Source organism: Polaribacter sp. Hel1_33_78, from assembly GCF_900106075.1.
Classification (GTDB): domain Bacteria; phylum Bacteroidota; class Bacteroidia; order Flavobacteriales; family Flavobacteriaceae; genus Polaribacter.
On record NZ_LT629794.1, the window covers coordinates 749,730 to 865,072 of the forward strand.

Genomic DNA, 115,343 nt, shown 5'->3' on the forward strand with positions numbered 1-115,343 from the left:
GCCAAAATTTTTTAAAACCTTGCCAAGAAAACCTTACGGGGTTGCACCTGTGCCAGATGCAATTGCACCAAAATATACAGGAGGACGTTATGTAGGTACTTCGAAAAATAGTACAGAGCCCGGTTATTATTGGGTAAATACGTATGATTTACCAAGCAGAACTTTGTATACTTTGCCTTCTTTAACCGTGCATGAAGCGGTTCCTGGTCATCATTTACAAGGAAGTTTAAATAACGAATTAGGAGATTCAATTCCCCAGTTTCGTAGAAATTTATATTTATCTGCTTATGGTGAAGGTTGGGGTTTATATTCTGAGTTTTTAGCAGATCAAATGGGAATGTACACCACACCTTACGAACAATTTGGAAAGTATACGTATGAAATGTGGCGCGCTTGCAGATTAGTGGTAGATACAGGAATTCATGCAAAAGGGTGGACTAGAGAACAAGTTGTAACGTATATGTCAGAAAACACAGCGCTTTCTTTACATGAAATTAATACAGAAACAGACAGATACATTTCTTGGCCCGGACAAGCATTATCTTATAAAATTGGCGAATTAAAAATTAGAGAATTGCGTACAAAAGCCGAAAAAGAATTAGGAGATAAATTTGATATTAGAGATTTTCACGAAGTAGTTTTAGAACAAGGCACAGTTACGTTAGCAATTTTAGAAGGTAGAATCAATAATCATATTAACAAAAGAAAAAATGAGTAAGCATACTTTTGTTTGTATAGACGCGCATACTTGTGGAAATCCTGTAAGAGTAATTAAAAGCGGAGGACCAAAACTAATTGGGGAAACAATGAACGAAAAACGTTTGCATTTTTTGAAAGAATATGATTGGATTCGTAAAGGTTTGATGTTTGAACCAAGAGGTCATGATATGATGAGTGGATCAATTTTGTATCCACCTCACAATCCAGAAAATGATTTTGCTATTTTATTTATAGAAACTTCCGGCTGTTTACCTATGTGTGGTCATGGAACCATCGGTACCATTACTATCGCCATTGAAGAGGGGTTGTTTATTCCAAAAACACCGGGTAAAATAAAAATGGAAGCACCTGCAGGGTTGGTAGAAATTGAATATCAGCGAACAAATGATAAAGTAGATTGGGTAAAATTAACGAATGTAAAAAGTTATTTAGCAGCAGAAAATTTAAGCGTAGAATGCCCTGAATTGGGAGAAATTACTTTTGATGTCTCTTATGGTGGAAATTATTATGCCATTGTAGATCCACAGAAAAATTTTAGTGGTATTCAAGATTTTACAGCCGCAAAAATTATTCAATATTCACAAGTTGTTAGAGATCGGATTAACGAAAAATATCCAGATAAATTTATACATCCAGATCATGGAAGCATCAAAAATGTAACACATTTATTATGGACAGGAACACCAATTGATGCAACTTCTCATGGAAGAAATGCTGTTTTTTATGGTGATAAAGCTATTGATAGAAGTCCTTGTGGAACAGGAACATCTGCAAGATTAGCACAATTGTATGCTAAAGGAAAACTAAAAATTGGTCAAGAATTTATTCATGAAAGCTTTATTGGTAGCACTTTTACAGGCGTAGTAGAAGAAGAAACACTATTAGCTGGAAAATCAGCAATTATACCCAGTATAAAAGGTTGGGCAAAAATCTACGGAAAAAATATAATTACAATTGATACCCAAGATGATCCTTACGCTTTGGGTTTTCAGGTGATTTGATTGGTGAAATCAAATCATTATAAAGATATTTTAGAATCTATTGAGCATCTTAATTTAAAAATAAAATGGCAAAAAGTGTAATCATTATAGGTGGTGGTATTATAGGTTTATGTTCAGCCTATTATCTTCAAAGAGAAGGGCATAAAGTAACTGTAGTTGATAAATCAGATTTTACATCAGGTGCATCTTATGTAAATGCAGGTTATATTACACCAAGTCATATTATTTCTTTAGCTGCACCAGGAATGATTAATAAAGGTATCAAGTGGATGTTTAATTCAGAAAGTCCGTTTTATGTAAAACCAAGATTGAATTATGATTTTCTAAAGTGGAGTTGGGCTTTTAAAAAATCGGCAACAGCCCAAAAAGTAGAGAAAGCAATTCCTGTGATAAAAGATATTAATTTATTAAGCAGAGAATTATATGAAGATTTAAAATCTTCTGGTGATTTTGATTTTTTTTATCAGCACAAAGGTTTGTTGATGTATTATCAAACAGAAAAAGCAGGCGAAGAAGAATGGAAAGTGGGCCAGAGAGCAATTCAAGAGGGTTTAAAAGTAGAAAACCTATCAAAAGAACAAGTTCAAAAAATTGAAAAAAATGTAGACTTAAATATCAAAGGTGCTGTCTATTATCATTCGGATGCGCATATGACGCCCAATGAGTTTATGTCGCAATTAAAAACCTATTTAAAAAAGAACGGAGTAAGTATATTAGGCAATGAAGAGGTGTTAGATATTATGGTTGCTAATCAGGAAATAACAGGAATTAAAACAACCAATCTTCATATAAAATCAGATGAATTTGTAATTGCTACAGGTTCTTGGTCGCAAAATTTAGCAAAGAAATTAGGCGTTGATATTCCTATTCAGGCAGGAAAAGGATACCGATTGAACACAAAAAGTGAGACAAATATTACCATTCCAGCTATTTTAATGGAAGCAAAAGTAGCTGTAACGCCTATGAACGGATTTACACGTTTTGCAGGAACTATGGAAATTGGCGGAATAAATGATATTATAAATCCTGTTCGTGTCAATGCAATTGCCAAAGCAGCTGAATCTTATTATCCTAATTTAAGGGTTAATGAGCAAGAAAAAGAAGCGGCAAAATGTGGTTTAAGACCTTGTTCTCCTGATGGATTGCCATACATAGGCAAATCATCTAAATGTAAAAATGTAACTTTTGCAACGGGCCACGCCATGATGGGTTGGAGCTTAGGTCCAGCTACGGGTAAATTGGTTTCAGAAATTATTTCAGATAAAAAAAGATCTTTAGACTTAAGCCCTTTTCATATAGATAGAAAGTTTTGAGTTTAAAAATTGATATTAAATTTTCAATGTATTAATGACAACACATACACACGCACACCGTCATTACCTAGAAAGCATGACCGAGGTAATCCCAAGATTAAGACTACAAATAAAAATATTGCCACGTCGTATCTCCGTGTAATAACAAATTAATGACAACTACAAGTAGGCGTTGTAAAACTATTGGTTTTCATATTTACAGGCACTCCTTGATTATAACCATCCATTTCAAAATAAAATTTGCTTCTTTTTGTCTTGTAATTTCCAATTTCATTCATGGTATTTACATCGTACAAACGTCCATTCACCATTGTGTATATTACAGAATTTGAGTTTTTAATATTCTCTAAAGGATTTTTATCCATGATAATCAAATCTGCTAATTTCCCCTTTTCTAATGAACCCAACTCATCAGCAACACCAATATAGCCAGCACCATTTATAGTAGCTGCTTTTAGGGCTTCATGATTACTCAATCCTCCTTGTTGTAACATCCATAATTCCCAATGCGCACCTAAGCCTTGCAATTGGCCATGTGCACCTAAATTTACTTTTACACCTTCATCTGCCAAAGCAGTAACCGTTTCCGAAGTTAAAATATGTCCGTTTTGATATTCCTCTTCAGGAATCATAATTCTATGTCTAGATCTGGCATCAACCACATATCTTGGTGTATATTTTAAAAGTGTTTTGTTTTCCCATACATTACTTTTTTGATACCATTCCATCTCTCCATTCATTCCTCCATAATTTACGATTAGAGTAGGAGTATAACCAGTTTTACTGTTTTTCCAAAGTGATAAGACATCTTTATACACTGGATTTACAGGAATATTATGCTCAATTCCGGTATGTCCATCAAAAATCATACTCATGTTTGAGTAGAAATTAGAGCCACCTTCAGGAACTACATTTACGCTTAGCTCTTTAGCAGCTTGCATAATTTGCTGACGTTGTTCTCTTCTGGGTTGATTATAACTTTTAATAGATTTCGCGCCAAAAGCTTTGGTTCTTGCAATTGCAAAACGCGCATCCTCTAAACTATTTACAACAGCTTTAAAATCGCCTTCTGCACCATATAAAATAAATCCTGTAGAAAATAGTCGCGGTCCCACTAGTTGACCGCTTCTTTGCAATTCTTCTAAGGTAAAAGCAGCTGCTGTATGAACAGAAGGATCATGAGAAGTAGTAACGCCAAAAGCTAAATTTGCATAAAACTGCCAATGTTTTTGAGTGCTTAATCCGTTTCTAAAAGCACCAACATGAGCATGTACATCTACCATTCCTGGCATAATGGTTTTTCCATTCATATCAAATACTTTTGCATCTGAAGGAATAGTAATAATACTTGTTTTACCAACTTTTTCTATTTTGTTTTTGTTGATGATAATCGTTCCATCCTCAATCACTTCATTCCCATCCATCGTAATAATTCGTGCATTCTTAAAAGCAATTCTTCCCTCAGGAATGTCAGATTTCTCTTTTAAGTTAATTTTAATGCCAGTGGCTTTATCCGTTGTTAAGTTTGTTTTTGCAAAAGGATTAGTAGTATTATTTACAATAGATTTTGAGAAATATTCATCACCCAAAGTCCAGTGTATTTTTTTGTTATTTGCGGACCAATGCAAATTGATTCCTGCATTTTTAGACAAACTTTCTACTTTGAAAGATTTTGTATTTTGATCTACGTTAATTTCACTTCCATTCATCACAAAAGGAGCAACGAATAATTTATGTAAATGAATAAAAGCAACGAATTTGTTGTCTTTGCTGGGTACTAATCTATTGGCTAATTTGGATGAAAAATGACTTCTTTCTTCCTTACCATTCAAATCAATACTTTTTAATTTTTTTGTCAATCCTCCAAAAAACGAACCTCCTGTTTGAAAGAATATTCTTTTATCATCTGAAGAAAAAGCTGGAAATTCACCATTTTTTGATACTCTTTTTGGTGACGTTCCATCTGCGTTTGCAATGTAAATTCCTGTTTTTTTAGTGTAATCAAAACCTTGGTCTCCATTCCCAGATTCTTTTCTGTACACAATTTTAGAACCATCACTATTAGAAGCAGGAGTTCTATAGATCCCTTTTTCTTTTGTAATTTTTTCTAGACCCGAACCATCTAAATTTACTTTGTATATCGCTCCTAATTTTTCGTCATTCCAAGTTACAAACAGCACTGATTTTCCATCTGAAGAAAAACTAGGTTCAGCTTCAAAATCAGATAAAGTTGTAATTCTTGCAGGTGTTCCCTCTGGCAGTTCTTTTTTATAAATATGCCCTAAAGAAGTAAAAATAAGTGTTTTTCCATCAGGTGAAGTTTGCGCATTTTTAATCATTTTTGAAGTGAAATTTTCTTCAAAAACTTTTCTTTTAACACGATGTGTTTTAGCTAATTTTATTTCTTGATTTACTTGAAAAGGAATATTTGAAATTTGTTTTGTTTCAATATTAATTTTATTAATTTTTCCTTGTGCCCAAACAATCAAATCTTTATTGTCTGGCATCCAAGCAAAATGAGGATATACCCCAAAAACAGCCCAAGCTTCACTTTGATCTTTACTTAAATGCTCATAAATAGGCCATTCTTTGCCAGTTTCTAATTCATGAATATACAAAACCGACTTTGTTCTCACTCGTTTTACAAAGGCCAATAATTTACCATCTCTTGAAACTACTGGTCTTGCAGCTCCTCCTGGGCCGCCCGTAATTCTTTCTGTTTTTCCTGTTTGAAAGTTATATTGATTAATGACGTAAATCTGTTTGTTTGGATCTTTGTTGTATTGGAAAAATCCTCCGGGATACATGTCTTCAGCATAATATAAAAATTTACCATCTGGAGATACAGAGGGATCATTTACATCTTGTTGGTCATTTTTTCTTTTTGTGATTTGCAACCCTGCTGATCCAGAAAGTGGATATTGCCACATCTCCCCAGCACCCACAGAGCGTGATGAGGTAAAGTGTTTTCTTGCAACCAGAGATTTTCCATCTGGTGTCCAAACAGCATTGTTTAATAATCTGAATTTTTCTTTTGTGATAGCTTTTGCGTTTTTACCATCTGCAGTCATTACCCAAATATTATTACCACCTTCAGCATCACTTGTAAAAGAAATATATTTTCCATTAGGGCTAAATCTGGGCTGAACTTCATAAGCTAAACCTGAACGTAAAATGGTGCTTGTTCCGCCAGAAATAGGCATTGTATAGATATCACCTAGCAAATCAAAAACAATGGTTTTTCCATCTGGAGAAACATCTAAATTCATCCAGGTTCCTTCAGTTGTTTTTAAATTAAAAGTATTGTACTTCCAATCCTTATGAGGATTGTTTACATCCCATTTTTTGGAATCTTTAGTTTCTTTTTTTTGTGATAAAACACTCAGTGAAAATAAACATAGAACAAGTATTAAGTGAATTTTACGCATATTTATGGGTTTTGTTATTTATTTTTAAAGGTATGATTTATATTTTAATGTTTATTTTTTATGAAGTCTTCATTAAAAACTTTTTTTATGTAAAAAAGTATCTCTTTGGCATTTTCTTTTGTAAATGTAAGTGGAGGTTTTATTTTGATGACGTTATGATCTGGACCATCAGAACTCATTAAAATTCCATGTTTTTTCATTCTATTGATAATGTAATCTGTTTGTTCTGCAAGCGGATTTAAATCTATATCTACCAATTCAATTCCTAAAAACAAACCTTGGCCTCTAACATTTCCAATAATTGGAAATTTGTGAGATAATTTTATGAATTCAGATTTTAAAAACGCACCAACATTCAATGCATTTTCTTGTAGATTTTCTCTTTTTACTTCGCGTAAAACTTCGGTGCCAATGGCACAAGAAACAGGGTTGCCGCCAAAGGTATTAAAGAATTCCATGCCGTTTGCAAATTTTTCTGCGACTTCTTTTGTACAAGCAACAGCTGCAATTGGATGCCCATTTCCTAATGGTTTTCCAATAGTTACAATATCAGGCACGACATCGTGTAACTGAAATCCCCAAAAAGTTTTTCCCATTCTTCCAATGCCAGTTTGTACTTCATCAGAAATACACAAACCACCCGCCTTTTTTACTTTCTTGTACGCTTGCTGCAAAAACTCTTTTGGTAATTCAATTTGTCCGCCACAAGAAATAATAGGTTCTATTATAAAACCACCAACTTTTTTGTTTTGTTGATGAATTTCATCAATTAAAAATTGCACTTCTCGTGCGTATTTATCTGCAGTATGTTCTCCTCGATATTTCCCTCTAAAAGCATCAGGAATTGGAAAAATATGCGTGTTTTTAGGTTTTCCTTTTCCGCCTTTTCCATCAAATTTATAGGAAGAAATACCTATCGTACCATTTGTGTTTCCATGATACCCATGTTCACTAGCCATAATTTCATCACAATTTGTACACGTTTTAACCATTCTAATAGCGAGCTCATTTGCTTCACTTCCTGAATTTACAAAATGTAAAAATGACAATTCTTTGGGGAGAGTTTCGAGAATTTCTTTCGCTAGTGTATTGATGTTTTCATGCAAATAACGGGTGTTTGTATTTAATAAGGCCATTTGATTCTGACCTGCTTTTACAACTTTAAAATTTTCATGACCAACATGTGCTACATTGTTTACGGTGTCTAGATATTTGCGTCCAACAGCATCAATTAAATATTGATTAGTACCTTTTACAATGTGTAATGGCGTTTTGTATTGTAAACTCATGCCTTTGCCTAAATGCTGTTTTCTAAAAGCTAAAATTTCATTAGAAACAGGAATTAAATTTTCTTTAAAACCATCAATTTTAAATAACAAATTCGGATTAGGACATAGACTTTTCCAAACGTCAGTTTCGTTAAAATACCCAACTCCAGGAAAGTCTGTTTTGTAATCTAATAAAGATAGCATTACTTGAAAATGTAAATGAGGTGCCCAATTTCCGTTTTCAGGATAATTGGCTAAAATTGATATTTGCTCTCCTTTTTTAATGGTATCGCCAATTTGGTGTTTTAGAACACTTTTAACAGTATTATGTCCATATAAGGTGTAAAAACTAAAATTTTGTTGACGATGTTTTAAAATTACTAAACCTCCATATTCTTTATTGCCAGCATCATCAACAGCAACAACAACTTCACCATCAAAAAGCGCATGAACTGGCGTGTTCTCTGGTAGCCAAAAATCAATTCCTAAATGAATTGTTCTGCTTTGTTTACCGTAATTACCAACCGTGTCATATTCTGCAGAAGTATATAAATTTCTTGGTTCTAAATAACCACCCGCTAAAATTTTATTTGGAACTTCTTTCTGTAATTGGTCAATTTTAAATTGAAATAGATCTAAATTATTAAACTCTTGTTGATGACCGGGAAAAGTACTAGAAACACTTAAGTCTAAATGATGGATTTCATTTCTATTTATTGAAGGAAAAAGTTCTGATAATTTAAACGTATTGTTTTGTGACCATTTTTCAAATTCAGTTTCATTCGGGTGTGCAGAAAAACCACATGCATTTCTAAAACTAAAATGGGCAAAATCGTCAGAAATTTCGTGCCATTTATATAGTACTTCCCAAGCTGGTTTTTCGCTAATCCATAGATATTCATTGTCTGGTTCCTCAATTTTACTCATGGCAGCTCTGGTAACAATAATTACAAGCCGCATAGCAACGGCATTGTATAAATGAGCTAATTCTTTTTCTAACAAAGGAAAAGAGCAATGATAGCCTTTTATAAATGCAAGAGCCGCCTCTAAAGGATCATGATGACCCATTGTACCATAGGCACAGAGTATTGCTAGATCATTGATGGTTTGTGTATGCATGGCATCTCCATAGTCTATTGCTGCCTTTGCTTTTGGTTGCAATAGGTTATTGGTAACAATAATATTATTGTCATTTGGATCATTGTGTATAATGCTTTTTCTTAAACTGGTATAGGAGGGTTGATAGGCTTCAAACTTATGTTGAAACAGCATTAATATTTCTTTTTCAGGAGCTTCAAATAAATGTAGGTGCTTTTTTGTCCAAAGAGATTGGGCAATATCCCATTCAAAATTATAATGCGCTTCCGGATGCGTAAAACCTTGCAATGCTTTTGTTAAAATACCACATTGCGTTCCAATACTACAACGTAAATCTGCGGATTGCGGATTTACAGCACTCCAAACTTTTCCAGAAACCCAGGTGAGTAAACGTGCACAACGCGTTTTGCCGAAACGATCTTTAATTTCAGAAATTAAATTGTTATTTTTATCTGTAACCGCTTTTGGAGCAATTAATTTTTCACCACTATGCTCAATAAATTGCAATAAGTGCTGCTGGTATTCTAGGTACTTTTTGTTTTCTTCAACTCTAGAAATTTTTAGAATATAGCTTTCTTCATTCTCTATTTTAATTCTAAAATTAAAATCAACATAACCGGGTAAAGAAGATGCAGTTCCTTTGATATTAAACAAGTCAAAAAGAATTTTTTCTGCTTCTGCTATGGTTATTTTCTGTTGAGCGTAATTCATAATTTAAAAATAGGATAAAGTTGAATAAAAACCCTTTTTATTCTTTGTAAATTTGTTCTAAATATAGCAAGATTATGAATGTAAAAGGGAACATTGTAGATATTCTTAATAAAAGAATTTTTAAAGGTGAAGTGATTATAGAAAATGGAAATATTTCGGCTATCCGAGAAGTAAATCACGCAGTAGAAAATTATATTTTACCGGGTTTTGTAGATGCTCATATTCATATTGAAAGTTCCATGTTAGTGCCCTCTGAATTTGCAAAAATTGCTATTGTACACGGAACGGTAGCTACGGTTTCTGATCCGCATGAAATTGCCAATGTTTTGGGCGTAAAAGGAGTTGATTTTATGATTGAAAACGGAAATAAAGTTCCGTTAAAATTCAATTTTGGAGCGCCAAGTTGTGTGCCTGCCACTTCTTTTGAAAGTGCCGGTGCTGTAATTAATGCTGATGATATTAAATTGATGATGGAAAACCCAAATATCAAATATTTGGCAGAAATGATGAATTACCCGGGTATTTTGTTTGATGATACGGAAGTATTAAAAAAAATTCAACATGCAAAAAACAATAATAAACCCATTGATGGTCATGCTCCAGGCTTAAGAGGAGATGATGTTAGCAAATATATTGCTGCAGGAATTTCTACCGATCATGAGTGTTTTACCTATGAAGAAGCTTTAGAAAAATTGCAAAAAGGAATGAAGGTACTAATTCGTGAAGGGAGTGCCGCAAAAAACTTCGAAGCTTTAATTGATTTGTTGCCAGTACATTTTGAAAATATGATGTTTTGTTCAGATGATAAACATCCTGACGATTTGTTGTTAGGGCACATTAATCAATTATGTGAACGCGCAGTTGCCAAAGGAATTGATGTTTTTAAAGTGTTACAGGCGGCTTGTGTAAATCCTGTAAAACATTATAATTTAGAGGTTGGTTTGTTGCAAAAAGGAGATGCTGCCGATTTTATTTTAGTTGATAATTTAAAAGAATTCAATGTTTTAGAAACCTACATTAACGGAGAATTAGTTGCTAAAAACGGAGAAAGTTTTGTGCAGTCTGTTCCTTTTGATGTTTTGAATAATTTTGATACTGATACAAAGAAAGTAGAAGATTTTAGATTTGCATCGTCATCCGAAAAAATTAGAGTCATTGAGGCTTTAGACGGAGAATTGGTGACGAATGAGATAGCAGCAGATTCTTTAATTATAGATGGAAATTTAGTTTCAAATACGGCCACAGACATCTTAAAAATGACGGTTGTAAATCGATATGAAAATGATGCACCAGCAATTGCTTTCATTAAAAACTTCGGAATTAAAGAAGGTGCCATTGCAAGTTCTGTAGGGCATGATTCTCATAATATTATTGCCATTGGAGTTTCTGACGAAGCGATTTGCAAAGCTGTAAATTTAATTATTGAAAATAGGGGAGGCGTTTGCGCCGTAAATGCATCTGAAGAAAAAATTGTTTCCTTACCAGTAGCCGGAATCATGTCAGATAAATCTGCTGAAGAGATTGGAAAAGCTTATGCAGCATTAGATACAATGGCAAAACAAATGGGAAGCACATTGCGCGCGCCTTATATGAGTTTGTCTTTTATGGCACTTTTGGTAATACCGTCTTTAAAGTTAAGTGATAAAGGATTGTTTGATGGCACCAAATTTAAATTTACTTCTTTGGAAATAGAATAACTATTTTGACATTCCCGATATTTTACTATGTTTAGTACAAGCTTCTTGGGAACGACAAAACTAATTTAAAACACTACTTTTGCCAACATCAACATAAAAAAATATAATGAGTTTACAACAAGATTTACAAACTAGAAGTGGAAACCAGTGCGAATTGTGCGCGTCAACAAATAATTTATCAATTTACGACGTAAAACCATCAATTACGGGTGGAGGTGGAGTTGATGGAAGTTTGTTAGCGTGTGAAACTTGTAGTATCCAAATTGATAATGTTGATGATACAGATGCAAATCATTGGCGCTGTTTAAACGATTCTATGTGGAGTGAGTGCAGAGCTGTAAAAGTAGTTGCTTGGAGAATGTTGTCTCGTTTAAGAAATGAAGGTTGGCCAAAAGATTTGTTGGAGATGATGTATATGGAAGACGATGATTTACGTTTTGCAAAAGAATCTGGAGATCATTTAGATGATAGTGAAAAAATCATTCACAGAGATGCTAATGGCTCTATTTTACAAGCTGGAGATTCTGTGGTTTTGATTAAAGACTTAAAAGTAAAAGGTTCTAGTTTAGTCGCAAAACAAGGAACTGCGGTAAGAAGAATTTCCTTAGATCATGAAAATGCTAAATATATAGAAGGTAAAGTTGGTCCCACGCAGATTGTAATCATCACTGATTATGTAAAGAAAATGGCTGAAAAAGAGTAAGCGGTTTAAAAGAATTCACTTTTATATTCCCAAACCTTTCCTAAGAATAAAACTAGATACACTGCGGCTATTGAAAATTTAATAGTAGCAGAAGCTAAAAAACCTACAAAGGCACCAAATGAAGCTTTTAAAGCTCTATCGGTGTCTTTACTGTCGTGTATTAATTCTCCGAAAAAAGCACCAAAGAAAGCACCCAATAACATTCCAAAAGGAATCGGTGATAGCAATCCTATAATTAAACCAATTGTGGTGCCATATACCCCATATTTTGTGCCTCCAAAATGTTTTGTTCCGATGGCAGGAATAAAATAATCAAAGCCCCATATGAATGCAGCAATGGCTAAAGTGATTCCTAGAAATGTCCAATCTAAAGGAATAATTTTTGTCATGTATAATAGCAATAGGCCTATCCAACTTGTTAAAGGTCCGGGTAAAACGGGCAAGAATGAACCAATAATCCCTAGTATTAGAAATACAAGTCCTATTAGTATTAAGAAAATATCCATTGTTTATTTTGTTGTTTTGAATGCTGGATTTTTGTGGAGCACGACGTAATCTGTTTTTAATACTTATTTTTAATCAGATTATTCTAATTATTTTTCTTTAGGAACAACGATTTCTATTCATATAACTCTTTTATGAGGTTTTTGTTACATCTTCTAAACTAAAAAATTAGTTTAGATTTCCTTTTTAGTGCTATTTGTTAAGTTAACTATTTAGGTGAAGGTCAATAGGAAATGATGTCTATAAAATATTTACACCTGGTTTTAAAACATCAATGGGTGAGCTTGTATTTAGACTATAGACAAGAGCATAATTTGCTGAAAAATTTGGAAAAGTAGAAGAATAACTAGCAACAACGGATCATTCTAGAAAGAAGAAGGTTGGTGAAAATAAAGGGTCAAAATTACCTCGACTGCGGTCTATAGAATGTTTATTTAGAACGAACAAAAACTTGGAGAAAAGTAAGAAGGAAAAAAGAAGAAAGAAAAAATAAAAATTGATTTGGTATTTTTTAATTCACTATTTTCACATAATAATTTAAAATGATGTTGTTGCGTTTTTTTTCTTTTTTATTAATAGTTGTTTATTGTACTTCCTGCGATAAGTTACCTTTTTCAAAAAAGGATAAAAAGCAAGTATTAGATACCATTGTTGACTTTACCTCAGTTGATTTTTCTCCGTCTTTTAAAGTATGTGATTCTCTTATTGATAAAGCTAAAAAATCCAATTGCTTTAGAAATACCATTCACAAAAAAATAGGAGAGGAGCTGCAGAAATTTCCCTTCACAGTAAAAGATTCTATCGATGAAGTTGTTTTTATGGACGTTGTAATTAATTCAAAAGGAGAAATTATTCTTCAAGAAATTTCCTCCACAGAGAACTTAAAACAGCAATTGCCTCAATTAGATAGTATACTTAAACAAAGTGTTCAGAAATTATCTGCTATTTATCCAGCTATTAAAAGAGGAATTCCAGTAACTACAAAGTATAAATTACCTATTAGGATTTTGTTAAAAGACTAATTGCTCTTTTACAAGAAAGGGATGAGTTTCTAATTGTAGAATTATCCTGATAAAAATACAACTGTGTTGCTTAGTTCAACATATCCCAAAGTTTATCTTTCAATTCTTGTAGGCCAATTTCAGCTACCGATGATATAAATATGGTATTCACACCTTTTGGCAACTCCGCTCTAATTTCTGCTTTTAATTCATCATCTAACATATCTGTTTTAGAAATGGCTAACAATCTATCTTTATCTAATAACTCAGGATTGTGTTTTTTTAGTTCATTCAACAAAATCTCATATTCTTTGTTGATATCATCACTATCCGCAGGAATTAAAAATAACAAGGCAGAGTTACGTTCTATATGTCTTAAAAAACGATGACCTAATCCTTTTCCTTCTGCAGCACCTTCAATAATTCCAGGAATATCTGCTATTACAAATGTTTGATGATTTCTGTGTTCTACAATTCCTAAGTTTGGTTTTAGGGTTGTAAAAGCATAGTCTGCAATTTTAGGTTTTGCAGCTGTTAAAACGGATAATAAAGTTGATTTTCCGGCATTTGGGAAACCAACTAAGCCAACATCAGCCAATAACTTTAATTCCATTCGAAACCAACCATCTAATCCATCAATACCAGGTTGTGCATATCTAGGTGTTTGATTTGTAGATGATTTAAAATTCCAGTTTCCAAGACCACCTTTTCCTCCTTTTAATAAAATTACTTCTTTTTGATCTTCCGTAATTTCTAAAATAATTTCGTCAGTATCAGCATCTCTAATTACTGTGCCTAAAGGAACATCAATATAAATATCTTCTGCATCATGACCTGTACTTCTACTTGCACTTCCTGCCCCTCCACCTTCTGCTCTAAAATGGCGTTTAAACTTTAGATGAAATAACGTCCACATATTTTTATCTCCACGCAAAATAATGTGTCCTCCACGACCACCGTCTCCACCATCAGGTCCACCTTTGGTAATAAACTTTTCTCTGTGAAGATGCACAGAACCTTGTCCGCCTTTTCCCGAGGAAGCGTATATTTTTATGTAATCGACAAAATTTCCTTCAGTCATTTTTTCTGTGTATGCGTTTGTTTGTTAAACTGTCTAAGAATAAAAGTTTAGTTATAAAACGATTTATAAAGTATTAAATACTTTTGAAATTCGTTGTGTAATTTCTTCAATAGAACCCACACCATTAATTCCATAGTATTTATTTTGAGCATCAAAATAATCTTTTAAAATAGCTGTTTTGGTATTGTATTCGTTAAAACGATTTCTGATTTTTACTTCATCAGTATCATCTATTCTACCGCTAGTTTTTCCTCTTTCTAATAAACGAGATACTAAGGTATCTTCCGGCACTTCTAAAGCCACCATTCCGTTTATTTGTTCACCTTTTTGAGCTAAAAAAACATCTAGAGCTTCTGCCTGAGATTCTGTTCTTGGAAAACCATCAAAAATGAAACCTTTCGCATCTGCATTTTTTTCAACTTCAGCCTTTAGCATATTAATGGTAACTTCATCAGGTACTAAATCTCCTTCATCCATATATTTTTTGGCTAACAAACCTAATTCAGTTTTGTTTTTAATGTTGAAACGGAAGACATCACCAGTAGAGATATGTACTAAATTGTAAATATCTTTTAAAAATTCTGCTTGTGTTCCTTTTCCTGCTCCTGGAGGACCAAATAATACAATATTTTTCATTTTTGGTTGTGTTGATAATTGATATATTGCTGGGTAATTTCTACCTAAATTATTGTAATCTAAACCGTAACCAACAATAAATTTATCTTCAATACTTTTTCCGATATAATCTATTGGTAATTCTTTTCTAAATACATCTGGCTTAAAAAATAGCGTTGCAATTTTTAGTTGTTTTAAGTTCTTGTCTCTAAATATATTATAAATTTCTTGAAGCGTATTACCAGTGTCGATAATATCTTCTAATATAATTACAGTTCTTCCTGTTAAATCTTCATTAATACCAACTAGCTGTTTTACGTCTTCTGTAGAAGAAGTGCCTTCATAGGAGGCTAGTTTTACGAATGAAACTTCACAGTTTCCATTAAATTCTCTTATGAAATCTGCAGCAAAAAGAAAACATCCATTTAAAATTCCAATAAATAGAGGAACTTCATCTTTTGGTAAATCTGATTTTACTTGTTGGGCTAGAAATTTTACAATTGCAGAAATTTCACCTTTATGGATGTAAGGTTTAAAGTATAAGTCGTGAAGTTTAATAATTTTCATGAGAATACAAATATAGGCGCTATATCTTGAATGAAAAAACCGTTTTTAATCTGACATTCAGGAATTAAAAACGGTTTTAATTTGTTTAAGATATAATTATTTTTTTTCTTCTTTTTTAGAAGTGTCATACATAATTGGTGTTGCAACAAATAATGATGAATAGGTACCTACAGCTACACCAATAATTAAAGCAAACATAAAACCTTTAATAGAATCTCCACCAAATGTGAAGATTGCTAACATTACTAATAATGTTGTTAAAGAAGTGTTTATAGTTCTTCCTAGGGTAGAACTTAATGCCTTGTTTACTACGTCACTGTATTTCCAATTTGGGTGCAAGCCTGCAAACTCTCTAATTCTATCAAAAATTACCACGGTATCATTTAGAGAGTAACCAACCACTGTCAGTATCGCAGCAATAAATGATTGCCCAATTTCCATGTCGAAAGGCATAATGTTGTAAGTAATAGAGAATACCCCTAGCACAATTAAAACATCATGGAAAACTGCAATTACTGCTCCAATTGAGAAAGATACTTTTCTAAATCTTAATAAGATGTACAAGAACACTACTAGTAGTGAGCCAAATACTGCATATAAAGCTGATGTTTTAATATCATCTGCAATCGTTGGTTCTACTTTCATATAACTCATAACTCCAGCTCCTTCTTTTTCAAATCCAGGTTTAAAGTCGTTGTATGAAGTAGTTCCTAAATACTCTTTTAATCCTGTAAATAAAGCACTTTGAACTTGATCATCTACTTCTTGACCTTCTTCATCAATTTTATATACTGTTGTTATTTTTAATTGATTATCTGAACCATACGTTTTTACTTCTGGAGCCGTGCCGAAAGCGTCTTTTAAATCTGAAGCAACTTTTGTCGCATTCATATCTTGATCAAAACGAACGACATAAGAACGTCCTCCTTTAAAATCTACTCCTTGCTTTAATCCGATAGAAAATATAGAAACAATTCCTGAAATAATAATTGCACCAGAAATGATGTAAGCAATTTTACGTTTCTTCAGGAACTCCACATTTATATTTTGGAACCAACCTTTAGAAATTGAAGTATTAAAAGTTAAATTAGTTCCTTTATTTACAGATCTGTCAATTAAAATACGGGTAATAAATACAGCGGTAAATAAAGAAGTAGCGATACCAATCATTAAGGTTAAAGCAAAACCTTTAATTGGTCCTGTACCAAAAATGTATAGAATAATACCTGTTAATAAAGTAGTAATATTTGCATCAATAATTGCAGATAAAGCTCCTTTTACAGAGAAACCTTCTTCTACAGATTGTTTTAATCCTTTTTGTTTGAATAACCCTTCTTTAATTCTTTCAAAGATAATTACGTTAGCATCTACAGACATACCAATTGTTAAAATGATACCTGCAATTCCAGGTAACGTTAACACAGCATTAAAGGATGATAAAATTCCGAATATAAATAAGATGTTTACTGCTAAAGCAATATCAGCATATAAACCAGCTTTACCATAGTATAAAAGCATCCATAGTAAAACTAAAATAATTGCTAAACCAAATGAATTTATTGAAGCATCAATGGATTCCTGTCCTAAAGAAGGTCCAACAACTTCTGCTTGAATTATTCTTGCTGCCGCTGGTAATTTACCTGCTTTTAAAACTGTTGAAATATCTTCTGCTTCTGCAACGGTCATGGTGCCTCCAGAGATAGAAGTTCTTCCACCTGTAATGGCTTGGTTTACAGAAGGAGCAGTATAAACATAATCATCTAAAACAACGGCAACAAAATTACCAACATTATCAGCGGTCATTTTAGCCCATTGTTTTGTTCCAGAACTATTCATTGTCATGCTTACTTCTGGTTTGTTTAATTGATCAAATACTTGACCTGCATCTAAAATAACATCCCCTTCAATAGTCGGTTTGTCATTTCTATTCCCTTTAATTGCATATAAACCAATTAATTCTGAACCATCATTTCCATCTGTAGATTTGTAATCCCATAAAAATTTAGCATACTTTAATTCAGTTGGCAATAAAGATCTTACTTCTTTTTTGGCAAGTAAATTGTTTACGGTTGCTGTATCTAAAACTCTAGCTCGTGCAACTAAAGAACTCGGCTGTTGTTGAGACTGTGCAACATTTGGGAATAAGTACGTAAATAAATTCTTTTGAACTTTCGTAGAATCTGCAGTTTCACCTAACAAATCGTCAATATCATCTTTTTTAACAGAATCTTTTTCTTTCTCTAATGCAGAATCGTCTTTTAATAATTCAGCAACTTTAGCATTTGCTGCAAAGAAGAAATTTTGAACTTCTGCGTTTGTGTGCACCTCCCAAAACTGTAATTCAGCTTTACTTGTAATTAACTTTGTAACACGCTCAATATCTTTAGCTCCTGGCAATTCAATTTGTATTCTACCAGAATTTCCAATTCGTTGAATATTAGGTTGTGTAACTCCAAACTTATCAATTCTACTTCTTAATACTTCAAAAGCAGTACCAATCGAACTATTGATTTCTTCTTGTAAAGTTTCTTTAACTGTGGCATTCACTTCATCAAAAGAAATTTTTTCGCTTAAAGCTTTTGTTCCAAAAATAGATGGATCACTCAACTTTGTAGTTCCTGCAATTTTTTCAAATTCCTCAAAAAATAAGTCTAAGTAATTTGCATTACTATTCTTCTGTCTTTCATCAGCTGCGCTTAATGCATTATTGAAAGGTTCATTTTTAGAGTCATTAGCTAAACTTTTTAAAACTTCTTTTACAGAAACTTGTAAAATTGCATTGATACCTCCTTTTAAATCAAGACCAAGATTCATTTCTTTGTCTTTTACATCATTGTAGCTATACGCTGCAACACCAATATCTATGATGTTTTTATTGGCAACACTGTCTAAATACTTTCTTTCAAAAGTAGCTTTTTGTCTTGCGTCATTTTCTGTTACTTTACTTTTAGCGTAAGTAGTTGCATCATCTTCTACTTTATTGGCTAAAAAAGTAAATGATAATTGATATAAACTTACCAATCCAAAAAGGATTGCAAATAATTTTATAAGTCCTTTGTTTTGCATTTTGTATTTATTTTAAAGTCAAAGTTTTTTTAAAAACGAGCAAATATATAGCTTCTCGTAGAACCTGACAATTATTTTTTTTGATTGTTTTTGTTAATATGAGTGGGATACTCATTAATTTCAGGGGGCATGAAAAAATATAAACGATTACATTTTTTAGCTATTGTAGTTTTTTGGTCCAGCTCTGACTTCTGGCTCCTCGTGTGAAGTTTTATCTTTAGTAAAAGGATTATTTTTATATATTTTATATGTAATCTTAAAAAGTTGATCTCTTTTACATAGTGTTCTTTTTTTTATTAAAGCAAAATAATTATCAGTTGTAAATCTATCAGAATGCTGTTTGATTTCAAAAACAAACTTGAAATCTAAATTAGAGATGTCAGAGCTCTTTGTTAACTCATAAATATCAATGCTGTAATCAGAAGTGGTATTGTTTTTATTTTTGTTTTCAGTGTTTTTATCTAAAACAAATTTATTACCTTTTATTATAGCTTCTTTAATATTCTCAACGTCAACAATGCTAAAGTAAGAAATTTTTAAAGTGCCATTTTTAGTTTCTCTTAAGGAGATATTAGAAGCACCAATATTTCGTAATTTTTTTCTTACGTTAGCAATTGTATTTTCAATATTTTGCCTATTGATTTTAGTATCAACAAATTCTAGCACAATCTCTTGATTAGGTATTGACACCTGCTCTTGAAGTGCTCCGAAAAGAGAAAATATTAAAAATAAAGTACTAATGTACCATTTCGCGTTCATCTGCCAAATATATAAAAATATTGCTTTCAAATTCTGAAATGTACAATCTTATTTAGTGGTGTGAATTAATAGTTTTGTTGTGTAATTCGTAATTTTATAGTGGCATAATATTAATATATTATGAACTCCAAAAATTGACTATATTTATTTGCTGAAATTGATAATATAACGATACTTAAATTATAAATATGACACATTTATCTGACATTAAAATTGCGCAAGCAAAAAAGCTGCAGCATATAAAAAATATTGCGAAAAAATTAAAGGTTGATGAAGATGATTTAGAGATGTATGGAAAGTTTAAAGCGAAGCTCCCCCTTTCTTTAATTAACGACGCCAAGGTTGCTGAAAATAATTTAGTGTTAGTAACTGCATTAACGCCAACTCCCGCAGGTGAGGGTAAAACAACTGTTTCTATTGGTTTAACCGAAGGTTTAAATAAAATAGGAAAAAAAGCTACAGTCGTTTTAAGAGAACCATCTTTAGGTCCTGTTTTTGGAATAAAAGGCGGTGCCGCTGGTGGGGGATATTCGCAAGTAGTGCCAATGGAAGATATTAATTTACATTTTACTGGCGATTTTAATGCTATTGAAAAAGCTAATAATTTATTGTCTGCTTTAATTGATAATAACATACAAAGTAAAACCAATAATCTAAACATCGATCCTAGAACAATTCTTTGGAAACGGGTTATAGATATGAATGATCGTTCCTTAAGGGATATAACCATTGGTCTAGGTGGCACCACAAATGGAGTTCCAAGACAAGATGGTTTTAATATTACACCAGCTTCAGAAGTGATGGCTATTTTATGTATGGCTTCAGATTTAAGTAATTTGAAGAAAAGGTTAGGTGATATTTTTATAGGTTTTAGATATGATAATACACCAGTTTTTGCGCGTGATTTAAAAGCTGAAAATGCCATGGCAATCTTATTAAAGGATGCTATAAAACCTAATTTAGTACAAACGCTAGAAGAGAACCCTGCAATAATTCACGGAGGGCCATTTGCAAATATAGCCCAAGGGACGAATACAATTATTGCTACTAAAATGGGATTGTCTTTGTCTAATTATGTGGTTACAGAAGCAGGTTTTGGGGCGGATTTAGGTGCAGAGAAGTTTTTGAATATAAAGTCTCAATTTGCCAATTTGAACCCTAAATGCGTTGTTTTGGTGGCTACAATTAGGGCGTTACGTCATCATGGAGGTGCAAAACCTGAGGCATATAATACGCCAAATTTAGCTAAGGTTATTGAAGGTTTTAGAAATCTTGAAAAGCATATAGAGAATATTAGAAAATATAATATTGAACCCGTGGTAGCCATTAATTCTTTTATTTCTGATTCTGATCAAGAGGTCAGTTTTGTTATTGAAAAATGTAACAGTTTGGGTGTAGAGGCAGTTTTATCTGAAGGTTGGGCGAAAGGAGGAGAAGGAACTAAAGAATTAGCAAAGGCGGTTGTACGTGTAGTAGAAAATAAAGCTACTAAATACAAACCTTTATACGATTGGAAATCTCCAGTTACTGAAAAAATAGAAACGATTGCTAAGGAAATTTACGGAGCAAAAAATGTGGAGTATAGTAAGAAAGCACAATTAAATTTAAGAAGAATAGATAGATTAGGATTTAATGATTTTGCTATTTGTATGGCTAAAACACAAAAATCTTTTTCAGATAATGAGAATTTAATTGGAAGACCTGAAGGGTTTACTGTAACGGTGAGAGAAATTGAAATTGCAGCGGGCGCACAATTTATTATACCTATATTAGGAAAAATGATGCGAATGCCTGGTTTGCCTTCTATTCCAGCTTCAGAAAATATGACGATTGATAATAATGGTGTTATTTCGGGTCTTTCTTAATTACGGGATTAAAAGCGAAATATAAAATTATTGATTATAATAAAAAACCAGCTTTTTAGCTGGTTTTTTACTGTCCGTTTATTGAAATAAAATTAACGGTATTTTATAATTCTAATAAGTCGTTTGTTTTAGAAACTCCAGCTGCTGATTCTTGCATGTGAGCTTTTTCATCATCACTCAGATTAATTTCAACAATGCTTTCAATTCCGTTTTTACCTAAAACAACAGGTACTCCAATGCATAAATCATTTAAACCATATTCACCTTCCAACAAAACTGAACATGGAAATATTTTCTTCTGGTCACAGGCTATGGCTTGCACTAATCCGCTAACTGCAGCTCCGGGAGCATACCAAGCAGAAGTACCTAATAAACCAGTTAAAGTTGCGCCACCAACTTTGGTGTCTTGTAAAACTTGCGCTAGTCTTTCTTCAGAAATAAATTCAGAAACAGGTACAGAGTTACGAGTAGCTAATCTAGTTAAAGGTACCATTCCTTTATCAGAATGACCTCCAATAACCATTCCGTCAACATCAGAGATAGGAGCTCCTAAAGCTTCTGCCAATCTGTATTTAAAACGAGCAGAATCTAAAGCACCACCCATTCCAATAATTCTGTTTTTTGGTAAGCCAGTAGTTTTATGAACTAAATAAGTCATTGTGTCCATAGGGTTAGAAACAACAATGATAATTGTGCTTGGAGAATGTTCAATTAAGCTTGAAGAAACTGTTTTTACAATTCCTGCATTGATACCAATTAATTGCTCACGAGTCATTCCAGGTTTTCTAGGAATTCCAGAAGTAATTACACAAATGTCAGAATTTGCGGTTTTTGAATAATCATTTGTACTTCCAGTAATCTTTGTGTCAAAACCATTTAAAGAAGCTGTTTGCATTAAGTCCATTGCTTTTCCTTCTGCGTACCCTTCTTTAATGTCTAATAAAACAACTTCAGAAGCAAAATCTTTAATTGCTATGTATTCTGCACAACTTGCACCCACTGCGCCTGCTCCAACTACGGTAACTTTCATAATTTTTTTGTTTTTTATTTTTATGATATTTTAGTGGTGTAAAAATACAATTTTAAAAATATTTTAATGTGATATATCATAAAAAAAGACATCAAAAATTGATGTCTTTTTAAAATAAGGGTTATAATTTATTTATCTAATACTAATTGCAATACCAGCATTTAAAGTATTATATTCTTGTAAAGTGTAGCTTCCAAATATTTTAAAGAATCCTAAACTTAATCTAGCTCCTACAGTAGTAGACAATCCACTTGCATTAAAGCTTAAGTCTGGAGTAGATAAAGCAATTGTTTCTGTATATTGTTGACCATTAATTGAATAGTTATAATTACCTTGATAAGTTCCTTTCATAGATAAAGAAGAGCTTCCACTATTATATCCAAAACCACCATATAAATTTATTATTGGAAAGTTTAAAGATGCTATAGCTTGAACAGTAAATGCTTTTAAGTCAAATTCTGCACCACCATTATTAATAGTTAAATCGCCAGAATTTACATCTTCAATTCCATAAGTAACATTCATTTTAGTGTAAGCAGCTAACAAAGAAACATGTAAAGGTGTTTTTTCCATTGGCCCAAACCAGCTTGTAATTTCTTTTTTAAGACCTAATCCTAACATATTTATTTGACCACCATCATCACCAACGTCAGTTTTAGGTAATAATCTTAACATACCTTCCATTTCCCAAGGTAAACCAACATTTACCTGAACAATAGGAGCTGGTATAGAATTCAATATTAAATCATCTTTAATACCTCCTGGCATTGTTAAATCTGCAGTTACAGTCTGTGTTTGTCCAAATGCTGGAGAACTGGCGTCCTGAATTGTTAGTGTTCTTGTTACTGTCAATGCAGTTTGAGTATCTTCGCCAGCAAAAGTGGGTGCAGAATTAGCTCCGGAGATCGAAGAAAGACCAGCTAAACTAAAAATTTCTCTTTCAGAGGGAACCGCAGAAGCACTTAGCCCTATAGTTAAATCAAAACCAAGTACTTTATGAACTTTTGCTGTGTGAGCCCATCCATTATTCATGCCATAGATAAATCCTTCCATGGCTGGAGCAAAATATCCTTCCATTAATTTGTTTACATCACTTCCTTCAGCAAGAAGAATTCCTTCAAAACCATCTTGGGCTTTTGTGGCGAATGACAGGGTAAATACGACCATAAAAATTAAATTACACTTTTTCATTATTGTAGTTTTTTGATTAGTAATTATTAAAATTTGATTAAATCTTGTGCTAATATAAAGAAAAAAACACACTTCATGGATAGAAGTGTGCTCAAGCTGTATGGGTTTTAGTGTATTAAACGTCTATATTTGCATACTTGGCATTTCTTTCAATAAAGTCTCTTCTCGGTGGAACTTCATCTCCCATTAACATTGAGAAAACTCTATCTGCTTCAGTTGCGTTATCAATGACAACTTTCCTTAAGGTTCTAAATTCAGGATTCATGGTTGTGTCCCAAAGTTGTTCTGCGTTCATCTCTCCAAGACCTTTATATCTTTGAATGTTAACACTACCTCCTAATTTTTGAGCAATTAAGTCGCGTTGGTTATCATCCCAAGCATATTCTCTTTTTTGTCCTTTTTTCACTAAATATAGAGGGGGTGTAGCAATGTAGATATATCCTTGCTCTACCATTTCTCTCATATATCTAAAGAAAAATGTTAAAATAAGTGTTGCAATGTGAGAACCATCTACATCGGCATCACACATAATAACCACTTTATGGTAACGAACTTTAGATAAGTTTAAAGCCCTTGGGTCTTCTTCTGTTCCGATAGAAACACCTAAAGCCGTAAACATATTTTTGATCTCTTCATTTTCAAAAACCTTATGTTGCATTGCTTTTTCAACATTCAAGATTTTTCCACGAAGTGGAAGAATGGCTTGAAAATTTCTATCACGTCCTTGTTTTGCTGTTCCACCTGCAGAATCTCCCTCAACTAAGAAAATTTCACATTGTGCTGGATCTGTTTCTGAACAATCAGATAATTTACCAGGCAAACCACCAATACTCATGACTGTTTTACGCTGCACCATTTCACGAGCTTTACGCGCTGCGTGCCTTGCTGTAGCTGCTAAAATTACTTTTTGAACTATTATTTTAGCATCATTAGGATTTTCTTCTAAATAATCAGTTAACATCTCTGAAACTGCTTGCGAAACCGCAGAAGTTACTTCTCTATTTCCTAATTTAGTTTTAGTTTGTCCCTCAAATTGTGGTTCTGCAACTTTTACAGATATAATTGCAGTTAAACCTTCTCTAAAGTCGTCACCAGCAATTTCAAATTTTACATTTTTAAGTAATCCAGAGTTGTCAGCATATTTTTTTAATGTTCCAGTTAAACCACGTCTAAAACCAGATAAATGCGTTCCACCTTCATGGGTATTAATGTTATTTACATAAGAATGTAGGTTTTCTGCATAAGACGTATTGTATACCATCGCAACTTCAACCGGTATTCCATTTTTTTCACCTTCCATAGAAATCACATTCGCCGTTAATTGCTCACGTGTTGAATCTAGGTATCTAATAAATTCAGGTAAACCTTCATCACTATGAAAAGTTTCTGTTGTAAAATTTCCTTCATCATCAGTGCTTCGTCTATCCGTTAAAGTAATTGTAATTCCTTTATTTAGATAAGACAATTCGCGCATACGCGTTGCCAGCGTATCGTAGTTGTAGTCAGTGGTTTGTGTAAAGATTGTTTTATCTGGTGAAAAAGTAACAATAGTTCCCGTAAAATCCGTTTCTCCAATTGTTTTCACTGGGTACAACGCTTTTCCTTGAGAATATTCTTGTTGCCATACTTTCCCTTCTTTATGAACGGTTGCTGTTAAATGTTGTGATAATGCATTTACACAAGAAACACCAACACCATGCAATCCTCCAGAAACTTTATAGGAATCTTTATCAAATTTACCACCAGCACCAATTTTTGTCATCACAACTTGTAATGCAGAAACGCCTTCTTTTTTGTGAATACCTACAGGAATTCCACGTCCATTATCTTTAGTGGTAATAGAATTATCTTCGTTAATAGTAACATTAATCGTATCACAATAACCACCCATTGCTTCATCAATAGAATTATCTACAACTTCATATACTAAATGATGTAAACCTCTGGTACCAACATCGCCAATATACATAGATGGACGCATTCTTACATGCTCCATTCCTTCTAATGCCTGAATACTGGAAGCATCATAATTATTTTTTTTGTCTTCGCTCATTATAAAAGTGAATTATTAATTTTTTAGGTTGATGAAATCCGTCTTACAGAACGAACTTATTGAACTCAAATTTACGGTTTTATCAATTGATTTAAAGTCTTTTTAGCGATTTTGTTTTAAAATTATCAACATTTGTTAAAAACAAAAAAAGCTCTTAAAAGGCTTAAAAATGAGTTTAATTTTAATTCCTTAAATTTTGATTAAGAATGTAATTTCATAAATTAAAAAAATCTCGCATTTGCGAGATTTTTAAAGATGTTATTTTTTAAAATCAAAGAAATGATCTCTAATTTCTTATAATTTTCACATTCATTTCTTCTACTTTTTTATCCGATAAAATAGAAGGAGCATTGAAAAGTAAATCTTCAGAAGTTCCTGTTTTAGGAAAGGCCATTACCTCTCTTATAGAGGCTTTCTTTTCTAAGATCATCATTAAACGATCTACACCCCAAGCAATTCCACCATGAGGAGGTGCTCCATATTGAAATGCTTTATACATGGTTCCAACACTTTTCATCATTTCTTCTTTGTTGTACCCCATATTTTTATAGGTTGCTTCTAAAATTTCTGCTTTGTGCGCGCGAACTGAACCTCCGCCAATTTCATAACCATTCAATATTAAATCATATTGTTGAGCAATGATGGTTCCAATTTCTTCTCTATCTCCATTCAGGTGCTTTTCTAAATCATAGATTGCAGGCATGGAAAATGGATTGTGTGTAAATGTCCATCTTCCCTCATCTGTTTTTTCAAACATTGGAAAATCTACGACCCAAGCTGGGCGTAATTCTTTAGGATTGATTAGTTTTAAAATGCGGCCCATTTCTTGGCGAACAGCATCTAAAGCCTTGTTTGCTGTTGCATAATCTGCTGCTGAGAAAAAGACAATATCACCAATTTGAGCATCAGTTGCTATTATAATGTTGGCGGCAATTTCTTCCCCTAAAAACTTAATAATTGGCGATTGTAAATCATTTTCATTTACAATTATATATGCCAAACCACCTAAGCCATTTTGTTGTGCAATGGCAGTTAAGTTTTCAATTTGACCTTTAGACATGCGTTTGTTTCCTTGTTCTTTTGCAGAAACTTTGATGCATTTTACAATTCCTCCATCATCAATAGGTTTGCTGAAAACTTGAAATGTTGTGTCTTTTACAATATCTGTAATATCTTGCATTTGCAATCCATAACGTAAATCTGGTCTATCACAACCATATTTATCCATCGCATTTTTGTAAGTGATCACTTCAAAAGGTTGTAGAATCCATTTTTTACCATAGATTTTTTTTACAACTTCATTAAACATTTTCGTGTTTAAATCTATGATTTGCTGCATACTTGCGTAAGCCATTTCAATGTCTAATTGCGTAAATTCTGGTTGACGATCTCCACGCGAATCTTCATCTCTAAAACAACGTGCAATTTGAAAATATTTTTCAAATCCACCAACCATTAGCATTTGCTTAAACTGCTGCGGAGCTTGCGGCAAAGTATAAAAAGAACCCGCTTGTTTTCTTGTAGGAACAATAAATTCTCTTGCTCCTTCATCTGTACCTGCGGTTAAAATTGGTGTTTCAATCTCTAAGAATTCTTCTTCGTCCAAGATATCTCGTAAAAGTTTAATTACTTTATGACGATTTACAATTGCTTTTCGAACATCATCATTTCTATGATCTAAAAATTTGTATTGAAAACGAACATTTTCATTTGTTTTAGTCGCTCTTTTTATTTCAAAAGGAAGCGTTTTAGATAAGTTTAATATTTCTAAAGCAGCTGTCTCTAATTCAATTTTACCAGTTCTTAAACCTGCGTTATAATCATCTTCATTTCTTTGAACTACAATTCCCGCAACCATTATTACAGTTTCCGGTTTTAGTTTTACAAGTTCATCCAAGTTAGGAAACGTTTCCCTACTTAAGCGTACTTGAAAAATTTGGTTACTTGAATCGCGTAAATCAATAAAAATTAATTCTCCATGATCACGAACACTTGCCACCCAACCTGACAAAGTTATTTCTTCGTTAATTGAATTTTCTGATAACTGAGAAATTTTATGTGTTCTGTATTCTTCTTTTATGATAATTGGAATTTCAGGGAGTGTTTCTTCTTCTATTTTTGTTTTTTGCTTTGCACCATTCCTTGTAGTTTGTTCTTTCTTAGGATATGCTTTTTCATTTGCAGCTTCATCAGAAAGAGAATTTAAAATTTCTTGTCTAATAACTTTACCTGAAGCTCCTTTTCCAATAATAGCAATTACTTTACCTACAAGAATTCCTGCTTTACCAAGGTTGCCAGCTTTAATATCGTTGGCAATTATCTCATTTTTTGCAATTACTTTTTGAACAGCGTCTTTGATTTTATCCTCAGAAATTGTGTTGTCTTCAAAGTACTTTTTGTAATCAAAAGTTCTGTCTTTTAAGTAACTTATAATTCCGTTTTGGATTAAAACTGCTGTAATTTTTTCTTCCTTAAATAACTGAAAAATTTCAGTTAAGTGGGCTACGCTATGAATGTTTGCATATTCCTCTGCCCCAATATTATTGACTAATGTTTTTGCAACAAAAGAAGGGTCTTTGATTACATTATTAATAGCAACAAAAGTTTTTGAACGCAAAGAATCTGCGGTAAAAAATTTTGCATCTTGTGGTAAAACGCCACCTTTTATCAAAATAGATTCAACGGCAAAAGGTAACGCGCTTAAATCAACTTCGATATTTTCTACAACTTGTTTAATGTTTACAAGAGGTAAGTCTGGTTCAGAAATAAATCTATAATCAGCTTCAAACTCTTTTGTACGCATCGTTTTGGTTTGCTTTAAGTCAGCATCCCATAAAACCGTAGTCTGTTCGGGTCTAAATTCTCTATTCTCTATATAATAATTTAGTTGCTTTTCAATTTCTTCCTTTAAAGCTTCCACCATAAACTTAAACGAATTCAAGTTTTTAATTTCTGTACGAGGATTTAAATTATAGCTATGTTTTTTACGAAGTGATACAGAAACATCAGACTTAAATTCTCCCTTTTCAAGGTTTGCTTCAGATATTTTTAAATTCTGAACAATTCGCTGAATGTATTGTGCATATGTTGAAGCGTCTTCAATATTACGAATACACGGTTCTGTTACAATCTCGATTAACGGAACTCCAGCTTTGTTGAAATCAACTAAAGAAACTTTCTTTTCGTGTATTAATTTAGCCGCATCTTCTTCAATGTGAACTTGCGTTAAATTTACGGTAAATTGAGAACCATCATTTCTAAAACAAGAAACTTCACCATCTGGAATTATGGGGTTGTGAAACTGCGTAATTTGAATGTTCTTTGGATTGTCTGGATATTCGTAATGTTTTCTATCCCAAGAAATCACTTCATTATTAAAAGTAGATTTCACTGCTTTTCCAAAATAAATAGCCTTCTTAATAGCTTCTTTATTAAGGGAAGGTAAAACTCCCATTTGGCCAGTACAAACAGAACATATGTTCTGATTAGGTTTTTCTATTTCTTGATTTGCACAAGAACAAAATAACTTAGAGTTTGTATTTAATCGAACATGGGTTTCTAGTCCAATTACTAGCTCTAGATCGTGGGCTTGTAGTAATTTATTTAATTGCTCTAGTTCCATTATATCGTATCTTTTAAGAAGTTAGCAAACTTCAAAACGAGTTTATCCTTATTTTTTGCAGCTGTAATTTGTAAACCTGTTGCTGTTCCTTGAGGTACAGTTATGGTTGGCAGTTGTCCTAAACTAAAACCAACTGTAAACGCATCTGACAAATACATGGACAAAGGATCTTTTAAACTTTCTCCGATTTTTGGGGGTTTGTTTGGAGTGACTGGTGATAAAATAACATCCACTTCTTTGAAATCTTTTTCAAAATTTTCAGCAATTTGATCTCTCAAGTTTAATCCTTTTAAATAAATTTCATCAGAAAAACCTTGAGATAGCACCTGATTTCCACCAACAATTCTACGTTTTGTTTCTTCTGAAAAATTTTCTGAACGCGTTATTGAATACGATTCTTTTAAATTAGCACCTTCAATTCTATGACCATAATTTGTGCCATCTAGTCTTGATAAATTAGACGCAGTTTCCGCCATTGCTAATGTGTAATAAGCAGAAACTAGGGTCTCTGATTCAAAGAAATCTAATTCTTTTACTTGAATTCCTTGCGCTTTTATCTTCGCTATGGAGGTTAAAAAAGCTGTTTTTATTTCTGAATCAATGGCATCATTTTCTATAAAGTTCTTAAAATACCCAACTGTTTTTATATCATCAGCATTCACAATCGATTCTTGTGAGATGCTTTTAGATTGATTTGTAGTTTGATCTTTGGAGTCTTTTCCGCTCATTACATTCAATACAATTCTAATATCTTCTATAGATTTTGCTATCGGTCCCACACAATCTGTTGAGGATGCGTAGGCCATCAATCCAAAACGTGAAATTCTACCATACGTTGGCTTAAAACCGAAAACATTATTATAACCTGCAGGTTGGCGAATAGAACCTCCTGTGTCTCCGCCGATAGAAAAAACAGTGAAGTCTTTTGCAACATTTACTGCAGAGCCTCCACTTGAGCCTCCTGCAACTAAAGTAGGGTCTATGGCATTTTTCACAGCTCCAAAAATGGTGTTTTCAGATGATGAACCATGCCCAAAGCTATCGCAATTTTCTTTTACTAATGGAATTGCGCCAGCATCTAGCAATTTTTGAATGGCCGTTGCCGTATATGGAGATTTGTAATTTTTTAATAAATCAGAACTTGCGGTTGCGCAAGTACCTTGCAGCATGAATACGTCTTTAATTCCGAACGGGATTCCTTCTAACAAACCAATTTCTTCTCCGTTTTTAATTTTAGCATCCACTTTTGTTGCTAATTTTAAAGCGATTTCATCTAAAATTGAATTCACGGTATTATGAGTATTCAATTTTAATAAATCTAATCTTTCTTGCACTAATGCTGTACAAGTAATTTTTTTATTCACCAATTGCTGATGAATTTTATGTATTTGAGATTCCATAACTATTCTTCTATTACTTTAGAAACTACTAAATAGCCATTCTTTTCTTTTGGAAAGTTTTCTATTATAATTTCTTTTTCGATTTGAGAACTTTCGATTATACAATCTTCTCTTAAATCATTTAAAGAAACTGCATTATTATGATTGTTATTAAAGTAATTATTATTTATTGAATTGGCGTTTTTAATGGCTTCAAATAATTTATTTACAGACTCAGATGGCTGCGCTCCTTTAATACTAGACAATACGTCTACTGTCATAATTTTACTCATCTTTCTTTTTATTTTAGTTTTATATTAAAACTTTAAGGCGGCAAAACTACAAAAGTTTTGTTTCTGATTAAAGTATAAAATAAAGAAAACACACCAACAATTTATGGTGTAAATCATTGGTGCGTTCATTAATTCAGTAAATTCAATTCAAACAAATTGTTTTCGAGGGCAAATTACCGTTTTTTTATTGTTATTTTACATCATATTTTTTAAATTAGTTATAATTTCAAACTAATATTGACAATATGATTTTTAAGTGTAGTTTAAAATCTAATTTATGACTCGTTTTTTATTTACCGATGAAATTAAAGAAAAAAACTTGCATAAAATTTGTTCAAATAAAATTTGGTGGCTACATTTGTACTTCAATGAAAAAACAACATAACATTTGGTGGTGGAGCTCTCTTAGAAAATAAGTGAGAACAATCCTATATGTATACAACATAACAAAAAAGGCTTATCTCATGATAAGCCTTTTTTTATGATAAATTTTTATCATTCAAATAAAAATACTGAATTCAATTCAGCATCAAAATGAAAAAAATACAATTTAAGACAATTTTTAAAACCAAGATAGCCGATACAATTACGCCAGTAGGCTTGTACTTGCGTTTCAGAGACAAATATGCAAATACTTTGCTTTTGGAAAGTTCAGATTATCATAGTAAAGAAGAAAGTTTTTCTTTTATAGCTATTGAACCAATTATTTCAATGAAAGTAGATAATTATCAGTTTTCGGTTTCTCATAAAGGAACACAAATTGATGAACAACCTATCAATAAAAATTTTTACGAGTTATTTGATAAATTCACAGATTCAATAGCATTAGATTGTCCTGCCGAATTAAAATCATTTAATGGTTTATACGGCTACACAACGTTCGATTCTGTTCAATATTTCGAAAATATTCAATTTAAAAACAAGAAAGCACCTTCTGCAATTCCAGAAATGCAATACAGTTTTTATCGTTTTATTATCGCTATCAATCATTTTAATGATGAAATGACCTTAATAGAAAATATTGAAGAAGGAACGGAATCTCGTATTACAGAAATTCAAACTATTATAGATGCTCAAGCATTTAATACACAGAGATTTGAAATTGTAGGAGAAGAAACTTCAAATACAACTGGAGAAGAATTTATAGATTACGTTAGAAAAGCAAAGTCGCATTGTAAAAGAGGAGATGTCTTTCAATTGGTTTTATCCCGTCAATTTCAACAAAAATTTAAAGGAGATGAATTTAATGTCTATAGAGCATTGCGTTCTATAAATCCATCACCATATTTGTTTTATTTCGATTACGGTTCATTCAAGTTGATGGGGTCTTCACCAGAAGCACAGATTAAAATTTCTGAAGGAAAAGCGATCATCAATCCAATAGCTGGTACTTTCAGAAGAACCGGTGATATGGCAGAGGATATTAAATTGGGGAAAAAATTAGCTGCAGATAAAAAGGAAACTGCAGAACACGTAATGTTGGTAGACTTAGCTCGAAATGATTTAAGTAAACATGCCGATAATGTTACTGTTGATGTATTTAAAGAAGTACAATATTTCAGTCACGTAATTCATTTGGTTTCTACAGTTTCTGGGAAGTTAAAAGGAAATCCGATTGAAATAGTTGGAGACACTTTTCCTGCAGGGACTTTAAGTGGAGCACCAAAGTACAAAGCAATGAAGTTGATTGACAAATATGAAAATCAAACTCGTGGTTTTTATGGCGGAGCAGTCGGGATTATCGGGTTAGATGGTTCTGTGAATTTGGCAATTGCAATTCGTTCTTTTGTGAGTAAAAATAATGTATTGTATTATCAGGCGGGAGCGGGAATTGTGATCCATTCCGATGAAGAAAAGGAATTACAGGAAGTAAATAATAAATTAGCAGCGTTAAAGAAAGCGCTGATTTTAGCAGAGAATATTTAGGGCGTTTTAACAGGCTTTCCACTATATCTTTTTTCCAAAAAAGAAAAAAAGGATGCCGTTTCAATCCTTAACGCAAGCTGAGAAATTTAAAAGAGATTTGATTACAATGAAACAAATCCACAATTAAACGATTACACAACATAAGAATATGAAAATATTAATCTTAGATAATTACGACTCTTTCACCTATAACTTAGTTCATATGGTGGAAAAAATCACAGGAAATTTTCCAGCAGTTTTTAGAAATGACGAAATCAGTATTGCAGATGTAGGAAACTATGATATGATTATGTTGTCTCCTGGACCTGGAATTCCAGAGGAAGCAGGAATCTTAAAAGATGTAATTAAAACGTACGCAGGAATAAAACCAATATTCGGAGTTTGTTTAGGTTTACAGGCAATTACAGAAGTTTTCGGAGGAAATATTATTAATTTAGAAGATGTTTTTCATGGAGTTGCCACAGAAATGAGGATCGCAGACCCTTCAGCCATTATTTTTAAAGATGTTCCAGAAACGTTTATGGCGGCACGTTATCATTCTTGGGCAGCAACAGATGAAGGTTTTCCAGAAGAAATACAAGTAACAGCGAGAGATGAAGATGGGTTAATTCAAGCCATTGAGCATAAAATATTTCCAATTTCAGCAGTTCAATTTCACCCAGAATCTATTTTAACAGATGTTGGTGAGCAATTGGTTACTAATTTTATCAATGCGAATTCATAATGAAAGCAATTTTAAATAAATTATATAATCACGAGAGATTGTCGAAATCTGAAGCAAAACAAATATTAATAGATATTGCTGCAGAGAAATACAATGACGCACATTTAGCATCATTTATGACTGTTTTTATGATGCGTCCAATTACGGTTCAGGAACTGTCGGGTTTTAGAGAGGCTTTAAAAGAACTTTCTATAAAAGTAGATTTATCAGATTATAGTACTATTGATATCGTTGGAACCGGAGGAGATGGAAAAGATACTTTCAATATTTCAACATTAACTTCCTTTATCGTGGCAGGAACGGGTCAGAAAGTAGCAAAACACGGTAATTACTCAGTGTCTTCTCAATCTGGTTCTTCAGATATGTTAGCTAGTTTTGGGTATCAATTTACGAACGATGAAAGTGTTTTGAAGGCACATTTAGAGAAAGCAAATATTTGTTTTTTACACGCACCAAAATTTCATCCAGCGATGAAAGCTGTCGGACCAACTAGAAAAGCATTGGCTTTAAAAACGTTTTTTAATATGTTAGGACCTTTAGTAAACCCAAGTTCACCAAAAAATCAACTACTAGGAACTTTTAACATGGAAATTGCGCGTTTGTATAATTATATTTTACAGGAAGAAAATATCAATTATGGTATTGTTCATGCGTTAGATGGTTATGATGAAATATCATTAACAGGCGGATTTAAATTGTTTACTAAAAATGGAGAACAAATTATAAACCCAGAAGATTTAGGACAGAAAAGAATACAACAATCAGAAATTTTTGGAGGGAATTCAGTTTCCGATGCTGCTAAAATCTTTAAAACTATTTTAGAAGGGAACGGAACAGAAGCTCAGAATAATGTGGTGTTAACAAATGCTGCGTTTGCTTTAAAAATAGTGGATGAAACCAAGAGTTTTGAAACTGCTTTTTCAGAAGCAAAAGATTCGCTTTTCGGTTTAAAAGCAAAACAAATTTTAGAAAAATTAGTACGTCTTTAGAATGAAAAAAAAGAAGAACTTAATTTCAATTATTCCCGCATTTTTATTAATGGGGGCAGCAGTTGGTATTCAGACAAAAAACTTAACGAAACATGCTGTTATTGGTTTAATTGTCGGAATTATAGTTTATTTTTTTTTAAAATTTAGAAATAAAAATAGTAGTAAAACAAAGTCTTAGTATGACAATTTTAGATAAAATAATAGCATTTAAAAAGAAGGAAATTGCGAAGATAAAAGCAGATGTTCCGGTAAAAAAATTAGTTGAAAGTCCTCTTTTTAAGAGAGAAGTTATTTCTTTGAAAAAATCTTTATTAGAAGTTGGTTCGACAGGGATTATAGCGGAATTTAAACGACAGTCACCATCCAAAGGTATTATAAACGATACAGCTACCATCGCAGAAGTTACCAATGGATATTTAGATGCAAATATTGCAGCACAATCTATTTTAACAGATACTTCGTTTTTTGGGGGAACCATGGCAGATTTGATGGAAGCAAGAATTATCAACCAACAAAAGCCAATTTTAAGAAAAGATTTTATTGTTGATGGATTTCAAATTGTAGAGGCAAAAGCGATTGGTGCTGATGTTATTTTACTAATTGCATCTTGTTTAACTTCCGAAGAATTAAAAAACTATGGAAACCTTGCCACAGATTTCGGAATGGAAGTTCTATATGAAGTGCACTCGCAGCAGGATTTAGACAAGATTAATGATTTGGATAATAAAATTATAGGTATTAATAATAGAAATTTAAAGACTTTTAAAGTGGATTTAGATAATTCTATAAAATTAGCGGATCAAATTCCGGATACTTCTGTAAAAATTTCTGAAAGCGGTATCTCTGACCCAAGAATTATTATGGGTTTAAAAGAATATGGTTTTCAAGGTTTTTTAATTGGTGAAAATTTTATGAAGGAAGAAAATCCAGGGGAAGCTTGTCAAAATTTTATAAATCATATTAGATAGGTATGAAACTGAAAGTTTGCGGAATGAAATTTGTAGAAAATATAGAGCAAGTTGCAGCATTGCAGCCTGACTACTTGGGTTTTATTTTTTATGAAAAATCAAAGAGAAATTTTGAAGGTATTATTCCAGAACTTCCAAAATCTATTCAAAAAACAGGTGTTTTTGTAAATGAATATTCAGAGATTGTAATTTCTTTGGTAGAGGAATATCAGTTAGATGCGATTCAATTGCATGGCGATGAATCTTCGGAATATGTTAAAGAATTACAAAACCAATTAGCGGAAAGAAGAGCCTTATTTATTGAAGAAAATAAACATCAGAAGAAGAAAAAAAATAAACACTTTATTTCGAATGAAGGAGTTAAAATTATTAAAGTTTTTGGGATTAAAGACGAGTTTAATTTCGATGCTTTAAAATCATACCTAGAGTTTGTAGATTTCTTTCTGTTTGATACCAAAGGAAAAGAAAGGGGAGGAAATGGAATTCAATTTGACTGGGCTGTTTTAGAAAAATATCCTTTTGAAAAACCATTTTTTTTAAGCGGAGGTATCGGATTAAAAGACATTCCAGAAGTTCAAAAAATGATTAATTCAGATTTGCCAATTTATGCATTAGACGTGAACAGTAAATTTGAGATTGAACCAGGAGTAAAGAAAATAGAAGAATTAAAAGAATTTAAAAATAACTTCATCACGAGCAAGCTGAAGTAATCTGTTTTTAATAATAGAGATTGGTTCGTTCATAGCGATGACAGAATAATAGAAACAATGAAAAGTAAATTTCACCCAGACAAAAACGGATATTTTGGACAATTTGGAGGTGCATTTATTCCAGAATTATTGCATCCTAACGTACAAGAATTAGCGGATAATTATATTCAAATTATTGAGTCGGAAGAGTTTCAAAAAGAATATAAATCTTTATTGAAAGATTATGTGGGTAGACCAACACCTTTGTATTTAGCTAAACGTTTATCAGAAAAATACGGAGCTACTATTTATTTGAAAAGAGAAGATTTAAATCATACTGGAGCTCATAAAGTAAACAATACGGTTGGTCAAATTTTAATTGCCAAGAAATTAGGAAAGACTAAAATTATTGCAGAAACTGGAGCAGGACAACATGGAGTGGCGACAGCCACAGTTTGTGCATTAATGGGATTAGAGTGTATTGTTTTTATGGGTGAAAAAGACATTGTGCGGCAAGCACCAAATGTTGCCAGAATGAAAATGTTGGGTGCAAAAGTGGTGCCTGCAACGAGTGGGTCTAAAACGTTAAAAGATGCTACAAATGAAGCGATAAGATATTGGATTCAGCATCCAGAAACGTTTTATTTAATTGGTTCTGTTGTTGGTCCTGCGCCACATCCAGATATGGTTGCCCGTTTGCAAGCAATTATTTCGGAAGAAATGAAATGGCAATTAAAAGAGAAAACAGGAAAAGAAAATCCTGATACAATTATTGCTTGTGTTGGCGGAGGTAGCAATGCGGCTGGTGCTTTTTATCATTATTTAGATGACGAAGATGTAGAATTAATAGCTGTTGAAGCTGCGGGTTTAGGAGTGAATTCAGGAGAAAGTGCTGCCACATCTCAATTAGGTGAAGTTGGTATTATTCATGGAAGTAAAACTATTTTAATGCAAGACAAATATGGGCAAATTAAGGAGCCATATTCTATTTCTGCAGGTTTAGATTATCCAGGAGTTGGACCTTTGCATGCTTTTTTATACGAAAGTAAAAGGGCAACGTTTATGAATGCAACAGACAAAGAGGCGTTAGATGCTGCCTTTGAATTAACAAAGATAGAAGGAATTATTCCTGCTTTAGAAACCGCGCATGCTTTGGCAGTTTTATCAAAAATTAAGTTCAAAAAAGATCAGGTTGTAGTGGTAAATTTATCTGGAAGAGGAGATAAAGATTTGGAGATTTATATCAAACATTTAGAAGAGTAGGCTATGAATTCGATGCAAGAATTATTTCAGAAAAAAGACAAAAACTTATTATCTATTTATTTTACTTGTGGATACCCAAAATTGGAGGATACAACGAAAGTAATTTCAGCTTTAGAAAAGAGTGGAGTAGACTTTATTGAAGTTGGTTTACCGTATTCAGATCCTTTAGCAGATGGACCAACAATACAAGATAGTAGCCAGAGAGCATTAGAAAACGGAATTAATTTAGATATTGTTTTTGATCAGTTAATGTCAATTAAAAAAACCAATAATACACCTTTAGTTTTAATGGGGTATTTAAACCAAATTTTAAAATACGGTGAAGATAAATTTTGTCAAAAAGCCGTAGATTGTGGAATAAATACCTTAATAATTCCTGATTTACCAATGGTAGAATTTGAAAATCACTATCAAGAATTATTTGATAAATACGGACTTACAAACGTATTTTTAATTACACCTCATACATCAGAAGATAGAATTAAAAAGATAGATTCTTTTACCAAAGCATTTATCTATGTAGTCGCTTCAGCTTCAATAACTGGAGCAAAAGGTGCTATCTCTAAAAATCAAATTTCCTATTTTGAAAGAATAAAAGAAATGAATTTAAAAAGTAAATTGATTGTTGGTTTTGGTATTTCTGATAAATCTACTTTTAATATTGCTTGTAATTATGCGAGTGGGGCCATTATTGGTTCTGCTTTTATAAAGAATTTAGGTGAAAATGGTATTGATAAAATTGATGATTTTATACAACCAATTATTTCATAAATGCAAAAGGCGCAACTTAATATGTTTCGCCTTTTTGATTAGTTTTAAACCTATTCTTCTAGTTTACCTTAATTAGTTTTACGTCGAACACTAGCACTGCGCCTCCAGGAATAGAACGACTGCCATTTGGTCCATACCCTAAATTAGAAGGGACTAATAAAACACCATTTCCACCTTCCTTAAAGTAAGTTATTCCTTCTGTCCAGCCTGTAATTACCCGATTTAATCCAAAAGAGATGCCGCTGGAATTACTTTGATCAAACACCTTGCCGTTTAGGAAATATCCTTTGTAAGCCACAGTAACATTTGAACTGCTTGTTGGTCTTGCACCATTGCCTTCATTATCGATTACATAATATAAACCAGAACTACTTTTTGTCGCATCTAGGTTATTATCTTTAATATATTTTAAAATATCTGTTTCATTTTGAGGCTCAAAATTAGAGTCATTATCAGAACAAGAAAGAAACGCAAATATTGACAATAATAGATATAGGGATGATTTCATTTTGTAGTTTTTAAATTTAAGCGAATATACTTTGATTATTTTAATAAACCTTTTCTCCATTTACATAAGTTGACACTACTTTTGTTTTTGGAATTTCGTTTCCGTTAACTTGCATTATATCTTGATTCAAGATTACAAAATCAGCAAACTTACCAACTTCTATTGAACCTTTCTCTTTCTCTTCAAAATTGGAATATGCCGCCCAAATAGTCATCCCTTTTAAGGTTTCTTCTCTACTTAGAGCATTTTCCATTTGAAAACCACTTTCTGGATAGTTGTTAATGTCTTTTCTCGTGGTCGCCGCATAAAATGTTAAAAATGGATTGACTTGTTCTACAGGAAAATCGGTTCCTAAAGCAATTTTACCATATCTATTTAATAATTTTTTAAAAGCATAAGCTCCCTTCATCCGCTCTTTTCCAATTCTATCTTCTGCCCAGTACATATCTGAAGTTGCATGAGTTGGTTGCACAGAGGGAATAATATTATCAAATTTATCAAAATCTCCATCAGAAATAATTTGAGCATGTTCAATACGCCAACGTCTATTTTTAACATCTTTTAAAACATCTTTATAGGTTTTTAACAACCAAGTATTTGCAGAATCTCCAATAGCATGTGTGTTCATTTGAAATTCTGATGCAGCAATTTGTCTTGCAATTTCTTGATATCTTTCAGGGGAATAAATTAAGGCTCCAAAATGATTCTCTCTATCTGAATATGGTTTACGCATTGCAGCTCCTCTTGAGCCTAAAGCTCCGTCACCATAAACTTTAAAAGAACTTACATGTAAGCGATTAGTTTTTGTAATTCCTTTTTTTATGTAGTAATCAATTTGTGCTTGATTATCCGCAGAAACCATTGCATAAACACGTATTTTTAATTCGTTTGATTCTTGTAAATCATCAATTAATTCTATCGTGTTTCTATCTAAACCGGCATCATCAACTGTTGTTAAGCCATAAGAGAAAGAAATTTTTTGTGCCGCCAATAAACCTTTTTTTGCTGCTTGATTTGAAGTTTCAGGAAACTTAATAAAATCCATTGCTGAATCAATTAAAATACCTGTCATTTTTCCATTCTTCAGTATGATTTCTCCGCCTGAAATTTTCGTGTCTTTTGTAATGCCTGATAAATCAATAGCCGCTTGATTTACTAATAGGGCATGACCATCAACTCTGCCAACTGCGACAGGAATTGTAGGAAATAACTTGTCTAATTTCTCTTTTGTTGGAAATTCTTTTATTTCCCAATCATTTTGATCCCAACCACGCCCTGAAATAAAAGTAAGATTTTTCTCTTTTTGAAAAGCGACAATTTTCTCTAGTACCTCCTCATAACTTTTTGTTCCTTCTAAAGATACTTTTTGCTGTTGTAAACCCATTCTGTAAAAATGGCAATGTGCATCAATTAAACCAGGAATAATGGTCTGCTCCTTTGCGTCAATTAGATTTTCTGATGTATATTGAGCATGTATCTCTTCAGCACTTCCAACTGCAACAAATTTCCCGTCTTTGATGGCAAATGATTCTGCATTATCAAATTTTTCGTTAACAGTATAGGTGTTTGAATTGAGAACAATGAGGTCTACTTTTTCTTTTTCACAAGAGAAAAATGAAGTTAAAAATAGTACAAGTAATACTAGGTTTTTCATGTGTGTATGTATATTAAATATGATAAATACATTAATAAAAATTGAATTGGAATTCTAATAAAAGCTAGTTTTTTAGAACCAATTACGGGTTGTTTTTTTGTGAAATCCCAAATATGAATTGGTAAAAACAGCATCATTAAAATAAAAATTCCTAATGCTGAGTTTTTTACTGTTTGATTAAAAAATAAGCCAATTCCTAATATGAACTCTATAAAGCCAAATACATAGTTTACCGCGAGTTTTGGTAAGAAATTTGGAATAAATCCATTAAAAAAATTCGGTTTTTTGAAATGCATGAACCCGGCATAGGCAAAAAACACTCCAAAAATAATTCTAAGAATTAGGGTTAAAATACTCATTAAATTAAGGTTTTACGGGAGCGTCAGCATATAGATATTTATCCATTAAATAAATAATACTCACCATGGAAGCGCTTCCTAATTCTAGTTCACGTTTATTGACTTTATCAAAAGTATCTGTACTAGTATGATGATAATCAAAATAACGCTGAGAATCTGGCCTGTAACCTACTAATGTTACATCATCTCCTTTTAAAGGACCAATATCTGCACCGGAACCACCTTTATCTAAATCATGTAATCCATAAGGAGATAATAGTTTTTTCCAGCTTTGTAATAGTTTGGTGTTAACCGTATTTGCATCTATAGAAAATCCCCTAGGAGTATGACCTCCGGCATCAGATTCTAACCCTCCAATATGATTTTCTTTATTGAATTTTGCCAATTCTGCGTATTTTTTTGCGCCTCTCGTTCCGTTTTCTTCGTTCATAAAAAAGACAACTCTCAACGTGTTTTTAGGTTTGATGTTGTTTTTTTTAAACAAATAAGCAACTTCTAAAGATTGTACAATTCCGGTGCCATCATCATGAGCTCCATCTCCTAAATCCCAAGAATCTAAATGACCACCAACTACAACAATGTTTTCTGGAGTTTCAGTTCCTCTAATTTCGCCAACAACATTAAAAGAAGGTGCATCTGGTAAGGTTTCACAACTTTGTTTAAAGTAAAATTTTAAAGTCGGATTTTGTTTTAAATCAGTACTTAAAATATTAGCAGCTCTGCTACTAATGGCTGCAGTTGGAATGTGTTTTTCTTGGGATAAGTCTCCATAGCTCATGGTGCCTGTATGAGGATAATCATCTACAGAATTTGTCATCGAACGCACAATAACTCCTTTTGCCCCAAATTCCCCGCAAACTGCAGCACCATTTACACGTTGATCGACGCAACCTCCGTAAGCTTTAAAGGTGTTAATTAGGGTGTCGTCAAAAGGACGATTAAAAAACACTATTTTTCCTTTCATTTTATTTCCTAAAGCTTCTGCTTCTGCTAAACTTTTTACTTCAATAACCTCTGCTAAAACTCCTGCTTTTGGGGTTGCTACTGAGAAGCCTAATGCACAAATTGGCACATCTTTTTGAACTCCGTTTGTGGTATAGTTTGCTACTTCTTTTTCGCCTCTAACCCAATGTGGAACCATAACTGGCTGCAGCCAAACGGAATCTAAACCTACTTCTTTCATTAGCTTTTCTCCCCAAATTACTGATTTATCAGCTTCTGGTGATCCAGATAAACGTCCCCCAATATTTTGAGTTAAATCGCGCAACCATTCATAAGATTTACCATCAGTTAATGCACTATTAAAAAGGCTTTTAATATTAGTAGAATCAATTTTTTCTTCAGAAGATAATTTCTCTGAATTGATTAGTTTTTTTTGTTTAGGAGTGCATGATGCAAGAAGCAAAGAAATAGATATAAAGAGTAATATATTTTTCATTTTGTAGTTCGTTTTAGATTTTATAAAGCTACAAAAATGAAACGAGAAACTATTCACTTTGAAAATGTATTAGAATTTAAGGACGCAAAGCTCTCCAATTAAGAAATGTTACTTCGTATGAGGTGGGTTTAATTTACTATTTTGATGGGGTCTATAAAATTATTTTGTTATTATTTTTAAATTTTATTCTGTGAAGAAAGGATGTAATATCAACAATAATTATTTTTTAGAAGCTTTGGAGTTCGTTTAATATTTTCTCAGCTTCAATAAAGATATTTCGATATTTTTTCGAATTTGCTTTTGTCATTGATGTGATTTCAGAAATAATTTCGGTTAAGATTTCTTTGGAATCCTCCTTTTTATTTCTTCGTATTAAATATTTTGAGAACTCTAGTCTTTCCGGGTAGTTAGAAAATCTTTTATCAATTTTTCTTAGTTGAAATTCAGCTTCCGTAAATTGTTCTTTTTGTTCTAACGCTAATCCATAGAAGTACAGAGATTCTTTGAAATTTTTATCTAAATTTATTTTGTTGGCATATTCAATGACCTTGTCAAAATTACTTGTTTTATAATAACAATGAATCAATTTATTTAAAGTATGAGGATCGTTTTTAAAATTAGCTTCTAGAGCTTTTTCATAAAAAATAATGGCATTTTCAAAATCTTTATTTTCAAGATGAACATCAGCTAAATTTATTTTATTTTGAAAAGTGTTAGAAAAATCTAATTCTTTCTCTAAAGCTTTAATTTTCCTTGTCGGGTTTATTACAGTGGTGATTTCTTGAGCGATCACTGTGATGTCTTTTCTATTAAAGACATTTGTGAATAAGTATATAATAGAGCCAATTAAAGGGATGAAAAAAAGGACAAAGTACCAGTAATAGTTACTCTTATTTTTATATACATGATACATGCAAAACACTTGTAAGGCAATCATTAAATAGTATAGTAGCATTTTGTAAATATACTAAAACAAGTCTCGAGAAAACTATCAGAAATCAAACTTGTAAGTGATACCAACTAAGGCCTGAAAACCTTGTACAGTAAAGTTGGCGAAACGTTGATAATTATTGTTGAAAATATTGTTTACTTTTAAGAATGCAGAAAATTTGTCATTAAAATGATACCCTCCATGCACGTTTACATCCACAAAAGATTCTAAGGTTTGAAAGCCATTTGTAGTTGATGGAAACGAAGCGCTATATAAAAGGTCCTCCCTCTCATTTATATAAAAAATATTCGTTGTTGCATACCATTTATTATTCTTGTACTTTCCAATGAAGTATGCTTGTAAAGTAGGGAAGTTCCATGCTTTTGATTGATTTTTTAATTCAAAGTTATCGAACTGAATGTTGGTTGAAAACGTAATTCTCTTTGTGAAATTATAGGTTATTTCTGCAGAAAATGAAGTTGTTTTTATATCATCATACACTACATTAAATGAGTTGCCGTATTCATAACCTTTTAAAGGAACTCCATTCACAGTATAGTTCGTTCCATCAGATTTTGAATTGTTTCTTAAAAACAAAGGAGCGTCCTCTTGGTCTTTTATACTTGCAGAAATATTAAAACTAATAGTATTATTAATCAATCCATTTAAACCTAAGAAAGCATTGTATTTTTCTGAAGTTTGCGTCATAAATATAGTAGGAGAAATATAAGGGTTTTCTTCTACGAAACCTTGATAAGTATTTGTTTTTAAGTCGCCAGAAATTCCTCCATAAATATTTAAATACTCTTTGATAATTGGTTTACGAATGTGAATGTCTGGATAAATTAAAAAATTATTTACACTATTTTCAGTATCAAAAGAACCAAAAATTTTTGTTCCTAATTTTAAAGAAAAGCCACTTATAGTAGTTTTATATTCGGGTTTTATTTTTGCCGTAAAAATGGCATAATTTAATTTATTTTGATTTGCATACTCATTAGTGAATTTACCTTTTAAAAATTCTATACCCGTATTTATATTGAGACCATTGAGTTTACTGTAAATATAATCCAGGGGTATATCTAAGGCTGTATTAAAATTCATTAAGAATTCTTGACTGCGAAAGGCATCAGAAAAATAAGAAACGGAAATTGTACTTTTGTCTATGTAAGCGTCTAAAAAATCAATTTCTCCTTTAGTATTAAGAAGATTATAAGCCTGATTTTCATTAATTAAGTTTAAAGTGTTTTGAGTAAAATTAATATTTGGTAATCCATACCAATTGTATACTTTTCTTTCGGCCTCTAAGCTTACTTTCCAGTCAAAATAACGCTCTTCTTTTTTGTAAAATATAGTTGTTAAAAAGTTCGAAAAATTACTATTTAGAATAGTGTTTTCTATATTGTCTAAAGAAGCAGTATATTTTGCATACAAACCAAATTCACTATCAAAACGAGTACTACTATTTACATAACCCTCTAAATATGGAGATGTATAATTGCCAAATCCTAAGGCTACATAATTGTTGTAAATACGCTCTTTTACGCCGACCTCAATACTTTTTACAACCCCACTTTTAGGAACAAACGTAGAGGCCACAGGAGCAGAAAAAATAGTATAGCTTAATTTTTTCTTTTTACTTTGATCTAATAATGTGATGGTAGGATTTTTTTTAATTTTTGAGGCATCTGCAATTTGGGGATTGTATTTTGTGATTACTTCTACAACCTCAGTTTTAACTGTATCCATTTTAACAGCAAGTGCTTTTTTTGTAGATTTCTTTTGAGAAAAGGCATTGAAAATGCTAGAGAAAACTAAAAATAGTATAAATCCTTTTTTCATTTATTTTAATTTTTAGGGATTATAGAATTATTAGTCTTCGCTTCATTTTCTTTTACACGATTAAGCTCTAATTGCGCTTCATTTATGAGGTCTTTAAATTGAGTAAAGTTTTTAATTACGTTTTCTAAAATAAAGGTTGCTTGGTAAGCATCTTTTAAACTGTAATAGTTTTTAGCCATGATAACATAACTTTTTACTCCCCAATATTTATAAGTGGAATAATCTGCGATTAATTTTTGCACAACTTTGTTGGATGCGATATATTCTTTTTGTTGATTTTTAAAGAAGGCATTGTAGTATAAAGTTTCTGCTTTTAAGGCACCAATTGCATTTTTTTCTAGCTCGGTATAATATTCTTCAGCCATAACAAAATCTTCGGTTTTAAATGCAGAGCGTGCAATAATAGTTATGGCATCTTGCTCTAAAGTATTTTTAACAGAGCTCATAGAAAGTACTTTTTTTGCATAAGAAATAGCTGCTATGTATGCTTGAGTTTCATAGTAACCTTTCATTAGGTTACTTTGTGCAAACTGTATATTTTCAATTGTATAGGCCTCTTTTTCTAATCTTTCTAGCAGGGGCAGGGCATCTTGAAATTTTTGTTTTTCTAAATATATTTGGGATAGTTTTGCCAAAGTATCTTCGCTAAATGGCGTTATACCTGCCTTTAAAATTATGTTATAATTTACAATAGCTTTGTCAAATTGTTTTTCTTTAAATAAAATATTTGCTAAATAATAGTTAGCTTTTAAAAAGTTTGGACCCTTTGGAAATTTAGTTAAGTATTTTTTTAGTGAAAAAATAATTCCAGAATGGTTTTTATTCTCAAAATACTTTCTTTCTGCAATTGTAAAAGAGGAGTTTTCTGCTTCCGATTGAGATACATTTATAAATTGGAGTGTTTGTACCCAGGCAACATATTCATCAAAATTATCTTCATCTAAATATATGTTTTTAGCATTTCTAACAGCTTCAATTGCGTCAGGGGTATTTGGATATTTGCTTGCAGTAAGTTTAAATCGTTCAATTGCTTCTGGATTCTGATTATTGCTATAATACAATAAACCTTGCCTCACCAATGCTCTTGGTAAGAACGAGCTTTTGGGGTACTTCTCTAATAGCCTATTGTAAGCTCTATGTGCTTTTTCATGATTCTTAGTTTTAGTGTATGTATTTGCCAATTGATACAATGCATCATCTTTTAATGAGGAGATTTGAAAGTCATTTACTACCTTGCTTAAGGCTCTGATTTTAGAATCATTTTCATTTCTAAAACCATGACTCATTCCAATTTGATATTGAGCATAATCTGCCCCTGATCCTAGATTTGTGACTACAGTCTGATAAGATTTTATAGCCTCGCCATAATTTCTTGTTGCAAAATAACTGTCTCCAAGACGGATAAAAACATCATCTTGAACTTCATTTGGAGTAAGATTTACTTTTAATAATTTTTTAAAAGCAGTAATTGCTTTATTGTATTCTTTTAGCTTAAAATGGCAATATCCAATATGGTAATCAATTAAAGAAAACTCTTTGATATTGGTTTTTAATTTTTTCTTTACATTTTTGAATTTTGAGATAGCCTCTTTATAATTTTTTAGTCTGTATAAAGTTTCAGCCTCCCAGTAACCTCCTTTTGTGTTGATTTTTTTATCCAGTGATTGCTTACTTTTTGTAAAGTAAGAAAGGGCTACTTGTAGTTTAGTTTCATTAAATAACTGAATTCCTCTGTACAATGAAACTTCAGATGCCAAAGCAAAATTGTCAGTAGTTTTCTGTTTGTTTAAATAATCTAGAGCTCCTTGATAGTTTTGTTGATGAATAAAAGATGAAACCACCAAATTATTAATTTCTTTATAAGAAGGAGATTTCGGATATTTCTTTAAAAAATTTTGTAAAATATCAGAAATATTTTGAAACGGATTACCTGTTTCATAACTTAATTTGGCATAATTTAAGGCAGCATCTTCCTGAATTTCCAAGTTAAAATCCATTTCACTAGCTGTTTTAAAAGCATTTAAAGCTTCCGTTTTTTTATCAGTATTTAAATAACATTCTGCTAAATGATAATAAGCATTTTGTGAAACCGAATTTTTTTGATCTATGATTTTGTTAAAATAACTAATTGCATTTCCAAAATCATTTTGCATGAAATACACATATCCCAATTGATAATAATCATAATTATTCCACTTTCCTTTTTTCCCGGTATATGCTTTTAAATAGGGGATGGCTTCTTTATACTTTTTTTGGTTAAAATAACTTTCACCCACAATTTTAGAAATTTCCGGAGCATCTTTTTTTCTAACTGTTTTTAAAAGTTCTTTTCCTACTTTTATACAGCGTTCAAATTTCCCTGCCTTAAAGCTAATGTCTAATAAATAGTATGTAATTTCTGCTTTGTAGGATTCATTATCTGCTATTTCTTTTAAAGTAGATTCGGCAATTCCATAATCTTCTAGTTTATAAGAAATAAAGCCAAAATAATATCGAGCATCATTACCATATTTAGCATCATTTATTAAAGGTAAAAACCTATTTTTAGCTAATATTAAATTTTTGGTAACCAAAAGGCCGTAACCCATTTTAAAATTTAGTTCTTTTTGGTTTTCTGCAGAAAGTAAATCTTTGTTTACTTTTTTGAACCATTTTAAGGCATGTGAAGCTTTTTTATTTGCAAAATAATACTTGCCAACAATAAAATAAATTTTATTTTTTTTACTGCTTGTTGGGTTCTCTTCAACAAAAGTCAATACTTTTTTATCTGCATTTGTTTGATTCAATTTAATAGCACATATGGCATTATAATAAGAGGCATCAACTTTTAAGGCTGAATTTATTTTTGTTTTTTCCTCAACTGTTTTAAATATTTTTTGCGCAGCAGCATAGGCTTTGTTATTGTATAAATTCAAAGCATTGTTATAGTTCGCAGTTACATTTGCATCAACAATCGACTGTTGAGAAAATACAGCAAAAACCGTTAAAAAGAGAAGTGACGATAAAAAATGGTTTTTTACAAAACGAAACTGCATACAATTGTTTTTGTTATCATGTAATAAACGTATTTTTTTTAAATTTGTTTGATTAAGTTATAAAAAATATTCATAATATTCTTGGTCAAAACTGAGAATTGTGCTGTTTTATTGTGTTAAAATCAATAGAAACATATAAGTTTGTATAAACTACTATTTTTATGAAGAAAACGGTTGTACATTTAGAGAATGCAGACATTTATCAAAGAGATAATTTGGTTTTATCTAAAGTAAATTTAACCCTAGAGAAAGGTGATTTTTATTATTTGATCGGTAAAACAGGAAGTGGTAAAAGTAGTTTAATGAAAACCCTTTATGGAGATTTGGGACTGCAAAAAGGCAGAGGAACAATAGTAGATTTTGATTTAAAAAAGTTAAAGGACAAGGAAATTCCTTTTTTAAGAAGAAAAATTGGAATTGTTTTTCAAGATTTTAAATTATTAAATGATCGGTCTGTTTTTGATAATTTAGAATTTGTTTTAAAAGCTACTGGCTGGAAAAATAAAGAGAAAATTAAAGCAAAAATCAATGAGGTTCTAGAAAAAGTGGATATGCAATCTCAATACTATAAAAAAACCTTTGAGCTTTCCGGAGGTGAGCAGCAAAGAGTTGCTATTGCAAGAGCTTTGCTAAATGATCCAGAATTAATTTTGGCTGATGAACCCACAGGAAATTTAGACCCTAAAACTTCGTTAGAAGTCATGGAGCTCTTAAATGAAATTCATAAAAGTGGTAAAACTATTTTAATGGCGACTCATGATTACCAATTAATTGTGAAATTTAAGCAGAAGACCCTAAAAGTAGAAGCCGGAAAGTTATTTGAAATAGCACAGTAAATTACAAATGAGCATAGAAACAATTAGTTTTTGAAAAATAAAAAAATCTTTGTAGCTGTTACTAACGATATTTCTACGGATTACCGAGTGCATAAAATATGCAATTATCTAATCAATAAAGGTCACGAAATTGTTGTTTATGGCAGAGTTTTGCCAAATACAATTAATGTAAAAAGAGCGTATAAAATTGTTAGAAAAAAACATATTTTCAATAACAATTTTTTGTTCTACGCGGAGTTTAATATTAGGTTGTTTTTTTATTTAATTTTCAGAAAATTCGATTATGTTCTTTCGAATGATTTAGATACGTTACCTGCTTGTTTTTTTGGAAGTAAAATAAAAAATACAAATTTGGTTTATGATAGCCATGAACTTTTTTCTGAAGGGCCAGAATTACAGGGAAGAAAATTTGTACAAGGCTTTTGGAGGAGCTTAGAAGATTTTTTCTTACCGAAAGTAAAAAATGCATACACAGTAAGTCAATCTATTGTTGAGTTTTATGATTCTAAATATCAGAATAAAATGGGGGTTATCAGAAATATTCCGTTAAAAAAAGATATTCTAGAAATTGATGAAGTAGCTTTTCCAACAACTAAAAAAACAATTTTGTATCAAGGCGTCTTAAACCCTGGAAGAGGTTTAAAACCTATGATAAAAGCGCTAAAATTTATTAATGATTTAGATTTAATAATTATTGGTTATGGCAAAGTAGAGCAAGACTTAAAATCCTTTGTTGCTCAAGAAAAAATGAAGGATAGAGTTCACTTTTTGGGGAGAGTTTCTAGAGATAAATTATTTAATTATACAAAGAAAGCAACTCTAGGTATGGTTTTAGAAGAACCCTTAGGTTTGAGTTTTCAATATTCTTTGCCAAATAAATTATTCGATTATATTCATGCAGAAATTCCAATTGTAGCCGGAAATCTACCAGAGATTACAAGAATTATAAATAAGTATAAAGTTGGTGTTTTAGTGGATAATTATGAGCCTAAAACGATAGCAAAAGCAATAAATAACCTATTGAAGGATGAGGTCTTATTGTCAGAAATAAAAAAAAATCAACAGAAAGCAAAAGATGTTTTATGTTGGGAGAAAGAAAGTAAAAAATTAGATAATTATTTTAAATAGTAGAAACGTATCAATCCAAAAATATCTATAATAGTTCCGGTTTTAAACAATCTAAAAGGATTGCAAAAAACAGTGGGTAGTATTAAAAATCAAATATTTAAGGATTTTGAGGTTTGGATTATGGACGGAAATTCATCCATAGAGACCCAAAACTATTTAAATAAGTTAGAAGCGCCATTTTTTTATCATTCTCAAAAGGATAAAGGAATTTATGATGCCATGAATCATGGAGTTTCCTTATCTAAAGGTGAATGGTATTATTTTTTAGGAGCTGGAGATACTATAGAGCACAAAAATACTTTGAGTATTGTTTCCAAGAAGTTAAATGTTAACTTGGATATTTTATATGGGAATGTAAGATATGATAAAACTAATTTCACATCAAAATTTTCTAACCTTTTATGGATAAAGAATACTTTGCATCATCAGTCTGTATTTTATAATAAAAAACTATTTGTCAAAATCAATTATGATACTAACTATAGGGTTTTAGCTGATTATAAATTTAATTTAAATCTTTATTGTGAAAATATAAAAGCAGAAAAAATTGATGCTATTATATCTAATTGTGATGAAGAAGGTATTTCTAAAGATTACAATTGGTCTTTATACAAAGAAGAATTAAAATTAAAAAAGACACATACGAATTTAGGTTTTTATCCTTTTTTATCTTTATTAATTACTTTGAAGTTTATTTACAGAAAATTATAAAAATAGACAGCTTTCCTAGAAGTGTAAATTTAATATGAGAAAAAAATGAGAAGCTTTTTTTAAACTTAAAGAGGCTTTTTAAAAATTACTTAAAAAAAAAAGAGTATCTGTAAGTATAATATAAAAGCGAACTTATTATTAAAAATCATGCAGCTATTTGGGTTTTCTTTTCACTTGCGGTCCAATCTGACTTTTTTAGACAAATTTGTAGTTGTAAATAGTTGACATTTATCTCAATGTGCCTTGCCGCTTATTTCATAATTTAGTTTCAATTATTTTTTCTTTACCTTAGAGCAATTCAATGTAACCGATTGGATACAAAAATGTTAGAATAAAGCTGAAAAGAAAAGAGTAATAAATTCATGAAAACAAGTATTTTCTACCCCATTGTAATGATACTAATGATAACTTTTCTTGAAAGAATTGTTCTACTTACTGAAAACCATTTAGGTCGGCTTTTTACTACTATAGTTATAATTTCTAGCAGTTTTTATTGTATTCGATTTTTAAATATGATTATATTGAAGACATATGCGAAACAATTTTTTATTATAGCCATTTCTTTACATTTAATATCCTGCCAGCAGCAAGGTGAATATAAAGTTGGCTCGGCTCAAAATAGGGTGAATCCCTTTGTTGAGAACTCTGTGGATAGAGATTTGGAGGAAATTAAAAAAGACGGTGTTTTAAGAGCTTTGGTTGTGTATAGCAGTACTAGTTATTTTTTATATCGGGGGCAAGCTATGGGTTTTGAATATGAATTGTTGACACAGTTAGCAAAGCATCTTGATTTAAAATTAGAGCTTGTAGTATCTAATAATCTCGACACTCAATTTGAAGTTTTAAATAGAGGAGATGTTGATCTCATAGCGCATGGTATGACCATCACAAATCAACGAAAGTGGGAAGTTGATTTTACAGAGTATTTATACCTTACTAGGCAGGTGCTTGTTCAGAAAAAACCAGATAATTACTTAAATATTTCTTGGAGCAATTTACAGAAGCAACTTATTCAGGATCCGATTGAATTAATAGATAAAACAATTTCGATAAGAAAAAACTCCTCCTATATTGAGCGCTTATTAAGTTTGTCAAATGAAATGGGAGGGAATATTATGATTGATACTTTAAATAGTAAATTATCAACAGACGAAATTATTGATATGGTGGCAGACGGAAAAATTGAATACACCATAGCTGATGAAAATTTGGCGAAAATAAACGCTTCTTTTAATCCTATTCTAAAAATTGATGTTCCTATTTCTTTTTCGCAAAGAATTGCCTGGGTTACGAGAAAAAAATCTCCCATGTTTCGTGAAGTTGTTAATAAATGGATAATCTCTCAGAGAAAGAAATCTAACTTTAATGTTATATATAATAAGTACTTTAAAAATAAACGAACCTTTAAGCAGCGAATAAAGAGCGACTATTATAGCTTAAAGAATAATCAAATTAGTAAATACGATAATTTGATAAAGAAACATGCGACTAAAATTGGATGGGATTGGAGATTATTGGCCTCACAAGTTTATCAAGAGTCTAGATTTGACCCTATCGCTAAATCATGGGCCGGCGCCAAAGGGCTGATGCAAGTGATGCCATCCACTGCAGAATCTCTTAGCATAAAGGATGTTTCTGATCCGAATGAAAGTATTCGAGGTGGAACAGATTATTTAGATTATTTATATAATCGATTTACAGATATAAATGATTCTATAAATAGAATTAAATTTTCATTAGCTTCTTACAATTGTGGATATAGTCATGTTAGAGATGCTCAGCGTTTAGCAGTAGAAAATGACTTAGATTCAACTATTTGGTCAGACAATGTAGAAAAGATGATTTTAGCTTTGAGTTTACCAAAGAATTATAATAAATCTTTCATAAAATATGGATATGTGAGAGGTGAAGAACCAGCTAATTATATAGAGCAAATTTTTGACAGATATAATCATTACAAACAGTTCATTCCTTTGGAATAATTTATTTTTTGAAATAAATATCTTAACGAGTAATACCAATAGAATTTTGAGGTATTTTTATAATTATTTGGCAGAAACTATTTTTTGTTGAACTCCATTCAAAAATATTTTTTACTATATTTAGATAATTGCCCTATCTGGCCAGACTGAAACAGAAAGTTTAGTCTGTTATAATCAGCCGTATCAAAGGTTAGGAATTCATTTTGTTTGTCACAGAATCCGTCTTTTATTAAGTTTTCATTATGATTGATATAAAATATTTCTATTTCAAAATATTTTATACTTTTTTTATGCTGATTGTAGACTTTTCATTCAAATTCTTTACAAATCCCATCCTTCCTCTGCATCAAAATGAAAAAAAATGGTGATAAAATATCACTAGTAATATAGCTCTAACTTCTCGGTTTAATATCGTTTTTTGATTGAGCTAATATTCCAATCGGAATGAGTAAGATTAGAAAGAAGATGTTTTTTATAAATTAAGGCAAACTCCGAAGAATAATTTTTTTTGTTTTCAGTAAAGCCTATAAAATTTATTAATAATTCTAGGGTAGCGTAATTTTTTATTCAAGTTTATGGCGGCTCAAAAATTAACATTTTTTCATAATTATAACTCTTATCGAAGAAATAAATAGAAAAGGGATTGCTGTAATGAGTGAAATATTTTTGAAGGAAATATTTTAACTTAATAGATGCATGAAGGTTTGCTGCTATTTTGTTTTAAAATAAACAGGTGTTTTACAAAGTGCATAAAAGACCTAACTAAACAACTTCACCTCTTTGAGGTTTTAAAGCGTCTCTGTAAATTTTCATATCCTTTTCATCTACAACAATAAAAGCTGAAACCAGCATGGGGTTTTTTTCTTGGATGTCAATTTCATGAAAACTTAAATTCTCTATGGTTGCAAATTCTTTTAAATGAGTAGTATGGTGTTTTGCAGTTTCTTTAGCATCTGGTCCTCTAAAATCCCATAATAATTTTATTTTGTTCGCCATTTTTTTATTTCTTATGATTGATAAAAATGAATAAATTACCACTTTCAAAAGTAATTTTTATTTGGTTTTTTGTTGCCTTATTCCTTGTGCCAATTCTTGCTCCGAAGGATAAGTTTTCCTTATTTAATGCATACTGTAATCCCTCAGTAAGAATGTTTGTTGCTCTTGGGAAAGGGACTAAAGAAATAACTTGGTCTTTACAATTAGTGATTTCTGTGTTCTTGTCAGCCAAAAAATAACGACTGTAGGTATCAAAAAAAGTAAGGTTCAATTTTTCTTTCCATTGTAAAGCAGTGTTCAGATTTCCTAAAAAGTGATCTTGTTCTTTTCCGCTCGCACCATAAATATCAATTGTTGTATGGCCTCTGTCAAATAGAATTTGTAATGCTTTCTCAAAATCTGTAAAATCTTGATTTGGTGTACAAATTACTTCAATATTTTCTGGTATTTCTCGCAATGAGTCTAAGTCGCCACAAACAAAATCTGGTGTAATTTTATTATTTCCTAAAAAATGATACCCACCATCAGTAGCACAAATAATATCATAATTAGATAAATTTGGCATTTCTTTTGGGGGTTCACCGTTTAAAAGTAAAAAGACTTTTTTTTGTTTCATCAGCAACAAAAATACAAACAATAAAGCATCATTTCTAAAAATTTGAAAGATGCTTTATTGAAGGTAATAGAGAAAAAGTTTTTTCTTACTTTTTTATCCAAGTTAAAATAATGGCAAACAAATTTCCTAGTAAAAAAAAGTACTATTTCAAAAGTAGGAGAGAGGAAATTAAATCTGATTTGGTTTTGATAGCTCGCCAAATACGCCCGTGCATCATAAAAGTTTTAGAACTCCTTGTTAATTTTATGTTTCATCTGCTCAATGTTATGTTTTTTTCTGAATTTTAAATTCAGAAAAACAGAAACCATTTTATATTCTTTATATCATTCAAGATACAAGTAAAATAAATTTTAAGTCCATTTTTTAAATTAGAAATCTAAAGCGATTATTTACTGATTTTAGCATAGCAGAAACAATTGTAATTAAAGAAGCTGTTTTGCAATCTAGCAGTAAAATTGCCTTTAAAAAAGTATATCAGAATGCAAAAGTCTTTATCATTATTACATGGAAAATTATGTAGAAAACAAACTAAGGGATAGAAATAATCATAAAAAATCAACGATAAGCAGCAGCTGTTAAGAATCCGTTTTGCAAAAATTAGCAGAAGTGTAGGGTAACCTTTATCTTTGTTTTAAAATTTTTAGACTTTGAATACAGATCAATTTATAGCAAAATCGACGTTAAAATTTGTTGAGACAGCAAGTTTTACTTGGCAAACACCAAGTAATATCGCGCTTGTAAAATATTGGGGAAAGAGTAATCCACAGATTCCTAAAAATGCTTCTATTAGTTTTACTTTAAATAATTGTCATACAATTACTAGAGTCGATTTTATTAGAAAAGAAAAGTCTGATGAAGTCGTTTTTAACTTATTCTTTGAAGGAAAACAAAAAGACGAATTCAAGCCAAAAATTGCAGAATTTTTTAAGAGAGTGCAATCATATTGTCCTTATATCCTGGAATATGAAATGACGATTAATTCAGAAAATTCATTTCCACATTCTAGCGGAATTGCTTCTTCTGCAAGTGGTTTAAGTGCAATTGCTATGTGCTTAATGAGTTTAGAAAAGGAATTAAATCCAAATTTATCCGTGGATAAGATTCATAAAAAAGCCTCTTTTTTAGCTAGATTAGGTTCTGGAAGTGCAAGTAGAAGTATTGAAGGGCCATTAGTTGTCTGGGGAAATCATCCAGAAATTGAAGGAAGTTCAGATTTATTTGGAATACAGTTTCCTTATAAGGTACATCCATTTTTCGAGAATTACCAAGATGTAATTTTATTGGTTGACAAGGGTGAAAAACAAGTCTCCAGCACAATTGGTCATAATTTAATGCACAAGCATCCATTCGCAGAAAATCGTTTTTTACAAGCTAACGAAAACTTGTCTAAAATGTCTAAAATCCTGCAAGAAGGCAACAGTAAGGATTTTATTAATCTAGTCGAAAGTGAGGCTTTAACGCTGCACGCTATGATGTTGACTAGCAATCCTTATTTTATTTTGATGAAACCAAATACGTTAGAAATCATCAACAAAGTTTGGGAATATCGTCAAGAAAACAGCAGTAATATTTGTTTTACCTTAGATGCAGGCGCAAACGTTCATGTGTTGTTTCCTGAAAACGAAAAAGAGAATATATTGCAATTTATTGATAATCAGCTATCTAAATACTGTCAGAAAAATCATTATATTTGTGATACAGTCGGTTTCGGAGCAAAAAGACTGTAATATTTTCTGTAATTAAAACATCTCATTATGAAAAGTTCAACTTTACTTATTGCCATAATGGTGGGGTTTTTAACTTCATCCATGTGTGCCCAAGAAACTGTTTGGTTTGATTCAAATTGGAAAGTCTCAATAAAAGAAAAAGCGGCTTATTACAGACCGAGCCCGAAAAAAAAGGACAAAGGTTATTGGATTGTGGACTATTATGTTTCTGGAAAAAAACAAATGGAAGGATTTAGCACGGTATCTATTCCTAACAAGGAAATGTTTCAAGGTAAGGTAAAGTTCTTTCATGAAAATGGTAAAGTCTATCAGAACGTTCATTATTTTGAAGGAGAACCAGAAGGGAGTTTCTCGGAGTTTTATGATACAGGAGAAACGCAAAGAGTTGGTCATTACTCCAAAGGTTTGCGTGATGGAATTTGGAAGACCTACTATAAATATGGTAAAATTCAATCTCGCGGAAAATATAAGAATGGAGAAAAAGTGGGTATTTGGAAGACCTTTTATAAAAACGGAGACTCATCAGTTGATTAGTGCAGTAAATATTGTATTTTTGTAAAGCTATTGATAAAAAAAAATATGAAAGGACCACTTTTTTATGCCAAAATTTTGCTTTTTGGGGAATATGGAATTATTAGAGATTCTAAAGGACTAGCAATACCTTATAACGCATACAGGGGGGCATTGAAAACTTCCAAAAATTTGGAAGGTGCAACCAAAAAATCAAACGAAAATTTATACAAATTCTATATATATTTAACGAGTTTAAATTCTGATTTAATTTCTTTCAATTTACAAGAATTTAAAACAGATTTAGAAAATGGAATGTATTTTGACTCTTCCATACCCCAAGGCTATGGAGTGGGAAGTTCTGGAGCTCTAGTAGCTTCTGTGTATGATAAATATGCGCATGATAAAATTACCGTTTTAGAAAATTTAACCAGAGAAAAGTTGTTAAAGCTAAAAGGTGTTTTCTCTTTGATGGAGTCTTTCTTTCATGGAAATAGTTCTGGTTTAGATCCGCTAAATTCTTATTTAAGTTTACCAATATTAATCAATTCAAAAGAGCATTTAGAGCCTGCGGGTATTCCGTCTCAAAAAGAAGGAAAAGGTGCAGTTTTCCTATTAGATTCAGAGCAAATTGGTGAAACAGAACCGATGGTGAATATCTTTATGAACAAGATGAAAAATGAAGGTTTTAGAAAAATGTTAAACGAAGAGTTTGTCACCTATACAGACGCTTGTATTGAGGATTTTTTACATGGCAATGTTGCGTCGCTTTTTGGCAACGTAAAAAGCTTATCGAAGGTAGTTCTTAAAAACTTTAAACCTATGATTCCTGATGCTTTTCATAAAGTGTGGGAAAAAGGAATTAAAACAAACGATTATTATCTGAAACTTTGTGGTTCAGGAGGTGGGGGCTATATTTTAGGTTTTACCGAAGATTACCAAAAAGCACAAGAAAGCTTAAAGGGCTATAAGCTAGAACTAGTTTATAGATTTTAAAACGTACCTCATGAGTTCTTCTAAAACGAAGACTTTTCTAAAAAAGATATTTAGCTTATTATCGGTAATAAGAGGCTATAACATACTTGTTTTAATAATAGCACAATACTTAGCATCCATCTTTATTTTTTCGCCTAAAAAATCTATCAGGGCTATTATTTTTGATTTTGATCTTTTATATATTGTTTTAGCTTCTGTTTGTGTGGTTGCTGCAGGGTATATTATTAATAATTTTTATGATGTTAAGGTTGATAGAATTAATAGACCTTTAAAAACAGGCATAGATAATTACGTAAAACAGGAAACAAAATTGATGCTTTATTTTATCTTAAATTTTTTAGGATTTACTTTTGGTTTATTTGTTTCGTGGAAATCAGCGCTTTTTTTTTCAGTCTATATTTTTGGTATTTGGTTATATTCTCACAAATTAAAAAAACATCCTTTTACAGGTTTAATTTCTGCGACCATACTAACAATTTTACCTTTTTTTGCTGTTTTTGTGTATTATAAAAATTTTTCAAAAATCATTTTTCTTCATGCAGTTTTCTTGTTTTTAGTAATTATGGTTAGAGAATTAATTAAAGATTTAGAAAATATAAAGGGAGCACTAGCGAATAATTATAAAACATTTTCTGTAGTTTATGGAGAGTTAAAAACAAAGCAATTGTCACTCTTATTATTATTACTTGCTTTTATTCCGGTAATAATTTTGTTTACTTATCCGGCCTTAGGTGATATGCGGTACTATTTTTATTTAGCACTATTAACTTTATCTTTTGTTGGTGTTTACCTTTGGAAATCAACCCAGCAAAAGCAGTATACTTTTTTACATAACATTTTGAAACTTCTTTTATTAACTGGTGTTTTTTGTTTAGTTTTTATAGATACTTCTCTGCTATTAGAAAAAGTAATCGATAGATTGAATTAGAGTTTCAATTTAAGTACCTTTGCCAAAATTTTTAAAATGGAATCAAATAAAAACTCGTCGGGAAGACGACAAGAAGGTAAAAGAAGTACACCTCAAAAAGATACTAAAAAAAACTCATTTCATAGAGATGCTAAAAAGACGACTCCGCTAAGCAGAAAGAGTTTTAAAAAGGACTTTAAAAAAATAAGTCCAACTCCGAAAACAGACGAATCAGCAGGAATTAGATTAAATAAATACATTGCCAATTCAGGTGTTTGCTCTAGAAGAGAAGCAGATACATACATAGAACACGGAAGTGTTGAGGTAAATGGAAAGTTGATAACAGAAATGGGGTACAAAGTACAATCTGATGATGTTGTTCGTTTTGATGGTACATCTATTACTCCAGAGCAGAAAAGATATATTCTTTTAAATAAGCCTAAGAATTACATTACTACGATGGATGATGATCGTGGACGTAAAACGGTTATGGAATTGATTGCAAATGCATCAAAAGAAAGAATTTACCCTGTTGGAAGGTTAGATAGAAATACAACGGGTTTGTTATTATTTACAAATGATGGAGATTTAGCCAAGAAATTAACACATCCGAAACATAATGTGCGAAAATTATACCATGCTTCTTTAGATAAAAAACTCGATTTAAAAGATTTAGAAAAATTGAGAGGAGAGGTTATTATAGAGGGTAGAAAAGTATTTATTGATGCAGTCTCATACGTTGATGGGCAACCAAAGTCTGAAGTTGGTATTGAAATTCATTCCGGTAGAAATAGAATTGTTCGTAAAATATTTGAACATTTAGGATATAAAGTGAACAAACTAGATAGAGTTATTTTTGCGGAATTAACCAAGAGAAACTTACCAAGAGGTAGATGGAGAGAGCTAACTAATTTAGAGCTTACAAATCTTCAAATGATGAAATAAATATATAAATCCAGCCAAAAAGCTGGATTTTTTTATGCGTAAATTTTATATATATTCGTGAAGTAAAAAAACAGAAATTTTGGATAAAGAATTTGGAATCATTAGAGAATGCATAACACATCAAGAGAAAGAAAATTTAAAGATTTCGAAAGCAAATGTTGGTTGGCATTTAGATCATTCTTTAAAAGTAGTTAATAATGTTTTGGAATCCTTAAAAAATTCAAATTCTGATGATTACAAGAAAAATTTTAATGGAATGCGTTTATTTGCATTTACAATGGGTTTTTTCCCCAGAGGAAAAGCAAAAGCTCCAAAAAGAGTTTTACCTCCAGAAGTATTATTAAAAGAAGATATTGAAAATCAATTAGAAAAAGCAATAAGAAATTTTGAGACAATTGATAGTTTAAAGGAGAATCAATTCTTTACACACCCCGTATTCCAGCAATTAAATAAAAAACAGACGATTAAATTTTTAAGATTACATACCAATCATCATTTAAAAATTGTGAGAGATATTGTAAGGTAGTTTTCGTAAATATTAGATACAATATTCTGTGCTAGACATAATTTCTTTTAAAACAAAATAGCTTTCAAGCACACCAATATTCTCAATTTTAGATAATTTACTTCTTACAAATTGATGATAATTATCTAAACTTGTCATATTTATTTTTAGGAAAAAATCTACTTTTCCTGCCATATGATAACATTCTTGTACTTCCTTTAGTTCTTTAATTTGTTTCTCAAATTTATCAATAAATCCTTCATGATGATATCGTAAAGAAACCATGCAAATTGCTGTTATGGGTATGTTTAACTTTTTTTTATCTACAAGCGCCACATATTTCTTAATCAACTTTTGTTTTTCTAATCTTTTAATTCTTTCGTAAACTGGAGAGGAGGTTAAATTTAAAATTTTGGCAATTTCTTTGGTTGTTTTTTTAGAGTCTTTTTGTAAGATTCTCAAAATTTTCAGGTCCGTTTCGTCTATTTTTTCCATATGCAGGTTAATTCTCTTTTTTAAGAATAAATTAAATGTCTATTAAGTTGAATATTCTTTAAATACCCTATTTAAAAGTTAAAAATACTTTTTTTGATTTAAAAGTAGGGTATAAAACTTTTTATATTGATAAATACTATAATTTTATTTTTTAATACTTGATCAAAAAATGAATAAAGATGTTATTTTAATAGTTGGTTCAAATGGGCAATTAGGAACCGTCTTAACTGAAAAGTTACGCCTTAATTATGGCGCAGTCAATGTTATTGCCTCAGATTTATACAAAAAGATTGGGTCTGAAGATAATTTTATAACATTGGATGCTACAGATTTTAAAGCAGTAGAAGAAGTTGTTTTAAAAAACAAGATTACTCAGATTTATCATCTTGCTGCAATTTTATCGGCAAAAGGAGAGCAAAATCCCTTAGGAACTTGGGATTTGAATATGAAAACTTTATTCAATGTTTTAGAGGTTTCTCGACTACATAAAGTGAAAAAAGTATTTTTTCCGAGTTCAATAGCTGTATTTGGTGAAAATATTGATAAAGAAAATACGTTGCAGTCATCAAATCTAACGCCTACCACAGTTTATGGCATGAGTAAAGTAGCTGGTGAAAATTGGGCAAATTATTACTTTAAAAAATATGGTTTAGATGTTCGTTCCTTGAGATATCCTGGGGTTATTGGATACCAATCTTTACCGGGCGGCGGTACAACAGATTATGCTGTAGATATTTTTCATAAGGCTGTCAAAAATGAGTCGTTTGAGTGTTTTTTAGATGCGTCTACAATGTTGCCTATGATGTATATGGATGATGTAATTAGGGCTACCTTAGAATTAATGGAGGCGGATAAAGAAAAGTTAACGATAAGGACCTCCTATAATATCGCTGGTATGAGTTTTAACCCTGAACAAATAGCGCTGTCAATCAAAGAATATTATCCTGATTTTAAAATAGCTTATAAGCCAGATTTTAGACAAGTGATTGCCAATTCATGGCCAAAATGTATTGATGATACGGCCGCTAGAAACGATTGGAATTGGAAACCGGAATATAATTTAAACCTTATGACTAAAACGATGATTGAAAATTTGAAATAAATTTTTGAAGTACTTTTTAAAAACAAAAAATCCGAACGTAAGTTCGGATTTTTTTGTGGTACCTCCAGGAATCGAACCAGGGACACAAGGATTTTCAGTCCTTTGCTCTACCAACTGAGCTAAGGTACCATCGCCTTAGCGGATGCAAATATAAAATGTTTTTTGACATGTACTAAAGAAATTATAAAAAAATCTATTGTATTTTTGAATTTATTATAAAATTAAAGATGAATCTAATTGTTGATGCCGGTAATACAAGAGTAAAACTTGCTGTTTTTGAGAAAGATACGCTCGTTGAAGTAATTTTTATTGATGTAAATGAACTTTTATCGGAAATAAAAAAAATATTAAAAAAGTACAAAATTACTGCTGGAATTTTGTCTAATGTGGGTTTTATTGCTGAATACAAGATGCAAAAACTTCAAAACTTAGTCAATTTATTGGTTCTATCTTCATTCACAAATGTTCCTTTCAATAATTTATATGAAACTGTGGAAACTTTAGGCGTAGATCGAATTGCATTAGTTGCTGCTGCCGTAAAGAAATATGCAAAGAGGAATATATTAATCATTGACGCTGGAACATGTATCACTTTTGATTTTGTGAATGATCAATCTGAATATTTAGGAGGAGCAATTTCACCAGGAATTGAAATGAGATATAAAGCATTGCATGATTTCACTAGTAAATTACCGCTTTTAGAAAAAAAGATAGCACAAAATTTTATAGGAATGAATACAAATGAAAGTATTAATTCTGGCGTAGTTAATGGCGTTATTAATGAATTGGAAGGTGTTATTTCTCAATATAAAAACAAATATTCAGATTTAACAGTTGTTTTAACAGGTGGAGATACAAATTTCTTGGCAAAACAATTAAAAAGTAGCATATTTGCGAATCAAAATTTTCTCTTAGAAGGATTAAATGAAATATTGATTTTTAACAAAAACAAATGATTAAAAAGATTCTAGTAGCAGCTTTAATACTGTTAACTTCTTTAACTTTTTTAGCACAAAGAACAAATTCGTCTCCTTATTCTTATTTTGGTATTGGAGAAGAGTTTACGAGTACAACGGTAGAACAAAGTTCTATGGGTGGTATTGGTGTTGCATTTAACCATTACAAATATTTAAATTTTACAAATCCTGCAGCATATTCAGATTTAAGGTATACAACATATGCATTTGGATTATTAAATACTGATTTAACTATTGAAAGCAGTACAACAAAACAAAATGTTAATTCAACCAGTTTGTCTTACATCGCTTTGGCTTTCCCAATAGGCGGTAAAGCGGGTTTTTCAATAGGTTTACAACCAGTTTCTTCTGTAGGATATTCGTTAACAAATTCTCTTACCGACAGTAATGGAGATATTTCTGAAACATCTTTATTTTCGGGTAACGGAGGGGTTAATAAAATTTATGGTAGTTTCGGAATTAAGGTATTTAAAGGATTATCACTAGGTTTAGAGGCTGATTACATTTTTGGAAATGTTAACAATAGCATTACGAATCAAAGAGATAATGTCTCTTTAGCAACTAAATATGATGAGGCTACAGTAATGAAAGGTGTTTCCCTAAAATTGGGGGCTCAATACCAAAAAACATTAAAAAATAAATTAGTTTTAAATGCGGGTGCTACTTTTAAATTAGGTAATGATTTAAAGGTTTCGGGTAATGATTATTTGTATTCATTAACTGTTGCCGCTTCTGGTTTTGAAAATGCAAGAGATACGGTTTCAAGTGCAGTTATTGATGGTAAGTTTAACTTACCTTCAAAGACTACTTTAGGTGTAGGTGTTGGGAAGCGTGATAAATGGTATGCAGGCTTAGAGTATGAAAATCAAGATGTTATAACTACTGAAGGTTTGCAGGTTAATATAAATGGAGCATATAAATACGGTAAGTCAAATAGGTTTTCTTTAGGAGGATTTTATTTGCCAAAAATAAATTCTATTTCCAGTTATTGGGACAGAGTTACGTATAGGGCTGGAGTTCGTTTTGAAAAAACTGGCTTGTTGGTTGATGGTTCAGGGAGTAATACTAATTTTACGCCAATTGATGACTTTGGCATATCTTTTGGTTTAGGTTTACCATTAAAACGTCTGTCCACTGTAAATATGGGATTTGAGTATGGTAAAAGAGGAACCACCAGCAATAATTTAATACAAGAAAATTATTTTAATTTTAGATTAAGTTTATCTTTGACGGACACTAACTGGTTTCAGAAGAGAAAGATTGATTAACAAATAATAAGTAAAATGAAGAAAATTACGTTTTTATTAGCAGTTACAATGTTTTTAGCAACTGCAAAGACAAATGCACAGGATGATGCAAAAAGAGAATGTACAATTAAATATAATCTTTTTAAAGGAGATTTTAAATCTAAAAAGTATGATGATGCTTATGCTAATTGGGTTTATTTAATGGATAATTGTAAAGATTTATCTGTTAATATATACAAGTACGGTGCAGATTTAGCAGAAGATGTTAAAAAAGATCCTGCTTTAGCTAAAAAGGTTTATGAGCAGAGATTACAATATTTTCCTAAAAAAAATCCAGCAAAGGTGCATAGTGATTATGCAACTTACTTATTTAAAAATAATTTAGCTTCTGAAGAAGAAATTTTCAATATTTTAGAGATAGCATATAAAATTTCTCCAAGAGATATGAGTGTTAAAAATATCTACAAGTATTTTCAAGGAATAACAGATAAATACAAAGATGCTAATCCACAAAGAGTATTTGATACGTATGATGATGTAATTGAATCTGTTGGTGAAAAGTTAGATGATTATGCTAAAAAAATTAATGTTTTAACTCAAGATTCTACTAAGGTTTTAGATAAAAAAGAGAAAAGCAGATTAAGAGCTTATTCTATTAACTCTAAAGCATTAGGTAGAGTAGAAGGTGGTTTGGATGCAATCATATCAGAAATTGCTACTTGTGAGAGATTAGTACCTTTGTACAAAAGAGATTTTGAAGCAAATAAAACAAATACAACTTGGTTAAGAAGAGCAGTATCTAGAATGTTTAACAAGGGCTGTCAAGAAGATTCAATGTACGAAACATTAGCTAAGGCTTATGCAGAATCAGCCCCTTCTGCAGATTCTTATTCTTTTTATGCCGGCATCTTAGAAAAAAATGGAGATACTAGCGGAGCAGCAGCCATGAGAGAGAAAGCATTTAACTTAGAAACAGATCCTATAAAAAAGGCAAAGTATAAATTAAAGTTTGCTCAAGCAGCTAAAGTTAGAGGTCAATTATCTAAAGCAAGAAGTTTAGCTAGAGAAGCATTAAGATTTAATCCTAATTTTGGTAAAGCATATTTATTAATTGCAAGGCTATATCAATCTAGTGTTAATAATTGTGGTACTAACGAGTTTGAAAAAAGAATGGTGTATGCAGCAGCTTTAAGACAAGCACAAAGAGCATCATCAGTAGACCCTAGTATTTCTTCTGCAGCAAAAAAATACATTGCTTCTTATAGAGCAAATTTACCAAGTAAAAAAGTAGTCTTTACGGCGGGTGTTGCACCAGGAAGTAGTTATAGAATTAAATGTTGGATAGGTGAAACTGTAAAAGTTCCTAATTAATATTTTGTGAGGAATTACAAAAAAATAGTATTAAAAAGCATTGCTGTTCTTTATGGAATAGCAATGCTTTTTTCATGCGCTAACAATACACAAAAAGTAAGAGATTTTTTAGCAGATAAAAATTTACCTGTAGGTACTGCAAAAGATGCGTATCATGTTTATAAAGACTCTGGTAGAATTACATCAAAATTAATTACACCAATAATGTTAGATTTTAGTAATAGAAAAGAACATCCCTATAGTGAGTTTCCTAAGGGGGTTAAAATTATTAATTTTGAAAAAAATGGTTTGGATTCTGTTACTATTACCGGGAATTATGCTTTGTCTTATGCGAAAACATCTATATCAGAAATTAGAGGGAATGTGGTAGTTGTTAATCATACAGATCAATCTAGATTGGAAACAGAGCAATTATTTTGGGATGAAAAAACAAAGTATTTTGTTTCTGAAAAAGCATTTAAACTAACCAAAGAAAGTGATACGATTTTTGGAGTTGGTTTTGAATCTAAAGATGATTTATCGAAACACTTATCAAAAAAAACCACAGGAAAATTAGAAACATCAGAAGAATAATATTATGAATAAGATTTGGAAATTTTTTCAGTACGGATATTTAATAATCGCCATAATTTGCTTAGTAGAAGGTCTTTTGAAAATCAATTCTGATAGAAGTAGAGCAATACTTTTAATTGTGGCTTCAATTTTTATTACCTTAGTATTTTTCTTTAAAAGACATTTTAGAAAAAAAGTTGAGTCTAGAAACAATCAAAACAAGTAGAATTTTAGTTCCTAATGGAAATTGAACTTATTATTGTTATTGTATCAATTTTATTATCCGCCTTTTTTTCAGGGATGGAAATTGCATTTGTTTCTGCTAATAAAATGCACATAGAATTAGAAAAAAAAAGAGAAGGTTTTATTCCTAAAATCCTTAAGGTCATAACTCAAAAATCATCAAAGTTTATTACCACAATGCTAGTAGGTAATAATATTTCTTTGGTAATTTATAGTTATTATATGGGCAAATTTCTAATAAGAATATTGCCTCTAAGTAGTTTTAATGAATTTTCTATTTTACTAGTACAAACGATTATTTCTACAATTTTAATTTTAGTTACAGCAGAATTTTTACCGAAAGCTATTTTTAGAATTTATGCGAATGAAGTGCTGAAAATATTCGCAATTCCTGCTTATATATTTTATTATTTATTTCATTTCTTTTCAGAATTTATTACGGCAATTTCAGACTTTTTTTTGCGAGTTTTTTTTAAAACAAATGCATATGAAGAGCAAACAGAGTTTAGCAAAGAAGAGCTAGGTAATTATATTAATGAGCAGTTAGAAACAGGGAGTATAGATTATGATTTCGATTCTGAAATTCAAATTTTTCAAAACGCTTTAGAATTTCAAAATCTAAAAGCTAGAGAAGTTATGGTGCCTAGAACGGAAATTATATCCGTAGAAATTCATGAAACTGTCTCGAATTTAAAGAATGCTTTTATTAAAACTGGACTGTCAAAGATTTTGGTTTACAAATCATCTTTAGATGATGTTGTTGGGTATGTAAATGCTTTTGAGTTATTTAAAACCCCAAAAACCATAAAATCAATTTTACTTCCTTTGGAGCTCGTACCAGAGTCTATGATGATTAATGATGTACTGAATGCTTTAATGAAAAAACGCAAAAGTGTAGCTGTTGTTATTGATGAGTATGGAGGGACCTCTGGGATGATTACCGTTGAAGATATTGTAGAAGAACTGTTTGGTGAAATAGAAGATGAGCATGATTCACAAGAATTTTTAGAAGAAAAAATTAATGATTCAAAATTTAATTTTTCTGCAAGGTTAGAAATAGATTATTTAAATGAAGAATATCATTTAAATATTTTAAAATCGGAAGCTTATGAAACTTTAGGAGGTTTTATTATTGAACACACCGAAAATATTCCAGAAGAAAAAGAACTCATTGAAATCGATAATTTGGAATTTAAAATATTGAAAATGAGTGGTGCAAAAATTGATGAAGTTTCATTAAAAGTTATCAATCCAGAAGATTAAAACTCCCGTTCATCGTTCTGTGCTAAAAAATAGCACGTAACCACCTACTAATAAGTGCTAAATGGGTTGCAATATTTAAACCAAAAACCGTATATTCGCCAACTGAAAATAAATAAATGACGTATGGCAGTTTTATCAAAAATTAGAGAACGTTCAATGTTCTTAATTATCATTATCGGATTAGCGCTTTTTGCTTTTGTGCTAGATCCATCTACACTTGGTGATTTTTTCAACTCTAATAAGGTTAATGAAATAGGTGAAATTAACGGAGAATCTATATCGAGACAAGAGTTTACGCAAGAATTGGAAAGTTACAAACAAAAAGCAGGAAACGGCGTTACAGAAATGCAAGCGTCAAAAACTGTTTGGGATAATATTGTTAGAAAAAAAATCTATAAAAATCAGTTAAGTGAAGCCGGTATCACAATTGGTGAAGCGGATGTTTGGAACGAAATAGTGAATGCCTCTTTTGTTCAAAGTAACCCTGAATATCAAAATGAAGCTGGTTTGTTTGATGAAAATAAATTCAAGCAATTTTTAGCTAGTGAAAAAGAAAATAAAACTCAATTATGGTCTCAATGGTCAGATTATATGAGTCAAATTAGAGATAATTCTGAAACAACTACTTATAATAATCTAGTAACTGCGGGTTTAGGAGCTTCTTTAAAAGAAGGAGAAACTGAATATATGATAGAGAATACTAAGTTAAATGCACAGTTTGTGCATGTGCCTTTCACAAGTATTGCCGACAGTTTAGTAAAAATAAAATTATCTGAAGTGGAAGCTTATATTAAAAATCATAAGAATGATTTTAAAGTAGAAGCATCTAGAGATATTTCTTATGTTCAGTTTAATATTGTTGCAACTGATGCGGACCAAGAAGTTATCAAGAAAAATATTGGAACTTTAATTGAAGATTTTAAAGAATCGGATGATGAATCGGTGTTTTTATCTGAAAATGATTCAGACACAAACTTAAATTCAAACATTCAATTTAAAAATTTATTAAATCAAGAAGTTGCGGATATAATTTATGCGGGTAACAAAGGTGATGTTGTGGGGCCATACAAGGACAAAGAGTTCTTTAAGATTTCAAAAATAACAGAAGTGAGTCAAATGCCAGATTCTGTGAGAGCTAGTCATATCTTAATTCCGTTTATTGGGTCTCAGAGAGTTGCTGCAGATGTTACAAGGTCAGAGGAAGAGGCTAAGGAATTAGCAGATAGTCTTTTAACGATTGTAAAAAGAAGTAAAAGGAAATTTGGAAGTTTAGCAAAAACTTTTTCATCTGATAAAGGTTCTGCCCTAAAAGAAGGAGATTTAGACTGGTTTAATTACTCAAGAATGACACCAGCTTTTAGAGATTTTTGCTTTGAAGGAAAAAAAGGAGATATCGATGTGGTTAAAAGTCCATTTGGTTTTCACATTATTAGAATTGACAACCAAAAAAATAAACAAAAGGTATTAAAGTTAGCTACTTTTAGTAGAAAAATTGTTCCTTCTGAAGCAACTGAAAATGTAGCGTTTAGAAATGCTGAAGAATTTGCTTTAGCGGTTTCTAAGGAGAACATGTATTTTGAAGTAGCATTAGGGAAAAATTACAAACCAAAACCAGCTGTCGGTTTAAAAGCTTTAGATGAAAATGTAGCCGGTCTAGGAAGTCAAAGACAAATTGTAAGATGGGCTTTTGGCAAAGAAACTAAAGTCAACGATTTTAAGCGTTTTGATTTAGAAGGAAGTCATGTGGTTGTATTTGTTACAAATGCTACAGAAAAGGGTTTAATGTCGGCTGCAAAAGCTACAAATAGAGTAAGACCAATTCTAGTGAATGAAAAGAAAGCTGCCTTAATTAATGAAAAATTACAAGGAGCTTCTTTGAGTGATATTGCTACTGCGAATAATACAACTGTTAAAAGCGCTAATGGAATAACTTTAAAAAATCCTACACTCTCTGGAGTTGGTCTTGAACCAAAAATTGTTGGAGCAATGTATAATGCAGAATTAAATAAAGTTTTTAGTCCTATTGCAGGTAATAGAGGTGTTTTTGCTTTTATGTTAACCAGCAAAGAAATTCCTACGGCATTACCAAACTATGATAGTAGCAGAAAAAGAATTGCTGAATCTAGAAAAAGATTGACATTTAAAATGTTTGAAGCTATTAAGAAAACATCTAATGTAGAAGACTATCGAGCAAATATGTATAATGCGAACTAGAAACTAGTTTCATTATTTCTTAAAATACTCAAAATCCGTTCAAATTAATGTTGAACGGATTTTTTATGGAGTAATATGAGTTTAAACTAAACTGAATTAGTTCGTAATTAAAGAATTTGTTATTCACATATTCAGTGCCAAAAAAATAAGCTTGTTTGGCTTAAACTGAACGCTTTGATTCAAACTCTTTTACAGAATGAAAAAAACACGCAGTTCAAGCCGCAAATTGTCCCAATAAAAAAAACCTTCTGATTTCTCAAAAAGGTTTTTGTAATTTATTTTTTAAAATTCGAAATTTTGGTTTTAACCATTCATAGAGATTAGAAACTCATCATTATTTTTAGAGAACTTAATTCTATCATTTATAAATTCCATAGCCTCTATTGGGTTCATGTCTGCAAGATATTTACGCAAAACCCACATACGTTGAACGGTTTTAGCATCTAATAATAAATCATCTCTTCTTGTAGAAGATTTAATCAAATCAATTGCAGGGTAGATACGTCTATTAGAAATATTTCTATCTAACTGAAGTTCCATGTTTCCTGTTCCTTTAAACTCTTCAAAGATCACTTCATCCATTTTAGAACCAGTTTCCGTCAGAGCAGTCGCAATAATAGTTAATGAGCCACCATTTTCAATATTTCTTGCAGCTCCAAAGAAACGTTTTGGTTTGTGCAATGCATTGGCGTCTATACCACCAGAAAGTATTTTTCCTGACGCTGGAGCAACAGTATTATAAGCTCTTGCCAAACGTGTAATAGAATCTAAAAGAATAACGACATCATGTCCACATTCAACCAAACGTTTTGCTTTTTCTAATACTATATTGGCAACACGTACATGTTTGTCTGCAGGTTCATCAAATGTAGAAGCAACAACTTCTCCACGAACACTTCTTTGCATGTCTGTAACTTCTTCCGGACGCTCGTCAATAAGTAAAACAATTTGATAAACTTCTGGGTGATTTTGCGCAATTGCCTTCGCAATATCCTTTAATAACATGGTTTTACCAGTTTTAGGTTGCGCTACGATCATACCACGTTGACCTTTCCCTAATGGAGAAAATAAGTAAATAATTCTTGTTGATAAAGAGCTACCCTTTTCTGCTAAATTGAATTTTTCTTCAGGAAATAATGGCGTTAAATGTTCAAATGATACTCTATCTCTAACAATATTTGGATTTAATCCATTTATTTTTGAAACTCTAATTAAAGGAAAATACTTTTCTCCTTCTTTTGGAGGTCTTACATTTCCCCTTACAGTATCACCAGTTTTTAAGCCAAATAATTTAATTTGAGATTGAGATACATATATGTCATCTGGAGATGATAAATAATTATAATCAGAAGAACGTAAAAAACCATAACCATCAGCCATCATTTCCAGCACACCTTCACTTTCAATAATTCCGTCAAATTCAAAATCAGGGTCTCTATATCGGTTTCCAGATTGGTTACTGTTATTTCGAGTACTGTTATTTCTGTCCCTATTTTGGTTCTGACTTTTATTTTTCTGCGGATTATTTTTCGCAACAGGTTTACTTGGTTGAGATTTATTCGACTGAGGCTTATTGGGGTTGTTTCTAGGTTTTTGTATCTGCTTTTCGTCTTTTTTATCCAAAGTAACGGTACTAACTTCAGTTTTTACTTCAGCTTCTTTATGCTCAATTTTCTTGGAAACAGGCATTTGTAGAGCTGTTTTTTGTTGTTTTAGATTTTCTGCATCTACAATTTCAATAGCAGGATTATTTGAGGATGTAGTTGGCGCAGAAGTCTTAGAAACTCGTTTTCTTTTTGGTTTTTCAGTCCTTGTTTTTTTTGGATTTTCAGAATCGACTCTCTTTGCTGGGGTGGCAGCTTGTGTATCTAAGATTTGATACACTAAGTCTAACTTTTTTAATTGACTGGTTTTGGCAAGGCCAATAGATTTAGCAATTACTTGCAAGTCAGCAAGAGTTTTTGCTTTTAGTTCAGAAATTTCGAACATTTATGTATTTATTAAGTTATTTTTAATCTTAAATATAAGATTCTTACAAATTATTTTTGAATTTATTTATCGTATATAGCACTATACAATATTTTTTTGAGTGGTAATTGTTGTACAAATATATACTTTTTTTTTTACTTGCAAGTTTTCTTTTTAAAAAAGAAGTCCTATTTTTGTAATCACATTTTATAAAGTATGATTCAAAGAATACAAACAATATATTTACTTATAGCTTCAATAGTTTCTGGAGGATTAATTTTTGTATTTAATTTATGGAAAACCTTAAAAGAACAAATTTTTGTATTAGATTTGTTTGAAGAAGGGTTATTTACTTTAAACGTAGTGCCTTTTATGTTCATTACATCTTCGATTTTATCATTAGTAACTATCTTTTTATATAAGAACAGAAAGTTACAATTTGTAATCGGACGTATAATAATTTTGATGAATCTTTTTTTATTAGGATTATTGATTTATTTATCTCTAACTTTATCTGGAGAAACAATTGTTTCTGAGAAAGGTATTGGAATGTTCTTACCAATTTTAGTCGTTTTGCTTATTGTTTTAGCAAATAAAGCTATTAAAAAGGATGAAGATCTCGTAAAATCTGTAGATAGATTGCGATAAAACTAACAAATAGTATATTTAGTGCGAAAAAAAACCGAGAAATATTTCTCGGTTTTTTATTTTTGAAAGGAATTTATTATTTTCTTTTTAGTTTTAATAACGAATGCTATTAATTATTTGTTTATTTTTAAGTATTTGAAATACAATAAATTAATGTTTTTTATCTCCCTACAAATAGGGATGTTTATCCTTGTAATTAAGGAGGTATTAATTTCACTATAAATGGGTATTGTAAATTCCTATAATATAATTTAAATTTGATAATAAATAATGAAGAAAAAGATATACGTTCACGTAGCTGATGATCATAAGATATTGATTGAGGGTATTATAGCTATCATTAATACAGATAAGGATATCGCAATAAGAGGATATTCTTTAACTGGTAAAGAAGTTATTGATTGGTTTGATAAAAAGGAAAATAAGGCAGATGTTTTAATTTTAGATATTACAATGCCTTTTCTAGATGGTTTTGAAGTGTTGCAACATTTTAATAAAAAAGGAATTAGACAAAATGTTATTATCCTCTCTAGTTACGATGATATAAAGATTGTACAAGAAATGTTAAGTCTTGGTTGCAAAGGTTATATTAGTAAGAAGAATGCAGGAGATCATGTTATAGATGCTATAAAGGCAGTTGCGAATGGGGATCAATATTTTAGTAGTGATATTCAAACGGTTCTTTTAAAATCTTTTGCTGGTCAACAGGTGCCTGTCGGTGATGCACCAAATAAATTTATAATCGAAACCTTAACAGATAGAGAGTTGGATGTTTTAAAATTAATAACACAACAATTTAATTCTCCAGAGATTGCAGATGCATTGAGTTTAGGCATTAGTACAGTAGAAACTCATCGGAAAAATTTATTAAGAAAATTAAAAGTAAAAAATTCAGTGGGTTTGGCCATGTATGCAGTACGAAATAATATAGTGTAAATGTCAATTAAATTTATTAATTTAGCAAAAAGTTGTTTAATATTTAAAATTAAGAAAAATGAGAAAAATTAAATTTGTAGCCTTCGCAGTTATGGCGTCTTTAGTGTTTTCATCCTGTTCATCAGATGAAATATTATTGCCAGAGCAGCAAAATCAGAGTAAAGAATTGTTCAAGACATATCAATTAAAGAGAGATGCAGAGGGTGCATATTCAATTGATGTAAATACAGAAGATAACGTCAGTATTGGTAAAGTTAAAAATAATAGTAATAATACTAATGAACTGCATTTAGCATTATCTTTTGATAAACTAGCACAGAAGAGCAATTATGGTTCTGATTTATGGTTTAATAATGAAAATTTTCAGATAGAATTTATTAGTGAAAATTATAACAAAAAGCCAAGTATTTCAATTTTTGATGATAATATTAAATTTGTTCAAAAAGGTAAAAAAAATAAGAGTAAATTTCTAAAAGATTTTAGCATAGCAAAAAACGAGGATGGTTCTTATGATCTAGACTTTAAAGTAAAAAAGAAAGTATCTGTAGATTTTGTGTATGACAGTAAAAATAATATTTATGAAATTCATTTAGAGAAAGCAAAGAAATCAAAAACAAAAAAGAAGTACTCAAGAACTTTTGATAAGGAAGAAGGTAGGTTATTACAGATTCATTTTGTAAATCATACAGGTGAATCTAAAGGAGGTTCAGGGGTTATCAGAAAGCCAATTATCATTATTGATGATGGTGAAGACGGTTAGAATAAATTTAATAGATAATAATTAGAATTTCATTGAGAAATAAGAAGTTAATTGTTCTACTAATTATATTTTTTAATTTATTTCAAATTAGAGCTTATAAGTATATAAAAAAAGAAACCTTGGATAACAAGGTTTCTTTTTTTGTTATACAAAATATAGACGTCGACAAATATTTTTTAGAAATTAAGCAACTGTATGAAGCTGAGAATTTTCCTAAGGCGCTCAGAAAAGGTTTAGATTTCCTTGGAAAGTATGCAAATACATCAAAAAAAAATATTAGTTTTTATGAAGTAAATAATATAATAGGTGATATTTATCGAAAGAATAATAACCATGATAAATCTATTATTTATTATAAAAATTCTTTAAAGATATTAATTGAAAATAATTTGCATCCTTTAGAATCAAAAAACACGAATTTTAATAAATCGAAGTTAATTAATGCTTATTTAAGAATTGGTGGTGGGTTTTTAAGAAAAAATCAGAAGGATTCAGCTAAGTATTATTACGAGAATGCAATGGATGTTGAGGCTTTAGACGAAAAATCCTTATCTTATCAAGCAAGTGTTTCAACAAACCTATCAGGTTTGTATATGCAAGATTCTCTTTATGATTTAGCAAAGAATTTCGCAATTAAAGCAGTTGTCATTCATAAAAAAAGAAATAATAAAGTTTCTCAGGCAGCGGCGAAAGGTAATTTAGCAAGTATATTACTTGATCAAAATAATTATAAAGAAGCAAAGAGAACGTATAAAGAAGCCCTAGATTTAATTAAAAACGAAAAGAGTGATAGAGCTTTAAGGGTAAGACAAAGCTTATTTTATAACTTATCATATAATTTATATAAATTAAAAGATTATGAAGCTTATAATTATCAGGAGCAATCCTATCTTTTAAAAGATAGTTTAAGAAGTAAAGAAGTTGCAAAAATATATGAGGAGCTTAGATTGAAATATGATTTTGATGCAAAAAAAGAGCTCTTAGAACAACAACAAGAAGTAATACTGTTGGAGGAAAGAGATAGGTTTAGGACCATTATTGTAATTGTTGGCTTAATTCTTATTGCGCTTATAGTTATTATTGGTTATTATAATATTCGTCAAAAGAATTTACAATTAAAACTTTCGAAAACAGAGTTATTACAGAATCAAAATTTAGATAAGCTTAAATCTGAATTTCAAGCAAGAGCCTTAGATGCTACGCTGAATGGTAGGGAATCTGAAAGAAAAGAAATTGCAGAAACCCTGCACGATAATGTCAGTGCTTTGTTATCTTCTGCTAACTTACATTTACAAGCAACAAAAAAACAGTTTGCGGAGGGTGTACCCCTAGAAATTGATAAAACTCAAGAAATTATTGCGGAAGCTTCTCAAAAAATTAGAGACTTGTCACATACATTAGTTTCTTCAGTTTTATTAAAATTTGGATTAAATTTTGCGATTAGAGATATTGCAGAAAAATATTCGAATTCAGAATTAAATATAGATACAGAAATAGAAGGTTTAAGAAGATATGATCAAAAATTTGAAATTAAAACCTACAATATTATTCAAGAGTTTGTGAATAATATTTTAAAACATAGTAAAGCAAAAAATGCAATAATTAAATTAAAAGAAGAAGAAGAAGATCATATTTTAATGCAGATTTTTGACGACGGCATTGGTTTTGATCAAACACAAATAGCCTTAAAAGATGGTTTAGGAATCAATCAAATTGAGGCTAGGATACAAATAATGAAAGGGAAGCTTGAGATAAATTCTCAAAAAGGAAAAGGAACTCAAATTAAAGTAGAGTTACCGATTAAAAAAAAAACAAGTAACTAACCTCTTTTAGCCAGTTCAATAATCTCTAAATTTTTTATATCTCCTTTTTCTAATTGAAAACGAAGCATTGTTCTAATTTTATGGAAGCCATGGTTTCCGGCAGCACCTGGGTTTAAATGCAATAAATTCAGTTTTTTATCAAATTGTACTTTTAATATATGAGAATGTCCAGAGATGAAAATTTTTGGGGTGTTTTTAGTAATATCCTCCCTTATTCTTTGGTTGTATTTATTGGGATACCCTCCTATATGTGTCATCCAAACAGAAACATTTTCAATAGAAAACTTTTGATCTAAAGGAAATTCACTTCTCGCATCCGCTCCATCAATATTACCGTAAACTGCTTTTAATGGTTTTAGTTTTTTTATGGTATCAGTAACGTTTAAGTCACCAATATCACCTGCATGCCAAACTTCATCGGCGTGTTTTACAAATTTTAAAATTTGGTCATCAATATAACTATGAGTATCTGATAATAATAAGATTTTCTTCATGTTAAAAAAAGTAAGAAAAGTTTAACGTCTCTAAAGATTCAAATGTAATGATAACAAAATAAATTCCGTAATTTTGAAGACTTCAAAAAATAATTATTCTTGAGATATTTTATAGAACTTTCTTATAATGGAAAAACATATCATGGCTGGCAGATTCAGCCAGATGTTAGTTCGGTGCAAGAAAAATTAAATAATGCATTAAGTACAATTTTTCAACAAAAAATTCAAGTTGTTGGAGCAGGTAGAACAGATACAGGAGTGCATGCTGAGCAAATGTTTGCACATTTTGATTTTGACAAGGATTTAAAAGGGGATGTTGTTTTTAAATTGAATTCAATTTTACCCAATGATATTTCTGTTTGTAATGTGTTTTTGGTGGAAGATGAAAAGCATGCGAGATTTGATGCAACTTCAAGAAGTTATGAGTATAGAATTTGCTTGGGTAGAAATCCTTTTTTATTGGATTTTTCATGGCAAATTCATTCACAAATGCCAGATGTAAATTCCATGAACCAAGCTGCAAAATTACTTTTAGAATATACAGATTTTCAAACTTTTTCTAAAGTAAAGACAGATGTTTATACTTTTAATTGTAATGTTACAGAAGCCTTTTGGGTTTTAAATGGTAGCGAATTAACATTTCATATTTCAGCAAATAGATTTCTTCGAAATATGGTCAGAGCTATTGTGGGTACTTTAATTGATGTAGGCTTAGGTAAAATTTCTAAGGAGGATTTTAGAGGTATTATAGAAAGCAAAAATAGAGGTAATGCTGGATTGTCAGTTCCTGCAAAAGGCTTATTTTTAACAAAAATAAAATACTAAATTTTGGCAGAAAAATCAGGAAATGCTTTTGATATGCAAATTTTCTCAAGACTCATGTCTTTTGCAAAACGCTATCGTTTGTATTTTTTTATAGCCGCCTCTTCCACTATATTTTTAGCATTATTTTCTGTTTTATCTCCTTATATTTTAATAAACACAGTAGATGATTATATCTTATCTAAAGATAAAGTAGGCTTATTAAATTATACGCTATTAATGTTGGGTATTTTGTTAGTGGAAGTTCTACTTCAATTTACTTTCATCTACTTTGCAAATTGGGTAGGACAGCACATTATTCGAGATATTAGGGCAAAAATATTTAGACATATTTTGCAATTTAAAATGTCTTACTTTGATAATAATTCTGTAGGAAAACTAGTCACTAGAGTGGTTTCTGATATAGAGACAATTGCAGCTTTTTTTAGTAATGGAGTGTTTACAATTTTAAGTGACATTCTTAAAATGTTTGCCGTAACTGTTGTGATGCTTGTTTTAAATTGGGAGTTAGCTTTAATCACTTTATTTATTTTACCCATTTTAGTGTACGCAACAAAATTGTTTCAGGTAGCTATAAAAGCTACTTTTCAAGAAGTAAGAAATCAGGTAGCAAATTTAAATGGATTTGTGCAAGAAAGGGTTACAGGCATGAAAATAGTGCAGCTCTTTAATAGAGAAGATATCGAATATCAAAATTTTAAAGAAATAAATGAGAAGCACAAAAAAGCACATGTAAAAACAATTTGGTATTACTCTGTTTTTTTCCCTATTGCAGAAATTTTATCATCTATAGGTATAGGATTAATTGTTTGGTTTGGAGGTGGACAAGCCGTTCAAGATTCAGGAATTTCTGTTGGAGTAATTATGGGTTTCATACAATATGCACAAATGTTGTTTAGACCTTTGCGTCAAATTGCAGATAAATTTAATCAACTGCAAATGGGAATTGTTGCTGGTGAACGTGTTTTTAAAGTAATAGATACACATAGCAGTATTGCTAAAAGTGGCACTTTAAAGGCGAATAATCTAAAAGGAAATATCAGTTTTAAAGATGTTCGATTTAGTTATGTTCAAGATGAAGAAGTTTTAAAAGGAATTTCTTTGGATGTTAAAAGAGGGCAAACTGTAGCTCTCGTTGGAGCAACTGGTGCAGGGAAATCTACCATCATCAATTTAATAAATCGTTTCTATGAGATCAATAGCGGAACTATTTACGTTGATGGCATCTCTATTGACGAGTATACCCTAGAAAGTTTAAGAAGTCAAGTTGCAATAGTATTGCAAGATGTGTTTTTGTTTTCTGATTCTATCTTGAATAACATTACTTTAAAAAATGAGAAAATTACTCTAGATCAAGTGAAGAAGGCGGCTAAACAAATAGGAATTCACGATTTTATATTGACACTCCCTGGAGGTTACAATTATAATGTAAAAGAAAGAGGAGCAATGCTTTCTTCGGGTCAAAGACAATTAATTGCTTTTTTGCGCGCCTATGTAAGCAAACCTAGTATTTTAATTTTAGATGAAGCAACATCTTCTGTAGACTCGCATGCAGAGCAAATGATACAGTATGCTACAGAAACTATTACAAAAGACCGAACTTCTATTGTAATTGCACACAGATTAGCAACTATAAAACAAGCTGATAAAATTATTGTGATGGATAAAGGTTTGATTGTCGAAGAAGGGTCTCACCTAGAATTATTAGAAAAAGAAAATGGTTATTATAAAAATTTATATGATAAGCAATTTAGTTTGGACCAAGCTTCTTAATGTGTTTTTAGTAAATGAACTAAGATTATCCGTTTTTAGTTTAAATCTTTATTAAGCTTCTCGTGGAGTTCTTCACGGGTTGAATATAGTACAAACTCACCATCTTTTATGTAAGAAATTTCACCAGTTTCCTCAGAAACTAATAAACAAACTGCATCTGTTTTTTCGCTTACTCCAATAGCTGATCGGTGTCTCAAACCAAATCTAGTAGGTATTTTTGTACTATCAGAAATTGGTAAAACGACTCTCGTAGCAACAATATAATTATCTCTAATAATTGTTGCTCCATCGTGCAAAGGACTATTTTTAAAAAAAATGCTCTCTAAAATTACTTCGTTTACAAGCGCATTCATAGGATCTCCATTGTTTATTAAAAAATCTAAACTATTCGTTTTTTCAATAACGATTAAAGCTCCAGTTTTAGTTTTAGACATGTTGTAACATGCTTTTAAAATCTTATCTACTTCAATTTCTGAACTAATTTCTGATTGTAAAAACTTCAGCTGATTTAAAAAACTTTTCTTACTTGAAAAGTTAGTGGTACCAATCATTAGTAGAAATTTTCTAATTTCTTGCTGAAAGACAATAATTAGAGCAATAACTCCTCCAGAAAGTAAATAACCTAAAATTCCACTCAACATTTCCATGCTTAAAGCTTGCGTAATTTTCCAAATTAAGAATATAAAAGCAATTCCTATAAAAATATTTATGGCTACTGTACCTTTTAATAATTTATAAATATAGAAGAGTAATATTGCTACTAGCAAAATATCTAGCACATCTAAAATAGAAAAAGGGATAAAATCTAACATGAAGAGAATAGACTGTTTCAGGTAAAAGTACTAATAAATTTTGTGAGTACAATATCCCTTTTTTATTTCGATGTCGGAAATCAAAATAAGATCATTTTTTACAAATGAATTTAATCTTTACTTCTTTCAATTCGTCTTTTTTTTTGATTTTTTAAAATCAATTGAAAATAGGACATCGTTTTAGTAAAAAAATTTATCTGCAATTTATTACTTAGGATACTACTAATTAGTATTTAAGTCTTCTTGCAAAAGAATATAGGTTTCTTAATTTGCAATACTGTTTAATTTTATAAATTAAACAAAAATTATTACTTGCTCCTTTTTGAGATTAAGGCTATAATAATAGGTATCTATGAAGAAAGGTGATGCACAATTTTAACGGCTTCCATTGCTTCTTTTACATCGTGAACTCGTAAGATATTTGCACCATTTAAAAGGGCAATAGTATTTGCAGAAGTAGTTGCGTTTAAAGCTTCTTTTGCAGAAATATTTAACGTTTTGTACAACATGGATTTACGCGAAATTCCTGCTAAAATAGGTGCGTTTAAACTTTTAAAAAGCGATAAGTTTTTTAAAATTTCATAATTATGACTGATAGTTTTTCCAAAACCAAAACCAACATCAATAATAATATCATTGATTTCTAATTGGTGTAACTTGAAGATTTGTTCTGCAAAAAAGGAAATAATTTCTTGAATAACATCTTTATAAACAGGATTTAGTTGCATATTTTGGGGAGTACCTAACATATGCATTAAGATATATGGTACTCGCAAATTAGCAACAGTTTTAAACATGTTATCATCCATTTTTCCACCAGAAATATCATTTATAATAGCTGCACCAGCATCAATGGTTTCTCTCGCAATTGCACTTCTAAAAGTATCTACAGAAATAATTATTTCAGGAAATTTTTTTATCAGTAATTCTATAACAGGAACAATTCTTTGCAGTTCTTGCTTTTCAGAAATATGCTTTGCCCCTGGTCTGGAAGAATATGCACCAACATCAATAAATGTAGCCCCTTCGAAAAGCATTTTTTCAACTTGTCCAAGAATTTCAGATTCATTTTTATATTTTCCTCCATCAAAAAAAGAATCAGGAGTAATATTTAAAATACCCATTACTTTTGGTGAGGACAGATCTACTAAAGTTCCCTTGCAATTTATAGTCATTTTAGCGTACCACTTTATTAATTACGTTCCCTATTTCTAATGCTTTGTAATTGTTTATTTTTTGCATTAACTCTTCTACAGAAGTTCCAATTAATAGCATGTCTCTATTAGTTTGTTTTAAATATCCTTCTTCCACCATTTTATCTAACTGCAATAGTACGCCATCAAAGAAGCCGTTTATATTTAAAAGGCCAACAGGTTTTTGTTCAATATGTAATTGATTCAAAGTGAGTGCTTCAAAAAGCTCATCTAACGTTCCAAAACCTCCAGGAAGGGTTATATAACCGTTAATTAATTTACTCATAATTACTTTGCGCTCACTCATTTTTTTGCAAACAATCATTTCTTCTACCCCAGCATGAACAACTTCTTTTTTTTCTAACAACTTTGGAATGACCCCAATAACCTCACCATTATGATCTAAAATTGTGTCAGCCAGAATTCCCATCATTCCTATTTTTCCGCCCCCATAAACCAAACCAATTTTGTTTTTAGCAAAATAATTTCCTAATTCTATAGCAGCTTCTTTGTAAACAGGATTAAAGCCTAAGCTCGAACCACAAAAAACAACAATTCTTTTCATTTTATAGTTGATAAATTCATGGTAAAAATAAATGAAATGCTTTTAAGATTTACTACATTTGGGAAAATACTTTTTTACAAAAATGCAAGATACCTCAAAACAATACGATGCCGTTATAGACCAATGTAGAAGTTTATTTATAAAAAAAATGTCTGATTATGGCTCTGCTTGGAGAGTTTTACGATTACCATCTTTAACAGATCAGATATTTATAAAGGCACAAAGAATTCGTCAGCTGCAAGAAAATGAGGTTAGAAAAGTGGATGAAGGTGAAAAATCTGAATTTATTGGAATCATTAATTATTCCATAATGGCACTAATTCAGTTGGAAAATGGTGTTGTTGAAACCCCTGATTTAAGCACGGAAGATGCTACTGTTTTGTATGATAAACATAGTGAAATTACCAAAAATTTAATGATGGATAAAAATCATGATTATGGTGAAGCTTGGAGAGATATGCGTGTTTCTAGTTTAACAGATTTGATATTACAGAAATTACTACGGGTAAAACAAATTGAGGATAATAAAGGTAAAACAATTGTTTCTGAAGGAATTGACGCAAATTATCAAGACATGATTAATTATGCTATTTTTGCAATGATTCATTTAGGATAATCAATAATGCATAAGTGGTATTATTTTTTTTAGTCATAATGTTTTAGTTTATTTAATAGTTAGAGGAGATTATATTTTAGTAGTAAAAAACAGTAATGACGTTTGTAGGAGTTCTTTTCCTAGACATTTTAATAATATTAATAAATAAAAATAGATGAAGTTTTTAGTTCAATTAGCAAGAATTATAGTCGGGGCCTTATTTATATTTTCAGGTTTTGTGAAGTTGGTAGATCCAATAGGTTCTAAATACAAGTTTCAAGAATATTTTTCTGAAGATGTTTTAAATTTAGAGTTTTTAATTCCGTATGCATTGCCATTTGCCATCATATTAATCGTTGCAGAAATATTGTTAGGAGTTATGATTTTAATTGGCTACAAGTCAAAACTAACCGTTTGGAGTTTATTTTTGTTAACACTTATTTTTCTATTTCTGACTTGGTATTCTGCCTACTACAATAAAGTAACAGATTGTGGTTGTTTTGGAGATGCTATAAAATTATCGACTTGGGAAACCTTCTATAAAAACATAATTTTAATTGGTTTAATTATTGTGTTATTGTTAAAAGTAACATTTATTAAACCTATTTTTAAAGGAAAAATTCCAATGATAATTACTTTTTTATCATTGGCATTATTTTTATTTACTGTAAAACATGTTTTAACTCATTTACCTTTAATAGATTTTAGAGCGTATGCTATTGGTAAGAATATTCCTGAAGGAATGGTTTTTCCAGCAGACGGTAGTATTGCTCCTGTTCACGATTTTATGTTAGAAGATGCACAAGCAGATTTGGCACCAGAATTATTGAGACAAGAAAAAGTAATGTTAGTGATTGTTTATAATTTAGATAAGGCAGACGTAAATGGGTTTCGTGCAATTAAAGAAATTGGCAGAAAAGCAAAGAAAAAAGGATATACAGTTTACGGAGTTTCTGCTTCATTTTCTGATGATTTAGTTCTCGCTAAAGAAAAATATAATTTACCTTTTGATTTTTTATTCTGCGATGAAACTACTTTAAAAACAATGATCAGAGCAAATCCTGGAGTTGTTATTTTAAATAAAGGAACGGTAGTGGAAAAAAAGAATTGGGTAGATGTTGAAGAGATAGAGCTATAAATTATTTAGACCCTTAGAAGCTACTTTTTATTTCTTTTATTTTCCACTTCAGTAAGAGGTATCCCTTTTTCATTATTAAAAAACACATGTTTTGGGCTTCCAATAATTTGAGAAGAATAAATGCCAGAGTGACCAGAAAATAAATAAGAAGTGGTGCAAGCTAAGGCTATAAAAACTCCAGATTCTATTCCAAATAACTCAACTCCCATTATCGTGCAAGCAATTGGAGTATTTGTTGCTCCTGCAAAAACAGCCACAAATCCCATTCCTGCTAATAATCCCATTGGTAAAGGAATAAACCAAATTAATACGTTTCCTAAAGTAGCACCTATAAAAAATAAAGGAGTCACTTCTCCTCCTTTAAACCCAGCTCCCAGTGTGAAAGAAGTAAACAATAATTTTAGGAAAAAATCATAAGAATTTAAATCAATATTAAAAGCATCAACAATGGTGGGTATCCCTAGTCCTATATATTTTGTTGTTCCTATGAGGTACACCGTAACTGCTAAAATAGTACCACCAATTAATGGGCGTAACGGTGGATAGTGAATGTGTTTTTTAAATAAATTTCCCCAAAAGTGCGTAGATTTTGAAAACAACATACTTGCGAGTCCGAAAATAATACCGGCTAATAAAGACCACAAAATTGTAGAGGGTGATATTGCGACAATCTCAGTAATGTTATAATGTGTATGATGAGAGATTTGCCAAATATCGCAAAAATAATTCGCAAAAATAGCGGCTAAAAAACTAGGTATAATAGCATCAAACTTTATTCTGCCGATTACCATTACTTCAAGTGCAAAAATAGCACCTGCTAAAGGCGTACCAAAAACAGATGAGAAACCTGCGCTGATACCTGCAATTAATATAATTTTTCTATCTAAATTAGAAAGTTTAAAAATTTTAGTAAACTGATCTGCAATTGCACCTCCTATTTGTAAAGCAGTTCCTTCTCGGCCAGCAGAACCTCCAAATAAATGTGTAAGTATGGTTCCTAAAAATACTAAAGGAGCCATTTTAAAGGGAATTATTTTTTTAGGAGAATGATATTCATCGATCAATAAATTGTTTCCTTTTACGACACTCTCTCCATATAAATGATACGATAAACCAATGATAAAACCAGCAATGGGTAATAACCAAATAATCCAAACATTAGCTTCTCTATAGTCTGTTGCCCATTCTAAAGCCCATAAAAAAACAGCAGATGCACTTCCTGTAAATACTCCTATGAGCAAACAAATACACAACCATTTTAGAAGAAAAAGCAAAGAAAAACTTTGCTCAAACGAAAGAAAAAATCTTTTAACTTTATTCATATGTTTTTATATCTTCTTAAATAAAATAGGTTGTGATGTCGTAGACTATCAAAATGAGTAATTAAGTCTTTAATTTATTTTTGTGAACAAATTTAAACAAATAAAAACAAAGAGATTATGCAAATGTATGGATCAATTATTCATCAATTATTCTTCATTTTAAAATTTTATTGTAACTTTATTTAAAGTTAAAAAATTAAAGGAATGGAACCATTAGTAAGTTATCAATCAGAAGAGAGTTACGCAATTATTGCCATAAAAAACGGAAAAGCCAATGCTATTTCTCATCAAGTAATTGAAGGATTAAATGCAAGTTTAGACAAAGCTGAGCAGGAGAATAAGGTTGTAATCCTGACAGGGCAAAATGGAATTTTTTCAGCTGGTTTTGACTTAAAAGTGATGAAGGAATCTCCTGAATCGGCGAAGGAATTGGTTACTAAAGGATCTCAATTATCTTTGAGAATGCTGTCTTTCCCAAAACCAATTATTATTGCCTGTAATGGCCATGCAATTGCAAAAGGCGCATTTTTATTATTGTCTGTAGATTATAGAATAGGGGTGGAAGGAGATTTTAAAATTGGTTTAAATGAAGTAATGATTGGTATGACGATGCACAATGCAGGAATTGCAATTGCAAAATCGCGTTTGTCTGAAGTTTACCTAAATAGAAGTGTAAACAATGCAGAAATATTCAATCCTATAGATGCCGTAAAGGCTGGTTTTTTAGATTTGAATGTTCCGGAAACACATTTGTTGCCAACGGCGATTAAAGTAGCAATGATGTTTTCTAAACTAAATAAAAAAGCACATGTTGAAACGAAGTTAAAAGTTAGAAAACTGCATTTAGAGGTATTAGCGAATGCTATCGAATTAGATTTAGCTGGAGAAATTTCCTTGAATGATTAACTTTCTCAGAAACTATTTTCCTATTTCCTAAAATATTTCTTTAATTTTATTCTTAAAACAAATTTATCGATGGATAGACTAAAACAATATTGATCTTAATATTTTATTTATTTAAAGACGGGAATTTCTAACTCCTTTAAAGAAGCACTAAAATTGAGTTGCTTGAAGTTTTTTCCTGATGAAAATGCATAAAAATATGCTGAGAAATTTTTAATACGAATCTTTTTCAAAAACTTTAATTCCAGCTTTTACTTCAACATCTAAATGATTTTTTCTTGGTGTTAAAGGACAAGAATATTTATCATTATATGCACAATAAGGATTATATGTATTGTTGAAATTCAGCTCAATTGTGCCATCAGCTTTTTCATTTGTAGTCATCACATCCATGTAACGGCCACCGCCATAAGATTCTTCTCCAGAAGTATCGTCTGTAAAGGGTAAAAATAGATGATTTTTATATTTTTTGTCACGCAAATCATCTTGACTTTGGTAGATTTTTAGCGCACATTTTTTTCCTTTTAAATTGAACTTTAAAATACCATATTCTTTATACAAAGGTTTTCTATCTGTGGTAGTAGCCATTTCGAAAGTAGGAGCATTTATTGTTTTTGTCAAGTTTGCAATGACGATAAAAGCAGAATCTACAGGGAAAAAATCTAATCCTTTAAAATTTTTTAAATCTCTCTTTTTTAAGGGTGATTTTGATGCGTCTTTATAGCTTGCATTTAATTCTTGTTGATAAACCGTTTTGCCCATTAAAGGACGTTTGTCTTTTGAATTACAGGCTAGTATTAAAAAAAAAGTAAAGGCAATAGTCATTTTTTTCATATTCGCTAAAGTATAAAATTACTTGGGATTTCTTTTTAAAATCAGAAAAAGGTTATCCAGAACACTCCCTGTTATAATTAAATTATTAAAGGGAGCAGCAACTGTGGAGGCAGACATATTAGTACCGTCTTCCATATAAACTTGTTCTATAGCATACTCTCCTTTTTTAACGTATTTTATTTTAATAATTTCTGATGGAGAAGTTTCTTTATTTCCTTTTGCGTAGGCATTAAAATGTAATAAATTAGGATGTGCTCCAATCCATAAATTATTTTCAAAATCAAATTCAATATTATCTACCCCAGTTTTACAATTAATATCTTCTATATAAGTCAGATTTCCATCTTTATTTTTTTGATACACTTTTACTAAAAACTTTCTTGGTGAAGCAACAAAAATAAGATTACGTTTTGTGTCGAAATTAATGCCATTTGCATAAGCAATTCTATCAGCAACTTGTCTGTAATTTTTGCCATCAAAATACATGACATTAGAAATTGAAAGGCCTAAATAATCCTCTAATAAGCGCATAATTCCATCTTTGTATTTATGGTCGTTTGTGAAATAAAATTTATGATCATCTAATAAAACAATATCATTTGGACTGTATATTTTTTCGTGTTTCAATGTTTTTATATGTGTTAATTGTTCATTAACCAAGGTGAAAATTTCAATAAATTCGCCATCGATGGTATGATTGATAGCAGCAATTGTAGTCCTACCTTTTTTTTGAAACATTGAAATTCCGTGCGGAGCAAAAGGTTTTTTAAAATCTTCAGTTAAATGGATAGGTTTAAAATTGTCCGTTTTTAAATCGATATAATACAAGCCGCCAAACTCTTGTGCCGTATTAGGTATTTTATCTCTTGCGGTTGATGAAATAATAGCAAAACTATCTTTTTGACTAATAGTAATATCTTCTGCTCCAGCAATCTTTATTTTTTGAAGAATCTTTCCATCAAAATTATTTTCTATAGGCCTAAAATATCCTGTAGATATAAAAATATTAGCTAAAAAAAGAAGTGCTAGAATAAGAGTTGCAGATAAAATTCTTTTTTTGAAATTCATTTTAAAAATCTTTTCATAAAAATACAACATTCAAATATTTTATGTAGATTTATAGATGTTTTAAGAAAAATTAAAATGAGAATCTTTATAACATATGTAGCTCAATTAAGGTGTGAAAAGTACAAAAATCGTTCTATTTGTATGTTTTGATGTTAACAATATAAAATTAAGCATTTATAAAAAGTCCGACTTCGTAGTCGGATTTTTTATTTAAAACTAATTATAATTCAGTTTGTAATAAACATTGATCAATTAAAAATGAGAAAATTGTACAACAATTACATTAGCACCTTTAGAGGGCTTTCAGTGGAAGTTTGGTGGTTGTCATTGATAACTTTTATCAATAGATCTGGAACAATGGTAATTCCTTTCTTATCATTATATCTAAATAAAAGTCTAAATATTTCTTTACCAGACATCGGTTGGATTATGTCTTTTTTTGGCTTGGGTTCCGTTATCGGTGCTTGGTTAGGCGGTAAGTTAACAGATAAGATAGGGTATTATAAAGTAATGTTAGGTAGTTTATTTTTAACAGGAATTTTATTTATTTTATTGCAATTTATTACCACTTTTGAGGGATTTTGTGCAGGGATATTTATAGTGATGTTGGTTGCAGATGCTTTTAGACCTGCAATGTTTGTGGCTTTAAGTGCATATAGTAAACCAGAGAATAAAACACGTTCAGTTACATTAATTCGGTTGGCAATTAATTTAGGTTTTTCTGCGGGTCCCGCAATTGGCGGTTTAATTATTACGGGGCTTGGATATCAAGGTTTATTTTGGGTGGATGGTGTTACTTGTTCCTTAGCGGCTATTTTATTATTACAAGTATTGCACCCGAAAAAATCAAAAATACAAGATGAAGTAAAAGTAGATAACCCAGTTTCTGCTTATTCAGATAAAGCTTTTTGGGTGTTTTTTATAGCAATGTTTATTTTCGGTTTTGTTTTTTTACAGTACTTCTCTACCATGCCTTTATATTATAAAGATGTTCATTTTTTATCAGAATTAGAAATTGGTTTGTTGATGGGCTTTAACGGTTTTTTTATCTTCCTGTTTGAAATGCCACTGATAAAGTGGTTGGAAGATTCAAAGTATTCTAAAGTTAAATTGATTGCCATTGGGTTGTTTTTAGTAGCGCTGAGTTTTGTTGTGGTAACTCTAACTTCTTGGCTTGGTATTTTAATTGTTGGAATGTTTTTGATGACAGTTGGCGAAATGATTGCATTTCCGTTTTCAAATGCCTTTGCTGTAGAGAGGGCTAAAAAAGGAAATCAGGGAGAATATATGGCTTTGTATGCTATCGCTTTTTCAATAGCTCACATTTTTAGTCATAATACAGGAATGCAAATGATAAGTAAATTCGGTTATAAATTTACTTGGAATGTTATGACAATTCTTGCAATGGTAGGTGTTCTTATTTTATTTTTATTGATGACATTCCTCAAAAAGGAAAAAGACTTAAAAGGTAAAATCGATTAAATTTGATAGTTTGTATTTATAAAGTATTGTAAATAAAAACGAAATATGCCATTAATAAAAGACAACCATCTTTCCAGTTTAAGCGATAACCTTTTGGTATAAAAACTAAAGGTAAAATAATAAACGAAATTCCTAACATCCAAAATAGATCACCAGTTAGCAATCTTTCATCCACCACAGGAATAGGCGTTATCATGGAGGTAATTCCTAAAACTGCTAAAATATTAAAGATATTAGAGCCTATTAGATTTCCTAGTGAAATGGCCTTTTCCTTCTTAACTATTGCAATAATAGATGCTGCTAATTCTGGTACACTTGTACCTATAGAAACCACAGTAACCGCAATTACACGATCTGTAACTCCAAAATCTTTAGCTAAAGTTGTTGCACCTTTTATTAATAATTCTGAACCTCCCCAAAGTCCTAATGCCCCGATAACAAGAAATAAAACTATTTTGTAAAGTGGTAAAGGTTCATCGTCTTCGGTAAATTCATCCACAACTGCTGTTTTTTGAAAACGTAAAAGAAATATTAAAAAGATGATTAAAAAAGAAAACAAAATGATACCCTCATTTTGTGTAATAACTTTATCACCAACTAAAGAGAAGTAGAGCAGTACAGATGCAATCATCATTATTGGCCAATCTGTTGTATAAAAACTTTTTTGAACTTCCATTCCACCTAGCAAAAGAGTAATCCCTAAAACTAGTCCTAAGTTAGTAATGTTAGAGCCGATAACGTTCCCTAATGCTAAATCTGATGCACCATTTAACGCTGCGTTTATGCTAACTATAAGTTCTGGCGCTGAAGTTGCAAAAGAAACCACGGTCATTCCAATAATTATTTTTGGAATATCTAATTTTAAGGATAATGCTACAGCTGATTTTAGTAGCCAGTTTCCGCCCAAAATCAATAAAATTAAGCCACTTATGATTAGTAAAAAATTCATTATTTTAATTTAGGACGAAGATACATTTTATCAGTTTATGAAAAAACTAAAAAATGATAAGCCTCTTTTTGAGGTTTTAGAAGATGATTTTTTCTTTACTTTAGGAATACTGATATAAATCATCCTTTATTTACTTACAGTTAAGTATTTTTATAAAACATTAGGATTAATTATTATAACATTTACTTAGTATTGTTGTTTTTAATTAAAACAGTTATTATCTTTTTTGTTATATATATAAAATCAAATTAAATAATATTTCTATAAATTTTGGTTGATAGCGGTCAATCATTCTATATTGAAAAAACAATTGCGCAATTGACTTTATTTACTAACTTTTTAAAACTATTAAAATGATTATTATTGCTCTAAAACTTATTAAAACTATTTTTGAAACCATAACGACTTTTTTTTTCTAAGCAAGCGTAAAGACGACTATTTCTAAAAACGAGTTAGTTGTTTATTTTTATTAAATTTGACACATAATTAAATCATAATGGAGACACAATTTTTTAAAGCCTTAGCAAAAATGAATAAAGCTATTTTACCTTCTTTTACAAAAAAGCAGTTAGATATCTCTAAAGCATCCAAATTTCAATTGGCAATTATTGGATGGAGAGCTTTTGTAACTATGAAATCACTTCACTAAAATATAAAATTATGACTACTAAGCATACAAAATTATTTACTGGATCTAACATTATTGTTAATGGTTTAAAAAACTTATTAGATGTAGCACAAATAAGTTATATTATTAAAGATCGCTTCGAATCGGCCAGATTAGGTGGTTTTGGAGAAAATATGGATTCTGTGGAAGTTCATGTGTTAGATGCCGATGTTGATAAAGCTAAAAATATAGTTGAGGCTTATAAAGAAAAAATAAACACATAAAAAACGAGAATAGGCTTTCTAATTTAAAAAAATGCATTTATATTTGCACCCGCTTATTGGCCATGTGGCGCAACTGAATAGCGCACTTGATTACGGCTCAAGAGGTTGCAGGTTTGAATCCTGCCATGGTCACGAATAAAACCAGCACTTTACAACATTTTTTGTAAATGCTGGTTTTTTATTTGCCTACTTTTTGCCTACCTAGTTAGAATTAAAGGATCAATACAAGAACTATAGAATTTTAGAATTATGAGAAAACGAAGTAACAAGGAATTAAAAAAGGCCTTGAATATTTTCAAAGCCTTTTTGTCTAACCAAAATTAGTATAAAAACTCACTACTTCTATTTTTCTTTTTCAATTATTTCAGTTTATTTTTTGTTGATTTTTATTAGTATGACACAATAAAATTTAATATGTCACAATTACTCTTTAAAATAAAAACTCGAGAAATTTCTCGAGTTTTTATTTTAAATATTGTTTAATTGCTATTCTGTGTTCAGGAATACTTTTGTCATAGTTTTCTACCAATAACTCTAGTATTTTCGGCGGTTTTACCCCAATTTCATTTTTATGAGAATATCTTGACACATAGAGATTATAGGCATCCTCTTTTTTTTCAAAAATTAAAAAGTGTGTAGCATTTAATTCAGTAAACGCAATTTGATTTCCATGAAATGCATTAGATTCGTCTTTTATAAAAAGAGAAAATTCGTAATATTTTAAAACATTTTCCATAAATTATACGAGTTCTGCAGATAAGCCTAAATGTAATAATTTAGAACATCGAGGCTCTAAATCTTTATAGGTTCCAGATTTAACTGTGCATTTTCCTTTATAGTGGACTAACATAGTGCATTGTTCAGCTTGCTCTAAAGTATGTTCACAAACGCTAATTAAAGCCTCTATCACAAAATCAAAAGTATTTACTTCGTCATTATGAAGTACTATTTCATGTTGATGTGCTTTTTGCTCTAATATGTCAACTTCTTCTTTAATTTTCTCTTTAGTACTCATTTTACAAAATTACAATTTATTGTATTTTAATGCAACCCAATTATTTCGTTGTATAAAATTTTCTAATTTTAAATTATATTTAGAAACCTCAGCATCAATGATCGGAATATCTTCTTCATAAAATCCACTTAATAAAAGTATACCTTTTTCCTTTAAACAGTTTGCGTACACTTTCATATCCATCAATAAAATATTTCTATTGATATTAGCAATAATAAGATCGTACTTTTTATTGATTAAAAGGGATGAATCTCCTTCAAAAACGGAAATATGATGACAATTATTTCGGGTAACATTTTCTATAGAATTTTCATAACACCAATTATCAATATCAATAGCATCAATTGGTTTCGCACCTTTCATTTCAGCAAAAATGGCTAATATTCCAGTTCCACATCCCATGTCTAAAGTTTGCTTATTGTTTAAATCTAATTGTAATAAATGTTGAACCATCATGTGCGTAGTTTCATGATGTCCCGTACCAAAACTCATTTTTGGTTCAATAACAATATCGTACTTTAAATTAGGATTTTCATGAAAAGGAGCTCTTATACTCACTATTTCATCCACTTCAATAGGTGTAAAATTCTTTTCCCATTCTGCATTCCAATTTGTTTGTTCAACTTCGTTCTGATTATATTCAATTGAAAATTCATCAGAGTTTAAAACAAAAATAGTATCCAGAATATTTGAATTCCATTCTTCTTTTTGGATATACGCGGTTACTCCGTCTTCATTTTCAACAAAACTCTCAAAACCAACAGCACCTAATTCTGCAATTAAAATTTCTGCTGCGGGCTCTTTTGGAATTACCTTAAAATTATATTCTATATAAATATTGTCCATAAATGTATCGTAAAAAAAATGCACCAAGATTTAAATCCTGATGCAAATTTATTGTAAATATCTTTAAATACGAGATTTAAATAGCTTTAATAATTCCGGTAAAATCATCTACATTTAAAGCGGCTCCTCCAATTAAACCACCATCTACATCTGGCTTAGAGAATATTTCTTCTGCATTGGCAGGTTTTACACTTCCTCCATATAAAATAGAAACTTCATCAGCCACTTCTTTATTGTATTTTTTTTCTATAATGCTTCTAATAAATGCATGCATTTCTTGCGCTTGTTCTGCACTTGCCGTTTCTCCGGTTCCAATTGCCCAAACAGGTTCGTAAGCTAAAATAATACTTTTCCAAGCACCCGCTTCTAAATGAAATAGTGCATTTTTTAATTGACTTTCTACAACTGCAAAATGATTTTCAGATTTTCTATCTTCTAATAATTCTCCAAAACAAAAAATAGTTTCTAATTCATTTTCTATAATAGCATCTACTTTTTTAGCTAAACTTTCATCCGTTTCATTAAAATAGGTTCTTCTTTCTGAGTGACCTAAAATAACCGTTTTAATTCCGATTGCTTTTAACATGTCCGCAGAAATTTCGCCAGTATAAGCTCCGTTTTTAGCCTCATGCATATTTTGTGCAACTACTTCAATTTTAGAATATTTAGCGGCTTTTATAGATGAAGATAAATTGACAAAAGTAGGAGAAACAATTACACGAGTATTTTCTAACTTCTCTTTTTTAATAGATTTTTTCAAATCTTTGATTAGTTGTTTACTCTCCTTTTTAGTATTGTTCATTTTCCAGTTTCCTGCTACTATTTTTGTTCTCATAATTCTAATTTTAGTACTTAAAATATTGGTATTATTCTATCTTTAATTTTGATGTAAATTTAAGAAATGGAAAGGCAAAAATCATGTAGAAAAAGAAATAGTTACTAAAACGATTTATTTGATTTTTTTTAACACTTCTTTTATCTTTTTGTCTGCTGCATTTGTAGCTTTAAATAAAGTTATTTCTCCAGTTTCATCGATAACCATATATCTTGGAATCCAATTTAAATTGATGAAATCTACAAATTTACCGTCTTTCATTCCTTCTGGTAAATTATAATGTACTCCTTTTAAATTGTACCTTTTAATAGCTCTTTTCCAGGAAGGATTGCTCCTGTCAACAGATAAAAACAAAAATACTACACCAGGAAATTCTTTTTGTAATTCTTTTACCTTTGGCACGCCCACAATACAATCTTTGCACCAAGAGGCCCAAACATCTATAAAGATTTTTTTCCCTTTATAATTATATAAAACTTCTCTTAGCGTTATTTTAGAATCGTCTAGACCAATCAACATTTCCTTATATGCGTCGGTAGAAAACTGTGTAGGTTGTTCTGAGTTACAACTTATAAAAACGATAATCAATAAAAGAAATAATTTTTTCATAGAAAAAGGTTAATTAAAAAGGAAATAACTTACAAATGTTAAAAGTTAAAAATAGTACTTTTGTTTAACTTTAAGCAAAAGTAATGACAACGCAACAACTTGTATCACAAATAAAACAAAAAAAATCTTTTTTATGTATAGGTTTAGATGTAGATCTTGGTAAAATTCCTAGGCATTTATTAAAATTAGAAGATCCATTTTTTGAATTTAACAAAGCCATTATTGATGCAACGCACCATTTGTGTGTTGCCTACAAGCCAAATACTGCTTTTTATGAGGCTTATGGTCTTAAAGGTTGGCAAGCGCTGGAAAAAACAATTTCTTACATCAATAACAAACATCCAGAAATTTTTACAATTGCAGATGCAAAAAGAGGAGATATAGGCAATACATCAACAATGTATGCGAAGGCTTTTTTACAAGATTTGGCTTTTGATTCTGTTACTGTAGCGCCTTATATGGGTAAAGATTCTGTTGAACCCTTTTTGGATTTTAAAGATAAGCACACTATTATGTTGGCATTAACTTCTAACGAAGGTGCTTTTGATTTTCAGACCTTGCACGTCAACGATCAGGAATTGTATAAAAAAGTTTTACAAGTTTCAAAATCTTGGAGAAATTCAGAAAACTTGATGTATGTTGTTGGAGCTACAAAAGCTGAATATTTTAAAGAAATCAGAAAAATAGTTCCGGATTCTTTTCTGTTAGTTCCTGGAGTGGGAGCACAAGGAGGAAACTTGCAGGATGTTTGTAAATATGGATTATCAGAAAATATTGGTTTGTTAATCAATTCGTCAAGAGGAATAATTTATGCTTCAAATTCTACAGATTTTGCACAAGTGGCTGCTTTAAAAGCGAAAGAACTACAAACAGAAATGAGCTTCATCCTAGAAAATAGATTCTAAATATCTTTTTCTGAAAAAGGATTTTTAGAACCAAATGAAAGAAGTTTTTCATGAACAATTGTTGCTTTCCGTTTTTGGAATTAAATATTTTAAAATGGATGTAAATGCTATCAAAGGAAATAATGATTAAGGATTCTTCCGAATACTTTAAATATTTTATATCCTGAGATTTTTTTGAAAGTAACGAATTTGATTAATTTTTTCGAGTAACTTCATGCCTTTATAGGTAGCTATATTACTCATTAGTTCATCTACAAATCTTTAGATAGTTATTAGATTTTTCAATGAGCGATATACTTTCTCTTTAGATGTTACTTGCAACTATTCAACTATTTTAAGTGGTACATAAATTTTTGCTGAATGCTTAAACGTATAAAATTAGTGTAAACATTTTGACTTACAATATTGTTGATATTATTTTTTAACAATCTTATGAGTTGATGTTTCTTTTTCAGATTCTAATTTTAAGAAATAAATACCTTTTGATAATTTAGAGGTTTCTATCGTTTTCTTTGAACTATTTTGAACAAATGTTTGAATTTTTTGACCTGTTAAAGAATAAATAGTTCCTTTAATTTTACCAAGATCTGAAGAAAATTGAATGTTTAATTTATCATTTACAGGATTAGGGAAAAGTTTTATGTCTAACAAGTTATTAATATCAGAGACAGATGCTACAGATTCTTGATAGACTCTAACATAGTCAATTTCCATTGCGCTTTCTGTAAAATTTGATGCTATGTTTGGTAAAATAGCAACATTAAATAATAAATATTGAGGCGCATTATAAGGCCAGTTTTGAATGTTTTTATCTTCTGGATTATATACATAATGAACGATGCCATCTACACTAAAAGTCATTTTATTAGAATTCCAATCTAGAGTATAAATATGAAATTCTGTGGATGCATTATTAATTTTTCTTCCTCCTTTATTCACAGTGCCTCCAAAGCTAGATCTATTATGCATAGCACTTTGTACAAAGTCTTGATTGTTACCCCAATGCTCAATAATATCTATTTCTCCACAATCTGGCCAACCGGTTGTTCCATGAGTAGCAGCCCAATAACCTCCAGTTTCTGTAATGTTTTGACCTAGCATCCAGAGAGCAGGGAAAGTACCTACTCCAAAAGGCATTTTTGCCCTAATTTCAATTTTACCATAGGTAAAAGCAAATTTAGAATTCAGTCTTGCAGAAGTGTATTGTTTAGTAACTCCGTAACTATTGTATGTTTCTTTTTTAGCTACAATTTTTAAAGAACCATTTACCATAAAAGAATTTGTATTGCTATCCGTGTAATGCTGAATTTCTCCATTAGCCCAACTTTGTCCATTTATAATGGGTCTTGTTTGTTGAAACCATTTACTGTTATCAATAGGACCTGTACCATTAAATTCATCAGACCAAACTAAGTTGTCAAAAACAGGATCTTCACCATTATTATTACTGTCAGTAATGGTGCCGTCATATAAAAAATCATCAATGTATGCTGTTACTTTAGCATTATTGTCTTCACCGTTAATTTGTATTAAAACTCTATTAAAGTCTTTTCTATTTATAGGGTCAGCCGAGTTCTCATTGTATTTTAAAAAAGTATCATTTTTAAAATCGAATGCAATCGTTTGCCATTGATCTAAAATAATCGGCTTTATAATTTCCGTTTGAGTAGTCCATTTTTCACCTAAAGTATTGTCTTGTAACTTTAAAGATATTTGGTTGTTTTCATTTTGGGTGAGACTAGCTGACGGAACATATATTTTTAGAGTAAAAGTTTGATATGCAGATAAGTCAAATGTATTGGAAGTGTCAAAAAATATATTTGCATATTGGCCTCCATCATCTTTATATTCTAGAACCGTATTAGAAGTATTTATACTTTCTTTATAAGGATTTGCAAAGGATGTATTCATTGCTGATTCATCGGTAGCCCAAGTAGAAATTGTTCCATTCCCTTCAAAATCATCTTCTACAGTTTGTCCATTAGAAAATAAGGTAATTGATAAAAATAATATGGTAAATAAGTACTTCATAAATTAATTTTTTTCAAAACTAATTTATTTCCTAGTACTTAACAAACTAAATGACCATACAAAAGCCATACATGCTAAATAAGAAAACCTCTGTTGTTTAAATGCACAGAGGTTTTATAACTATTTTTTCTTTTTACAATTTATATTTTATCTTGTAATGCAAAAACTTGCTTTAGCAAAGCTGTGTTGCGTAATCCCGCTTTTTCACGAATTCCTTTTTCCTCAACTTCAATCATTGTGTATACACCTTGCAATGCTTGTTTTGTTACATACCCTGTTAAATCTGGGTTTACTTTGTTTACAAAAGGAATTGAGTTGTATTTGTTAATTAAGTTTGCCCAAACTTTATCTGCCCCTACCTTACCAAATGAGTTTTTAATTACTGGTGTAAATTCGCTATACAAAGCAGTTGATGTTTCATTTTTTAAATAGGATGTTGCTGCATTTTGTTCTCCTAAAAGTATATTTTTAGCATCCTTAAAAGACATGTTTTTTATTGCATTTACAAAGATTGGAGTCGCGGTTTTAACAGCATCTTCTGCAGCTCTATTTAATACTTTTATACCTTCATCTGCTAAATTGCTAAGACCTATTTTACGCAAACCTTTATCTACAGCTTTCAATTCTTCTGGCAATAAAATTTTAACTAAATCGTTTCTGTAAAAACCGTCTTTTGAGGTTAATTTGGTAACCTGATTTTTAATTCCATTATCCAAAGCTTGTTTTAAACCATTTCCTATTTGCTCTTGAGATATTCCTCCACCACTATTAGGCAACTGACTTACTACTTTTTGCAATTCTGCGCAACTTGTAAATTGCATTGCAATTACTAACACTAAAATTTTTTTTATCATTTTATTTAATTTTATATTCTTTTACTATGAACCTTTTTAGATAAAAAGTCACTTAATTATTTAAAAGTATCTGTTTTTTTATCATATCCAAAGGGGCAATGTTTACAACCACTTTTACAGCAATAGCCTCTTTTTAAATGATACTTTTCTGTAAAGACCTTGTAACCTTGTTCATTCAAGTAATAATCGTCTTTTTCTATTTCTATTCTTGGTTTAAACATACTGCAAAAATAAACGATTTAATAAGGATTATCTAAATTGTAATCTTTTATCTTTAACGGAGTCTATTCTTAAAGCTTTAAAGTCTAAAATATAGTTTTGATATAATCTCCAAGGAAATTGATCTCCTTGTTTTGGTAAAATATCTTTCGCTCTATGAATATAACCAGAATCTAAATCGATTAAAGGTAATTCTCCTAGGTTTTTTTCTATAACTTTTGCGTACACCGATTTATAATTATTTTTATCCAAATACTTTAAAAGTCTTGAAATATATTCACTTGTCAAATCACTTTTTAAAGTCCAAGAGGCGTTTGTATAACCAGCAAAAACCAAAAAATTAGGGAGTTCACTTAACATTAGTCCTTTATAAATAAACTGTTTTGTAATATCGAAAGGGGTATTGTTGAGCGATATTTTAGCTCCACCAAACGGTAGTAGTTTTAAACCAGTTGCACTAATAATAATATCAGCTTCTATAATTTTTCCTGATTTTAAAAGAATTCCATTTTCTATAAAAACATCAATAGAGTCCGTTATTACATCAGCTTTTCCTTTTTTAATAGCTTTAAAAAAATCGCCATCTGGCACTAAGCAAAAACGTTGATCCCAAGGCCTATAATTTGGTGAAAAATGAGGTTCTAATGGGAACTCATTACCTAACTCTTTTTTAATTCCTTTTAAAATGAATTTTTTCATCGTTTCTGGAAACTTTCTGCACAAATTATAGAATAACATATCTGCCAAAATATTTTTTACTCGTACTAAAGTATGTGCAATTTTACTTGGTAATATAAATTTTAGAAACTTTGCAATTTTATCCTTATTTGGTAAAGCAGCAATATACGTTGGTGTTCTTTGCAACATGGTTACTTTAGATACGTCTTCTGCAATCTTTGGAACTATGGTTACAGCGGTTGCTCCACTACCTATCACTACTACTTTTTTATCTTTATAATTTAAATTTGTATTCCATTTTTGAGGATGAATAAATGTTCCTTTAAAATTTTCTAGGCCTTTAAATTCTGGAGTATAACCATGATCATAATTGTAATATCCACTTGCATTAAAAATAAATTGCGAAGAATAATAAGATTCTTCTTGAGTAGTAGGATTTATTACTTTTAGTGTCCATAAATTATCTTCGGTATCAAAATTATAGGAGATTACTTTTTGATGATATACAATTTTATCTTTTACATTAAATTCTTCTGAAGCTTGATTTAAATATCTTAAGATTGAAGGAGCGTCTGCAAAAGATTTATCATCATCCCAAGTTTTAAAAGAATAACCAAAAGTATACATATCTGAATCAGAGCGAATTCCTGGGTATTTAAATAAACTCCAAGTTCCACCTAGTTCTTCTCTAGCTTCTAAAATTAAATATTTTTTATTTTTGTTTTTTCTTTCTAAATGACAAGCTGCTCCAATTCCTGATAAACCTGCTCCAATAATGATAATATCTTGCTTCATCAATTTATAATATTTCTCAATTAGTTCTTATTTGCATTCTATTAAAAAAGGAAAATAGTTTTCTCTTGAAAAAATAGACCGATGCTTTTGAAGCTGATCTTTATTTTTACCATCAAAAAAGATGAGTGAAATTCAATTTTCCAATTTATACTCTCTTAAATTCTAAATTTAAGACCATAAAAAAATCTAGAAAATACAGATTAAAATTAAATTTATTTTTAGTCAATTGCTTTTTTAAAGGCATCTTTACCTCCCACAATTGGAATTGTAATTGTAGTTCCTTTTAAATCAACTGTTAATTCAGTTCCTGGCTCTGGCAGCAAGGTGTAATTATTATCACTAGAAAAAATCATTAAACCAATTTGTTGTCCTTTTTTTATAATTTGATCATCAGGTTGAAAATCGAAAGTCATTTTATAAAACTTACCAGGTTTCAATGGTTTGCTTTCTGTTAGCGATTTGTGATTTTGTAAATCTGCCCAACCCCGGGTAATAATATTATCGGTTATTTTTACTATTCTATCCTTATTCCATGGCAAAGAAACTAAATAAACAGATAAATTTACAGCAGCTTTAGAACTTGCTGCTTTAATTGTTATTGATGATAAACCAGAGATATGAATATTTTCTTTTAAAATTGGGGTAACATATAACAAACGATGATTTGTGTAACCTGCTTGTGCCAAAGTTTCTGCGGAAAAAGAATAATTATCTACCAAAGTTTCTTTGGCTTTCGATGATGATTTATTTAGGGATAAACCTCCAACTTTAGGAGCTCCGCCATTTAAATAAAAAGTAACAGCTTCTGCTTCTGGGTTTGGATAATTTTTATAAGAAGTTGGCTCATTTTTTTTATCATTTTCTCTTACAATCCAAGCTTTTGCATCATTCTCAACGTTGTTTTCAACTCCATGTAAATAACGAGTAAACCAACGATTCATCATTTTCATCGGTGGTGGACCTCCATGACCATTTTGATGGTAAAAAATTTGAGTTTGTAAGCCCATTTCCGAAGCTTTTTTATATATTCTATAACTATGCTCAGGCATTACATTCCAATCATTAAAACCATGAGACATTAATAATGCAGCTTTCATTGGTTTCATTTGATTTAGATAATCACGTCCAGCCCAAAAGTCATTATAATCTCCAGAGGCTCTGTCCATACCATTTGCCATTTCAGTGTCTCTCACAACTTTATTATTTCGTGCTCTATTTTCCTCTTTTCCACTATGAATAAAATCGTATAACACATCTATATCTTCACCTAAATAACCTCCAGGAGAACGTACCAAACCATTTGAGCGATAATAATGATAATAAGAAGTATTTGGGGCAATTGGAATAATTGCTTCTAAACCTTCTACACCAGTTGTTGCAGCTGCTAAAGGAATTGTTCCATTGTAAGAAGTTCCTGTCATTCCTACTTTACCTGTAGACCAAAATGCTTTCACTTCTTCACTTCCTTCTCTAGAAATAAACCCTTTTGCACGACCATTTAACCAGTCTATAACTGCTTTTGGTGCTAAAGATTCATTATCTCCACCAACAGTTGGTGCACCATCAGATAATCCAGTTCCTGGAGAAGAAGAATGCACAACAATATAACCTCTTGGCACCCAGGTTTTAATATGAGAATTTGAAATAATTGGTCTTTTTCCTCTTCTTGTAACTTCTGGATGAACAATATCTGCTACTTTCTCTCCAAGTTCATGTTTTACATTCCAAAAAGCTCCTTCTGTATCTGGTGCAACACCAGCAAAATAAGGGCTAGAGATATATACAATAGGTAACTTTAAACCTTCGCTCTCAGTTTGCGCAGGTCTTGATACATCTACATGCATTCTGTCTAATCTTCCATCTCCGTCCGTATCAAATGAAGTTTCTACCCATAAATCATGACGTAACCAATCTTTTGGATTTTTAAATGCTTCTACTATTTGTGCTTCTCCATCTTTAAAAACGGGTACTGCTTTTTCTTGAGACTGTATTGAATAGGTAATAAGAAAAAGGAGTAGGAATTGAATTTTAATTTTCATGAGTATATGTTTTTAAAATCTAGTAGTTGTATAATTAAACTCGTTATTTCAATACTGAAAACTCAATGCTAGAATCAGTAAAAACAGTATGTGTTTGTGTTTTAAAATCTTTCTCATCAGCTTTATATATATTGTCTACATAAGTTTGAGGATTCAAATCTATTAAAGGGAACCAAGTACTCTGCACTTGTATTTGTAATTTATGTCCTTTTTTAAAGGTGTGAAAAACATCTTGTAATTTTATATTAACATCCGTTTTTTTGTTTGGTGTAAATGGTTCTGGAAATTCAAAACTATTTCTAAAACGACCGCGTAAAACTTCACTTCTAACCATTAAATGATAATTACTCATTTTTAAATGATCTTGTAAACCTTCATTATCTTCGGCCAAATCTGAAGGATGCACGTCAATTACTTTTACAATCCAATCTGCTGCGGTTCCGGTAGTTGCGACTTTAAGTTTTGCTAAAATATCTCCAGCTAACGTTAAATTTTCGGTTAAAACATCCGTTTCAAAAACCAGAACATCTGGTCTTCTTGCGGCAAAACGTTGGTCATCTGTCATATATTTTCTTGGCGTAAAAACGGTTTTGATATCTTCGGAATATGGAATAGGTCTTTTAATATCACTTATAAATTTAATTTCTTTTGATGCTTTTTTAGTAATAGTCAATTCTTGATTTTCTGATAAAAACCAATCTTCTTTGATTACATTTTTTGGAGGCCAAGCATCATAAGTTTTCCATTCTTTTTTACCAGAATCAAAAACATAGGCTTCTGGTAAACCTGAATTTTTATCCCCTTTTCCTTTTAAGAAATGATTAAAGAATTTTGTTTCAATTTCTTTCTGAAATTTTAATGAAATAGAATCTCCAAAATAATAATTTCCTACAGAATTTCTAACCCTAGAACTTGCCCATTTTCCATGGTCCCAAGGTCCAAAAACAAGTGTATTGTAATTTTCTATTCCATTTTTTTCAATTCCTTTGTAGGTTTCTAAAGGCCCATATAAATCTTCAGCATCAAACCAACCACCAACAATCATCGTTGCCACAGAAGACGGAACTTTATTCATATGCTGTATAATTCCTTTACTTTTCCACACGGAATCATAATTAGGATGTTCTACAATTTCTTTCCAGAAAAAATCATCAATTTTATCTTTATTTTCAGCAGTTTTCACATCTAATTTATCATATTGAAAATATTCATTCAAGTTTTTTAGAGGACCTTTGTCTAGAAAAAATTGATATTGATCTTGCGAATTCATTTTTGGAAAAGAATACCAAGCAGAATTTGTAGGTGCATCTTTGTAGGTTCCAAATAAAGAAATTGCTCTAAAATAACTTAATAGAAATGCGCCATTATGATGAAAATCGTCAAAGAAAAAATCCCCAATACAAGCTTGTGGAGAAGCTGCTTTTAAAGCCGGATGCGCATCAATGGCAGAAATAGTGGCATAATGTCCGGGATAAGAAATTCCCCAGGTTCCAACATTTCCATTATTGTATTCAACGTTTTTTACAAGCCAATCAATCGTATCAAACGTATCAGAGACTTCGTCAGATTGGTTTGCTGTTTTATTTGGAATGTAAGCACGCATATTATCATAAACCCCTTCGCTCATCCAACGACCGCGAACATCTTGATACACTACAATATTTCCTTCTTTCATTAAATGAATATTCGGGCTAATTTTAGTTTTCATTTTACCTGCTCCATATGGCGCAGAACTGTATGGAGTTCTTTGCATTAAAATAGGATATTTTTTACTGTTGTCTTTTGGAGTGTAAATGGTTGTGTGGAGTTTAGTTCCATCTCTCATTGCAATGTCAACTTCTTGCTTTGTGTAGTTGTCCAGAACATAAGTGTCTTTTTTAAGTGTTCTTTCTTGTGATGATTTATCACAATTTGTGATTAGAAAAAAACTAAATATTGCAAGAATAATATATCTACGCATGGGGAAATTATTTTAAATTATTGCTAAAGCTACAAAACAAAAAAAGAATTATTAAATAAATGAACTGTTAAAATGATTTTAGATACTTTTATCATGGATTAAAAATTCATAAAATGAAAAGATTATTTTTCCCTTTGTTGCTGATTATAATACTAAGTTGTCAATCTAATAGTATAAACAAGAAAAATCCAATTAAGGAAGAAGTATCTCAAAAAAAAACGTTTCTAAAGTTAGAAAAAGAAAGATATAACGTTGCTTTTTTAATTATGGATGGAACTTTTAATACAGAGTTAACTGCCCCTTTTGATATTTTTCAACATACAATTTTTAGAAAAAATATTAAAGCAATGAATGTATTTACAGTTGCAAATACAGATCAAGCTATTACCACTTTTGAAGGTATGAGAATTATGCCAGATTATAATTACCTTAAAGATTCGTTACCAAAAATTGATATTTTTGTAGTGCCTTCTGCAGAACATCATTTAAATTCTGATTTAGAAGATATAGCTATGATTGATTTTGTGAAGCAAGTTGATAAAGAAGCTACTTACGTTACCTCTCATTGTGATGGTGCTTTTGTATTGGCAAAAGCAGAATTATTGAAAGGTAAGGTTTCTACTACTTTTCCTTCTGATATTAATACAATGAGAAAAATGTTTCCTGAATTAGATATCAGAAAAGATGTTTTATTTGTGCATGATGGAAAATATATTACTTCAGCTGGAGGTGCAAAATCGTTTGAAGCAGCTTTGTATTTATGCGAATTTTTATACGGTAAAGAGGTTGCAAAGTCTCTAGCTGGTGGTTTAGTAATTGATTGGAATGTAGATACAGTTCCACATTTAGTTGTTAAATAGACATTAAAAATTATGATAATGGCATCAGGATAAAGAAAGCGCTGGTTCTTTTTGATAAGAAAAAACACCGATCTAAAACGTTACTAATAGCTGTTCTTTGCGGAGCATACCTTTGCAGTAAAACCCATCCGTAAATAAATCAACCTATAAACTGCGTCGTCAACTAAAAACCCTTATTTTTGCAAAATATGCAGGAAACAAAAAAACATCAATTAACAGATTGGTTACCAACTACAAACAAGGAAGTTAAAATTCGTGGTTGGGATCAATTGGATGTTATTTTATTTAGTGGAGATGCTTATGTAGATCACCCTTCATTTGGACCAGCTGTAATTGGTAGAATTTTAGAAAGTTATGGTTTGCGCGTAGCAATTGTGCCACAACCAAGTGTAACAGATAATCTTCAAGATTTTGAAAAATTAGGAAAACCTCGTCTGTTCTTTGGGGCAACTGGTGGCTGTATGGACCCTATGGTTAGTAATTATACCGCTAGTAAAAGACGACGAGATAAAGATGCGTATACGCCAAATGGTGATAAAGGGTTTAGACCTGATTATGCAACGTCTGTGTACTCGAAAATTTTAAAAGAAAAATTTCCTGATGTTCCTGTTTTAATAGGCGGAATTGAAGCTTCTTTAAGACGTGTTACGCACTATGATTATTGGTCTGACAAGTTATTACCAACTATTTTAGAAACTTCTAAAGCAGATATGTTGGTGTATGGAATGGGAGAGCAACCTTTGCGTGAAATTGTAGAGTTATTGCAAAAGGGTGTTCCGTTTTCTAGCTTAAAAAATATAAAACAAACGGCTATTTTTATCAATCAAAAGGAGGAAAGTTTACCAGTGGTAAACGATTGGGAAGATGTAACAATCAATTCTCATAAAGCTTGTTTAGCTGATAAAAAAACATTTGCTTCAAATTTTAAAGTGATTGAACAGGAATCTAATAAATTAAAGGCAAGAAGAATTTTACAGGATGTTGAGGGGAAGACATTGGTGATTAATCCACCTTTTCCAACAATGACAGAAAAAGAAATTGATGGTTCCTTTGATTTACCTTTTACGCGTTTACCGCATCCAAAATATGATAAACGTGGACCAATTCCTGCGTTTGAGATGATAAAATTCTCAATCAATATTCATAGAGGATGTTTCGGTGGTTGTAGTTTTTGTACTATTTCTGCCCATCAAGGAAAATTTATTGCGAGTAGAAGTCAAGAATCTGTTTTGAAAGAGATTGATAAAGTGGCAAATATGCCAGATTTTAAAGGTTACTTATCTGATATTGGCGGGCCTTCTGCAAATATGTATCAGATGAAAGGAAAAGTACAATCTATTTGCGATAAATGCGTTGCACCAAGTTGTATTTCGCCAGTAATTTGTTCTAATCTAGATACATCTCATAAACCATTGACGGAATTGTATCAAGCGGTTGATAAACATCCAAAGATTAAAAAATCTTTTATTGGAAGTGGAATTAGACATGATATGTTGGTGCCTGAATTTAATAAAAATGCAGATCCAAAAGAGTTAGATGCGTATACAGAAGAAGTAATGACAAAACACGTTTCTGGACGATTAAAAGTCGCGCCAGAACACACTTCTGATCCGGTTTTAAAGTTAATGCGTAAACCTTCGTTTAAGTATTTCCATATGTTTAAAGAACGTTTTGACAAAATAAATATAAAGAAAAAATTGAATTTACAATTGATTCCGTATTTTATTTCTAGTCATCCAGCCAGCGAAGTAGAAGATATGGCAAATTTAGCTGCAGAAACCAAAGATATGGGCTTTCAGCTTGAACAAGTGCAAGGTTTTACTCCGACGCCAATGACGGTGGCAACTGTAATTTATTATTCTGGATATCATCCTTATACACTAAAACCAACAAAAACTCCAAAATCAAAAAAGGAACGTGAAGATCAACATAAATTTTTCTTTTGGTACAAGAAAGAAAATAAAGATTGGATTCGGAATACTTTAAATAAAGTTGGAAGACAAGATTTATTAAAAGTATTATTACCAGATTCTAATTCTTGGAAAAAGAATAAAACGACTCATAAAGTAGCGCAGCATACTTTCGATGATGCGATTCCTTTTAACAAACGAAAAAAGAAAGTTAGCAGAGCTCCTAAAAAGAAAAGGAGGTAGTAATTTTTTTAAGTTGATTACTTTTTTAAATTTAGTTCCCAATAATTTGTATTTTTTTAGAGTTGGTTAATGTGATAAAGATTAAAGTCCACTTTTAAATCTTTCATGCTCTCCTTTAGAAATGGTAAAAATACTTTTTGTTGTAAAATAGTATTGTCATTATAAATAAGCTTGGTTTTATAAGTGTAAGGTCTTATTTCAAAATAGGTATACTTGTTTTTTATGCTATTTTAGTAATTACATTAGCTATCATAACCTTACTTTTTTAAATGTTTCTATTACAATTTTTATTTTTTCACAGCAATAAAAATATGAGGACTTAAAGAGCCTCTAAAAACTCATCATTTTGATTTATTTTCTTAATTTTTTCAAATACTATTTTTTTATATAACATGTGCTTAAAGGTGCTTTTTTAAGTTTTAAGGTATTGAATTTTAATGATTTAACCAAAAATAATTGTTAAATATTGGATTTTTAAGACCAGAACTATGAATTATTAGTATTTTTAGAAGGAATTATTTATACATCAAACTAATGAAATTTACCAAACTTGTTTTTTTATTGTTTTTTTCTGTAATAGTAAGCAGTAGCTCACAAGCGCAAGATTATTTTTTTAAAGACAAAGCTCCGTTTAATAAAGTCATTCCAACTCCAGAAGAATTTTTAGGATACCCTATTGGGGAACAACATACGAGACACGATTTAATTGTTGCCTACTTTTATAAACTTGCTGAAGTTTCTGATAGAGCAACTATAGAAGTGTATGGGAAAACTCACGAACAAAGAAAGTTAGTCATGCTAACAGTTTCTTCTCCAAAAAATTTAAGCAATTTAGAAAGTATTAAAAACCAGCATTTAGCTTTTGTTGATCCTAATAAAAATCCAAAAAACTATAATGATGTTCCAGTATTTATTCAATTAGGGTACAATGTTCATGGTAATGAACCATCGAGTTCAGAAGCAGCTTTATTAACTGCTTATACTTTAGTTGCATCAACAAATTCAGAAGTAATTAACTATTTAAATAAATCTATCATTTTTATAGATCCAACCATTAACCCAGACGGTAGAGATAGACATACGCAATGGGCTAATCAATTTAAAGCAAAAGCATTAGTGTCAGATAATATAGATGCAGAACATAATGAAGCTTGGCCTAGAGGAAGAACGAATCATTATTGGTTCGATTTAAATAGAGATTGGTTATTAGGAGTTCATCCAGAAAGTAAAGGAAAATTAAAATGGATGCATAGTTGGTATCCAAATGTGGTTACAGATTTCCATGAAATGGGCACAAATAGTAATCATTTTTTTGAACCTATGAAACCAATTGGTTCTTTGGATCCAATTATGCCAAAAGAAAATTATGAAGATTTGAATGATTTATTTGCTCCTTATTTTTCGAGCGCTTTAGATAAAATTGGCTCTTTTTATTATACAAAAGAATCGTTCGATGGAACCTATCCAGGTTATGGCTCTTCGTATCCAGATTTACAAGGAGGTTTAGCTTTGTTGTTTGAACAAGCAAGTTCTCGAGGACATGTGCAAGATACAGATTATGGTAAAATGACATTTGCATTTACTATTAGAAATCAATACACATCTGGTTTTGCAACTATAAAAGCTGCAGTTGAGAATAAAGCATTTTTAAGAAAGTACCAACAAACATTTTTTAAAACAGCAATATCACAGAAAGCAAAAACTGGTTTTGCTGGTTATGAGTTTGGAGATGCTTATGATATGAATCGGAATAAAGCATTTATAGAACAATTATTATCTCATAAGATAAAAGTTTATAAAAAAGGAAAAAAGTTTGTTGTTCCTTTAAAACAAGCTCAACATAGAATGGTACAAACTATGTTCGAAACATATTCTAAATATAGAGATAGTGTGTATTATGATGCTTCGGCTTGGAGCGTTGCTAATTTCTACAATATGAAATCTAAAGGATTGAAATCTGTAAAATTAGGAGCAGAAATTAAATCCGTAAATGGAATCGTAAACAATACAAAAATTAAAAAATCTAGTTATGCTTATATTTTAGATTGGGACGATTATTATACCCCCGCAGCATTGTATTATATGCAATCTAAAGGATTAACTGTTGCATCGGCTTTCAAGCCTTTTACTATCAGCACGAATAATGGAAATAAAAGTTTTAACTACGGAAGTTTATTAATTCCGATTAGCAAACAAAAAAAATCAAGTGCAGAAGTATATAAGATTGTTTCAGCAGCGCAGACCAAATATGATATTCCTGTTTTTGGAACTAATAGTGGTTATAGTATTAAAGGGATTGATTTAGGATCTAATAATTTTAGAGCCTTAACAAAGCCTAAAGTAGCTATGTTAGTTGGCGAAGGTGTAAATTCTTTAGAAGCAGGAGAAGTTTGGCATTTACTAGATACGAGAATAGACATGCCAATTACAAAAGTTAGAATGAATAATTTTAGAAGAGCAAATCTAGATAAGTATAATACACTTGTAATGGTGTCTGGGAACTATTCGCAATTAGATTCAATACAAAGGCTAAAATTAAAAAATTGGGTTTCTAAAGGAAATACCATTGTCACCATTGCGGGTGGATCTAAATGGCTGATTGATAAAAAAATAGTAAAAGAAAGTTTGACTAAAAAACCGAAAGTTAAAGATAAAAAGAAAGAAGAAATTAAACGGTTACCATTTGTAGATGCTAGAGAGAATAAAGGAAGAGAAAGAGTGGGAGGGATAATTTTAGAAGTAGATTTAGACTTAACACATCCTTTAGGTTTTGGTTATCGATCAGAAAAATTACCAGTTTATAAAAACAACATGATATTTTTATCTCCAAGTAAAAACGCATATGCTACTGTTGCAAAGTATACTAATAATCCTCACATAGACGGATTTATCACTCAAAAGAATTTAGATACTTTTATTAAACCTTCAGCATCTTTATTAGTAAGTAAAATTGGCAAAGGAAGAGCAGTTTTATTTGCAGATAATCCTAACTTTAGAGGTGCTTGGTACGGAACCAATAAATTGTTTTTAAACGCACTTTTTTTAGGTAATAAATTTAATTAAAACAACGAACTTAAGTTTACGATAATGACAAAAAAACTAATAATAATCTTCGCTTTCATTTTTAGCTTGCAAGGATTTTCACAAAAAGAATATTTAGGAGATGGACCTTATTCTCAATTAATCATAAGAGGTGTAATGTTAATAAATGGAGATGGTTCTCCGCCCCGTGGGCCAATGGATATTGTTGTCGAAAACAATAAAATTGTAGACATGCAAATTGTTGGTTACCCAGGTGTAAAAATTAATGAAAAGAAAAGACCAATATTAAAAAAAGGGGGCAAAGAATTAGATGCAAACGGAATGTATTTGTTACCAGGTTTTATAGATATGCATGGTCATATTGGTGGCGAAGCCCAAGGAGCTAATCCAGAATATGTTTTTAAATTGTGGATGTCTCATGGAGTTACAACCGTTAGACAACCAAGTGGGCGTAACGCAATTGAACTAAAACGCCAAAGTGCTGAGAATAAAATTGTAGCTCCAAGAATTTTTGAATATACTGGCTTTGGTTCGGGAAGTAAAAAACCAATTACAACTGTAAAACAGGCGAAAGAATGGGTTAGGTTGAATGCAGAAAATGGAGCTGATGGAATTAAATTTTTTGGAGCAGAACCAGAAATAATGGCTGCTGCAATTGAAGAAAATAAAAAATTGGGATTAAGATCTACTGCCCATCATGCACAATTAAGTGTTGCACGATGGAATGTTCTGCATTCCGCTAGAGCAGGGATGACATCAATGGAGCATTGGTATGGATTACCAGAAGCATTATTTAATGACAGAACCATTCAAAACTATCCTTTAGATTATAATTATCAAAATGAACAACATCGTTTTGAAGAAGCTGGAAAATTATGGAGACAAGCTGCAAAACCTTACTCTGACCATTGGAATAAAGTAATGGATGAATTATTGAGTTTAGATTTTACACTAGATCCAACCTTTAATATTTATGAGGCTAGTAGGGATTTACAACGCGCAAGACGTGCGGAATGGCATGAAGATTATACATTACCTTCTCTCTGGAAATTTTATGAACCTAGTAAAATATCACATGGGAGTTATTGGCATTATTGGGGAACTGAGCAAGAAGTTGAATGGAAAGAGAATTTTAAACTTTGGATGACTTTTGTAAACGAATATAAAAATAGAGGAGGTCGTGTAACAGTTGGTACAGATTCTGGTTTCATTTATCAATTATATGGTTTTGCATATGCAAGAGAACTTGAATTATTGCGCGAAGCAGGATTTCATCCTTTAGAAGTAATACGAGCAGCGACCTTAAATGGTGCTGAAGCATTGGGTTGGGATCATAAAATTGGCTCAGTACAAATTGGGAAATTAGCAGATTTTGTTATAGTTGAAGAGAACCCTTTAGTCAACTTAAAAGTTTTGTATGGAACAGGTGCAATTAAATTAACAAAAGACAATGAAGTGGTTCGTGTTGGTGGTGTAAAATATACTATTAAAGATGGTATTGTATATGATGCAAAACGATTATTAGCGGACGTAAAAAGAATGGTTGATAAGGAAAAAGTAAAAACGAATTGGAAGTTGAAACAGCCTGGTATTAAGGATTAGGTTTCAGATTAAAATTATAATGATTAAGGTAGTAATTAATTAAAAAGATCAGATATATATTGGTTGAATTCCACCAATCAAAATGCTGTTTTTTATTCCCTCATGGAGGTCAATAGATAAGAACTTTAAAACAAGAAAATAGATTTCATGCCTAAAAATATGGTGAAAAGTTAGACCAGAATTTAACTTTGATAAACTCCTATACTTAATTGTTTTTATTTAAATAATTCGCTAAATATACACTTGTAGCTGCGCAAGCCTGTAATAGGTATCCACCAGTTGGAGCATCCCAATCTAACATTTCGCCATTGCAAAATTGATTGGGTATTTTTTTAAGTTCAAAATGTTCAGAAAGTGCAGTTAAATCAATTCCTCCAACTGTGGAGATTGCTTCATCAATGGATGCCATATTTATTATTTCTAAAGGAAATTTTTTAATGTTTTTTGCTAATGATGCTGTATTTAAATAAGAATCTTTGGGTAGAGATATTTTTAATAAGTCTATTTTAGGAGCGCTCAGCTTGAGTTCTTTTTTTAAAATCTGTGTTGTATTTCTATAAGTAGATGATTTTATTTTGGAATGAACTTTTTCTAATGTTAAGGAGGGTTTAAAATCGATAAAAATAGTTGCTTTTGATTTTGAAGATAACTGTTCTCTAATTTGCGGACTCAATCCGTAAATAGCATTTCCTTCTAATCCAAACCTAGTAATAACGGCCTCTCCTTTTTGAATAATAGCGCTACAAGAAATAGCAATATTTTTTAGAGGAATTCCTTCGTTTTTTTCTATAAAATTAGGACTCCAATCAATTTTATATCCGCAGTTAGATGCTTGAAATGGTTTGGTTTTGATTCCTTTTTTAGAAAAAGTATCTAGCCAACTTCCATCAGATCCAGTGACTTTCCAGCTTCCGCCGCCTAGAGAGAAGATGGTGTAATCTGTTTGTAATGATATGTTATTAATAATTGGGTTATTATGATTATCCCAATCAGAGAAAGTGTGCTCATATTTTATAATAACTCCTTTTTCTTTGAGATGTTTTAGAATTACACTCAGTACTTCAATAGGTTTAATTCCCTCTTTTGGGTAAACTCTTTTACTGCTCCCTACGTATGTTGGAATCCCAATTTGATCGAGCCAATTTCTAAAATCAGTATTGGTGAAATGAAGCAGAGCTTTATCTAAAAAATCATTTGACGTGTAGCGTTTTATAAGCTGCTCAGTTGGTTCGGAATGCGTTAAGTTAAAACCACCTTTACCCGCAACTAAAAATTTACGACCAACTGTTTTGTTTTTTTCATAGATGGTAATTTTAAATTTTTTAGCATCTAAAAAAGCAGCTAATAAAAAAGCTGATGGTCCACCACCCAAAATAGCAATCTGTTTTTTCATGACACAAAAATAGTTGTTGTTAAAATGTTTAAAACGGTTTTATAAAATTATTTTATTTATTCCGAGTAATCAGTACCTAAAATAAAAGAAATAATATTAGAATCGTTGACTTTACTTTCTTGTTTAAATAAATTATTTTCAACTTGGTTTTTATCAGTTGTATAGGATTCGTTCCCCCTAATTACTCCAAGCTATAGGCGGATGTAATATTCAGTTTAATGCCTTATCTCAGATGTTAAGGGAGTTACATTTTTTAAAGTTTAGGTATAAACCAAGTCATTTTCTTATAACAAGCATCATTTGATTAATATTCATAATTTTGAGTACGGTTTGTACCCAATACTAGGCCTCTTTTTTATTTCGATACTTTCCTCTTGGAGCATTACCCTCATGAAGTATAATCTCGGAATGTAGTAACTGAGCAGCCTCTGCAGAGCTCTTCACTTTAGAAGCACTGCGGACTAGCATTTCTGCTTCAAATTCAAGTAATACACTTTTCCGAATTCCATTTTCTCTCCATTTAGATGCGGGTGTGCATCGTTTTGATATTCCTCGAGCCAATGACAAGGAATCTAACAATGCCTGATTTGCACCTTGACCTTTGAAGGGGCTCATTGGGTGAGCAGCATCGCCAATTAGCGTTACTTTAGTAGCATTTTCGAACAATTCTGGTTTGAGTAGTTCACGGTCATACACGGGATATCCGGAAATTTGTGCTTCGTTGGTAGCTGAAATAATCTGAGGAATAGGATTGTGCCACTGAGTTCTTCGACACGCTTCTTCCTTAAGTGCTTTTGTTCCTTCGGTATTCAATTCTTTAGCTTCTTTTTCTGATAAAGGAAAACTAAGTTGCCACATTATTGAATCGGAGTCATAGGGCATCATATAGATTCGTTCGTTACCATTAGCGGTTTGAAATACTGTAGCCGAATCTAGTAAAGAACTTTCAATACCCTCAAGATTCTTTAATGGAGAAATTCCTAAAATTACTATGCAACCGAGATAACGTAAAGGGCTAATATCCTCACCAATTAATAGTTTTCTAACGGTACTACGAATTCCATCAGCTCCAACTATAAGGTCTGCTTGGGCGTTCTTTATCTCGTTTTTGACTTGAAAGTTTAGCGTTACACCTTCATTCTCAGATTCCTTAAAACTCAGTAATTGGTGCCCCCATTTTACAACATTATATCCACCGAGCTGCTCAAGCAGTGCTAAACGCAAAGATTGTCTAGCAATATGAATATTTGTGTGTCTTGGTGATTTTTTTGTTTCCGTTCGCCCCCATTTTCTAACTCCCCATTCACCGATAATTTTTCCATCAGTAGTGTGAACCACGTGTCTGGTTGAAGTTATTCCTTCTTTTAATTGGGCAATACCGAATCCTTTGAGGGCTTTACTTGCTTGTTGCAAAGTAAGTCCATAACCTTGAGATCGTGTATCGAAGCTATGGTCTCTTTCATAAAGCGTAAACGGTATTCCGCGATGCAAACAGGCAACGGCTAGAGCCACTCCTCCAATGCCACCGCCAATAATAGCAACGTGTGGGTAGTTTTCTTTGTTTGGTAAAGATTGGCTAGCAGAATGAATCAAACCAGATCCTTTACATTTTAAGCAGGGATGTATTTGACCTATAGGTAGCTCGGGAGCCATTCCTTCGCAATCTGTTTTTTTAAATTGATTCAATGCAGCTTGATAATGTAGTCGAGTTTTCTTGCGGGGCTTCTTCCTTTTTTTGCCATCACCTTTACAGTTCTCACAAATTATCCAATAATTCTCTTTACATTCTGTCTTTTCCAACTGCTGTATCTTTTATCATTTTTTGGTTTTAATGAAATATAAATCTATTGTTTCTTGATGCACAGAAAGCCAAACTACTTCTTCACAGCTATCATCATATGAGGACTAAAAGGCAATAAATATTCATCATTTTGTGTCAAGTTTTGCAACGCTTTTAATGTCTTAGACTTCTTTTTGTCTAACATATTTGCAAAATATTCATTGTCTAACCAAATCATTCCTTCGACTGCAAAAATATTTATAAAGTGGAGGTTTTGTTCTAAAAACTCTTTTTTTAAACCTTGAGGTTTATGGTAATACGCATCCGCCAATAAAAAAGGGAAATCTTTTGGCGCATCATGAAGTCCTGTTGTGAGTTCCTCTTTACACATATCAAAAAACGAATTGGCATGAATCATTCCATTCATTAAACCAACGACTGTTGAAGCTGTAGCGTTAATTGCAAAGCCTAAAATAATGCCGTCTTTTTTTAAAACTCTCTTTGCTTCTCTGATTGCTGCAATTCTATCTTCTCTTTTTTGCAGGTGATATAAAGGACCATGTAAAAGTACCAAATCAGCAGTATTGTCTTTAAAAGGAATTTTTTTTGCTTCACCGATAGCAACAGAAAAAGGTTTCTTGAGTTTTTTAGCTCTATTTTCTGCTAGTTTTATATGTTTTAAAACTGGCTCTACTAAATGAACAGTATGTCCGTTTTTTGCTAACCATTCTGCATATTTTCCCGTTCCACCACCAATATCAATAATTGTGATATTTGGTTTAGAAATATGTTGTTCAATTAGTTCTTTAATACGTTCAAATTCAAAAATTCCCATTCCTTTTTCAAGTCTGGTTTCTTCTGAAGCTTTGTTGTAAAAATCATCTAATTCTTTGCTGATAAGAGGTTTTTTTTTCACTTTAAATATTTAAAGGATAAAAGTAATTAAATTAAAGTGATAAATAGTGTTGGATTGGAATTCTGAGGGCTTCTATAATAAAAATATATTTTGATTGAGCGTATTTCACGCCGCTAACTAGTATGAATTTATTTTAAAATTAGATTTCTTGTCATTCATTTTTCACTATTTCGAAACGACACCTGCAAAGAAAATAGATTTCTGCTTTCGAGGGAAGAACAGAAATGTAAATTAACCTTTCAAATGTTTATTAAAAAAAGTGATCGTTCTTTCCCAAGATAATTCAGCAGCTTCTTTATCAAATCTTGGTGTGGTATTGTTATGAAATCCATGATTTACATTAGCATAAAAATGAGCTTCATGCTCAATGTTGTTTTCTTTTAAAGCAATTTCAAAATCTGACCAACCAGCATTTACTCTTTTATCTAAGCCGGCATATTGCAATAATAA

The 115,343-nt window shown here is 31.0% G+C and carries 96 protein-coding genes and 2 tRNA genes (2 of these 98 cut by a window edge); 50 read left to right on the top strand and 48 right to left on the bottom strand.

From position 1 onward, the window contains the following. From BLT88_RS03260 to BLT88_RS03270, 3 genes are all read left to right on the top strand, one after another. A protein-coding gene (locus BLT88_RS03260; protein WP_091952964.1) for a DUF885 family protein crosses the window boundary here: on the top strand, positions 1–718 show its end. 1,019 nt of this gene lie to the left of the window's left edge; 718 of the gene's 1,737 nt are visible here — the last part of the coding sequence; its start codon lies beyond the left edge, outside the window; its stop codon occupies positions 716–718. Continuing rightward, positions 711–1,721 (top strand): 4-hydroxyproline epimerase, encoded by a 1,011-nt coding sequence (locus BLT88_RS03265; protein ID WP_091952966.1) that lies wholly within the window; start codon positions 711–713, stop codon positions 1,719–1,721. The genes BLT88_RS03260 and BLT88_RS03265 overlap by 8 nt, the downstream gene beginning before the upstream one ends. A 65-nt stretch (positions 1,722–1,786) precedes the next feature. Continuing rightward, a complete protein-coding gene (locus tag BLT88_RS03270) occupies positions 1,787–3,034 on the top strand; it encodes an FAD-binding oxidoreductase (RefSeq protein WP_091952967.1) in 1,248 nt (415 codons plus the stop codon). A 149-nt stretch (positions 3,035–3,183) separates the two neighbouring features. On the opposite strand, the gene BLT88_RS03275 is transcribed toward BLT88_RS03270, so the two are convergent. Both BLT88_RS03275 and BLT88_RS03280 read right to left on the bottom strand, forming a co-directional pair. Further along, positions 3,184–6,462: an amidohydrolase family protein gene (locus BLT88_RS03275; protein ID WP_091952969.1), complete on the bottom strand. Its 3,279-nt coding sequence runs from the start codon at positions 6,460–6,462 to the stop codon at positions 3,184–3,186. A gap of 44 nt (positions 6,463–6,506) precedes the next feature. After that, entirely contained in the window at positions 6,507–9,539 is a 3,033-nt protein-coding gene (locus tag BLT88_RS03280; RefSeq protein ID WP_091952971.1) for an aminotransferase class III-fold pyridoxal phosphate-dependent enzyme, read from the bottom strand. 74 nt (positions 9,540–9,613) lie between these two features. Between BLT88_RS03280 and ade the strand changes: the two genes are divergently transcribed. Together ade and BLT88_RS03290 are read left to right on the top strand one after the other, a co-directional pair. After that, positions 9,614–11,236: an adenine deaminase gene (gene ade, locus BLT88_RS03285; RefSeq protein WP_091952973.1), complete on the top strand. Its 1,623-nt coding sequence runs from the start codon at positions 9,614–9,616 to the stop codon at positions 11,234–11,236. Positions 11,237–11,342: 106 nt separating this feature from the next. Further along, positions 11,343–11,939 (top strand): alkylphosphonate utilization protein, encoded by a 597-nt coding sequence (locus tag BLT88_RS03290; RefSeq protein ID WP_091952975.1) that lies wholly within the window; start codon positions 11,343–11,345, stop codon positions 11,937–11,939. A gap of 5 nt (positions 11,940–11,944) precedes the next feature. On the opposite strand, the gene BLT88_RS03295 is transcribed toward BLT88_RS03290, so the two are convergent. Then, positions 11,945–12,445, bottom strand: coding sequence for a DUF456 domain-containing protein (locus BLT88_RS03295; protein ID WP_091952977.1), 501 nt, complete (start codon positions 12,443–12,445; stop codon positions 11,945–11,947). A 543-nt stretch (positions 12,446–12,988) separates the two neighbouring features. Here BLT88_RS03295 and BLT88_RS03300 point away from each other — a divergent pair. After that, complete coding sequence (locus BLT88_RS03300; protein WP_091955639.1) at positions 12,989–13,465, top strand: hypothetical protein; 477 nt, start codon at positions 12,989–12,991, stop codon at positions 13,463–13,465. A gap of 70 nt (positions 13,466–13,535) precedes the next feature. Here the strand turns inward: BLT88_RS03300 and obgE are convergent, their stop codons facing one another. The 4 genes from obgE to BLT88_RS03320 form a co-directional block, all read right to left on the bottom strand. Next, the gene (obgE, locus tag BLT88_RS03305) at positions 13,536–14,525 is read right to left on the bottom strand and encodes a GTPase ObgE (RefSeq protein WP_091952979.1); all 990 of its coding nucleotides are present in this window, start codon (positions 14,523–14,525) and stop codon (positions 13,536–13,538) included. Positions 14,526–14,588: 63 nt separating this feature from the next. After that, positions 14,589–15,707 (bottom strand): adenylate kinase, encoded by a 1,119-nt coding sequence (locus BLT88_RS03310; RefSeq protein ID WP_091952980.1) that lies wholly within the window; start codon positions 15,705–15,707, stop codon positions 14,589–14,591. A 96-nt stretch (positions 15,708–15,803) separates the two neighbouring features. Beyond that, positions 15,804–18,773, bottom strand: a complete 2,970-nt coding sequence (gene secDF / locus BLT88_RS03315) for a protein translocase subunit SecDF (RefSeq protein WP_091952982.1) — start codon at positions 18,771–18,773, stop codon at positions 15,804–15,806. A 156-nt stretch (positions 18,774–18,929) separates the two neighbouring features. Further along, the gene (locus BLT88_RS03320) at positions 18,930–19,562 is read right to left on the bottom strand and encodes a hypothetical protein (RefSeq protein ID WP_157691117.1); all 633 of its coding nucleotides are present in this window, start codon (positions 19,560–19,562) and stop codon (positions 18,930–18,932) included. Positions 19,563–19,720: 158 nt separating this feature from the next. Here BLT88_RS03320 and BLT88_RS03325 point away from each other — a divergent pair, with 158 nt between their 5' ends. Further along, the gene (locus BLT88_RS03325; protein WP_091952985.1) at positions 19,721–21,397 is read left to right on the top strand and encodes a formate--tetrahydrofolate ligase; all 1,677 of its coding nucleotides are present in this window, start codon (positions 19,721–19,723) and stop codon (positions 21,395–21,397) included. Positions 21,398–21,500: 103 nt separating this feature from the next. Here BLT88_RS03325 and mdh read toward each other — a convergent pair whose 3' ends face one another. The 6 genes from mdh to BLT88_RS03355 form a co-directional block, all read right to left on the bottom strand. Next, complete coding sequence (mdh, locus tag BLT88_RS03330; RefSeq protein ID WP_091952986.1) at positions 21,501–22,427, bottom strand: malate dehydrogenase; 927 nt, start codon at positions 22,425–22,427, stop codon at positions 21,501–21,503. Positions 22,428–22,559: 132 nt separating this feature from the next. Next, a complete protein-coding gene (locus tag BLT88_RS03335) occupies positions 22,560–23,618 on the bottom strand; it encodes a DUF6588 family protein (RefSeq protein WP_036787384.1) in 1,059 nt (352 codons plus the stop codon). Positions 23,619–23,733: 115 nt separating this feature from the next. Next, positions 23,734–25,671, bottom strand: coding sequence for a DNA topoisomerase (ATP-hydrolyzing) subunit B (gene gyrB, locus BLT88_RS03340; protein WP_036787382.1), 1,938 nt, complete (start codon positions 25,669–25,671; stop codon positions 23,734–23,736). A 286-nt stretch (positions 25,672–25,957) separates the two neighbouring features. After that, entirely contained in the window at positions 25,958–29,293 is a 3,336-nt protein-coding gene (gene gatB/aspS / locus BLT88_RS03345; RefSeq protein WP_091952988.1) for a bifunctional amidotransferase subunit GatB/aspartate--tRNA ligase AspS, read from the bottom strand. Then, positions 29,293–30,693, bottom strand: coding sequence for an amidase family protein (locus BLT88_RS03350; protein ID WP_091952989.1), 1,401 nt, complete (start codon positions 30,691–30,693; stop codon positions 29,293–29,295). The genes gatB/aspS and BLT88_RS03350 overlap by 1 nt, the downstream gene beginning before the upstream one ends. A 2-nt stretch (positions 30,694–30,695) precedes the next feature. Continuing rightward, positions 30,696–30,965 carry a hypothetical protein gene (locus BLT88_RS03355; RefSeq protein WP_036787374.1) on the bottom strand — a complete coding sequence of 90 codons (270 nt, stop codon included), beginning with the start codon at positions 30,963–30,965 and terminating at the stop codon, positions 30,696–30,698. A gap of 534 nt (positions 30,966–31,499) precedes the next feature. Here BLT88_RS03355 and BLT88_RS03360 point away from each other — a divergent pair. The 8 genes from BLT88_RS03360 to trpA all read left to right on the top strand — a co-directional run bounded on the left by BLT88_RS03360 (position 31,500) and on the right by trpA (position 38,295). Next, on the top strand, positions 31,500–32,891 hold the full coding sequence (locus BLT88_RS03360; protein WP_091952991.1) for an anthranilate synthase component I family protein: 1,392 nt from the start codon (positions 31,500–31,502) through the stop codon (positions 32,889–32,891). A gap of 148 nt (positions 32,892–33,039) precedes the next feature. Further along, positions 33,040–33,615, top strand: coding sequence for an aminodeoxychorismate/anthranilate synthase component II (locus BLT88_RS03365; protein WP_091952993.1), 576 nt, complete (start codon positions 33,040–33,042; stop codon positions 33,613–33,615). Then, positions 33,615–34,604: an anthranilate phosphoribosyltransferase gene (gene trpD / locus BLT88_RS03370; RefSeq protein ID WP_091952995.1), complete on the top strand. Its 990-nt coding sequence runs from the start codon at positions 33,615–33,617 to the stop codon at positions 34,602–34,604. Before BLT88_RS03365 ends, trpD begins: the two co-directional genes overlap by 1 nt. A gap of 1 nt (position 34,605) precedes the next feature. After that, positions 34,606–34,782 carry a hypothetical protein gene (locus tag BLT88_RS14210; protein ID WP_172824240.1) on the top strand — a complete coding sequence of 59 codons (177 nt, stop codon included), beginning with the start codon at positions 34,606–34,608 and terminating at the stop codon, positions 34,780–34,782. Position 34,783: 1 nt separating this feature from the next. Then, positions 34,784–35,572: an indole-3-glycerol phosphate synthase TrpC gene (gene trpC / locus BLT88_RS03375; protein ID WP_091952997.1), complete on the top strand. Its 789-nt coding sequence runs from the start codon at positions 34,784–34,786 to the stop codon at positions 35,570–35,572. Between the two features lie 23 nt (positions 35,573–35,595). Further along, entirely contained in the window at positions 35,596–36,282 is a 687-nt protein-coding gene (locus BLT88_RS03380) for a phosphoribosylanthranilate isomerase (protein WP_172824242.1), read from the top strand. A gap of 57 nt (positions 36,283–36,339) precedes the next feature. Further along, positions 36,340–37,524 (top strand): tryptophan synthase subunit beta, encoded by a 1,185-nt coding sequence (gene trpB, locus BLT88_RS03385; protein ID WP_091953001.1) that lies wholly within the window; start codon positions 36,340–36,342, stop codon positions 37,522–37,524. A 3-nt stretch (positions 37,525–37,527) separates the two neighbouring features. Further along, positions 37,528–38,295, top strand: coding sequence for a tryptophan synthase subunit alpha (gene trpA / locus BLT88_RS03390; protein WP_036787355.1), 768 nt, complete (start codon positions 37,528–37,530; stop codon positions 38,293–38,295). A gap of 58 nt (positions 38,296–38,353) precedes the next feature. Here trpA and BLT88_RS03395 read toward each other — a convergent pair whose 3' ends face one another. From BLT88_RS03395 to BLT88_RS03425, 7 genes are all read right to left on the bottom strand, one after another. After that, positions 38,354–38,803 (bottom strand): FKBP-type peptidyl-prolyl cis-trans isomerase, encoded by a 450-nt coding sequence (locus BLT88_RS03395; protein WP_091953002.1) that lies wholly within the window; start codon positions 38,801–38,803, stop codon positions 38,354–38,356. Positions 38,804–38,843: 40 nt separating this feature from the next. Continuing rightward, positions 38,844–40,457 carry an amidohydrolase gene (locus tag BLT88_RS03400; protein WP_091953004.1) on the bottom strand — a complete coding sequence of 538 codons (1,614 nt, stop codon included), beginning with the start codon at positions 40,455–40,457 and terminating at the stop codon, positions 38,844–38,846. Beyond that, positions 40,454–40,816, bottom strand: a complete 363-nt coding sequence (locus BLT88_RS03405; RefSeq protein WP_091953006.1) for a MauE/DoxX family redox-associated membrane protein — start codon at positions 40,814–40,816, stop codon at positions 40,454–40,456. Before BLT88_RS03405 ends, BLT88_RS03400 begins: the two co-directional genes overlap by 4 nt. A 4-nt stretch (positions 40,817–40,820) precedes the next feature. Continuing rightward, entirely contained in the window at positions 40,821–42,254 is a 1,434-nt protein-coding gene (locus BLT88_RS03410) for a M20/M25/M40 family metallo-hydrolase (RefSeq protein WP_091953007.1), read from the bottom strand. Between the two features lie 226 nt (positions 42,255–42,480). Then, complete coding sequence (locus BLT88_RS03415) at positions 42,481–43,209, bottom strand: CDC27 family protein (RefSeq protein WP_091953009.1); 729 nt, start codon at positions 43,207–43,209, stop codon at positions 42,481–42,483. 36 nt (positions 43,210–43,245) lie between these two features. Next, the gene (locus BLT88_RS03420) at positions 43,246–45,027 is read right to left on the bottom strand and encodes a TonB-dependent receptor (RefSeq protein WP_091953010.1); all 1,782 of its coding nucleotides are present in this window, start codon (positions 45,025–45,027) and stop codon (positions 43,246–43,248) included. Between the two features lie 5 nt (positions 45,028–45,032). Continuing rightward, a complete protein-coding gene (locus BLT88_RS03425; RefSeq protein WP_091953012.1) occupies positions 45,033–48,062 on the bottom strand; it encodes a tetratricopeptide repeat protein in 3,030 nt (1,009 codons plus the stop codon). Between the two features lie 161 nt (positions 48,063–48,223). Here BLT88_RS03425 and BLT88_RS03430 point away from each other — a divergent pair, with 161 nt between their 5' ends. The 4 genes from BLT88_RS03430 to BLT88_RS03445 all read left to right on the top strand — a co-directional run bounded on the left by BLT88_RS03430 (position 48,224) and on the right by BLT88_RS03445 (position 52,719). Continuing rightward, positions 48,224–48,898, top strand: a complete 675-nt coding sequence (locus BLT88_RS03430) for a cell division ATP-binding protein FtsE (protein ID WP_036787342.1) — start codon at positions 48,224–48,226, stop codon at positions 48,896–48,898. Positions 48,899–48,928: 30 nt separating this feature from the next. Next, positions 48,929–50,026: a glycosyltransferase gene (locus BLT88_RS03435; RefSeq protein WP_036787340.1), complete on the top strand. Its 1,098-nt coding sequence runs from the start codon at positions 48,929–48,931 to the stop codon at positions 50,024–50,026. A 30-nt stretch (positions 50,027–50,056) separates the two neighbouring features. Further along, positions 50,057–50,737 (top strand): glycosyltransferase, encoded by a 681-nt coding sequence (locus BLT88_RS03440; protein WP_302846613.1) that lies wholly within the window; start codon positions 50,057–50,059, stop codon positions 50,735–50,737. 512 nt (positions 50,738–51,249) lie between these two features. After that, a complete protein-coding gene (locus BLT88_RS03445; RefSeq protein WP_091953015.1) occupies positions 51,250–52,719 on the top strand; it encodes a transporter substrate-binding domain-containing protein in 1,470 nt (489 codons plus the stop codon). 762 nt (positions 52,720–53,481) lie between these two features. Here the strand turns inward: BLT88_RS03445 and BLT88_RS03450 are convergent. Continuing rightward, complete coding sequence (locus tag BLT88_RS03450; RefSeq protein ID WP_091955641.1) at positions 53,482–53,715, bottom strand: hypothetical protein; 234 nt, start codon at positions 53,713–53,715, stop codon at positions 53,482–53,484. Between the two features lie 4 nt (positions 53,716–53,719). Beyond that, entirely contained in the window at positions 53,720–54,331 is a 612-nt protein-coding gene (locus BLT88_RS03455) for a thiamine diphosphokinase (protein ID WP_036787332.1), read from the bottom strand. 647 nt (positions 54,332–54,978) lie between these two features. Between BLT88_RS03455 and BLT88_RS03460 the strand changes: the two genes are divergently transcribed. The 6 genes from BLT88_RS03460 (at position 54,979) to BLT88_RS03485 (ending at position 59,942) form a co-directional block, all read left to right on the top strand. Further along, positions 54,979–56,058, top strand: coding sequence for a diphosphomevalonate/mevalonate 3,5-bisphosphate decarboxylase family protein (locus BLT88_RS03460; protein WP_091953017.1), 1,080 nt, complete (start codon positions 54,979–54,981; stop codon positions 56,056–56,058). Between the two features lie 27 nt (positions 56,059–56,085). Then, positions 56,086–56,592: a toxin-antitoxin system YwqK family antitoxin gene (locus BLT88_RS03465; RefSeq protein WP_052107575.1), complete on the top strand. Its 507-nt coding sequence runs from the start codon at positions 56,086–56,088 to the stop codon at positions 56,590–56,592. Between the two features lie 45 nt (positions 56,593–56,637). Next, positions 56,638–57,564 carry a mevalonate kinase gene (locus BLT88_RS03470; protein WP_036787324.1) on the top strand — a complete coding sequence of 309 codons (927 nt, stop codon included), beginning with the start codon at positions 56,638–56,640 and terminating at the stop codon, positions 57,562–57,564. Positions 57,565–57,574: 10 nt separating this feature from the next. Beyond that, on the top strand, positions 57,575–58,492 hold the full coding sequence (locus BLT88_RS03475) for a geranylgeranylglycerol-phosphate geranylgeranyltransferase (RefSeq protein ID WP_091953018.1): 918 nt from the start codon (positions 57,575–57,577) through the stop codon (positions 58,490–58,492). 36 nt (positions 58,493–58,528) lie between these two features. Next, complete coding sequence (locus BLT88_RS03480) at positions 58,529–59,416, top strand: pseudouridine synthase (protein WP_036787319.1); 888 nt, start codon at positions 58,529–58,531, stop codon at positions 59,414–59,416. 79 nt (positions 59,417–59,495) lie between these two features. Next, a complete protein-coding gene (locus BLT88_RS03485; RefSeq protein WP_091953020.1) occupies positions 59,496–59,942 on the top strand; it encodes a DUF1569 domain-containing protein in 447 nt (148 codons plus the stop codon). A 12-nt stretch (positions 59,943–59,954) separates the two neighbouring features. Here the strand turns inward: BLT88_RS03485 and BLT88_RS03490 are convergent, their stop codons facing one another. Next, complete coding sequence (locus BLT88_RS03490) at positions 59,955–60,416, bottom strand: Lrp/AsnC family transcriptional regulator (protein WP_091953022.1); 462 nt, start codon at positions 60,414–60,416, stop codon at positions 59,955–59,957. Between the two features lie 169 nt (positions 60,417–60,585). On the opposite strand from BLT88_RS03490, the gene BLT88_RS03495 reads away from it, so the two are divergent. Next, positions 60,586–61,518, top strand: coding sequence for an NAD-dependent epimerase/dehydratase family protein (locus BLT88_RS03495; RefSeq protein ID WP_091953024.1), 933 nt, complete (start codon positions 60,586–60,588; stop codon positions 61,516–61,518). A 56-nt stretch (positions 61,519–61,574) separates the two neighbouring features. On the opposite strand, the gene BLT88_RS03500 is transcribed toward BLT88_RS03495, so the two are convergent. After that, a tRNA-Phe gene (locus tag BLT88_RS03500) sits at positions 61,575–61,647 on the bottom strand. 98 nt (positions 61,648–61,745) lie between these two features. On the opposite strand from BLT88_RS03500, the gene BLT88_RS03505 reads away from it, so the two are divergent. The 6 genes from BLT88_RS03505 to BLT88_RS03535 all read left to right on the top strand — a co-directional run bounded on the left by BLT88_RS03505 (position 61,746) and on the right by BLT88_RS03535 (position 69,385). Then, a complete protein-coding gene (locus BLT88_RS03505) occupies positions 61,746–62,474 on the top strand; it encodes a type III pantothenate kinase (RefSeq protein WP_091953026.1) in 729 nt (242 codons plus the stop codon). Continuing rightward, positions 62,471–63,763 carry a membrane protein gene (locus BLT88_RS03510; RefSeq protein ID WP_036787303.1) on the top strand — a complete coding sequence of 431 codons (1,293 nt, stop codon included), beginning with the start codon at positions 62,471–62,473 and terminating at the stop codon, positions 63,761–63,763. The genes BLT88_RS03505 and BLT88_RS03510 overlap by 4 nt, the downstream gene beginning before the upstream one ends. 15 nt (positions 63,764–63,778) lie before the next feature. Continuing rightward, positions 63,779–65,113 (top strand): lipopolysaccharide assembly protein LapB, encoded by a 1,335-nt coding sequence (locus BLT88_RS03515; RefSeq protein ID WP_091953028.1) that lies wholly within the window; start codon positions 63,779–63,781, stop codon positions 65,111–65,113. A 6-nt stretch (positions 65,114–65,119) separates the two neighbouring features. Beyond that, positions 65,120–65,686 carry an LPS export ABC transporter periplasmic protein LptC gene (gene lptC / locus BLT88_RS03520; protein WP_036787298.1) on the top strand — a complete coding sequence of 189 codons (567 nt, stop codon included), beginning with the start codon at positions 65,120–65,122 and terminating at the stop codon, positions 65,684–65,686. 219 nt (positions 65,687–65,905) lie between these two features. Beyond that, positions 65,906–67,171, top strand: a complete 1,266-nt coding sequence (locus BLT88_RS03530; protein ID WP_091953032.1) for a hemolysin family protein — start codon at positions 65,906–65,908, stop codon at positions 67,169–67,171. A gap of 123 nt (positions 67,172–67,294) precedes the next feature. Continuing rightward, on the top strand, positions 67,295–69,385 hold the full coding sequence (locus BLT88_RS03535) for a peptidylprolyl isomerase (RefSeq protein WP_091953034.1): 2,091 nt from the start codon (positions 67,295–67,297) through the stop codon (positions 69,383–69,385). Between the two features lie 303 nt (positions 69,386–69,688). Here BLT88_RS03535 and rho read toward each other — a convergent pair whose 3' ends face one another. After that, a complete protein-coding gene (rho, locus tag BLT88_RS03540) occupies positions 69,689–71,374 on the bottom strand; it encodes a transcription termination factor Rho (protein WP_091953035.1) in 1,686 nt (561 codons plus the stop codon). A gap of 195 nt (positions 71,375–71,569) precedes the next feature. Between rho and BLT88_RS03545 the strand changes: the two genes are divergently transcribed. The 4 genes from BLT88_RS03545 (at position 71,570) to BLT88_RS03560 (ending at position 75,520) form a co-directional block, all read left to right on the top strand. Further along, positions 71,570–72,001 (top strand): DUF4293 domain-containing protein, encoded by a 432-nt coding sequence (locus BLT88_RS03545; RefSeq protein ID WP_091953037.1) that lies wholly within the window; start codon positions 71,570–71,572, stop codon positions 71,999–72,001. Positions 72,002–72,271: 270 nt separating this feature from the next. Then, a complete protein-coding gene (locus BLT88_RS03550; protein ID WP_091953038.1) occupies positions 72,272–72,937 on the top strand; it encodes a response regulator transcription factor in 666 nt (221 codons plus the stop codon). A 58-nt stretch (positions 72,938–72,995) separates the two neighbouring features. Next, positions 72,996–73,697, top strand: coding sequence for a hypothetical protein (locus BLT88_RS03555; RefSeq protein ID WP_091953040.1), 702 nt, complete (start codon positions 72,996–72,998; stop codon positions 73,695–73,697). Between the two features lie 119 nt (positions 73,698–73,816). Beyond that, positions 73,817–75,520, top strand: a complete 1,704-nt coding sequence (locus tag BLT88_RS03560; protein WP_231960068.1) for a tetratricopeptide repeat-containing sensor histidine kinase — start codon at positions 73,817–73,819, stop codon at positions 75,518–75,520. Here the strand turns inward: BLT88_RS03560 and BLT88_RS03565 are convergent. After that, positions 75,517–76,014: a metallophosphoesterase gene (locus BLT88_RS03565; RefSeq protein ID WP_036787284.1), complete on the bottom strand. Its 498-nt coding sequence runs from the start codon at positions 76,012–76,014 to the stop codon at positions 75,517–75,519. The genes BLT88_RS03560 and BLT88_RS03565 overlap by 4 nt on opposite strands. A 99-nt stretch (positions 76,015–76,113) precedes the next feature. On the opposite strand from BLT88_RS03565, the gene truA reads away from it, so the two are divergent. After that, complete coding sequence (gene truA / locus BLT88_RS03570; protein WP_091953044.1) at positions 76,114–76,839, top strand: tRNA pseudouridine(38-40) synthase TruA; 726 nt, start codon at positions 76,114–76,116, stop codon at positions 76,837–76,839. Between the two features lie 3 nt (positions 76,840–76,842). Next, entirely contained in the window at positions 76,843–78,609 is a 1,767-nt protein-coding gene (locus tag BLT88_RS03575) for an ABC transporter ATP-binding protein (RefSeq protein WP_091953046.1), read from the top strand. 35 nt (positions 78,610–78,644) lie between these two features. Here the strand turns inward: BLT88_RS03575 and cdaA are convergent, their stop codons facing one another. The 3 genes from cdaA to BLT88_RS03590 all read right to left on the bottom strand — a co-directional run bounded on the left by cdaA (position 78,645) and on the right by BLT88_RS03590 (position 81,179). Then, a complete protein-coding gene (cdaA, locus tag BLT88_RS03580; RefSeq protein ID WP_091953047.1) occupies positions 78,645–79,421 on the bottom strand; it encodes a diadenylate cyclase CdaA in 777 nt (258 codons plus the stop codon). Positions 79,422–79,771: 350 nt separating this feature from the next. After that, the gene (gene folP / locus BLT88_RS03585; RefSeq protein WP_091953049.1) at positions 79,772–80,596 is read right to left on the bottom strand and encodes a dihydropteroate synthase; all 825 of its coding nucleotides are present in this window, start codon (positions 80,594–80,596) and stop codon (positions 79,772–79,774) included. Position 80,597: 1 nt separating this feature from the next. Further along, positions 80,598–81,179, bottom strand: a complete 582-nt coding sequence (locus BLT88_RS03590; protein WP_091953050.1) for a TIGR00730 family Rossman fold protein — start codon at positions 81,177–81,179, stop codon at positions 80,598–80,600. An 82-nt stretch (positions 81,180–81,261) separates the two neighbouring features. Between BLT88_RS03590 and BLT88_RS03595 the strand changes: the two genes are divergently transcribed. Beyond that, positions 81,262–81,795, top strand: coding sequence for a DUF1599 domain-containing protein (locus BLT88_RS03595; RefSeq protein WP_036788320.1), 534 nt, complete (start codon positions 81,262–81,264; stop codon positions 81,793–81,795). A 154-nt stretch (positions 81,796–81,949) separates the two neighbouring features. Further along, positions 81,950–82,912, top strand: a complete 963-nt coding sequence (locus BLT88_RS03600) for a MauE/DoxX family redox-associated membrane protein (RefSeq protein ID WP_091953052.1) — start codon at positions 81,950–81,952, stop codon at positions 82,910–82,912. Between the two features lie 20 nt (positions 82,913–82,932). On the opposite strand, the gene BLT88_RS03605 is transcribed toward BLT88_RS03600, so the two are convergent. Beyond that, positions 82,933–84,234, bottom strand: coding sequence for a voltage-gated chloride channel family protein (locus BLT88_RS03605; RefSeq protein WP_091953053.1), 1,302 nt, complete (start codon positions 84,232–84,234; stop codon positions 82,933–82,935). A gap of 204 nt (positions 84,235–84,438) precedes the next feature. Here BLT88_RS03605 and BLT88_RS03610 point away from each other — a divergent pair, with 204 nt between their 5' ends. Beyond that, positions 84,439–85,140: a crotonase/enoyl-CoA hydratase family protein gene (locus BLT88_RS03610; protein ID WP_091953055.1), complete on the top strand. Its 702-nt coding sequence runs from the start codon at positions 84,439–84,441 to the stop codon at positions 85,138–85,140. A 210-nt stretch (positions 85,141–85,350) separates the two neighbouring features. On the opposite strand, the gene BLT88_RS03615 is transcribed toward BLT88_RS03610, so the two are convergent. Both BLT88_RS03615 and BLT88_RS03620 read right to left on the bottom strand, forming a co-directional pair. Next, entirely contained in the window at positions 85,351–85,971 is a 621-nt protein-coding gene (locus BLT88_RS03615; RefSeq protein WP_091953057.1) for a DUF1684 domain-containing protein, read from the bottom strand. An 18-nt stretch (positions 85,972–85,989) separates the two neighbouring features. Continuing rightward, positions 85,990–87,039, bottom strand: coding sequence for an SMP-30/gluconolactonase/LRE family protein (locus tag BLT88_RS03620; protein WP_157691121.1), 1,050 nt, complete (start codon positions 87,037–87,039; stop codon positions 85,990–85,992). Positions 87,040–87,297: 258 nt separating this feature from the next. Here BLT88_RS03620 and BLT88_RS03625 point away from each other — a divergent pair, with 258 nt between their 5' ends. Then, positions 87,298–88,521 (top strand): MFS transporter, encoded by a 1,224-nt coding sequence (locus tag BLT88_RS03625; protein WP_091953061.1) that lies wholly within the window; start codon positions 87,298–87,300, stop codon positions 88,519–88,521. Positions 88,522–88,537: 16 nt separating this feature from the next. Here the strand turns inward: BLT88_RS03625 and BLT88_RS03630 are convergent, their stop codons facing one another. After that, positions 88,538–89,470 carry a calcium/sodium antiporter gene (locus BLT88_RS03630; protein WP_081958184.1) on the bottom strand — a complete coding sequence of 311 codons (933 nt, stop codon included), beginning with the start codon at positions 89,468–89,470 and terminating at the stop codon, positions 88,538–88,540. Positions 89,471–89,966: 496 nt separating this feature from the next. Between BLT88_RS03630 and BLT88_RS03635 the strand changes: the two genes are divergently transcribed. The 3 genes from BLT88_RS03635 (at position 89,967) to BLT88_RS03645 (ending at position 90,493) form a co-directional block, all read left to right on the top strand. Next, positions 89,967–90,119 carry a hypothetical protein gene (locus tag BLT88_RS03635; protein WP_036787260.1) on the top strand — a complete coding sequence of 51 codons (153 nt, stop codon included), beginning with the start codon at positions 89,967–89,969 and terminating at the stop codon, positions 90,117–90,119. An 11-nt stretch (positions 90,120–90,130) separates the two neighbouring features. After that, positions 90,131–90,361 carry a DUF2007 domain-containing protein gene (locus tag BLT88_RS03640; RefSeq protein WP_091953063.1) on the top strand — a complete coding sequence of 77 codons (231 nt, stop codon included), beginning with the start codon at positions 90,131–90,133 and terminating at the stop codon, positions 90,359–90,361. Between the two features lie 58 nt (positions 90,362–90,419). Further along, positions 90,420–90,493 (top strand) — tRNA-Arg (locus tag BLT88_RS03645). Positions 90,494–90,824: 331 nt separating this feature from the next. On the opposite strand, the gene BLT88_RS03650 is transcribed toward BLT88_RS03645, so the two are convergent. From BLT88_RS03650 to BLT88_RS03670, 5 genes are all read right to left on the bottom strand, one after another. Beyond that, the gene (locus BLT88_RS03650) at positions 90,825–91,097 is read right to left on the bottom strand and encodes a hypothetical protein (RefSeq protein ID WP_091953065.1); all 273 of its coding nucleotides are present in this window, start codon (positions 91,095–91,097) and stop codon (positions 90,825–90,827) included. Positions 91,098–91,100: 3 nt separating this feature from the next. After that, positions 91,101–91,376, bottom strand: coding sequence for an ATP-dependent Clp protease adaptor ClpS (locus BLT88_RS03655; RefSeq protein WP_091953066.1), 276 nt, complete (start codon positions 91,374–91,376; stop codon positions 91,101–91,103). A gap of 9 nt (positions 91,377–91,385) precedes the next feature. After that, the gene (prmA, locus tag BLT88_RS03660) at positions 91,386–92,222 is read right to left on the bottom strand and encodes a 50S ribosomal protein L11 methyltransferase (RefSeq protein ID WP_091953068.1); all 837 of its coding nucleotides are present in this window, start codon (positions 92,220–92,222) and stop codon (positions 91,386–91,388) included. 76 nt (positions 92,223–92,298) lie between these two features. After that, positions 92,299–93,057: a triose-phosphate isomerase gene (gene tpiA / locus BLT88_RS03665; RefSeq protein ID WP_091953070.1), complete on the bottom strand. Its 759-nt coding sequence runs from the start codon at positions 93,055–93,057 to the stop codon at positions 92,299–92,301. A 114-nt stretch (positions 93,058–93,171) separates the two neighbouring features. Next, on the bottom strand, positions 93,172–93,666 hold the full coding sequence (locus BLT88_RS03670) for a TlpA disulfide reductase family protein (protein WP_091953072.1): 495 nt from the start codon (positions 93,664–93,666) through the stop codon (positions 93,172–93,174). 83 nt (positions 93,667–93,749) lie between these two features. On the opposite strand from BLT88_RS03670, the gene pyrF reads away from it, so the two are divergent. Beyond that, positions 93,750–94,571 (top strand): orotidine-5'-phosphate decarboxylase, encoded by an 822-nt coding sequence (gene pyrF / locus BLT88_RS03675; protein WP_091953074.1) that lies wholly within the window; start codon positions 93,750–93,752, stop codon positions 94,569–94,571. A gap of 414 nt (positions 94,572–94,985) precedes the next feature. On the opposite strand, the gene BLT88_RS03680 is transcribed toward pyrF, so the two are convergent. The 6 genes from BLT88_RS03680 to BLT88_RS03700 all read right to left on the bottom strand — a co-directional run bounded on the left by BLT88_RS03680 (position 94,986) and on the right by BLT88_RS03700 (position 103,147). Beyond that, positions 94,986–96,602 (bottom strand): family 16 glycosylhydrolase, encoded by a 1,617-nt coding sequence (locus BLT88_RS03680; protein WP_091953076.1) that lies wholly within the window; start codon positions 96,600–96,602, stop codon positions 94,986–94,988. A 140-nt stretch (positions 96,603–96,742) separates the two neighbouring features. After that, a complete protein-coding gene (locus BLT88_RS03685; protein WP_036787242.1) occupies positions 96,743–97,456 on the bottom strand; it encodes a DUF4197 domain-containing protein in 714 nt (237 codons plus the stop codon). 56 nt (positions 97,457–97,512) lie between these two features. Then, positions 97,513–97,677, bottom strand: a complete 165-nt coding sequence (locus BLT88_RS14215; protein ID WP_172824244.1) for a DUF5522 domain-containing protein — start codon at positions 97,675–97,677, stop codon at positions 97,513–97,515. Positions 97,678–97,705: 28 nt separating this feature from the next. Beyond that, positions 97,706–99,148, bottom strand: coding sequence for an NAD(P)/FAD-dependent oxidoreductase (locus BLT88_RS03690; RefSeq protein ID WP_091953078.1), 1,443 nt, complete (start codon positions 99,146–99,148; stop codon positions 97,706–97,708). A gap of 218 nt (positions 99,149–99,366) precedes the next feature. Further along, positions 99,367–101,187: a Xaa-Pro dipeptidyl-peptidase gene (locus BLT88_RS03695; RefSeq protein ID WP_091953080.1), complete on the bottom strand. Its 1,821-nt coding sequence runs from the start codon at positions 101,185–101,187 to the stop codon at positions 99,367–99,369. 43 nt (positions 101,188–101,230) lie between these two features. Then, complete coding sequence (locus BLT88_RS03700) at positions 101,231–103,147, bottom strand: CocE/NonD family hydrolase (protein ID WP_091953082.1); 1,917 nt, start codon at positions 103,145–103,147, stop codon at positions 101,231–101,233. A 113-nt stretch (positions 103,148–103,260) separates the two neighbouring features. On the opposite strand from BLT88_RS03700, the gene BLT88_RS03705 reads away from it, so the two are divergent. From BLT88_RS03705 to BLT88_RS03720, 4 genes are all read left to right on the top strand, one after another. After that, positions 103,261–104,007 (top strand): DJ-1/PfpI family protein, encoded by a 747-nt coding sequence (locus tag BLT88_RS03705; protein ID WP_036787236.1) that lies wholly within the window; start codon positions 103,261–103,263, stop codon positions 104,005–104,007. A 188-nt stretch (positions 104,008–104,195) separates the two neighbouring features. Next, positions 104,196–106,160: a YgiQ family radical SAM protein gene (locus BLT88_RS03710; protein WP_036787234.1), complete on the top strand. Its 1,965-nt coding sequence runs from the start codon at positions 104,196–104,198 to the stop codon at positions 106,158–106,160. Between the two features lie 534 nt (positions 106,161–106,694). Next, the gene (locus BLT88_RS03715; protein ID WP_091953084.1) at positions 106,695–109,223 is read left to right on the top strand and encodes a M14 family zinc carboxypeptidase; all 2,529 of its coding nucleotides are present in this window, start codon (positions 106,695–106,697) and stop codon (positions 109,221–109,223) included. A 24-nt stretch (positions 109,224–109,247) separates the two neighbouring features. Next, on the top strand, positions 109,248–110,804 hold the full coding sequence (locus tag BLT88_RS03720) for an amidohydrolase family protein (protein ID WP_091953086.1): 1,557 nt from the start codon (positions 109,248–109,250) through the stop codon (positions 110,802–110,804). A gap of 205 nt (positions 110,805–111,009) precedes the next feature. Here BLT88_RS03720 and BLT88_RS03725 read toward each other — a convergent pair whose 3' ends face one another. The 4 genes from BLT88_RS03725 to BLT88_RS03740 all read right to left on the bottom strand — a co-directional run. Then, positions 111,010–112,197, bottom strand: coding sequence for an NAD(P)-dependent oxidoreductase (locus BLT88_RS03725; RefSeq protein WP_091953088.1), 1,188 nt, complete (start codon positions 112,195–112,197; stop codon positions 111,010–111,012). A gap of 342 nt (positions 112,198–112,539) precedes the next feature. Then, a complete protein-coding gene (locus BLT88_RS03730) occupies positions 112,540–113,997 on the bottom strand; it encodes an NAD(P)/FAD-dependent oxidoreductase (protein WP_091953089.1) in 1,458 nt (485 codons plus the stop codon). A gap of 74 nt (positions 113,998–114,071) precedes the next feature. Then, positions 114,072–114,893 carry a class I SAM-dependent methyltransferase gene (locus BLT88_RS03735; protein ID WP_091953091.1) on the bottom strand — a complete coding sequence of 274 codons (822 nt, stop codon included), beginning with the start codon at positions 114,891–114,893 and terminating at the stop codon, positions 114,072–114,074. A 231-nt stretch (positions 114,894–115,124) separates the two neighbouring features. Beyond that, a protein-coding gene (locus BLT88_RS03740) for a dienelactone hydrolase family protein (protein ID WP_091953093.1) crosses the window boundary here: on the bottom strand, positions 115,125–115,343 show its 3' end. Its footprint extends 672 nt past the window's final position; 219 of the gene's 891 nt are visible here — the last part of the coding sequence; the start codon falls outside the window, past its right edge; its stop codon occupies positions 115,125–115,127.

Bases quoted from the DNA above. Each gene is read 5' to 3' on its own strand.
- BLT88_RS03265 (WP_091952966.1), top strand. From the start codon at position 711: ATGAGTAAGCATACTTTTGTTTGTATAGACGCGCATACTTGTGGAAAT.
- BLT88_RS03270 (WP_091952967.1), top strand. From the start codon at position 1,787: ATGGCAAAAAGTGTAATCATTATAGGTGGTGGTATTATAGGTTTATGT.
- BLT88_RS03275 (WP_091952969.1), bottom strand. From the start codon at position 6,462: ATGCGTAAAATTCACTTAATACTTGTTCTATGTTTATTTTCACTGAGT.
- BLT88_RS03280 (WP_091952971.1), bottom strand. From the start codon at position 9,539: ATGAATTACGCTCAACAGAAAATAACCATAGCAGAAGCAGAAAAAATT.
- ade (WP_091952973.1), top strand. From the start codon at position 9,614: ATGAATGTAAAAGGGAACATTGTAGATATTCTTAATAAAAGAATTTTT.
- BLT88_RS03290 (WP_091952975.1), top strand. From the start codon at position 11,343: ATGAGTTTACAACAAGATTTACAAACTAGAAGTGGAAACCAGTGCGAA.
- BLT88_RS03295 (WP_091952977.1), bottom strand. From the start codon at position 12,445: ATGGATATTTTCTTAATACTAATAGGACTTGTATTTCTAATACTAGGG.
- BLT88_RS03300 (WP_091955639.1), top strand. From the start codon at position 12,989: ATGTTGTTGCGTTTTTTTTCTTTTTTATTAATAGTTGTTTATTGTACT.
- obgE (WP_091952979.1), bottom strand. From the start codon at position 14,525: ATGACTGAAGGAAATTTTGTCGATTACATAAAAATATACGCTTCCTCG.
- BLT88_RS03310 (WP_091952980.1), bottom strand. From the start codon at position 15,707: ATGAAAATTATTAAACTTCACGACTTATACTTTAAACCTTACATCCAT.
- secDF (WP_091952982.1), bottom strand. From the start codon at position 18,773: ATGCAAAACAAAGGACTTATAAAATTATTTGCAATCCTTTTTGGATTG.
- BLT88_RS03325 (WP_091952985.1), top strand. From the start codon at position 19,721: ATGACACATTTATCTGACATTAAAATTGCGCAAGCAAAAAAGCTGCAG.
- mdh (WP_091952986.1), bottom strand. From the start codon at position 22,427: ATGAAAGTTACCGTAGTTGGAGCAGGCGCAGTGGGTGCAAGTTGTGCA.
- BLT88_RS03335 (WP_036787384.1), bottom strand. From the start codon at position 23,618: ATGAAAAAGTGTAATTTAATTTTTATGGTCGTATTTACCCTGTCATTC.
- gyrB (WP_036787382.1), bottom strand. From the start codon at position 25,671: ATGAGCGAAGACAAAAAAAATAATTATGATGCTTCCAGTATTCAGGCA.
- gatB/aspS (WP_091952988.1), bottom strand. From the start codon at position 29,293: ATGGAACTAGAGCAATTAAATAAATTACTACAAGCCCACGATCTAGAG.
- BLT88_RS03350 (WP_091952989.1), bottom strand. From the start codon at position 30,693: ATGGAATCTCAAATACATAAAATTCATCAGCAATTGGTGAATAAAAAA.
- BLT88_RS03355 (WP_036787374.1), bottom strand. From the start codon at position 30,965: ATGAGTAAAATTATGACAGTAGACGTATTGTCTAGTATTAAAGGAGCG.
- BLT88_RS03360 (WP_091952991.1), top strand. From the start codon at position 31,500: ATGAAAAAAATACAATTTAAGACAATTTTTAAAACCAAGATAGCCGAT.
- BLT88_RS03365 (WP_091952993.1), top strand. From the start codon at position 33,040: ATGAAAATATTAATCTTAGATAATTACGACTCTTTCACCTATAACTTA.
- trpD (WP_091952995.1), top strand. From the start codon at position 33,615: ATGAAAGCAATTTTAAATAAATTATATAATCACGAGAGATTGTCGAAA.
- BLT88_RS14210 (WP_172824240.1), top strand. From the start codon at position 34,606: ATGAAAAAAAAGAAGAACTTAATTTCAATTATTCCCGCATTTTTATTA.
- trpC (WP_091952997.1), top strand. From the start codon at position 34,784: ATGACAATTTTAGATAAAATAATAGCATTTAAAAAGAAGGAAATTGCG.
- BLT88_RS03380 (WP_172824242.1), top strand. From the start codon at position 35,596: ATGAAATTTGTAGAAAATATAGAGCAAGTTGCAGCATTGCAGCCTGAC.
- trpB (WP_091953001.1), top strand. From the start codon at position 36,340: ATGAAAAGTAAATTTCACCCAGACAAAAACGGATATTTTGGACAATTT.
- trpA (WP_036787355.1), top strand. From the start codon at position 37,528: ATGAATTCGATGCAAGAATTATTTCAGAAAAAAGACAAAAACTTATTA.
- BLT88_RS03395 (WP_091953002.1), bottom strand. From the start codon at position 38,803: ATGAAATCATCCCTATATCTATTATTGTCAATATTTGCGTTTCTTTCT.
- BLT88_RS03400 (WP_091953004.1), bottom strand. From the start codon at position 40,457: ATGAAAAACCTAGTATTACTTGTACTATTTTTAACTTCATTTTTCTCT.
- BLT88_RS03405 (WP_091953006.1), bottom strand. From the start codon at position 40,816: ATGAGTATTTTAACCCTAATTCTTAGAATTATTTTTGGAGTGTTTTTT.
- BLT88_RS03410 (WP_091953007.1), bottom strand. From the start codon at position 42,254: ATGAAAAATATATTACTCTTTATATCTATTTCTTTGCTTCTTGCATCA.
- BLT88_RS03415 (WP_091953009.1), bottom strand. From the start codon at position 43,209: ATGCTACTATACTATTTAATGATTGCCTTACAAGTGTTTTGCATGTAT.
- BLT88_RS03420 (WP_091953010.1), bottom strand. From the start codon at position 45,027: ATGAAAAAAGGATTTATACTATTTTTAGTTTTCTCTAGCATTTTCAAT.
- BLT88_RS03425 (WP_091953012.1), bottom strand. From the start codon at position 48,062: ATGCAGTTTCGTTTTGTAAAAAACCATTTTTTATCGTCACTTCTCTTT.
- BLT88_RS03430 (WP_036787342.1), top strand. From the start codon at position 48,224: ATGAAGAAAACGGTTGTACATTTAGAGAATGCAGACATTTATCAAAGA.
- BLT88_RS03445 (WP_091953015.1), top strand. From the start codon at position 51,250: ATGATTATATTGAAGACATATGCGAAACAATTTTTTATTATAGCCATT.
- BLT88_RS03450 (WP_091955641.1), bottom strand. From the start codon at position 53,715: ATGGCGAACAAAATAAAATTATTATGGGATTTTAGAGGACCAGATGCT.
- BLT88_RS03455 (WP_036787332.1), bottom strand. From the start codon at position 54,331: ATGAAACAAAAAAAAGTCTTTTTACTTTTAAACGGTGAACCCCCAAAA.
- BLT88_RS03465 (WP_052107575.1), top strand. From the start codon at position 56,086: ATGAAAAGTTCAACTTTACTTATTGCCATAATGGTGGGGTTTTTAACT.
- BLT88_RS03470 (WP_036787324.1), top strand. From the start codon at position 56,638: ATGAAAGGACCACTTTTTTATGCCAAAATTTTGCTTTTTGGGGAATAT.
- BLT88_RS03475 (WP_091953018.1), top strand. From the start codon at position 57,575: ATGAGTTCTTCTAAAACGAAGACTTTTCTAAAAAAGATATTTAGCTTA.
- BLT88_RS03480 (WP_036787319.1), top strand. From the start codon at position 58,529: ATGGAATCAAATAAAAACTCGTCGGGAAGACGACAAGAAGGTAAAAGA.
- BLT88_RS03490 (WP_091953022.1), bottom strand. From the start codon at position 60,416: ATGGAAAAAATAGACGAAACGGACCTGAAAATTTTGAGAATCTTACAA.
- BLT88_RS03495 (WP_091953024.1), top strand. From the start codon at position 60,586: ATGAATAAAGATGTTATTTTAATAGTTGGTTCAAATGGGCAATTAGGA.
- BLT88_RS03505 (WP_091953026.1), top strand. From the start codon at position 61,746: ATGAATCTAATTGTTGATGCCGGTAATACAAGAGTAAAACTTGCTGTT.
- BLT88_RS03510 (WP_036787303.1), top strand. From the start codon at position 62,471: ATGATTAAAAAGATTCTAGTAGCAGCTTTAATACTGTTAACTTCTTTA.
- BLT88_RS03515 (WP_091953028.1), top strand. From the start codon at position 63,779: ATGAAGAAAATTACGTTTTTATTAGCAGTTACAATGTTTTTAGCAACT.
- BLT88_RS03530 (WP_091953032.1), top strand. From the start codon at position 65,906: ATGGAAATTGAACTTATTATTGTTATTGTATCAATTTTATTATCCGCC.
- BLT88_RS03535 (WP_091953034.1), top strand. From the start codon at position 67,295: ATGGCAGTTTTATCAAAAATTAGAGAACGTTCAATGTTCTTAATTATC.
- rho (WP_091953035.1), bottom strand. From the start codon at position 71,374: ATGTTCGAAATTTCTGAACTAAAAGCAAAAACTCTTGCTGACTTGCAA.
- BLT88_RS03545 (WP_091953037.1), top strand. From the start codon at position 71,570: ATGATTCAAAGAATACAAACAATATATTTACTTATAGCTTCAATAGTT.
- BLT88_RS03550 (WP_091953038.1), top strand. From the start codon at position 72,272: ATGAAGAAAAAGATATACGTTCACGTAGCTGATGATCATAAGATATTG.
- BLT88_RS03555 (WP_091953040.1), top strand. From the start codon at position 72,996: ATGAGAAAAATTAAATTTGTAGCCTTCGCAGTTATGGCGTCTTTAGTG.
- BLT88_RS03565 (WP_036787284.1), bottom strand. From the start codon at position 76,014: ATGAAGAAAATCTTATTATTATCAGATACTCATAGTTATATTGATGAC.
- cdaA (WP_091953047.1), bottom strand. From the start codon at position 79,421: ATGTTAGATTTTATCCCTTTTTCTATTTTAGATGTGCTAGATATTTTG.
- folP (WP_091953049.1), bottom strand. From the start codon at position 80,596: ATGACTATAAATTGCAAGGGAACTTTAGTAGATCTGTCCTCACCAAAA.
- BLT88_RS03590 (WP_091953050.1), bottom strand. From the start codon at position 81,179: ATGAAAAGAATTGTTGTTTTTTGTGGTTCGAGCTTAGGCTTTAATCCT.
- BLT88_RS03595 (WP_036788320.1), top strand. From the start codon at position 81,262: ATGCAAGATACCTCAAAACAATACGATGCCGTTATAGACCAATGTAGA.
- BLT88_RS03600 (WP_091953052.1), top strand. From the start codon at position 81,950: ATGAAGTTTTTAGTTCAATTAGCAAGAATTATAGTCGGGGCCTTATTT.
- BLT88_RS03605 (WP_091953053.1), bottom strand. From the start codon at position 84,234: ATGAATAAAGTTAAAAGATTTTTTCTTTCGTTTGAGCAAAGTTTTTCT.
- BLT88_RS03610 (WP_091953055.1), top strand. From the start codon at position 84,439: ATGGAACCATTAGTAAGTTATCAATCAGAAGAGAGTTACGCAATTATT.
- BLT88_RS03615 (WP_091953057.1), bottom strand. From the start codon at position 85,971: ATGAAAAAAATGACTATTGCCTTTACTTTTTTTTTAATACTAGCCTGT.
- BLT88_RS03620 (WP_157691121.1), bottom strand. From the start codon at position 87,039: ATGAATTTCAAAAAAAGAATTTTATCTGCAACTCTTATTCTAGCACTT.
- BLT88_RS03625 (WP_091953061.1), top strand. From the start codon at position 87,298: ATGAGAAAATTGTACAACAATTACATTAGCACCTTTAGAGGGCTTTCA.
- BLT88_RS03630 (WP_081958184.1), bottom strand. From the start codon at position 89,470: ATGAATTTTTTACTAATCATAAGTGGCTTAATTTTATTGATTTTGGGC.
- BLT88_RS03635 (WP_036787260.1), top strand. From the start codon at position 89,967: ATGGAGACACAATTTTTTAAAGCCTTAGCAAAAATGAATAAAGCTATT.
- BLT88_RS03640 (WP_091953063.1), top strand. From the start codon at position 90,131: ATGACTACTAAGCATACAAAATTATTTACTGGATCTAACATTATTGTT.
- BLT88_RS03650 (WP_091953065.1), bottom strand. From the start codon at position 91,097: ATGGAAAATGTTTTAAAATATTACGAATTTTCTCTTTTTATAAAAGAC.
- BLT88_RS03655 (WP_091953066.1), bottom strand. From the start codon at position 91,376: ATGAGTACTAAAGAGAAAATTAAAGAAGAAGTTGACATATTAGAGCAA.
- prmA (WP_091953068.1), bottom strand. From the start codon at position 92,222: ATGGACAATATTTATATAGAATATAATTTTAAGGTAATTCCAAAAGAG.
- tpiA (WP_091953070.1), bottom strand. From the start codon at position 93,057: ATGAGAACAAAAATAGTAGCAGGAAACTGGAAAATGAACAATACTAAA.
- BLT88_RS03670 (WP_091953072.1), bottom strand. From the start codon at position 93,666: ATGAAAAAATTATTTCTTTTATTGATTATCGTTTTTATAAGTTGTAAC.
- pyrF (WP_091953074.1), top strand. From the start codon at position 93,750: ATGACAACGCAACAACTTGTATCACAAATAAAACAAAAAAAATCTTTT.
- BLT88_RS03680 (WP_091953076.1), bottom strand. From the start codon at position 96,602: ATGAAGTACTTATTTACCATATTATTTTTATCAATTACCTTATTTTCT.
- BLT88_RS03685 (WP_036787242.1), bottom strand. From the start codon at position 97,456: ATGATAAAAAAAATTTTAGTGTTAGTAATTGCAATGCAATTTACAAGT.
- BLT88_RS14215 (WP_172824244.1), bottom strand. From the start codon at position 97,677: ATGTTTAAACCAAGAATAGAAATAGAAAAAGACGATTATTACTTGAAT.
- BLT88_RS03690 (WP_091953078.1), bottom strand. From the start codon at position 99,148: ATGAAGCAAGATATTATCATTATTGGAGCAGGTTTATCAGGAATTGGA.
- BLT88_RS03695 (WP_091953080.1), bottom strand. From the start codon at position 101,187: ATGAAAATTAAAATTCAATTCCTACTCCTTTTTCTTATTACCTATTCA.
- BLT88_RS03700 (WP_091953082.1), bottom strand. From the start codon at position 103,147: ATGCGTAGATATATTATTCTTGCAATATTTAGTTTTTTTCTAATCACA.
- BLT88_RS03705 (WP_036787236.1), top strand. From the start codon at position 103,261: ATGAAAAGATTATTTTTCCCTTTGTTGCTGATTATAATACTAAGTTGT.
- BLT88_RS03710 (WP_036787234.1), top strand. From the start codon at position 104,196: ATGCAGGAAACAAAAAAACATCAATTAACAGATTGGTTACCAACTACA.
- BLT88_RS03715 (WP_091953084.1), top strand. From the start codon at position 106,695: ATGAAATTTACCAAACTTGTTTTTTTATTGTTTTTTTCTGTAATAGTA.
- BLT88_RS03720 (WP_091953086.1), top strand. From the start codon at position 109,248: ATGACAAAAAAACTAATAATAATCTTCGCTTTCATTTTTAGCTTGCAA.
- BLT88_RS03725 (WP_091953088.1), bottom strand. From the start codon at position 112,197: ATGAAAAAACAGATTGCTATTTTGGGTGGTGGACCATCAGCTTTTTTA.